Raw genomic sequence first — 111,544 nt, forward strand, 5'->3', positions numbered from 1 at the left:
GCGGGGGCGCCGGGGGCCGGCGCAGGGGTCTGGGCCTCGGCGGCAAACGGAACGGCCAACGCCGTCGCCGTCAACAGGGCGAGAAGTCGCCCGCGCGGCCGGACGGACGCGGCCAAGTAACGGAAATTCATTGCGGAAAACCCTTTCTGAACGGGAAGTGCCCGAACCGCTCCGAAGCGCCGAACCTGGCCGCCTTGGGCGCGGCTCTCTCCCCGTCAATTGAGGCGGATAAGTGACGGGCTCGACGCTCTTGCGCGATTGGGTGCCTTCTTAACGTGGCCGACGAAAAGATCAATGCCGACAAGCGTCTTTGGCCGGTCTGGCGCGAAAGCCCCATCAAATTCCCTGTGATAAGATTCGCCCGACGGTCCTCGAATCACCTTGTGCCGATGTTCATGTTCCAGCGCCTCTTCGAGGGCCCCGGCCTCCGCCCCTATACGCTTGCCCTTGCACTTGCCCTTGCGCTTGCCGGGATGCTGTCGGCAGGCACCGCCGCGGCCGAGGAGGCCCACGCGATCGCCATGCACGGCAAGCCGGCGATGCCCGCCGACTTCAGCCACATGCCCTACGCCGACCCCGATGCCCCCAAGGGCGGCCGTCTGACCTGGGGCATTCTCGGCACCTTCGACAGCCTCAATCCCTTCATCGTGAGGGGATTGGCGGTGCAGCCGGTCCGCAACTACGTGGTCGAGAGCCTGCTGGCGCGCGGGCAGGACGAGCCGTTCACGCTTTACGGCCTGCTCGCCAGGACCGTAGAAACCAATGACGAGCGAAGCTTCGTCACCTTCCGTCTCGATCCTCGCGCCCGCTTCTCCGACGGCAAGCCGGTCACGGCCGAGGACGTGCTGTTCTCCTGGCAGCTGCTACGCGACCACGGCCGCCCCAATCACCGGCAGTACTACGGCAAGGTCGCCAAGGCCGAAGCGCTCGATCCCCTCACCGTCCGATTCGACCTGACAGGCGCCAACGACCGCGAGCTGCCGCTGATTCTCGGCCTGATGCCGATCCTGCCGAAGCACGCCATCGACTTCGCGACCTTCGAGGAGACGACGCTGACCGCGCCGATTGGCTCAGGCCCCTATCGCGTCACCGCGGTGAAGCCCGGCGCCAGCGTGACACTCACGCGCAATCCCGATTATTGGGGCCGCAACCTCGCCATCAATCGCGGGCTCTACAATTTCGACGAGATCCGGCTCGACTATTTTCGCGAGGCCAACGGGCAGTTCGAGGCGTTCAAGCGCGGCCTCTACGATTTCCGCGTCGAGCACGAGCCGCTGCGCTGGCACGACGGCTATGACTTTCCGGCAGCCAAAAGCGGCGAGGTGATCCGCGACACCGTCAAGCCCGGCCTGCCGCAGCCGTCCGAATTCCTGGTGTTCAACACCCGCCGTCCTGTCTTCGCCGACATCCGCGTGCGGCAGGCTCTGACGCTGCTGCTCGATTTCGAGCTGGTGAACCGCAGCTATTTCTTCGGGCTCTATTCGCGCGTGGCCGGCTATTTCGCCGGCTCGGAGCTGTCGGCCTATGGCAGGCCTGCGGATGCGCGCGAGCGCGAGCTGCTCAAGCCGTTCGCCGCACGAATTCCGCCCGACATCCTGGACGGCAGCTACCGCCTGCCGGTCACTGACGGATCAGGCCGCGACCGCACCACGCTGCGCGCCGCGCTGAAGCTGCTGTCGCAGGCCGGCTACGATCTCGACGGCACCGTGCTGCGCAATCGCGCGACCAAGAGCCCCTTCACCTTCGAGATCATGGTCACGACGCGCGACCAGGAGCGCATCGCGCTCGCCTTCCAGCGCGACCTCAGACGCGCCGGCATCGAGGCCAGCGTGCGCTCGGTCGATCCCGTGCAATTCGACCAGCGCCGGCTCGCCTACGAGTTCGACATGATCCAGAACCGCTGGGACCAGTCGCTGTCGCCCGGCAACGAGCAGTACTTCTATTGGGGCAGTGCGGCGGCGGACAATCCGGGCACCCGCAACTACATGGGCGCGAGGGATCCCGCCGTCGATGCCATGATCGCCGCCCTGCTCGAGGCCCGTGAACATACGGATTTCGTTTCGGCGGTGCGCGCGCTCGACCGCGCCCTGATCGCGGGCTTCTACACAATCCCGCTGTTTAACGTATCGGAGCAATGGATCGCGCGCTGGAATCGGATAGAACGGCCCAAGACCACCTCGCTCTCGGGCTATTTGCCGGAGACCTGGTGGTCGAAGGGGCAGCCGCAAGCTCATCAAGCGAAGTGACGCCGTGAACCAGCCAGCAATATCGCCGACGCTCGACACACTGTTTCAGCGCACGCTGATGCGGCAGCCCCACGCGACCGCCCTGCTCGATCCGCTCAACAAGGCACGCATCACCGGGCACCGGCCGCGGCGGATGACCTATACCGAGGCCGATACCGCCATCGAGGCGCTGTCGGCGCATTTCGTCGAATCCGGCCTGCCCGCCAATTCCGTGATCGCGATCCAGTTGCCCAACACGGTCGAGTTCGTGCTGACCGTGCTCGCCGCCCATCGCGCCGGCCTCGTCGTCGCCGTGCTGCCGCTGCTCTGGCGCCATGCGGAACTGACCGCAGCGCTGAACCGCACCGCCGCGCGCGCCATCGTTACCATGAGCACGGTCGACGGCGTCAGCTATGCCGATCTCGCCATGCACGCCGCGGCCGAGGCGTTCTCGATCCGGCACGTCTACGGCTTCGGAAGCGACCTGCCCGAAGGCATGGCTTCGCTCGACGACGTCCTGGCGCGCCCGCCCGGCACCACGCGCGCCGTGATCCAGGACGGCCGCAAGGCGGCCATGATCTCCTTCGACGTCACGGCGGAGGGCTTCCGTCCGGTGCCGCGGCCGCATTTCAGCCTGATCGCGGGCGGCCTTGCGATGTCGCTCGAAGCCGACATCAAGCAGGGCGCGACCGTGATGGCGGCGTTCACGCCGATGTCGTTCGCAGGGCTCGCCTCCTCGCTCGCGGTGTGGCTGCTCTCGGGCGGCACGATGGCGCTGCATCATCCGTTCGAGAACGATGTGCTGGAGCAGCAGATCAACGAGCACGAATGCGAGGTGCTGATCGCGCCGGCGCAGCTCGCGCTGCGGCTCGGCGATGCCGACCTCGCGGCGCGGATGCCGACTTTGCGCAACGTCATCGGCCTGTGGCGCGCGCCCGAGCAGGTCGCGGCGAGCGATGCCTGGATTGCGCCGCATGCGCCGCTGACCGACGTCTACCTGTTCGGCGAGGCCGGATTGTTCGGCGCCCGCCGCGGCGAGGACGGCATGCCGGTGCCGGTGATGCCGGGGCCGCACGGCGCTCCGCGCGAGCAGTCCGGCTCCTCCATCGCCGGCGAGATCCTGCTGACGCCGAAGGGCACGCTTGGCCTGCGCGGCGCGATGGTGCCGATCGCGGCCTACGCCCCGCCGCAGCCGGTCGGCGAGACGCTGACGGCGCAGCCGCCGCGCGACTATGTCGACACCGGCTATGCCGCGCGGCTCGATCGCCCGAGCGGCGCGATCTGCATCACAGCGCCGCCCTCCGGCATCATGGCGGTCGGCGGCTATCGCTTCCTCTCAAACGACCTGCAGGAATGGGCGCGCCGGCTCGGCCAGGGCGCGCTGCTCACGGCGCTGCCCGACCGCCTCTCCGGCCACCGGCTCGCCGGGCGCGCCCAGGACAATGCCCGCGCCCGCGAGGCGCTCAGCGAGCTCGGGCTTAACCCCCTGATGGTCGAGGCTTTTCGCGACCGCTCCGGGCCTGTCTAGGCGCGGTTTCAGCGCCTGCGTTGACGCAGCATTAAGGCGGCCAAACTAGATTGCGGCGGCAAATTGTTGCGCGATCAGAGTTTTTACATGTCCCAGGCGGGCCCGATCCTGTTTGTGTCCGATGCCGAACGCCCCGCCTTCGTGGCGGCGCTGGACGAGGCCCGGCTCTTTCCCGTCGTCGACACCGACTGGACCAGCGCGCCGCGCGCGGTCGAAGAGGTGCAGCCGGCCGCGGTTCTCGCTGCGGTCCATGCCGGACACGAGCCGCATGTGACGCGGCTCGCAAAGACGATCACCGCTCAATCGCCTTACCTGCCCTTCGTGGCCCTGGATGCGGCGGGCACGCTGCCGCACAACGCCCTGCCCTTCTCCTCGCGCGGCGGCAATCCCGACCGGCTGATCGCGCGGCTCCGGGCGGCGCTGCGCGTGCGGACATTGCACGCAACGGTTCTGCGCCGGCTGCCCGAAGTGAAAATCGCGCTGCCGCAGGGCGATCCCGCACGCGATGCCACCGTGCTCCTGATCGGCCGCGGCGCGGCTTACCCTGCGCTCTCCGTCGCGTTCGGCGAACGCGTCGGCGTGGTCGGTGCGCTCTCGATCGAGGCTGCCGCGAAACACCTCAACACCCGCGATCTCGACGGCGTCGTGCTCGCCGAAGGCTTTACCGCGCGCGTGACCGATGCGTTTCTGACCGTGCTCGCCGAGGACACTCGCTTCCGCAGCCTGCCCGTGGTCGTCACCGCCCACCAGCTCACCCAGAGCTACGACCTGCCCAATCTCGAGCTGATCACCGGCGAGCCGCCGAGGATCGCGGCCAACGCGCTGCCCTTGATCCGCCAGCACGCCATGGAAGCGCAGCTGAGCCGCACGCTGCGCTCGATCGATGCCGGCGGCTGGCTCGATCCGCGCAGCGGCCTGCTCACGGTGGAAGCCTTCGCCCGCGATTTCGCCAAGGCGGTCGAGCAGACGCTCGCCCGCGGCGGCGGCCTCTCGGTCGCCCGCTTCGCCTTCGATCCCAACAATCCCCGCGCCCAGCTCGACGCCGCCCGCATCCTCAGCCGCCTGATGCGGCAGATGGATTTTGGCGCCGCGCAGAAGGACGGCTCGGTCATCGTCGTGTTCGCCGAGACCGACTTCCGCACCGCGCATATGATCGCGCGCCGCCTGTCGGCGGTGATGCGGCACACCTCCAACGGCAAGCACGAGATGCGCAGCGATCCCGTGGTCAGCGTGGACTCGCTGTCGCCGTCGGATACGGCACGCTCGCTGCTGGCGCGCCTGTCGGCGGAGGCATCGAGGGCGGCGTCGTAGTTTTTCGCGAGCTGCAGCAACAACCACCGTCATTGCGAGCGCGCGAAGCAATCCAGAATCCCTCCGCGGAAAGACTCTGGATTGCTTCGTCGCAAGGGCTCCTCGCAATGACGCGGTGAGGCCGGTGCCTCTACGCCGCCTTCTTGCTCTCGGCGAGCTGCGCCAGCTGCCGCATGATCTCCGTCGTGCCCGCGAGCCGCTCCTCCGGCGTTTCCCAGTCCTGCAGGAACACAACCTTCATGTCGGGCCGCACCTTGGCGGCCTGGCCGTAGCTGCGGATGAAGCTCACGAGGCGCTCGGGATGGGCGAAGGAATTGTCGCGGAAGACGATGACGGCGCCCTTCGGGCCGGCGTCGATCTTCTCGACATTGGCCCGGCGGCAGAACGCCTTGATCGCGGCGACCTTGAACAGATAGCGCACCTCGTCCGGCAGCACGCCGAAGCGGTCGCGCATCTCGGCGCCGAAATTCTCGATCTCCTCCTCGGTGTCGAGATCGGCCAGGCGCCGGTACAGCGACAGCCGCACCGAGAGGTCGCTGACATAGTCCTCCGGAATCAGCACGGGCATGCCGATGGTGATCTGCGGCGACCAGCGGTCGGCGGCGGGCTCGGAGACGCCGGCCTTGAGGTTGACGATCGCCTCCTCCAGCATCGACTGATAGAGCTCGAAGCCGACCTCCTTGATGTGGCCGGACTGCTCCTCGCCGAGCAAATTGCCGGCGCCGCGGATGTCGAGGTCGTGGGAGGCGAGCTGGAAGCCGGCGCCCAGCGTCTCCAGCGACTGCAGCACGGTGAGCCGGCGCTCGGCCTGCGCCGTGATCTTCTGCTGCGCCGGCAGCGTGAACAGCGCATAGGCCCGCAGCTTGGAGCGGCCGACGCGGCCGCGCAGCTGGTAGAGCTGGGCAAGGCCGAACATATCGGCGCGATGCACGATCAACGTGTTGGCGTTGGGGATGTCGAGGCCGGACTCGACTATGGTGGTCGACAACAGAACGTCGAACTTGCCGTCGTAGAACGCGGTCATGATGTCCTCGATCACGGCCGGCGGCATCTGGCCATGCGCGACCGCGACCTTCATCTCGGGCACGTTCTTGTCGAGGAAGTCCTTGACCTCGGCGAGATCGTCGATGCGCGGCACCACGTAGAACGCCTGGCCGCCACGATAGCGCTCGCGCAGGAGCGCTTCGCGGATCATCAGGGGATCGTGCGGGGCGACGAAGGTTCGCACCGCGAGACGGTCGACCGGGGGCGATGCGATGATCGAGAGCTCGCGGACGCCGGTCAGTGCCAATTGGAGCGTGCGCGGGATCGGGGTCGCCGACAGCGTCAGCACGTGCACCTCGGCGCGCAGCGCCTTCAACCGCTCCTTGTGGCTGACGCCGAAATGCTGCTCCTCGTCGACGATGAGCAGGCCAAGGTCGCGGAATTTGATCGCCTTGCCGAGCAACGCGTGGGTGCCGACGACGATGTCGACCGAGCCGTCGGCGATACCCTTCTTGACCTCGTTGAGCTGCTTGGTCGGGATCAGGCGCGAGGCCTGCGCGACATTGACCGGGAAGCCTTTGAAGCGCTCGCTGAAGGTCCGGTAGTGCTGACGCGCCAACAGCGTGGTCGGCACCACGACCGCGACCTGCTTGCCGTCGAGCGCCACGGCGAAGGCGGCGCGCAGCGCCACCTCGGTCTTGCCGAAGCCGACGTCGCCGCAGATCAGGCGATCCATCGGGCGGCCCTTTTCGAGATCCTTCAGCGTGGACTCGATCGCGCCCAGCTGGTCCTCGGTCTCGTCATAGGGGAAGCGTGCGCAGAACTCGTCGTAGACGCCCTGCTGCACCGGCAGCTTCGGCGCTTCGTGCAGCATGCGTTCGGCCGCGATCTTGATCAGCTCGCCCGCGATCTCGCGGATGCGGTTCTTCAGTTTTGCTTTTCGGGTCTGCCAGCCCGAGCCACCAAGGCGGTCGAGCTCGACCGTGGTTTGATCAGAGCCGTAACGCGATAAGAGCTCGATGTTCTCGACCGGCAGGAACAGCTTGGTCTCGGCGGCATAATGCAGCTCGAGGCAGTCATGCGGCGCGCCGGCGACGTCCAGCGTCTGCAGGCCGATGAACCGGCCGATGCCGTGATCGACGTGGACGACGATGTCGCCGGCGGTGAGGCTCGTCACCTCCGAGATGAAATTGTCGAGCTTGCGACTGGCCTTGCGCGGCCGCACCAGGCGGTCGCCGAGGATATCCTGCTCGCTGATGACGGCGATCTCGTCGGTCTCGAAGCCGCTTTCGAGGCCGAGCACGGCGAGCATGGTCTCGTTGCGCGGCGTCGCCTGCACCGTCCGCCATGAGTTGACGCTGGTAGCGTGGGCGAGCTTGTGGTCGCGCAGCATCGACGTCATGCGGTCGCGCGAGCCCTCCGTCCACAGCGCGATCACGACCTTCTTGCGCTGCGCCTGCAACGCCATGACGTGGCTGACGACCGACTCGAACACGTTGACATTGCTGTCGTTGCGCTCCGGCGCGAAGTCGCGGCCCTTGCGCGCACCCGCATCGACTATGCCAATGCCGTCGGTCGGCACCGAGAACGGCGTCAGCCGCGCCAGCGGGATCGCGCCGAGGCGCTTGCTCCATTCCTCCTCGGTCAGATACAGCCGGTCGGGCGGCAGCGGCTTGTAGATCGCGCCGCCGCCGGGATGCTCCATCGCCTCGCGCCGGGCCTCGTAATAGTCGAGGATCTGCTTGAAGCGCTCGCGCACGGCGTCCTCGGCCTGCGGCTCGATCGCGATTGCCGCGCCTTGCAGATAATCGAACAGCGTGTCCATCCGGTCCTGGAACAGCGGCAGCCAGTGCTCCATGCCGGGATGGCGGCGGCCTTCGCTGACCGCCTCGTACAGCGCATCGTCGCGCTCGGGCGCGCCGAACTCGGCGACATAGCCCATGCGGAAACGGCGGATGGTGTCGGTGACGAGCTGAAACTCGGAGACCGGCACGAGGTCGAGCGAGCGCATGTCGAGCAGCGTGCGCTGGGTCTCCGCGTCGAAGGAGCGGATGGATTCCAGGCTGTCCCCAAAGAAGTCGAACCGCACCGGCTGCTCGAGGCCGGCCGGAAACAGATCCAAAATGCCGCCGCGCACGGCATATTCGCCGGGCTCGCGCACGGTGGAGGAACGGTTGTAGCCGTTGTGCTCGAGCCAGGCGACAACGGTGTCCATCGGCACGACGTTGCCCGGCGCGACCGACAGCGCCTGCGCCGCGACCAGCTCGCGCGCGGGCACGCGCTGCACCACCGCGTTCACCGTGGTCAGCACGATCAGCGGCTTGTCGCTGCCGGTGAGCGAGGCCAGCCGCGCCAGAGTGGTCAGGCGCTGGGCGAGAACGCCGCCATGCGGCGAGACGCGGTCATAGGGTTGGCAGTCCCAGGCCGGGAAGGTCAGCACCGGCAGATCGGGCGCGAAGAACCTAAGTGCGCGTTCGAGCGACTGCATGCGCCCGCCGTCGCGGCAGACGACCGCAAGGCTGACCGCCGGCATTTTCGGCCGCGCCGCGATGGCGCGCGCGAGATCGGAGACGACGAGGCCTTCGGCACCTTCCGCGACATTGGCGAGCGTCAGCGCGCGGCCGGGCGCGAGCAGCTCGGCCGGAGATTTCATTCCCTGCTTCATGCGTTGCCGTCCGCGATCGGAAACGCCTTGATGCGGGCAAACAGCGCGCCGGCGACGTCGGCCGGCAGCACCTTGTCGCCGGTGATGGCGGCATAGAGATCGGGATCGTTGACCTCGAGCAAGGTCTCGAGCTGGCTCAGTTCGTCATCGGACAGATTGCCGATCTCGGCATCCGCGAAGCGGCCGAGGATCAGGTCCATCTCGCGCGTGCCGCGGTGCCAGCAGCGGAACAGAAGCCGCTTGCGGCGGTCATCCAGCCCGCTGCTCGATCGTGTCGTTCCCGTCATGTCTCAAATCCAGTCAAACGCAGAAAGCCCGGACGTGCCGGGCGGGGGTGATATAGCCACTCGGACCCCCGGTGTCAGCCCTTTGTTGCGGGAGGTCGTCCCTCCAATCCGTCATGGCCGGGCATAGCCGTCTGAAGGACGGCGTCGCTTCCGCTCGCCTATGTCCCGGCCATCCACGTCGCGCGGAAAAAAAGCCGTGGATGCCCGGCATAAAGCCGGGCATGACGGCGAGGAACGATCTTAGATTCCCCGAATGCGCCCCAGCCTGCTCAATCCGCTGTTTGCTCCCGTGACCAGCCTGCCCGGCGTCGGTCCGAAGCAGGACAAGCTGTTGCAGTACCTGCTCAGCCGCAGCGAGACGCCGCGGCTGGTCGATCTGCTCTTGCATCTGCCGAGCCAGGTGATCGACCGCCGGGCCCGGCCGAAGATCCGCGACGCGGCCGTTGGAACCATGGTGACGCTGGAGGTCACGGTCGATCGTCACCGCCCGCCGCCGCCGCGCAATTCGCGCGCGCCGTATCTGGTCTACGCCAGCGACGATACCGGCGACGTGGTGCTGACCTTCTTCCGCGCCAAGCCGGGCTTTGTCGAAAAGCTCTTGCCGGTCGGCGAGAAGCGCTTCGTCTCCGGCACGCTGCAAATGTACGACGGCATCCCGCAGATCGTGCATCCCGATCGCGTGCTCGACGAGGAGGCGATCTCGAAGCTGTCGGGGATCGACCCGGTCTATCCGCTGACGGAAGGGCTCGCGCTCGGCTCGCTCCGCCGCGCGATCGCGCAGGCGCTGCAAAAGCTTCCCGCGCTGCCGGAATGGATCAGCCCGGAGGTGCTGCGCCGATGTGACTTCCCGCCGATCGCGGAGGCGCTCAATCGCGTGCACCAGCCGGTCGAGCTGACCGACATCTTGCCCGACCGGCCGTTCTGGTCGCGCCTCGCCTTCGACGAGCTCTTGGCCGGCCAGCTCGCGCTCGCCCTGATCCGCGCGCAGCTGCGCCGTCCTGCGGGCGTGCGCAATGCCGGCGACGGGCATCTGCGCAACAAGATCATCGATGCCCTTCCTTACGCGCTCACACCGTCACAGCGCAACGCTGCGGCGGCGATTGCCGAAGACCTCAAGCAGCCGCTGCGCATGCTGCGCCTGCTGCAAGGTGACGTCGGCTCCGGCAAGACCGTGGTGGCGCTGCTCGCGGCCGCCGCGGTCGCCGAGGTCGGCAAGCAGGCCGCGTTGATGGCCCCGACCGAGATCCTGGCGCGCCAGCACATCAAGACCATCGCTCCGCTCGCCGAGCGCGCGGGATTGCGGGTCGCGATCCTCACCGGCCGCGAGAAGGGCAAGGAGCGGCGCGAGATCATCACTGAGCTCGCCGAGGGCGGGATCGACCTGCTCGTCGGCACCCATGCGCTGATCCAGGACGATGTCGCGTTCAGGGATCTCGCGCTCGCCATCGTCGACGAGCAGCACCGTTTCGGCGTGCGCGAGCGCCTCGCGCTGACGTCCAAGGGCGAGGCTGTCGACGTGCTGGTGCTGAGCGCAACGCCGATCCCGCGCACGCTGGTGCTGACCTATTTCGGCGATATGGACATCTCCGAGCTGCGCGAAAAGCCGGCCGGCCGCCAGCCCATCGATACCCGCGCCGTGCCGATGAGCCGCATCGGCGAGGTCATGGAAGGCGTCGGCCGTGCGCTCGAAGCCGGCAAGCTGGTCTACTGGATCTGCCCGCTGGTCGAGGAGTCCGAGGCTGAGGGCACCGAGCATCTCACCAACGCCACCAAGCGTTTCGAGACCCTGCAAAAGCGCTTCGGCGATCGCGTCGGCCTCGTCCACGGCCAGATGAAGGGCACCGAGAAGGACCGCGTCATGGCCCAGTTCGCCGCGCACGACATCGGCCTCCTGGTCGCCACCACCGTGATCGAGGTCGGCGTCGACGTCCCGGCCGCCACCATCATGGTGATCGAGAACGCCGAGCGTTTCGGTCTTGCCCAGCTCCACCAGCTGCGCGGCCGCATCGGACGCGGCTCGGAGGCCTCGACCTGCATCCTGCTCTATGGCGAGCCGCTCGGCGAGATGTCGAAGGCGCGGCTGAAAGTGATCCGCGAGACCACCGACGGCTTCCGCATCGCCGAGGAGGACCTGAAGCTGCGCGGCGAAGGCGACGTGTTGGGCGTGCGCCAGAGCGGCCTGCCCGGCTACCGCATCGCGCGTCCGGAGGTGCACGGCCAGCTGATCGCCCAGGCCAGAGACGAGGCGCTGCGGATCCTTAAAGATGATCCCAAGCTGAAGAGCGAGCGCGGCGAGGCGCTGCGCTGCCTACTGTATCTGTACGAACGAGACGAAGCGATCCCGTTGATCGGAGCGGGTTAGCCGTTGGACGCAGTGTCTCCACCGCGTCATTGCGAGCGCAGCGAAGCAATCCAGAATCTTTCCTCGGAGGGACTCTGGATTGCTTCGCTGCGCTCGCAATGACGCATGGAGAGACTTCGACTTTCAAATCCGGGGCCGAGGCTGCTGATCAGGCCTTCTTCCGCGCGATGCTCGCCGCGAAGGTCTTCATCAACGCGGCATCCACAGCCTCCCCCTTCGCATCCTCCGCCAGATGCTCGAACCACCGCGCAAAGCCCTCGTAGATCTGGCTGGCCGGATGATCGGGCCCGAGGAATCCTGAAATCTCCCGCATCTCGGCGACCCAGCGATAGGCCTTCGGGATCATGTCGGGCAGCGCGACTTCGAGCCGCGCCAAGATGCCGGGCTGGCTCAGCGCGAGCTCGTCGCGCAGTGCATCGGCCGCGCCCGCCTTCGTGGCTGCGACCACCATCGCCGATCCGATGCCGGCGAGGCCCTTGACGATGCCGGCATAGGACATTTTCAACGCCGAGGCCGCGCCGACCGGGCCTTCGACGATCCGCACGTCGAGGCCGAGATCCCCAAGCACGGCAACGTCCTTGGCATGCTCGCCCGACATGTAGAAGGCCGGGCTCTTGCCACCTGGCTGCGGCGGAAAGCCGATGATGCCGGCATCGACGAACGGCGCCTGCGCCGACCCGATGATCTCCTCAATTCTTTGCACGGTATCGACATTGACGGCGTTGCAATCGACCACGACCGGCTTCTTCTCGCGCCTGACGATCAGCGCGGCCAGCCGTTCGGCCAGCGCGACGGCTTCGCCCGGCGGCACGATCGAGAGGATGATGTCGGCGTCCGCGATCGCATCGTCCTCGGCGCCGACCATTCCGGCGTCCGCGGCGCGTTTGCGCGTCGCCTCGCTCCGCCCCTTGAGCGACGTCAGCACGCGCGCACCGTTCTCGCTGAGGCGGCGGGCCACGGCGCTGCCCATCGCGCCGGGGGCGAGGATCGCAATGGTTTTGGACATCGTGCACTCCAGGTCGAATTCCGAGCGGCAGGTTCGGTCGACCTGAGCCTAGCAGAGGACGAATGCGCCCGCGTGAACGCGACCATCCCGCAACGGAATGGCCCTACTCCGCCTTCGCAGGCTCGGGCCGGAGCGTGGAGGCATTGGCAATCCGCGCAGCATTCGCCATGCCCGCAAGCGCGGCCGCCTTCTTCGGATCGGGCGACGAGCCCGGCTGCACCACGCCGGCCGACATGATCAGCGTCGCGGCGTCCTCGGCGGTGAGATCGACCTCGATGATCTTGCTTTTGGGGACATAGAAGAAGAAGCCCGTGGTCGGGTTCGGCGAGCACGGCAGGAACACCGACACGTGCTCCTCCTGCCCCGGCAGGCTGCGCGAGATGTCCTCGTTCGGCGACTGCGAGATCAGCACGATCGACCACATGCCCGGCGAAGGAAACTCGACAAGGCCCACTTTCCGGAAGCTCGAGCCCTTGCCCGAGAACAGCGTCTCGAACACCTGCTTCAGGCCGCGATAGATCGCGCGCACCGCCGGGATCCGGCCGAGAAAGGTCTCGCCGACATCGACCAGCGTGCGGCCGATCAGATTGGCCGCGAGGAAGCCGACCAGCGTCAGCGTGAAGAATGCGACAATCAGTCCCCAGCCGGGAATGACGTAGGGAAGATAGGTTTCCGGCCGGTAGGCCAGCGGCACGAACGGCCGCACCACGCCGTCGACCCAGGTAACGAACCACCAGACCAGATAGAGGGTGATCGCAATCGGCCCCGTCACCACGAGGCCGGTCAGGAAATAATTGCGGAAACGGCCCATCAGGCCGGTATGCGGTTCCGGAACGGGATCAAGAGGCGCAGGCGCGTCGTCGCGGGGGGTCATTCGGGTTCCAGGTCGGTCGCTACCACAAGCTAGGGTCTTCTAGCAGGTTTTGGAAGAGAGCGGCCGATCGATATCCAGATTGCCTATTCCACGGTCACCGATTTTGCGAGGTTGCGCGGCTGGTCGACGTCGGTCCCCATCACGACGGCCGTGTGATAGGCGAGCAGCTGCACCGGGACAGCATAGACCATCGGCGTGAAGGCTGCTGCCATATCGGGCATGACGATGGTGACGAGGGACTCGACCGTCGCCTCCGCCGCGCCCTTGGCATCGGTCATCAGAATGATGTTGCCGCCGCGCGCGGCGACCTCCTGCATGTTGGAGACGGTCTTCTCGAACACGCGGTCGTGGGGTGCGATGACGACGACCGGCATGGTCTCGTCGATCAGCGCGATGGGGCCGTGCTTGAGCTCGCCGGCGGCATAGCCCTCGGCGTGGATGTAGGAGATCTCCTTCAGCTTGAGCGCGCCTTCGAGCGCCAGCGGGAAGCTGGTGCCGCGGCCGAGATAGAGCACGTCGCGCGACTTGGCGATCCGGTGCGCCAGCTTCTCGATCTGGAGCTCGCTCGTGAGCGCATCGGCCATCAGGCGCGGAACCTCGACGAGCCCGTGGACCAGCTTGGTCTCGTCCTCGTCCGACAATTCGCCGCGCGCCTTGCCGGCCGCGATCGCAAGGTTTGCCAGCACCATGAGCTGGCAGGTGAACGCCTTGGTCGAGGCGACGCCGATCTCGGGTCCCGCCAGCGTCTGCAGCACCGTCTCGCTCTCGCGCGCGATCGTCGAGGTCGGCACGTTGACGACCGCGATCGTGTGCACGCCCTCGGCCTTGGCATAGCGCAGCGCCGCCAGCGTGTCGGCGGTCTCGCCCGACTGCGAGATGAAGATGGCGAGGTCGCCCTTGCGCAAGGGGGCCTCGCGGTAGCGGAATTCGGAGGCGACGTCGACCTCGACCGGCAGGCGCGCAAAGCGCTCGAACCAGTATTTGGCGACGAACCCGGCATAGCTCGCTGTGCCGCAAGCGGTGATGTTGATGCGCTGGATGTTCTTGAAATCGAACGGCAGCTTGACCGGTAGCGCGACGCGCTCGGTCGCCATATCGACGTAGCGCGCCAGCGTGTGGCCGACCACCTCGGGCTGCTCATGGATCTCCTTGGCCATGAAGTGACGGTAATTGGCCTTGTCGACCAGCGAGGTCGAGGCGGCGTGCCTGATCTTCTCGCGCTGGACGGCATGGCCGTCCTTGTCGAAGATCGCGGCGCTCTTGCGGGTCAGCACCGCCCAGTCGCCGTCCTCGAGATAGCTGATCGTGTCGGTGAACGGGCCGAGCGCGATGGCGTCCGAGCCGAGATACATCTCGCCGTCGCCGTAGCCGATCGCCAGCGGCGGGCCGTTGCGGGCGCCGATCATGAGGTCGTTGTCGCCGGCGAAGATGAAGCCGAGCGCGAAGGCGCCGCGCAGGCGCGCCAGCGTCAGCTTCACCGCTTCCACGGGCTTATTGCCGCGCGTGAGCAAATCGTCGACGAGATGCAGCACGATCTCGGTGTCGGTCTCGGTGTGGAACACCGTGCCCTTCTTTTCGAGCTCCTCGCGCAGCTCGCGGAAATTCTCGATGATGCCGTTGTGGACCACGGCGACGCGCTCGGTCGCGTGCGGGTGGGCGTTGTTGACGGTCGGCTTGCCGTGGGTGGCCCAGCGCGTGTGACCGATGCCGGTGGTACCCTTGAGCGGCTCGGCCTCCAGCCGCTTCTCCAGATTCTTCAGCTTTCCCTCGGCGCGGCGGCGCTCCAGGTGCTTGCCTTCGAGCGTGGCCACGCCCGCGGAATCGTAGCCGCGATATTCGAGGCGTTTGAGCGAATCCACCAATTGCTCTGCAACCGGCTCGCGCCCGAGAATGCCGACAATCCCGCACATGCGGATCACTATCCCCCAAATCGTCGAAAAATCGCCTAAACGACACGCCCGGTTTTTAGCGAAAATCGCAGGGAACCAGATACTCAATAATTATTGCTGATTGAGACAGCACGGGCCCGCGACCGCTGCGTCGTCTGCGTCGAATTGGCCGGCCTTAAACCGCGCTAGTTAACTCATTGTCAATACATTTGGCCAACGATTCCGGTCAGGAGAACCAGGCCATGAAAGGCTCATCCGACCGCAAGGGTCTGTCGTCGATGTATCTGCGCGCCAGCGAGACCACGGGCACGCACCTTGCGCATTGGCCGCCGCCGCTGCGCGGCAAAGAGAACAAGCCCCTCTTCATCAAGCATCCCGAAGGCGAGCCGGTGAAGCGCGCCAAGCCGCGCGGCTGGCGCCTGACCCGCGCGATCTTCTCCGAATTCGCCGACGAAGAATAGCGCCGCTCACGTCTCCGGCTTCTTGCCGCCGGTCTTCATCTCGCGATAGCGCGCCGCGCCGCCTTCCCGGATGGTCTGCGGGCTCCGCTCCAGCGCCATCGCGTCGTCGGGTACGTCCTTCGTGATCACCGAGCCCGAGCCGATATAGGCACCATTGCCGATCGTCACCGGGGCGACCAGCGAGGAGTTGGTGCCGACGAAGGCGCCCTTTCCGATCACCGTCTTGTGCTTCTTGAAGCCATCGTAGTTGCAGGTGATGGTGCCGGCGCCGATGTTGGAATTGGCGCCGACGGTGGCGTCGCCGATATAGGAGAGATGGTTGACCTTGACGCCGGCCTCCAGCGTCGCCGCCTTGGTCTCCACGAAATTGCCGATGCGCGCGCCGTCGCCGAGCGAGGTGCCGGGACGCAGCCGCGCATAGGGTCCGATCGAGACCTTCTTGCCGAGCGTCGTCTCGACGATGTGCGAGAACGAGTGGATCACCGCGCCGTCCGCGATCGACACGCCGGGGCCGATCACCACGAACGGCTCGATCGTCACGTCCTTGCCGAACACGGTGTCAGTGGACAGATACACCGTCTCCGGCGCGATCAGCGTGACGCCGGCCTCCATCGCCGCCTTGCGCAAACGCGCCTGCATTACGGCTTCGGCCTCGGCGAGCTGCGCCTTGGTGTTGATGCCGCGCACCTCGTCCTCGCTGGTTTCGATCACCACCGACTCCCATCCCTGCCTGCGGACGATTTCGACCGCATCCGTCAGATAATATTCGCCCTTGGAATTGGCATTGCCGATCTGCCCGAGAATGTCGAGCGCACGGCGACCGTCGATCGCCATCACGCCGGCATTGCACAGATCGATCTTGCGCTCGTCCGCGCTGGCATCGGCCTGCTCGCGGATCGCAACCAGGCGCTCGCCCTCGACGATGAAGCGGCCGTAGCCGGTCGGGTCGGCGGCGCGAAAGCCGAGCGCGGCAATGGCTGCGCCGCGGGCGAGCGGCGCGCGCAGCCGCGCAAAGGTCTCGGCCGAGATCAGCGGCGTGTCGCCGAACGCGATGAGGAGATCGTCGGCGCCGCTCGCGATCGCCTCGCGCGCCGCCAGCACCGCATGCGCGGTGCCGAGCCGCTCGGCCTGCACGAAGGTCAGCGCGTCGGGACGGATGCGCTTGGCTTCGTCGGCGACCGCCTGATGATCGGGACCGATCACGACCGCAAGCGAGGTGCCGGTTCCCTTGGGTGCGGCGGCGAGCACGTGCGCGAGCAGACTCCGGTGCGCGACCGGATGCAGCACCTTCGGCAGGCTCGATCGCATGCGCGTGCCTTCGCCGGCGGCGAGCACGATCGTGAGGCTGGAACGGGCGGTCATCGAAATCCTGATAGCTATGGCCGAATCAAATTGGCGCGGACGGGCGGCAACGCCCTCGGAAGCTATCGCCTTGCTACCCCCGCAAACGCCCGGAATTCAAGTGCGGCGCGCTTTTCCTGTTAATGTTCCCTGATTGATTCGGGGAAGCCGGACGGGGCTGGGCGCTTAACATTCATGGCAAAGGATTCCGACCCACTGGCGGACGCTTTCTCCACCAAGGAGACCGGCGGGCTGTTCTCCGGACTTTTGGCCGAGGAAAGCGCCTTCGACCGGCGCTTGATGTGGCGGCTGGGCTCGTGGGGCGTGGCGGCCGTCGGCGCCGTCGTCATTGCCGTGATGGCCAACCAGGCCCAGCTCGGCTGGCGGCGCGACCAGGTTGCGTCCGCCGATCTCGTGCGCCAGGCCGACCGGCTGCAGCTGCTGACCAAGGAGAGCCAGAACGAAGCGCGCCGGCTCGCCGCCGCGATCGAGACGCTGAACAGCGACCGCGACCGGCTGTATTCGCGAGTCACCGTGCTGGAGCAAGGGCTCGATTCCGTCACCGGCGCCATTGCCAAGCAAGCGGCCGCGCCGCCGCCGGGCGCGGAGCCGCAGGACGCAGCACCCGCGGCTCCCAATGTCGCGCCGGTTGCTTCGACGCCGACGGCGACGAGCGAGAAGCCGCGCAGCGAAGCCGCCAAGGATGCTCAGAAGGATTCGCCAAAGGATGCTCAGAAGGAAACGTTGAAGGAGCCGCCGAGCCCGCCGCCGCAGACCGCGGCCGCCGCCTCGCTCGTGCAACAGAATCCGGCCATGACTTCGGCGCTGCCGACCATTCCGCTGGTGCCCGCCAAGTCGCTCATGGCACCACCTGATCCGGCCGCATCGAAACTGATTCAACCTGAGACAGCCGAGCAGAAGGCCGAGCCGGCGCCCGCCGCAGCCGAAATCGTGGCGGCAGCAACCAAGCCGCCAGAGCCAGCCGAGAGCGAATCCCCTGCCATCGCCGTTCAGCAGACGCGCTTTGCGATCGATCTCGGCGGCGCCAACTCGATCGACGGCCTGCGCGCGCTCTGGCGCGGCGTGACCAAGTCCAACCCGGAGATCGCAGCGCTGCGGCCGATCATCATGATCAAGGAAGGCAACACCGGCCTCGGCATGCAGCTCCGCCTGGGCGCCGGCCCCCTGGTCAATGCCGCCGCCGCCGCAAAATTCTGCGCGGGTCTCGCCGAGAGCAATCGTCACTGCGAGACCACCGTGTTCGATGGCCAGCGCCTGTCGATGCGTGGCGGTCCGGACAAGGTACAAGACAAGACGCAAGAGAAGACTCAGGACAGAGTCCCGGACAAGGGTTCGGAGACGAGCCAGGACGCTGGCCCTCCAGCCGAAACGGCGCCTGTGTCGAGCGCGAAGCCTGAAAAGCCGCAACGCCGCCGCAGCTACTCCTCAAAACGCACCAAGCGCGACGAGCCCGCCCCCGCTCCCGCCGCGCAGCCGGCGCCAGCACCGGCGAAACCGGAGGCGGCAGCGTCGTCCGCGGGATCGACGCTGTCGTCGTTCTTCAGGCGACAATGACGCCTCGGTCCCGGCGCGCACGCAGCCAGCATGCGACCAACGGACGCTTGGACCTCGGCTGCGCTTGGCAGCAAGTTCGCAGGTCCATGTCCGACGTGCGCGAAGCGTCGCCCCTCCAGAAACGCGGGTCTTGATGAACGAACTGGATGATGTGCTGAGGCTACTCGTCGCGGCGGCTACGGGCCTCGTGATCGGCATCGACCGCGACATGAACGACAAGCCGGTGGGCATGCGCACCCTGGCGCTGGTGGCCTTGGGCTCTGCGCTGATCTCGATTTCCGTGATCGAGTTTCAGAATTTGCGCGACCACCCGGATGCAGTCTCGAGGGTGGTCCAAGGCATTGTTACCGGCGTGCTGAGCGGCGTCGGCTTCATCGGTGCGGGCGTCATCCTGCACGACGTCAAGGCCAAGACGGTTCATGGCCTCACTACGGCGGCGACTGTCTGGATCGCTGCCGGTCTTGGCATCGCCTGCGCGCTGGGCGCCTGGCTGCTGGTGGGCGCCGCCATCGCAGTCACGTTATTCGTGCTGTTCGCGCTCAGCTGGCTCGAACGTCGCCTGGGGTTGAAGTAAGTCTGGTAGTCGCACATGGCCGGTGAGCGGCTTCATGCCTCCGCCCAAGTACCAAATGATACGAACGAGACCAGCCTGACACGGCACACTCCGCACCGGACTTGATTCGGAGCGGAGATGACGGACGCGAACTTTCTGCGGGAGCAACTCGCGTTGATCCGCGAACTGGCCGACCGGGCCGATCCCCACATCAGGAAGCGACTGCTCGCCTTGGCGGAGAAATACGAGCGCCGGCTGGCGGAGCAGAGCCGGAACACGCAAGGTCGCAGCTGATCGTCCTTGATCGCCCTTGGCGCAGGCGATGACCTATTCCATGCGCGCCTTCTCCTTCAGATCGCGGATGCGCATCTCCGCCTCGTCCTTGGACTGGACGATGTCCGACCAATCCTCGACCCGCGCCTCCTTGCTCAGCCTCTTGAGCTCGCTCAGCTGCTCCTGCGTCGGCTTGTCCATGCCTCACTCCTAGGCGATGTTGGCAACACAATGTTGAGAACCAGCGGGAGGCTCGCGTGTTCCTGGAGAGTGCCCGGGCGGATCAACAGAAACCTCGGCTGCCCTGTTGCCTGGCCGCGCCTTCCCGACCATATTGCGGCCATGACAAAGAAGCCCTTCCGCCTCACGCCCTACCAGGTGCAGTTCCTGCTCGTGGTCGGATTCGTCACCGTCGGCTGCGCGCTCTACGTGCGCTATCTCGCGATCGAGTTTTCGCAGGTCGCGCTCGCCTGCGACGCCGGGCTTCAGACCCTGGTCTGCAAGTCGCGCTCGGTCTCGACCGTGCTGTTCAAGAATTCGGTGTTCGGCATCGTGGCGCTGGTGGTTGCGACGCTGAACCTGATGCGGCCGTCGATCGTGCTGCTGACCGTCGGCCTCATCGCCGCCGGCCTCGGCATCGTGCTCTACAATGTCGTGCTGTCGGGCCTTGCGATCGGCCTGCTTATTCTTGGCTTTGCTCGGCCCGCGCCCGCCACAGCGTGAGCGCGAACAACAGATAGATCGCGCAGGTCCACAGCGACTGCCAATTGTCGCGACCTTCGTTGAACAGCACGTACACGGCGGACAGCGCCAGCACCCCCGCGAACACCGCTTCGGCGATCGGACGCTGGCCGATCTGCGGCCGGTTCAGCATCAGAAGCGCAAACGGCACCACAGCCATCGTCAGCGCGGCGTAAGGAAAATCCTTGTAACGCGGATCGAACACGAAGCCGAGCGCGGTCGCGGAAGCGATCACCGCGGTCACCGCCAGCGTCAGGCCGAGCACCGCCGTAAGCTTCGACCATTTCCGGCCCTCGCGCGGGCCGAGCAGGTCGAGGAAGGTCGGCAGGCTGCGGCCGATCACCATCGCCTGCGCGCAGAAGATCGGCGACAGGATGCCGGCCAGCAGCAACGCGCCCCAGAGCAGCCAGCCGCCGATCCCGTAGCTCTCGTAGTACATCTTGTCGGCGCCGATCCCGAGCAGGATTCCGGCGGTCGTCGCCGAGATGCCGACGCCGAGCCAGGCCGGGAAACGCGGTGTCCACGGCCGGCGGCGCAGCGTGATCAACGCGACAGCGAACACCAGCACGGAAAGCCCCATGCCGGCGCCCATGTACCATTTCCAGTACGGGAAATTGCTGATCGGCTGTCCCGGCGGATATTTCAGGCTCCTGCGCACCGAGTCGTAGAGGCCCCAATAGCCGCCGACGGTGCCTTCCAGCCTGCGCTTCCAGGGCTGGTCGTAGGACTCGATGAGATTGACGCGGAACTTCTGCGCCTTCGCAAGGCCGAGGATTTCCGAGACGACGCGCGCCTGATTGGTGCGCGAGGGCAGTGCGCCGTCGCGCATGCGGCCCGCGCTCGGCCAGCCGGTTTCGCCGATCAGGATCTCCTTGCCGGGAAACGCCACCGCCATGCGCTCGCGGATCTGTTCGACATGGGCGGCAGCGAACTTCGCCCTGATCGGGAAATCCTCCCAATAGGGCAGGATATGAATCGTGACGAAGTCGACGGCGTCATACACCTCGCGGTTCTTCAGCCAATATTCCCACACATCGGCATAGGTCACGGGCACGCCGACCTGGGTCTTAACCAGGCGGATGAGAGCGACGAGGTCCGCCGTCGTCATCTCACCGCGCAGCAGCACCTCGTTGCCGACGATGACGGAGGTGATGACGTCAGGGAATTGCTTGATGAGGCGAATGGCGAGCCCGGCCTGCTCGTAGTTCTTGGTGCGGTTGCTCGAGAGCCAGATGCCCTGCAGCACCTTCATCCCGCCGACCTTGGCGGCGATCGCCGGCACCTGGTCGAGCCCGTTCTCCAGCGAATAGGTGCGGACGCAGTCGGTGATCTCCTTGAGCTGGCGCAGGTCCTGTTCGATCTGGTCGGCATCGATATGGGTCCATGCCTCCAGCGGCGACTGCTCGCCGCGGAACGGCGCGTAGGAGACGCATTGAACCTTGTCGGCGGGATCGATCGGGGCGCGCGCGAGCGTGATCGGCGTGGCAAGCCACCACCACACGGCAGCGATCGCACCCAGTGAGACGAGCAGAAGCGCCAGTGGCGTACGAAGAGAAATCGGTTCCGTCCTCCGCGAAGGGCCGTCGATTACCTTCTCGCACGCCGTCTGCCAAGGGGGCACGTCCGGTGGATCCCTTGCGCCCCCAAGGAATTTACCTGCGCCGGTTCACCGGGATCTAGGATCGTGACTTTGCTGGACAAAATTCGAAATACAGGTCATGGACTCCGAAAGACTTTTCCGCCGCATTGGAGACCCATTTGGACGCCATCAGCTAGCGCGTCCGCGGGGCTCCTGACGCGGACGGCCAGCGGATACATTGGGGAATTCATGCGGCAACGGGTGTTCGAGTCACGAAATGCGGTCCTGCGGCAGTTCGCCGCCACCTTGGCCGTCTCCTGCCTGCTCGTTCTGACCGGTGCTGGCGGCGCTTCCGCCCAGAGCGGTCCGCCGGGCCCCGAACAGGGCAAAGCGGCAGCCCAGCCCGCCGACGCCGCCAAGGACGCCGCCCAGAATCAGCGCCGCACCGACGAGTTCGCGGAAGCCGCCCAGGTCATCAACGGCCCGGCCGGCAATCCCGAATGCGTCTGGCTCGGCCGGCGCGTGGTGCGGCTGATGTGGCGGGACGACCTCGATACCGCATTCCGTCATCTCGACCTCTACGACCGTTTCGGCTGCCCCGGCGGCCACATCCAGGCCGCGTTCCGCTGCCTGACCCGTTTCGGCGGCCAGATCGACCCCAAGGTGGCCGAAACTCTGGATAGCCGCGTGCACGCGTGCTGGATCAACCCGGCCGCCCAGCCGCAGCAGGCCGCGGCCGCGGCCGCCCAGCCGGCAGCGCCGGCCGCCAATGCGCAGCCGCAGCCGGCCGCGAGCCCCTCGCCTGCGGCAAGCCCGTCCCCCACGCCGGCGAAATAGCCCAAGCCAAAATAGCTCCGGTCGTTTCAGCTGCCGTTCAGGAACGACCGGCCATAGAGACGGTTGGCACTGCCGCGCGTCGTTCGAAAAGGCCATGCCCTCATAAGGACATGAGGCCATGACAGTTGTGAAACCGCGCGGCAGAGATATGCTCCCTTTGCCGCGGACTTGGTCGGATCTCGGGGTCGGATCCGCTTCCCTGCCACCTCAGCCCCTATTGGTTTAGCCGCGATGCGCGTTGTCGCCGCCGTTCTGTTGCTCGTGTCTGCGCTCCACGCAGGCAGTTGGGGAGTCCTGCGCGACAGGGAACCTGCGCCGGACTTCAAGGGCCTGGTGCCGAGCCTGTCCTATACGCCGTTCGAACCGGGCCATGTCGTCGACCTCAAGGTCGACCCCGACAAGATTCGCGCGGACTTGAAGAAGCTCTCGACCCTCACGCGAGCGATCCGGTCCTACACCGCGACGGAAGGCAGCGAGCTGGTGCCGCCGATCGCGGCCGAGTTCGGCCTCAAGGTCACGGTCGGCGCGTGGATCGACAAGGACGAGGATCGCAACGAGCGGGAGATCAAGGCCGCCATCGAGCTCGCCCGCAAGAACAGCAACGTGATCGGCATCGTGGTCGGCAACGAGGTGATCTACCGCGGCGAGATGAAGGTCGAGGACCTCATCAGCAAGATCAAGAAGGTCAAGAGCGCGGTCCGTGTTCCCGTGACGACGGGCGAGATCTGGAACATCTGGCGCGATTTTCCGGACCTCGCCTCCAGCGTCGACTTCATCGCCGCGCACGTGCTGCCCTATTGGGAAAACTTCCGTTCGGATCAGGCCGTCGACCAGGCCGTGGACCGCTACGACCTCCTGCGCAATCAGTTCCCGGGCAAGCGCATCGTGATCGCCGAGTTCGGCTGGCCGAGCGCAGGCTATAATTTGCGCAACGCAGATCCAGGTCCGTTCCAGCAGGCGCTGACCTTGCGCAACTTCGTCACCCGCGCCGAAGCGCTCGGCATGGACTACAACATCGTCGAAGCCCTCGATCGGCCCTGGAAATTCTTCGAAGGCGGCGTCGGTCCGTATTGGGGCGTCCTCAATGCCAGCGGCGAGCCGAAATTCGCCTGGACCGGCCCGGTCGAGAACCCCGACTATTGGAAGCTGATGGGTATCGCGCTGCTGGTCGGCGTGCTGCTGTCGTTACCGATCCTGCGGATCGAGAAGGCGACCGCGAGGCAAGCCTTCCTGCTGTCGGCGACCGCCAACGGCGTCGGCGCCTGGGCCGCGACCGTATTCGCCTATTGGAACGGCCACTACTTCCTGTTCGGCTCCGCTTTCGCGCTGACGCTCGGCATGATCCTCCTTGTTCCGCTGGTCCTCATCGCGATGGCGCGCATCGACGAGATCGCCGCGGTTGCCTTCGGCCGGCCGCCGCAGCGCCTGATCGCCAAGAACAAGCCGGTCGAGAACGTGCCCGAGGATTACTGCCCCAAGGTCTCGATCCATATCCCCGCTTATTTCGAGCCCGTCGAGATGCTGAAGCAGACGCTGGATGCGCTGTCGCGGCTGAACTACCCGAACTACGAATGCGTGGTCATCATCAACAACACGCCGGATCCCGCCTTCTGGCAGCCGATCCAGGACCATTGCCGCGCGCTCGGTGAACGCTTCAAGTTCATCAACGCCGAGAAGGTGCAGGGCTTCAAGGCCGGCGCGCTCCGGATCGCGATGGACCGCACCGCGGCGGATGCCGAGATCATCGGCATTCTCGATGCCGACTATGTCGTCGAGCCCGATTGGCTGAAGGACCTCGTGCCTGCTTTTGCCGACCCGCGCGTCGGCCTCGTGCAGGCGCCGCAGGAGCACCGCGACGGCGATCTGTCGATCATGCACTACATCATGAACGGCGAATATGCCGGCTTCTTCGACATCGGCATGGTCCAGCGCAACGAGGCCAACGCCATCATCGTGCACGGCACGATGTGCCTGATCCGCCGCGCCGCGATGGACATGGCCGGCGGCTGGTCGAGCGACACGATCTGCGAGGACTCAGATCTCGGCCTTGCCATCCAAGAGCTCGGCTGGACCACCCACTACACCAACACCCGCTACGGCGCAGGCCTACTGCCGGACACCTATGAAGCCTTCAAGAAGCAGCGGCACCGCTGGGCCTATGGCGGCCTGCAGATCGTCAAGAAGCATTGGCGCCGCTTCCTGCCCGGCGCGAGCCGGCTGACGCCCGACCAGAAGCGCGAATATGGCCTCGGCTGGCTGAACTGGCTGGGCGCCGAAAGCCTCGGCGTGGTCGTGGCGCTGCTCAACCTCATCTGGGTGCCGATCGTCGCCTTCGCCGACATCGCCATTCCCGACAAGATCCTGACGCTGCCGATCATCGGCGCGTTCATCGTCTCGCTGGTGCACTTCCTGTCGATGTACCGCGCCCGCGTCGCCATCAAGCCCGGCCAGATGCTGGGCGCCATGATCGCGGCGATGAGCGTGCAATGGACGGTGTCGCGCGCGGTGGCGCAGGGCCTGATCACCGAGCACATCGCCTTCGCCCGCACCTCCAAAGGCGGCCTGTCCCGCATGTCGATCGAGTTCCAGGCGTTCTGGGAAGCCGTGATCGGCACCCTGCTCCTGGTCGGCGCCGGCGTGCTGATCGCCACCAACAGCTACAAGCAGATCACCGAGATCTACATCTTCGCCGGCGTTTTGGTGCTGCAGAGCCTGCCGTTCCTCGCCGCGGTCGCCATCGCCATCCTCGAGCTCAGCCGCATCAACTCGTTCCAGTTCTGGCGCGACAGCGCGATCCGCACCGCCGAGCTGATCGGCCTGCGCCCGGTCGCGCTGCCCCACCCGACCGGCACGCCGCAGCCGGTGCCGAGCGAGGTCCGGCGGGAGACGAACTGATCCTGCTCCACGCCGGTCTTCGGCCTCGTGCCTGGAATCACGCGGTCTCCGGCGTGGATGACCGGCCGCCAATCGAGATGAGAATTTTGGCCTAAGCGACGGATAGCCCAGGCAAATCCCCGCTCCTGCCGCGATCTTCGGCAACCACCCGCACTATTGACCTCCGCAGCCACTCCCCCTACACAGCGCGGGCCGAAGGCATGATCCGGAAACAGCCGGTTTTCCCCGCGACGCGATCTCTAGGCGAAGCGGCAAGACATGCCTCTCGAATGTCCGAACACGATGGCGATCTCTTCGAGCCATCAGCGGCCATGGGAGCGCGTAGCTCAGCCGGTAGAGCACGTGACTTTTAATCACGGGGTCCTGGGTTCGAGCCCCAGCGCGCTCACCAAGCTAAATCAAGCACCTAGAGCCAAAATTCAGCCCTTCGAGTTGAGGGGATTTTTGGGGCCTGCACACAGTGTGCACACTCGCCGGGTGCAGCCATGACCGCCATCGATGTTGTCGGCTGGGTTCTCTTGGCAGTGGTTATGGTGCTAACCCTAGGCTTTGCGAAGAAGCCGCCAACGTGAGCCGTGCCATTCACAGCGGGTTCATACGTGCTGAGGCACGCTGCGCCCCATGGAGATTCTCAGATGATCGTTTCCGTGCTCGCCGCAGCATTACTTATGGGCCCGCCCGTGCCGGGGCTGGTTCAGCCACCCATCCAGCAGGTCCAGTATGGTGTGCCAAGACACCCGCCTCCATGCGGCCACGGTTGGGACCTGAGCGCCCGAGACGGCATGTGTTATCCGAACGGAGCCCTCCCTCCTCAAGAACAGGCTGCGCGGCAGTACTATCATCGCGGCGGCGGAGGTTACGGTGGAGGCTACGGTAGACATCCCGTCCGATGCGGCCACGGCGCCGACGTCGATATTCGAGACGGTCGGTGCTACCCCAACGGCACGGTGCCGCCACAGTTTCAGCAGGGCCGGCAGGGATATTACGGTTATGGCGACTATTATCACCGCCCAAGGCGCCATTACTATTAAGCTATCAAAGGCCCGCCAGCGCGAACCGGCGGGCTCCTGTCACAAGCCTGTGGCATGTCCGTTGCACAGTCGAAGCCAACTGGGATTTCAGCGCTCAGTTTGAGAATGACACGCTGCCGGGACATGTATTTCGAGCCCGGCAGCGTTCGATTTCGAGACTCGTGAGACAACCGCTATGGCATGAGCAGAATCAAGCGCACGGGCACATTTCCGGAGCCTGCTGCTTCGCCTCCTCCGGATCATCGTCCTCAGCGTCGCTGTCGTCCTGCTCCATGTCGGTGAAATAGTCGCCTCGCATGCTCTTGGTTCATTGCCCGATCCAGGCTCCCGGCCCTGGGTTCGAGCCCAGCGCGCTCACCAATAAAATCAAGTAGCAAAAATCGAAATGCCGTCCGGCTCAGCAGGTGGGCAGGAACAAAGGTCACCCGTTCCAGCTTGAGTCTCGCTGGCTCGTCGGCCGAGTTGGCGGAGGCGGCGCCGACCAGCCGGCACTATGTTTTCTGCGCATGGGTCCTCATGTCGTGGACGAAGAGCGCGACTGGAGGGAGACTTGCGGGTTCTTGTAGCCGAAGACGAAGACCTGATCCGGGACGTGGTGGTCGACATCCTGGAGACTCACGGGCACGAGGTGATGGAAGCTGATAGCGGCGAGCGCGCGCTCGAGCTCTGTGCCGAAGCCACACCCGATCTCTTGTTCACCGACATCAGGTTGGCGGGCTCGCTGACGGGCTGGGATGTCGCCATCCAGTGCAGGCAATCCAATCCGCGCATGCCTGTGATCTACGCCACCGGCTACACGCACGCCGCTCCGCGTCCGGTGTCCGGCAGCATCATGCTCCAGAAGCCGTTCGGGCTTGAACGCCTCTTGGAAGCGATGCAGTCGCTCGCGGGCGATTAGCTGCAGCCAGCCGCGGTCAATGCTCCGCAGACTGACAATTGTCAGTCGTCCGACTCCACGCAGGAACGAAGGGCCTTCCGCACGCTTTGGCAGGAATGCCAAATGTCTCGCCCGGGATGGTCAGGCCGCTGCGGCTCGCTCTGCTGTATGGGCACCTGATCGCGCGGGGCACGCGGCTGTATCATCCGGGCGGCTCGCAGCCGGTGTGCAGCCTGTCATTTGCCAAGCAAATGGTCGAGGCGGGTTTGCTCTGCGCAAATGGCGAGAGCTTCGAGCTGACGCAGGAAGGCCGGAGCTTCGCCGGTTGATGCGCACATCATTGGCTTCCCCACGAACTCAACAACCGCTGGCGCGTGACCAGGGTCGTGAAGTCAAGCGAGGCGTTCCAAGCAACCCGCCCGCCGGATCTGACAATCTACGGTGACAGTGCACTCAGCTGTGAACGAAAACTCGACCAATTGCTACTTTTTCCCGAAACGATTCACATATGCGAATGAAGCTACAAAGAAGAATGCCGCTTCCTGAGAGGTGCTGGGCAAATCGGGAGCATGCTTCATTGACTGACGAGGTTCCGTCGCAAAGCCGATTTTTCATTCGCATGGGCGGCAAGGGTTGGATGGTCTACGATCGAGAACGCAGGGGCCCAGCACTGATCGGGACCGATATGGCGGCCAATCTGACCAAGGAGCGAGCTGAACAATTGCTACTTCTGCTGATGCCCTCACGCGCGGAGAGGTCGCGTGCGGCGAACGATGGTGGTCCGCCAGCGTGAACCGGTAGGCCCCAATGGTTGCGGCCTCCTTTCTCGGGCGCCGCATTCGAACGTGTTCACCGGCCGCCGTTCGCGTTGCCGTCGGGGCTGGTTCTGGCCTAGACCTCGAAAATTTAATGCTGGACGGTATCTTTTGAGACACCCAGCTCGAATGTTTGAGCAGACGATATCACCCGGCGTGCCACGCTGAGTGGTGCGTCGGGCGGCCTCGGTGTGTCCGCAGCCAGCCCCGGGACGCCCGGGGCCGTTCCTTTGGATTCACGTTTGTTGATGCAGGAACGTCCCTCCAGGACGAACATGTCGTTACCGGGGCTGGCAAGTTTCATCTCGGATCTATCGTAACCCGGTAGGGCCGCTGTTCCAGAGCGGCGGCCCTTGTTCTGAAGCGTGAACCGAGGGCCGCGCCTAGCGCCTCTTTGGCCGATCGGTTTCTGCTGATCGCGATTTAGGGTTGCCACCCTTGCGAATTGTCGGGGGCGGCTTGCCCGCGTGACTATGCCTCTCTTGCATTTGCTCGGCTGCGACTACGCGCGAGCGCAGATCTTCCAATGCGGAAAGCCCAGAAGCAAGCTCATCGAAACGCTGCTTCAGAACAGCGGTGTGATCGAAAGTGCCCATGTACCCCCTCCGTCAACGAGCCGACCGAAAAGTGGGAAAATCATGCAATCGAGGAATGCAGAGGCATGGAGTCAGTTCCTTTGAAGAGTGCTGCGCCGTTGTCGCAGTTCGTGCGATGCGACTCGGCTCCTCCATCCGCGAACGCTCAGAGGCAGGCGCCACGGCCACGATCGCAAATCGCGCCTAGCGCCAATGACGGCCCCGACCGTGGGGGGCTTTTGGGGTGTGAGGCCGGGGCCGCTGGAGGTGCTTGGACCTTTGGGGAAGGCCAAAGCCACCGAAGACTAGGAAAAATCGGCAATCGCTTCTGCTCGCTTTCGCACATTGCTTGTACGTTTTGTTTGCGCAGAACGAAGCCAATTGCCAATGAAGGACTATCTGGCGTAGATCGAGAAACTTGCAAAGATGCGGCCGAACGCGCCCTGATCCGCGACTTGGCTACCGATCCAGCCAAGCGCGAAGTGTTCGACAGGCTCGCAAGCCACCTCACGGTCCTTGCTGACCAAGTGGAAATGGCGATGGTTGAGCGGAAGGCCGGGACCGACCCGTCTCGGCCTTAGAAGCACGCCGCGGATCCGGTGCCCGATCCGCGCAGACATGGCCCAGTGATTTTGTGGCTCCAGGCTTCGAAGCCGCAGTGGTGGTCGACATGCTGAGCGGAGCTGCGGAGATGCTGATGCACCGCCAATCCAGATCAGCATGGGAACGTTTCGATCGGCACTGAGTCCTACAGGCGCAATCCATCCCGTTTCCTCGTGGATCGAACGATGGAAAAAGCACTCGCCTATGCCATCTCGGCGGCCCTTGTGGGCTTCGGTCTTTTGATCTTTTTCGCCGGTCTGTCTTCCAGCTCGCCCGCCTTATGGACGATCGTCGCGCTGGTCCCGATCACGATCGGGATCGTGAGCGCCTTTGGTCCTGTGTGACTTGATGTGGAAACCAGGGCTTTAGGTCAGCCCGTCTGTATTTTCCGAATCGGCAACCCGTGTTCGCTCTCTCGGAGCTTCCAACCGCTGGTGACGCGCGTGAGCCATTTCGTCTCGATGCTTCTGCTTGCGACGGCCCTGGTCCTGACGTTGTGCTTCGGAGTGGCGGCCTGGCGCCTCTCGGCAGACAAAGAGGCCGACATCACCGCCACGATTTCCCATCAGGAATACGGTTGGAGGCCAAGGCCCAGCAACTGAAACTTTGACAAATCCGCTGACATCGCGCCGGAAACGTGTAGGATTCCCCAAAACCGGAGGAACGGCATGTTTGAAATCAACGGTTTCGACACGGCGGGCGTCGTCAGCCTCAAGCGGGCGTCACTCGCCGCGGCCCTCAAAAAGGCCAGGGAACTGGTCGAGGACGGATGCTGGGACGTTCAGGTCGTTGATCCCACAGGCCGGGTCTACACCTCGTTCGAGGAGGAAGCGGCCTAGCCAGAACGCGTCCTCAGCTCTCCGGCGCCGCCACCGCAGCCGGCGCGGTCAGCGGAGCCCCTCCGATCGACACCGGCCCTAGAGGCCCCAGGGGCTTGGGCTCACGCACCAGCCGCTTGCGCATCGCGGCGGACAGTCCGTAGCGCGCATTCGCTCTGCGAACGGACGATGTCACGTCCGACATCATCACGTTCTGCAGCGAGTCGACCTTGGCGATCAGCGTGGACAGCTGCGAGGAGATCTTCTTCACGTCGACCCGCTCGTCCGTGATGCTCTGCCGCAGCGACAGCAGCAAGAGTGAATCCTGCTGCAGCAAGGCTGCATTCTGCTGCAGCGTCTGGTTGTTCTCATGCAGCGAAGCGGTGTGCTGCTGCTGGGCCGACTGGATCTCCTTCAGGGCGGTGACGACCGGATCCGGTTTCGGTGCCGGTGCCTCCTGCCGCGGCAGCAGTTCGGCGAGGCTGGCAACATTCAATGACGGCATGCCGGAGGGCGACGTATAGATGGCCGCCGCGCCGTTGATGGCGAGGGCACACACCGCCAGCGGCAGGATCGTCTTGCGGCGGGGCGTGATTGGCGGCGTTTCAGCTTCCGGGCCTGCGGGTTCCTGCGCGCCTGCAGCGTCTGCAAGGGCGACGGCGTCGAGCTCTTCGGCGAAGCTTGGCGTTTCGAAGGACGTGGTCATTTGCACTGACCCCCATGGAGCGAGCAACAGGAAGCCGCCCCCTGGAACGCCCTCGCGACGATCCGCTTACGCAGCACCCATACACAACTGCCTAAAATTGTCGGCTTTCTGGATTAATTCCGCGTTAGCGGCGCGGCCGGCGGACGGGCCGGCGCCCCCGGCCGATTACGGATCCGGCGCAAGCTCCTCGCCGCGCATCCGGCAACAGCCATGCCAGCAACGGATTTTCCGAAGTTGGCATAATGCCACTGTTTTGCCCGACAAATCAACGGCCAAGTGACGGCGCCTCCGGCACGGACTCGGCACGATAGGCCTGATCCGGGTCGTGGACCACGCTTGCTTGGGCCACCTCGGCCGCGATGGACGCGCCGAATGCAGAACGCCTTATCGCACAAGCACATAGCTACTGTGCATGGGGTTGTTTTCGCACTTTCCGATTTACCCCTCGTCCAGCAGCTCGAACAGCTCGTGCGTCCGCTCAAACCGCGAGCGCCACATGTGCTTTGGAGAGCGCGATGCACCGAGTCGACCTGTTCTCCCGTCGCTCGCAGATTACAAACCTGGTCCTATAGGGCTCGTAACGCGTTTGGGCGACACAGTCGTTCGTCGCTCGACCCGGGCCTTGGCATCCAGCACCTTGTCTCCAGCTCGTGCGGCTCGCGGCCGACTGATCTGGTCCGAAAGGCTCGAGCCTCTCCCTGACAGACTATTTGAACCAACACCGGCGTTTCCTTGAGCCTGTGTTGCCGGTCGGAATCTGCTTTGGGAGAACGCCGAACCAGCGGCCTTTTGATCTTCATTGCTCGTGCCGCTGCCAATTGCGCCGATCGGCAGGCCATTTTGAGCGCGACCAGCCCCGGCATTTCTCGCGGCCTGAGCTGCCGCCCGCGACCTCGCAGGCGTGGCGGGCTGGACGTTCGAATTGGTCGCTTCGCTGTTGGTGCCCAGATCTCCGCCGGGCGCGATGTCCTTCGTCCCCATCCCTGGGGGTGCTGAGGGACCTGCATTGCCCGCACTCGTCCCCATTCCAGAAGGCGCCGAGCCGCCAGCGCTACCCTGCCCCGTTCCCATGCCCGCTCCGGCGGAGCCGGCATTTGCGCCGCCCGCTTGCACCAGGGCCAACAGACATGAGCCTGCGACAATCGTGGCAATCACTGGACGAATGGCATGTGACATCGGACGATCTCCTTCGCCACGCCCAAATTAACTATAATGGTGGAGCAGGGTTTCCGCTACGAATTCGCAGTTGCGAGCGCTGACGAACGCGCAAGCCCCTACCCCTCGTCCAGCAGCTCGAACAGCTCCTCCACCCGCTCGAACGGCGCATCGCGCATCGGGCTGTGATAGACGACGCGGTCGCCGTCGCGTTGCAGTGACTTGCCTCGCGACTTGCGCAGGCGTCCGGGCAGGAACGTCGCGGCCGCAGCTTCAGGCCCGACGTCGAGGCGGATGATGCCGCGTCGCTTGCATTCGATCCTGAGCTTGGCCGCGGCGAAGAAGTCGCGCGCGAGCTTTGGCAAGGGTCCGAAGCGGCGGGAGGTTTCCTCCTCGAGGTCGTCGAGATCGTCCTCGTCGTTGCATCGTGCGGCGCGGGCATAGAGCTCGAGCCGCACCGGCTCGGACTGCACATAGCTCTCGGGCAGCATGTCCCCGACCGGCAGGTTGAGGTCGGGCACCCACAGCTGCTCGTCGCTCTTCTCCGAGGCCATCTTCAGCAGGTGGCTGTAGAGCACGGGCCCGAACACCTGGACGTGGCCGGATTGCTGCTCCGAGAACAAATCGCCCGCGCCTCGCAGATCCAGGTCGCGCTCGCTGATGGCAAAGCCCGCGCCCGGCCGGCTGAACTCCTCGAGCACGGCGAGGCGCTTCTCGGATTGTCCGGACTCCGTCTCGGTCAAGAGATGCGCGAAGGCGCGGATGCCGCCGCGGCCGACGCGTCCGCGCAGCTGGTGCAGCTGCGCAAGGCCGAATTTTTCCGGCCAGCACACCACGATGGTGTTGGCGCGGGGGATGTCGAGACCGCTCTCCACGATGTTGGTCGCGAGCAGGACGTCGGCATGGCCTTCGACGAAGCTCATCATGCGGTCGTCGATCTCGTCGGCCGCCAGCCTGCCATGCAGGCCGACGATGCGAAGATCAGGCGCCACGGCCCGCACCCGCGCCAGCATGGGATCGAGATCCTGGATGCGCGGGCAGATCAGGAAGCTTTGGCCGTGGCGGCGCTGCTCGCGCAGCAGCGCCGAGGCGATCGCCGCATCCGACAGCGGCGCGATCCGGGTCGCGACCGGAAGCCGGTGCACCGGGGGCGAGGCGATCACGCTGAGATCGCGGAAGCCGGCGAGACCGGCGGCCAGCGTGCGCGGGATCGGCGTCGCGCTCATCATCAGCACGTGTACGTTCTTGGCGAGCCCCGCGAGCTTGGCCTTCTCCGCCGCGCCAAAATGCTGCTCCTCGTCGACGATGACGAGGCCGAGATCGTCGAACCTGACGTCCTTGCCGGTGAGCGCCTGCGTGCCGATCACGACCTTGGTCCGGCCGCTGCGCAGGCCCTCCCTGGTCTCCCGCAGCGCCGCGCCCGAGGTCGCGCGCGAGAGGTTGCCGACCTCGATGCCGAACGGGGCAAATCGCTTCTGGAACGTCGCGACGTGCTGGCGGGCCAGCACCGTCGTCGGCACTGCGACCGCCACCTGCTTGCCCGACAGCACCACCGCGGCCGCCGCGCGCAGCGCGACCTCGGTCTTGCCGAAGCCGACATCGCCGCAGATCACCCGGTCCATCGGATGGCCGGATGCGAGATCATCCAGCACGTCCCGGATCGCCTGGGCCTGGTCGATGGTCGTGAAGTAAGGAAAACGCGCGACGAACTTCTCGTAGGCCGATCCGGGCGGCACTAGCTTTTCGCCGCGCCGCCGTCGGCGCTGGCTGATGTGCTTGGCGAGCGCCTTGCCGGCGATCTGGATCTCGCGCTCGGCCTCGCTGCGGCGCGCCCACCACGTGCTGCCGTCCGCCTTGTCGAGCGAAAGCCTGCCGAGCTCGGCGGCGTAAGGCCACATCAAGGCGAGATCGGGCGGCGGCACCAGCACCGCATTGTCGCCGGCGAACTTCAGGCGGATCATCTCGCGCATCGCGCCCCCGCCGGTGTTGACGGTCTGCAGGCCGTCGAGCACGGCAAGGCCGCGCTGGAGATGAACGACCACCGTGCCCTGCTCCGGCGCATCGGCATGGTCGAAGGCCGCGCTCCAGGCGCGCGCCATCGGCTGCGGATGATGCGCGCGGCTGCCGAGCACGTCGGACGCCGTCACCACGGCCAGAGGCTTCTTCGCCGGCACGACGAAACCGGCATCGAGATCGGCGAGCAGCGCTGCCTCGCCGCCCCGCCCGCGCGCGGCCTCCTCCCAGTCTTCGCAGCGCTCCGCCTTGACGCCGCTCATCCGCTCCATCACGCGCAGATCGTCCTCGTGCGCGGCAACGAGGATCAGCCGCGACCCGGCCCGGCGCGTCTCCTCGACGAAGCCACGCAACGCCTTCCGGGAGGATGTCAGCTTCGAAAATTCCGGGATGGCCTGGAACGGTGCCGTCCGCGGCAGCACCTTGATGCCCTTGGAGAGCCGCTTCCAATCGCTGCGCCCGAGATATTCGCGCTCCCGCTCGCTGCGGGGCGCGGCCTCCTCGATCGTATCGAGCCATCCGTCGGCATGCGACGGCACGCCGGCATCGGCGATCCATCTGGCGCCCGCGCAATAATCGAACAGGCTGGCGCGCTTGCCGCCTTTGCCGGCAAGGCCGAGCCGCTCCGACATGGGATCGACGAGCAGCTCCCTGGTCTCGAAGATGATCCTATGCTCATGCGGGTCGAAGGCCACGATCCGTTTGATCGTGTGCTGCGAATGCTCGATCCGGAACGGCCCCAGCGCGCCCGCCGGGAATATCTCGAAGGTCTGGCCGTGGAACAGCGCCCCGCCCGGATAATCCGGCTCATCGTCAAGATCGTAACCGAGGGATTGCAGGCGGGACTCCAGCTCCTGCTCGGAGAACGTGCCGCCCACCTTCAAGCTCAGGCTCAGGCGCGACAGGCTGGCCGGCGGCGGCATCCGCTCCATCACCGCTTCGGCCGTCGATACCAGAAACACCGGCTTCTTGGACTTCGCAAGGCGCCTCAGCACGGAGGCTCTGCGCCCCGCGAGCTCGTGCGAGGGCTCCAGTTGATCGAACGGCAAGGTATTCAAGCGCGGAAACACCAGCACCTCGCAGGCGGGGTCGAGCGCGTGAATGACGCTGCCGAGCCGCTCCGCCCTGTTCTCGCTCTCGGCGAGAAACACGATGCCGCTGCGTCCGGACTGCTTCCATTGTCCAAGCAGATGAAGGGCCATCATGCCGAGAGGCGACGAAGACGAGATCGTGGCGCGCTGCGATCCTTTGCTCTTCTTCGGCGGCTTCTTGGCCACCCTTGCCTTCGTGGAAAGCCTCACTTGGACCCGTTTCTGCTCTTGAACCGCCGCAAACTGAATGCGAGCCGCCTTGCCCCTCGAATCGGCAGCTCGGCGCCATGCATATGGGATTTGCCCTGCGAACGCACCCCTCCTCGATAACGTTCGAGGCGGCGGCGCGATCCTTTCGATCTGCTCTTGGCTGTGAGAATGGAGGCACGAAAAAGCCCCAGCGCTTGGAGCCACGCTGGGGCGTTTCGTTCGAAATGAATCGGTTAAGCAATGACGTCTTCATAGCAGCGGTTTCGCCGCGCGCTTGTGAACTGGTTCACACGTCTTGTTGGCTCGGCGATATCTGGCGGCATCGGGCCAGGCCGGCATTCAAGCTTTCTTCAGACATTTCGGATCAGCTGACGATCCATTTCAAAGTGATTGTCATCCGCGCATGAGTTCGGTCCAGGTTCAGTGCACGCGGTGCAAGAACGTGTTTCGCGATCGCGCCGGCCGGTTGCAGGACGGCTATTCCAGGCAATGTCCGAGCTGCGAAGTCGTGCTGTTCTTCGCCGAGGACTCGCAGCATCCTTTCATCAAGCGGGCGATGCGCAGTGCGCGCCAGGTCCGCAAGGAGATGCGGGAGCTCCAGGCCGCGAAGCTCGCCGCACCCGAGCCGGAGGTGGCGCAATCGAGGAGGTTTGCTGGCAGGACGCGATCGGCGGCGCGGGAGGACTAGCGGCTCAGCTTCGCCGCCGCTTGCGCGGAAACAGGCGGTCGCGGATGTAGCGCGAGGTCGCCGTCAGGCGGATGCCGCGGGGCTTGTGCCAGGCGGCGCGGTCGATCTCCTTCTTGTCGCCGATCGCCAGCCTGCCCTTGGCGGACTTGGCGATGAAGATCGCGTCGCTCATCTTGCGGCCGGAGCGCTTGTTCCTCGCCTTCACTTCCTTCCAGAGGCTGATCCTGCCGAGCTTCAGCTTGGGCAATTCCTCCTTGATCTCCCGCCGCAGGCAGTCCTTCTCCGACTCGCGCGCACGCTTGCGGCCGCCCGGAAACATCCACAGGCCGTCCGACCGGCGTCTGACCAACAATACCTTGCCGCGCCTGGCGGCAACCAGCTTGGAAGACTTTGCCATTGCTGCCGTTGTCGAAAACAGAATCGACCCAATGGTAACTTGTCTAGTCAAACAGACAAGTTAGCGACGCGCCTTGATCACAAGCCACGAGCTAACCGGCATGGGCGGCTGACACCGCGCTGGCGGGCGCGAGATCACCCCTTCCCCGTCTCCGCCCGGTCCTCGGTCCTGATCCAGGCCATCATCATTTCCCAGGCCACCGACAGGATGATCGGTCCGATGAACAGTCCGACGATGCCGTGGGCCAGCGTACCGCCGATCACGCCGACGAAGATCACGATGGTCGGGGTGGTCAGGCCACGGCCCATGACCAGCGGCTTCAGCATGGTGTCGATGAAGCCGACCAGGACGAAGAACACGGTGAGCAGCAGCGCGGTGGTGACGTCCTTAGCGGTCCAGATCCAGATGATCACTGGCAGCAGCACCAGGAAAGCACCGATCTGCACGATCGAGAGCAGCAGCACGATGAAGGCAAGAAGGCCCGCGCTCGGCACCGAGGCGAGCTTGAAGCCGATTCCGGCGAGCAGCGCCTGGACGATCGCCACGCCAATGACGCCCTGCGCCACGGCGCGGATGGTCGCACCGGCGAGCGAGAGGAAATGCTCGCTTTGCTCCGGCACGATGCGAAACAGGAAGTTGCGGCCGGCCGCGACCAGGCGCGGCCCATGCGGAAACAGGAAGCCGGCCACGAACACGGAGACGAGAAACTGGAGCGTGCCAAGGCCGGCGTCGCCCGCGAGCGAGAGCAGCGGGCCGGCCAGCGGCTGAAGATACGGCGCCACCTCGCGCACCGCCGTCCGAACGTTGTTGTAGGCCTGATCCCAGAGCTCGTAGAGCCAGGGGCCGACCAGCGGCCAGGACTTAAGCTGCTCCGGAGCCGATTGGAGCACGAGGTCGCCGGTGCCGAGCTGGTGCGCCAGCTCACGCACGCCGTCCACCGCGCTGATGCCGAGCCAGGTCGCCGGGCCGATGACGATACCCAGCGTGATCAGGGTCAGGATTATTGCTGCGGTTTTGGGTCGGCCGCCCAGGATCTTGGCGACCCAGCTGAATGCCGGATAGAACGCGACCGCCAGCACGCCGCTCCAGGCCAGGATTGGCACGAATGGGCGGATGATCAGGAAGGTCCAGATGATCAGCAGGGCGAGCAGGCCGAGGCGGATCACGAGCTGGATGACGTCCTCGCCCGTCAGCAACTGACGGAGGCTTTTCACGGGCACAGCTTTCCTTGCGGCATGAACGCAACTTCCGCGCTTGCGGGCTCAGCCGTTATTGCCAGCAACGTATCTGGCGTCAAGACGACCGGCTGCCGGATACCACATCGCCCGCCCCCAACCCGGCTTGGCTAACGCGGGTTAACCGGATTTCCCCGCGCCGGTTTACGCCCCTGCAAATGCTGGTGACTACCTTTCTTCGTAGTCACCGAAACGCATTCTGGGTCATGGCCAACAGCATCTGGACGATCGAAGAATTCACCTGCACCGGTTGCGGCATGAACTACACCGCGACCAGAGAGGAGCACAGCGAGGCTCACAGCGGCAACTTCAAATGCGGCATCTGCAGCGGCATCGTGCATGCCTGGTCCGGCAAGCACCACTTCTTCGGCTGGCAGGCCGTGAAGACGAGGCCACCGGTGTTCGGGCGGCGCTGGGCCGGCGTCGAATGGTAAGCCGCCTGCGGTGACGCCGGATCCGCCGAATTGCGCCGGCGCCGTTTGCACTCCGTTCACCGATCGCGGCTAGATCAGGATGGATCCTCCGCTTCGAACGCCATGGCCGACCTCAACGCCGTCCTGACCAGGCTCAACGACCGTCTGCTTCGCCTCGAGGGCGAGCTGTTCGTGCTGCGCTCGCTGGCGCGCGCGACATTGACCGCGGGCGACGACCATGCCGCGCGCATGCGCAAGCTGGTCGAGGCCGCAAAAGTCGCGCTCGACGACGAGGCCAAGCGCTCTCTCGACAAGCCGACCCGAAAATATGTCGATGCCGCAACCGCACTGGTGGAGGAGCTGCTGGTCGAACCCACCCCGGCGCGGCCGCTGTTCACGGTGATCGACGGCGGCCGGCGCGACTGAGCGCCCGCCTCAGCACGGCGATGACTACCGCCCATACATGCCCGGCGCACGTGCCCCGTGCGGGTAGCACTGTCCCTGCGAGTAATTGTAATCATAGCCGTCCGGACAGAGCCCGCCGCGTCGTGCGTAATATTGAGGGCGACCGTAAGCGCCGGGCGCGTGCGCACGATTCGGGTAGCACTCGCCTGTCGAGTAATTATAGTCGTAACCGTGCGGGCACAGGCCACCACGGCGCCCATACCCCGAGCCGTGGCCCCCGGTGTAGACACCCGGCGCGTGACGGTCGTTGGGATAGCAGCGGCCGTTCGAGTGGTTGTAATCGTAGCCGTGTGGACATTGCCCGCCCGGACCGCCCCTGAACTGAACCTGCTCCACCATGGGCGCTGTCGGCGCCGCAGGCACGGTTGCAAGCGCAAGCAGGCCGGCCAGCGCAAGTTCGATCATGACGATTCCTTCAAAACACGGGACAAGAGGATTCGCGTCCCACGAAACGACATGGCAATTGACGCATGGCTGGCCTGAACCCCGCATGAACCGGGCTCGGACTGCGACAATGCGTCAACGCCAGGCATCGCGCACGATGCCGACGTCTAGATCGTGGACTTATCCGACTTGAGCCGGCTGAGCCCCGCCTCGATGATCGCGATCTCCTCGTCGATCTGACCGATCGGCAGGCTGAAATCATAGCCGGACCGGCTCTTCAGATCGACCGCGAGCCGCTGCCTGTGCATCATCAGCTCGTCGAGTCCACGGCGGTTCTTCAGACGCACATAGGCGTCGACGATCTGCTCGATCGCGTTCGGCATGAGATCTGTCCCGGCGAAAAGGCCCGGCGGCGCGCCCACGCCGGCGGACGATTTCGGTGTCGCGGTACGCAATACAAATCCGCGACGGATTCGTCGATACGCCAAGCTGGTTGAGATCGTGTTACCGTTCGATGATTTCGTCAGTCGTGGGCATGAAAGGCCGCCGGCGGCCAAAAGCCGGGGTCGAAAACGGATGCGGGTTTGAAATGTCACCAGCCCCGGTTGGCGCAACCTTATCAGCCAATCCGAGTCAGCCAATCCGAGGCATCTCTGTTAAGAACGAAACACAGGAACCCGCTACAGGCTCTCGTCCACGACGCAGGGCCCCAGGCAACGGTAGGCGTCCGAGATCGGCGCCACCTGATGGCGCAACGCCGGTCGGGACCGCCGGGTAAGGCCCGCCAGCTTGGGCCGAAGTGGCCGCCAGCAGTGTCGCGACAGCGAAAAACCCGACGCTGCGCATTGCCTTCGCTCCCAAGCCGATGTCATGCCCGCTTGGAAGGCGCCGGACGGCTCGACGGCGCAATCCCGGCGTTCGCGCAAGCGGCGCCCGGCGCATTGTTGATAACCCACGCAAACGCTGCGCGGGTGGTGACAGGGCATGCGGACGTGTTATCGGGGGATGACGCAGTTGCGAGACGGATCGGACACCCATGCGAATTACCCTCGTCGGCTCCCGCCATTTTGGCGTGACCACCCTGAACATGCTCCGGGAGCACAGCGTCTCGGTCGTCCGGGTCGTGGTGGCGGACGCCGACGACCGCCTCGCCGCGGCGGCCAAGGCGGCGGGCATCGAGGTGCAGGTGCAAGCCAATCCCAAGCTGGTGGTGGCCTCCGAGATCGCCCCGGACACCGATCTGATCATCACCGCGCACAGCCATGCCAGGATCGGCAAGGATGCGCTCGCCGCCGCCAGGCTCGGCGGGATCGGCTATCATCCCTCGCTGCTGCCGCGCCACCGCGGCAAGGCCGCGGTGGAATGGACCATCAAGGAAGGCGACCCCATCGCTGGCGGCACGATCTACCATCTCGCCGACCGCATGGATGCCGGCGCGATCGCCGCCCAGGACTGGTGCTTCGTCAAGAAGGGCGAGACCGCACGAGAGCTTTGGGAGCGCGCGCTGGCGCCGCTCGGGCTCAAGCTGCTGGCCGACGTGATCGATTACGCCAAGGTCCACAAGGCGCTACCCGCCAAAGTCCAGGACGAGCAGTTCGCGACCTCCGCGCCGAGCCTCTCCTGAGCCAAGATCCTCTGAGCCAGCCCTCTGAGCCGAAGTCTCCTGGAGCAAGCTCTTTCCGAGTCGTCCTGACGTTTACCCTTAACGTGCGGCGCCCTTGATTCTGCTTCGAAAATTGGAGCCAAAAGCGCAAATAAACCATTGTTCCCAAAGGAACAATTTTCGCTTTGGCATCGCAACAAATTTCCGTCACATTTCGTCCGAATAAGCGTCAACAACTCAGACACATTCAAGGACGAATTCATGCGTTTTGGTCGCATTGCGGTGTTCTGTGCCGCCCCAGTTCTCGCTGGCACCCTCGCCGCCCCCGCCTTCGCCCAGAATCCCTATGACGGCAATTGGCAAGTCACCATCGTGACCAAGAGCGGTTCGTGCGAGCCGACCGCAAGCTCCATGCTGACGGTTGCCGGCGGCAAGATCACCGCGCCCGGCGCTAACGTTTCCGGCACCATCGGCAGCGGGGGACTTGTGAAAGTTTCGATCAATGGTGCATATGCCAACGGTCAACTCAGCGGCAACGCCGGATCGGGGAAGTGGAATGGAGCATCTGCAGGCATACCGTGCAGCGGGCGGTGGGAAGCATCGCGCCAATAAACCAATTGAGGCTCGCGCCCGGAACCGGCGGCTGCTGATCGCGGCCGCCGTTTTGTTTGGGGCTGGGATCGCCGCGACCGAAAGCAGTGCCCAGTCGGGTCCGTTCGCCCCACTGGCGGGCAGCTGGAGCGGCGGTGGCACGGTCACGCTGGATGACGGCTCGACCGAGCGGATCCGCTGCCGGGCCAAATACGCTCCGATCGGACCGACCATGGAGATGTCGCTGACCTGCGCCAGCGATGCCTACAAATTCAACCTCGGCGCCAACGTGAAGGCCGAAGGCGGCGCCATTGCAGGCAGTTGGTCCGAGACCAGCCGCAACATCTCCGGTTCGCTCCAGGGCCGCGGCAGCGGCGGAAGCTACGAGCTGGTGGCCTCCACCGCGGGCTTCAACGCCAACATCTCTCTCAAGACGTCCGGCAACAAGCAGAACGTCACGATGCGCGCGGACAGTCAGTTCCGCGGCGCGCACATCTCGATGTCGAAATAAGACGCTAGCTCACGCGACAATCGATCCGGCGCCCGCGCCGGATCGATTTTTTTATGGGCCGGGCACGAACGCCGTGACCTCGATCTCGACCTTGGCACGCTCGTCCACGAGGCCTCCGATATAGAGCAGCGTCGAGGGCGGAAAATTGCGGCCGAGCGTTTCCTTCCAGGCCGCGCCAATGCCGGCACCTGCCGCTTCGTACTCGGCGCGGCTGGTCAGGTACCAGGTCAGGCGGACGATGTGCTCGGCGCCGGCACCGGCCTCGCCCAGCAGCTTGACGATCCGCTTCAGCGCCGTCGCGACCTGGGCTGCCATGTCGGGATCGTAACTGCCGGCCTCGTCGCCCCCGGTTTGGCCGGCGAGTACCACCCATCGGCCCGGCCCCTCGGTCACGACGCCGTGGGAAAAGCCGCGCGGTTTTTTCCACTCGGCCGGCTGCAAGATGCGCATGGGCAATGTCTCCCGATCTTTGTCGTTGTTCGCTGATGCCTTAGCATGCCGCCCAGCATCGCTGCATCCGCAGATTTGGCCGTTGCAAACGGCGGCAATGTCGCCGATACCGGCCGCCCCTCCTCTGTCCATCCCTTTCCGTATCCGCCGCAGATGAGCACCACACCGTCGAAAATGATGGCTGCACTGTGGATGGCCGGCTGGCTGTCGCTGATGCTGATCATGGCGGTGGCCGGGCGCGAGACCACGCGCGAGCTGAATGTTTTTCAGATCATGGAAATGAGGTCGCTCGCCGGCTTCGTCTTGCTCTCACCGATTATCTACCGCGCCGGCGGCTGGAAGGTACTCAAGACATCGCGCCTGCCGCAGCATGTCGGCCGCAATTTGGTGCACTATGTTGCCCAACTCGGCTGGTTCTTCGCACTGACACTGATCCCGATCGGCCAGGTGGTGGCAATCGAGTTCACCATGCCGATCTGGACGGCCGTCCTCGCGGCGAGCTTCCTGTCCGAGCGGATGACGCCATGGAAGATCGCCGCCATCGTGCTCGGCCTCGTCGGCGTCATCGTCATTGTTCGCCCCTCGACCGGGGAGATCAATCCGGGGCAGCTCATCGCGCTTGGCGCCGCCATGGGATTTGGCGTCGCGATGGCGCTGGTCAAATCGCTGACCCGCACCGAGAGTGCGCTCTCGATCCTGTTCTGGATGCTGGTGGTGCAGTCGGTTGCGGGCTTCATTCCGACGCTGTTGGTCTGGACGTGGCCGTCGCTCTATGTCTGGGGCTGGGTCGGCGTGATCGCCGTCTGCGGCACGTTCTCACATTATTGCCTGGCCAGTGCGATGCGCTACGCTGACGCGACGGTCGTGGTTCCGATGGACTTCCTGCGGGTTCCACTGACTGCAACTGCCGGTTGGCTGTTGTATTCCGAGCGGCTCGACGCCTGGACCGTGCTCGGCGCCGCGCTGATCCTGTTCGGCAATTTACTCAATTTGAAGCCCGCTTCGTCGGTTCCCGCCCGGGCCAGGTGAACCTCGCGCCGTCTCGCGCGACAAAACCAAGTGGCCGTGTGATTTGGATCACGTTGGAGCGACACTCCATCGTGCACATTCGGCCACACAGCAGCGGGTTGAACGCAACGGACTGCCGTTTTGGTGGCGCGAAGTCGGGCACTTCGTGTAGGTTCGTGGCCGATTTGTTGCTGCCTGCAATTCGATTCTGGGGATTTCAGAATGCGCTATCTCACCCTCCTCGCTTCGCTGATGTGCATGGCGCTGTCGATCAGTGCCGCCAAGGCTGACCGCCGCGTCGCCTTCGTCGTCGGCAACGGCTCCTACAAGAACGTCGCGCAATTGCCGAACCCGCCGATCGACGCCAAGGCGATGGCGGCCACGCTGCGCAATGTCGGCTTCGAGGTGATCGAAGGCTCCAATCTCAGCCGCGACCAGATGACCGAGAAGCTGCTTGATTTCGGCCGCAAGGCGCAAGGCTCCGATATCGCGCTGTTCTATTATGCCGGCCACGGCATCGCCGTCAGCGGCACCAATTACCTGCTGCCCGTCGATGCCGACATCAAGTCGGAGATGGACGTCAAGCTGGGCGCCGCCATCAACATCGACCTGACGCTCGAGCAGACCATGGGCGATGCCAAGGTCAAGCTCGTCTTCCTCGACGCCTGCCGGGACAATCCGTTCGCCGCGAAGATCAAGTCGAATTCGGCGACCCGCAGCGTCAACGTCCAGAGCGGCCTCGCCGAGATGAAGTCCGGCGAAGGCACGCTGATCGCGTTCGCCACCGGCCCGGGCCAGACCGCACTCGACGGCCAGGAAGGCAACAACAGCCCGTTCACGCGGGCGTTGATTGACAACATCACCAAGCCCGGCGTCGAGATCCAGCAGGCCATGACGTCGGTGCGCGCTCAGGTCAATGAAGAGACCCGCAAGGGCCAGCTGCCCTGGGGCCACACCAACCTGACCGGCTCCGTCTATCTCAATCAGGCGCCGACCACCCAGGTCGCCGCTGCGGCCCCGACCGCGACCGGCATTGTGCCGGCGGCGACCGGAAGCTCGGACGGTGTCGAGCTCGAATACTGGCGCTCGGTTAAGGAGTCCAATAAGGCCGAGGAGCTCAATGCCTACCTCACCGCTTACCCGAACGGCCAGTTCAAGGCGCTGGCGCTGGCGCGGCTAGCGGCGATCAAGAGCGGCCCCTCGACCGCGACCCGCACGCTCAATGCCGGCGTCGATCCCGCCACCTTCACGGATGAGGCTACCCAAGTGACCGAGGACCAAATCGGTCTCGACAAGAACAAGCGTCGCGACGTGCAGCGTCGACTCACGGCGCTCGGCTTCGACACCAACCAGACCGGCGTCTTCAACGACGAAACGCGGTCCGTGCTCAAGCGCTGGCAGACTGCGCGCGGCTATCCCTCGTCGGGTTATCTCAACAAGAACCAGCACAAGGCCCTGCTCTCGGAAATCGTGGCTGCCCCGGCAACGGCGAACGACGGCAGCCAGAAGCCGGCTCGGCGCGCCGCCACCGCCCCGGCTCAGAGCAGCGCGCCGGCACCGGCTCCCCAGCCACGCAGCAATCCCGGCGATGCTGCCGGTGCGGCCTTCGTCGGTGGCGTCGTCGGCGGCATGATGGGCGGCATGTTCCGCCGCTGAGAGCGAGACGGATCCCAGACGACAGAAGCCCGGCTCGCGCCGGGCTTTTTCGTTTGTGATCCTCATGGTGAGGAGGCGCGAAGCGCCGTCTCGAACCATGAAGGCGCGCCTCGACCAGCGGGGCCTTCATCCTTCGAGACGCTTGCTTCGCAAGCTCCTCAGGATGAGAAGCTACAGCCCATCCGCGAAGTCTACTTCCCTGCCACCTTGCGCAGCGCCTCGTTGATGCGATCCTGCCAGCCGGGACCGCCCTCCTGGAAGAACTCCAGCACGTCCTGGTCGATGCGCAGCGTGACCTGCTCCTTGATGCCGGGCACGGCGTTTTGCTTGGGCGGCGCCGTGGCGACCTTGGCCGTCACCTTCTTGAACGCCGCCTCGGCCTCGGTCCTGGCATCGCCCAGCGTGCGCGGCCGTCTCGGTTGATCCGCCATGTCCTAGATTCCCTCAAACAGAGCCGTCGAAAGATACCGCTCGGAGAAGGACGGCACGATCGCCAGGATGGTCTTTCCGGAAGCTTCCGGCCGCTTGCCGATCTCGAGTGCGGCGGCGATCGCGGCGCCCGAGGAGATGCCGCCCGGAATGCCCTCATGCCGCGCCAGCGCGCGCGAGGTCTCGATCGCCGTGGTCGAGTTGATCTTCACGATCTCATCGATCACGGAGCGGTCGAGGATGTCAGGGACGAAGCCGGCACCAATGCCTTGGATCTTGTGCGGAGTATGCTGTCCCCCCGAGAGCACCGGGCTCTCCTCCGGCTCGACCGCGACCACACGCAAGCCCGGCTTGCGCGGCTTGAGTACCTGGCCGACGCCGGTGATCGTGCCGCCGGTGCCGACGCCGGCCACGAAGAAGTCGATGCTGCCGCCGGTGTCGTTCCAGATCTCCTCCGCGGTGGTGCGGCGGTGCACCTCCGGATTGGCGAGGTTCTTGAACTGCTGCGGCATCACTGAATTCGGCGTCGTCTTCAAGAGCTCCTCGGCGGCCGCGATGGCGCCCTTCATGCCCTGCGCCGCCGGCGTCAGCACCAGCTCCGCGCCGAGAAAGGCCAGCATCTTGCGTCGCTCGATCGACATCGATTCCGGCATCACCAGCTTGAGCCGGTAGCCGCGGGAGGCCGCGACGAAGGCGAGCGCAATGCCGGTATTGCCGGAGGTCGGCTCGATCAGCACGGTGTCCGGCTTGACGATGCCCGCCTTCTCCATCGCGATGATCATGGCCGCGCCGATGCGGTCCTTCACGCTCGCGGCAGGATTGAAATATTCAAGTTTTGCCAAAATGGTCGCGTTCACGTCGTGCATGCCGGGCAGCCGGCGCAAGCGCACGATGGGCGTGTTGCCGAAGGCATCGACGATCGAGTCATAGATCCGGCCACGGCCGGGTTGGTGCGCTGCACCCGTGTTGGACGATACGTCCATGATGAACTCCCTGTGGCGACGATCTGCACGTCTGTCGCGGCCCTGCGCAGTTACGGACAGCTTGCGGCGACACGCAAGCGGCTATGCAGCACATGTTAAATACGCTGCATCGCAAAATCGCGTGAGCTTTAATTAGCAGAAAACCAACGCATTTGTGTTGCGACCTCGTCAACTGATTCTGCTTATGTTAGACTTAGGTCTCAAAGCAGGGAGGTCACCACGATGTCAGCGGTTGCTGAAGTGATGTCGACCGTAGTGCTAAGGCGTGATCCGCGTTGCAGCGAGTTGCCGACCTGTCCCGTCTGCGCTGACTCCATGGTCGCCGCTGAAGCATCTGCCTACGTCTCGGACCACATCATCAGCTACCTCTGGACTTGCGACAATTGCGGCTACGGCTTCGTGACCAAGCATGCCGTGAAGCGGCGGCTCGTGTGCAACTGAGTTTGGACTGTTGAGCTATCGCGGGGCGATATCGCCCCTCGCCCAGTCCGCGCGCGTACGCTGATAGAACTCCTCGAAATTTCCTTGCGCGATCGCGTCCCTGATGCCCTGCATCAGGGACTGGTAGTACGCGACATTGATCTCGGACAGCAGCATCGCGCCCAGCGTCTCGCCGGCCTTGACGAGATGATGCAGATAGGCGCGCGCGCAGTTCCGCGTCGACGGCCATGAGCTCTCTTCATCGAGCGGGCGTGGATCGTCGGCATGGCGCGCGTTGCGCAAATTGACCTGGCCGTAGCGCGTGAAGGCGACGCCGTGCCGGCCGTTGCGGGTCGGCATCACGCAGTCGAACATGTCGATGCCGCGCTTCACCGCCTCGAGGATGTCGTCGGGCGTGCCGACGCCCATCAGATAGCGTGGCCGCTGCTTCGGCAGCAGCGGCGCGGTCTCGTCGATCATCGCCAGCATGACCGCCTGCGGTTCGCCGACGGCGAGCCCGCCGATCGCATAGCCATGGAAGCCGATCCCGACCAGGCCTTGCGCGCTCGCATGGCGCAGCTCGGGCACGTCGCCGCCCTGCACGATGCCGAACAGCATGTAGCCATCCGGGGCGTTCGCGAAGGCGCGCTTGCTTCTCTCCGCCCAGCGCAGCGACAATTGCATCGCGCGCTCGATGTCGGCGCGCTCGGCAGGCAACCGTACGCATTCATCCATCTGCATGGCGATGTCGGAGCCGAGCAAACGCTGCACCTCGATCGACCGCTCCGGCGACAGCTCGACCTTGGCGCCGTCGATGTGCGAGCGGAACGTGACGGCGTGCTCGCTGACCTTGCGCAAATCCGCCAGCGACATCACCTGGAAGCCGCCGGAATCGGTCAACATCGGTCCGTTCCAGCCTGTGAACGTCTGCAGGCCGCCGAGCGCCGCGATCCGCTCGGCGCTTGGACGCAGCATCAGATGGTAGGTGTTGCCGAGCACGATGTCGGCGCCGGCATCGCGCACCTCGCGCCAGTGCATGCCCTTCATGGCACCGGCGGTGCCGACCGGCATGAAGGCCGGGGTCCGCACCACGCCATGCGGGGTGGTCAGGCGCCCGGTGCGCGCCGCCCCGTCGGTGGCGAGCAACTCAAAGTGATTGGGAAGGTCATTGTCGGGATTCATGGCGGTGCTTATTGCGTGTCGGAGCAGGCTGATCAACCCGCCGACCGCGCTCGGGCCGGTTTGTGCATCAGACTGGACAACGATCCACACAAGGATCGTGTGCCCGCACCCTTGTCAAACGAAACGATACAGTGTAGTTTTTGTCTGGGGGCTGGAACGAGATGCCGCGGCGAACTTGCCGGCGGCGGTAGATGCGTGATCGCCAGCCACCGACAATGCCGTACCCTTCGTGTTCGACCGACGCATCCGTCTCCTCGCGTGACCGGATCAGGCAGACTGGCGTCGGCCTGATCGGATCGGTGGTCCTGATCTGCAGCCTGGCGCTCGGCGCCTGCACCGCCCTGCCCCGCACGCCCTACACAGCCGCTGAAGCCAGCGCCTCGCGCGTGCTGGATATCGACGGCCTCCGGCGCTACGCCGACGAGCCGGTCACCAAGTTCAGCTTCGATAAAGACAACAGCACTGCGACGAGAACCTATCTGGCGCTGTCCGGCGGCGGCGCTGACGGCGCCTATGGCGTCGGCGTGCTCAACGGCTGGACCGCGGCCCGAACCCGCCCCACCTTCTCGGTCGTCTCGGGAGTCAGCACCGGCGGCCTGATCGCGCCGTTCGCGTTTCTCGGACCGCAATATGACGACACGCTGAAGGAGGTCTACACCAGCGGCATCGCGGAGAGCCTCCTGAACGATCCCAGCATCATGCGCGTGCTGTTCGGATCCGGCCTGTTCGGCAACACGCGGCTGCGCGAGCTCGTTGCACGCTATGTCGGGCCCGAGATCATGGCACAGGTCGCGCGCGAGCACGCCAAGGGCCGCAGGCTGCTCGTGGTGACGACCGACCTCGACACGCAGCGCACCGCGATCTGGGACATGGGCAAGATTGCCGCGGTCGGAACGCCCGAGGCGCTCAAGCTGTTTCGCGACGTGATGGCGGCCTCCGCCAGCATTCCCCTGGTGTTTCCGCCCATCATGATCGATGCCGAAGGCGGGGGCCGCAAGTTTCAGGAGATGCATGTCGATGGCGGCGTGACCGCGCCGGTGCTGACCTTGCCCGAAGCTCTGCTGTTCCAGAGCGGCCGTCTGCCCGGCAATGCGAAGGTGGACATCTACATCCTCGTCAACAAGAAGATCGAACGCAACTTCGAGCTCGTCTCCAACGGCACCATCGACGTCGCCTCGCGCAGCCTGTCGGCGATCACCCAATCGCAGACGCGCTCGATCATCTTCTCGACCTACGATTTCGCTAAGCGCAACCGGCTGGGCTTCCATCTCTCCTACATCGCGCGCGACTATCCTGCGCCGCCGTCGGAAGGGTTCGACACAACCTATATGCGGGCGCTCTACCAGTACGGATACGAGAAGGCTGCATCCGGCCAGGCCTGGACCTCGACGCTGCCGTGATCCCTCGTGACGGAACGAGGCAATACCAAAACCGTTGACGATATGGCCAATTTGGCCAGATTCGCGATGACGCCTCCGCTCCTGCGCGATATAGAGCGAATGACCGATATCACGACCGCGCAGGAATCATTGGGCATGGGATTGACTGCGACCAGGACAAGACCGGCAGCGCCACGGCGCGAGGTGCCGAAATCGCGTGGTGGCCGGCCGACGAAGACCGCTGCGATCGAGCGCGATCTGCGGCTGATCGAGGTCGCCACCCGCCTGTTCCTTGATCGCGGCTTCGATGCGACTTCTCTCGATGCGGTCGCGGAAGCTGCGCGGGTCAGCAAGCCCACCGTCTATTCCCGCTATGGCGACAAGCGCGGTCTGTTCGCGGCCGTGCTGAGGCGCGAGATCGAGCGCTGGCTTGCGCCGCTGTCGGCGGCGGCGGAGACGCAGCTCTCCAGCGCCTCGAACATCCCGGTCGAGCAGCGGCTGGTCGAGATCGGACGCGAGATGCTGACCTTCACCTGCGGCCCGGATGCCGTCGCCTTTAGCCGCATGATGACGGCACAGGCCATCAACTTCCCCGACGTCGCCAAGCTCGGCAAGGAGGAAGGCTGGCTGAAGGCCGTCGCCACCACGGCGCGCTTCTTCGACCATCTGGTGGCGCAAGGCGCGCTCGATGTCGACGACACCACCATCGCAGCCGAGGTGTTCCTCGACGTCGTCGTCGGCCACACCCATCGTATGGCGACGTTCGGAACGGCGCTGGAGCTGAAGGCTGCCGAGAAGCGCATGCGCGCGGCGATCAAGCTGTTCCTGGCCGGCGCGCTGGGACCTGCCGACCGCGTCCAGGACACCTCGAAACTCGCGCCACGGCGCCGCTCCTCCCGCTGACAATTCCGTGAGCTTGCGTGCTTTCCCCAGGGGGCGACAATGCGGCGTCATTGACCGAAATAAAACGATACGGTATGGTTTCATTACAGTCGGTTCGGGCCGCTTTTTTCACCAGCCCCAAAGAGGTCCGGACCCGCTTCGATCGCCGCGGCGGGTACAGCCTGCCGCGGCGCTCCGCGGCCGGCCGATGCCCAAGGCCGGCCGCGAATTCTTTACGATCATCCGGCACACTCGCTGGCCGAGGGTTTCGAGCATGACGACTGCCCAACGATGGACCTCGCACCTGCTTGCGATCGCATTGCCCGCGCTGCTCATCGCCGCACCGGCACAGGCCATCGTGACCGCGAGCACGCCGACCGCGCTTCACAGCGACACAGATGGTGATGCCGAAGCGGACCGCCAGGCAGTCAGCCGCGAAATAGAGCGGTTCCGCAGCTCCTCGATCACGATCAGCCAGGCCATGGCGATTGCCGAAGCCCGCCATGCCGGCGCCACCACCGCCGATGTGAGCTTCGATGGCGGCTCGGGCGTGCCGGTCTACCGGGTGAAGACACTGCACAACGACCGGATCTGGCGCCACACCATCAATGCTTCGACCGGCGAACTGGTCGGCGGGGAAGCGGCCCTACCCCTCACCGAGCTCGACCGCGAGGACCGCAGCAACCTCGCAGCGCTGGGTGCGATCAGGCACCGCCTCTCCGATGCCGTACGCGTCGCCGAGCGCGCCGCCGCAGGCAAGGCCATCAGCGGCGGGCTGGTCCGCGAGCGCGGCCGGCTGAACTTCTCGATCGTCGTCGTCAGCGGCGACGACCTCAAGGAGGTCACCCTGGAGCCGCCTGGCGCCAAGGGGAAATAGCGGGTGCCAAATAGCGGCAGGCTGCCCCCGGCATCGGCCGGGCCGAAAAGCCATTGACGGCCGCAAGACTCTCCCGCATAAGTCGCCGCCATGTTCACGACTACCAAACGCACGACCAAAACCACCACGGCCGAAGGGGCCCGGGGAGGCGTGCGCGCGTAGGTCGTCGACTTAAACGCATCAGCTCTACGGCAAGCCCCGCCCTCGATGGTCCGGGGCTTTTTTGTTGTCTAAATTCTCAATGCAACGGAGGACAAAGTGAGTAACGATCCCGTCGTCGCGATTGTCGGCGTCACCGGTGCGGTGGGCGCCGAATTCATCGCCACCATGGACAAGCGCGGCTTTCGCGTCGGCAAGCTCAAGGCACTGGCGAGCGCCCGCTCGGCCGGCAAGACGGTGTCGTTCCGCGGGCAGAGCGTGGCCATCGAGGAGTTGACCGAGCGCTCCTTCGACGGCGTCGACATCGCGCTGTTCTCCGCCGGCGGCAGCATCTCCAGGAAGTATGCACCGATCGCGGTGAAGGCCGGCGCCGTCGTGGTCGACAATTCCTCGGCCTTCCGCATGGACCCAAACGTGCCGCTGGTGATCCCCGAGATCAACGCGAGCCGCATCCGCGACCACAAGGGCATCATCGCCAACCCGAACTGCGCCGCGATCACCGCACTGGTGCCGCTGTGGCCGATCCACCAGCAGAACCGCATCAAGCGCGTGATCATCTCGACCTATCAGGCGGCCAGCGGCGCCGGCGCCGCCGCGATGGAGGAGCTCGTCGAATCCACCCGCGCCAACCTCAACGGGCAGGTCTATACGCCGAAGGTGATGCCGCACCCCTACGCCTTCAACCTGTTCAACCACAACACCGCCATCGACCCCGAGACCGGCTACAACGACGAAGAGACCAAGGTCATCAAGGAGACCCGCAAGATCTTCGAGGACGACAGCATCGCCGTCGGCGTCACCTGCGTGCGCGTGCCGGTGCTGCGCGCCCATTGCGAAGCCATCACCTTCGAATGCGAGAAGCCGATCAGCGAGGACCAGGTCCATGCCATCATGGCGCGGGCGCCCGGCGTCAAGGTGGTCGACGACCGCGCCAAGAACTACTTCCCGATGCCGATCGACGCCTCGGGCCAGGACGACGTCCTGGTCGGTCGCATCCGCAAGGATCTCAGCGACCCCTCAGGCCATTCGATCTCGATGTTCGTGGCAGCCGATCAGCTGCTCAAGGGCGCGGCGCTGAACGCCGTGCAGATCGCCGAGCTGTTGCCGCAGAAGGTGATGGCGTAACGGGAGGTGCGTAGGGTGGGTTAGCCTAGCGGATGCGCGAAGCGCGGCCGCTGGGCGTAACCCACCTCTTTCATATCCGCGGAAACAGAAGCGGTGGATTACGCCTGACGGCTAATCCACCCTACGGGACCGCTCGAAACAGCAAACACGCATCGCCATACGAATAGAACCGGTATCCGCTCGCGATCGCGTGCGCATAGGCCTGCTTCATCGTCGCGAGCCCGGAGAAGGCCGACACCAGCATGAACAGCGTCGACTTCGGAAGGTGGAAATTCGTCATCAGAATATCGATCGCGCGGAAGCGATAGCCGGGCGTGATGAAGATCGACGTCTCGGCGGCGAATGGCTGGATCGTGCCGTCCTCGCTCGCGGCGCTTTCGAGCAGCCGCAATGACGTTGTACCGACGGCAACGATACGGCCGCCGGTCTTCCGCGCGGCGTTGAGCCGCTCCGCCGTTGCGGCCGAGATCGTGCCCCACTCGGCGTGCATCTTGTGGGCTTCGGTGTCGTCGACCTTCACCGGCAGGAACGTCCCTGCCCCGACATGCAGCGTCACGCGGTTGAGGCCGACGCCGCGGTCGCGCAGCGCCTGCTCCAGCGCGGGCGTGAAATGCAGCCCCGCGGTCGGCGCTGCAACTGCGCCTTCATTCGCCGCGAACATGGTCTGGTAATCAGCGAGGTCCTGATCGTCTGGCGTGCGCTTGGAGGCGATGTAGGGCGGCAGCGGCGGGCTGCCGAGATCGGCGATGGCCTGGTCCAGCGCCGGGCCATGGAACGAGAACGACAGCGTCACCTCGCCCTCGGTGCCCTTGGCCTCGACCTCGGCGTCGAGATGGCCGAGCAGGCAGACCTTGCCGTCGTTGCCGAAGCGGATGCGGTCGCCGGGGGCGAGCTTCTTGGCCGGCTTCACCAGCGCCTGCCAGCGCGAGCCGTCGAGGCGCTTGATCAGCGTCGCCTCGATCTTCGGCTCGGTCTCGCGGCCGATGCGGCGACCCTTCAATTGCGCCGCAATCACCTTGGTGTCGTTGACGACGAGTTGGTCGCCCGGCCTCAGCCATTGCGGCAGGTCGGAAATGATCTGATCGCGCAGCGCGCCATTCTCGACGACCAGCATCCTCGCGGAATCGCGCGGGCTCGCCGGGCGCAGCGCGATGCGCTCGGGCGACAGATCGAAATCGAAGAGATCGGTGCGCATGAGCAGGCTTGGCGCGACACAGCCAGACCCTCATGGTGAGGAGGCGCTTAGCGCCGTCTCGAACCATGAAGGCCGGGTTGCAGCAGTGGGGCCTTCATCCCTCGAGACGCGCGTTCCGCGCTCCTCAGGATGAGGATCGAGTGACTATTCCTTGTCCGCGGCCATCCGCGCCTTGACGATCTTGTCGGGGTTCTGCACCGGCTCGCCGCGCTTGATCTTGTCGACGTTCTCCATGCCCTCGGTGACCTTGCCCCACACCGTGTACTGGTTGTCGAGGAAGCGGGCGTCGTCGAAGCAGATGAAGAACTGGCTGTCGCCGGAATCGGGATTGGCGGCGCGGGCCATCGAGGCGGTGCCGCGCACATGCGGCTCCTTGTTGAACTCGGCCTTCAGCTTCTTGCCGGAGCCGCCGGTGCCGGTGCCGTGCGGGCAGCCGGTCTGCGCCATGAAGCCCTCGATCACGCGGTGAAACACGATGCCGTCGTAGAAGCCCTCACGGACCAGCTCCTTGATACGCGCGACATGGCCGGGCGCGAGGTCGGGGCGCATCTCGATGGTGACGGGGCCCTGCGTGGTCTCGAGGATCAGGGTGTTTTCGGTGACGCTCATGCTCGTCTCTCTTGCGTTGGGGGTGAAGTCTTGTCGGGTGACGTCTTGCGGCTGCGGAACTGGATCGCGAATGGACGTCCCGCGGCGGCGCCGGCCATTGCATCGGTAAATGGCACCGGCGTGCAGCGTTGCAACGCCTCCATCACCGCGATCCGGTATTGCAGCCGGTCGTTGTCAGAGGCCTCCGCGGATTCATAGGTAATCCTCGGATGGCCCAGAATGTTTCCGGCCCGGTTAAAGCTCACCAGGACGGTGATGTCGAGTGGGCGGGCCCTCGCCGGCGACGGCGGTCTCCAGCAGGTGCGCAGGTGCCGGAAGATGTCCTGGATCGTGTCGACCTGGGCGGCCTCCACGGCCGCACGGGAGGTGGCGAGCAACAGCACCGCGGCAACCAGCAGGAGCCTGCCACCGCGGCGCGCCATGGCCGCGCCTATTTGATGTCTGAGGCGACCTGCACCTTCACCATCTTGTCGGGATCGGTGACGGAGCCGCCGGGCGAGCCGGGGGGCGCCTTCTTCAGCTTGTCGACGACGTCCATGCCCTGCACCACCTCGCCGATCACGGTGTACTGGCCGTCGAGGCTGCCGCCGTCGGCGAACATGATGAAGAACTGCGAGTTGGCGCTGTCGACGCTGTCGCCGCGCCGGGCCATGCCGACGATGCCGCGGGCAAAATGCACCTTGGAGAATTCCTGCTTCAGGTTCGGGTATTTCGAGCCGCCGGTGCCGTTGCCGTTCTGGCCGTCGCCGGTCTGCGCCATGAAGCCGTCCATGACGCGGTGGAACGGCACGTTGTTGTAGAAGCCTTCGCGCGCCAGCTGCTTGATGCGTTCGGCATGCTGGGGCGCGATGTCGGTCCTGAGCTTGATGACGATGCGGCCCTTGGTGCTGTCGATGACGATGGCGTTGGCCTTGTCGAGATTTGCCGGCAATTGCTGCGCCACCGCCGGCGCCGCGAACAGAAGCGCGGCAAGAACTGCGAGAATTCGGATCATGACAACTCCGGATCAGAGAGAAGAGGAAGCGCGCCGTTTTCAGGCGAATTTGGCCTTGAGCTGTGCCGCGACCTGCGGCGGGACGAAGGCCGAGACGTCCCCGCCCATGCCGGCGATCTGGCGCACCAAAGTGGCGGTGATCGGGCGGACCATGGGAGAGGCCGGCAGGAAGACCGTATGCACCTCCGGCGCCATGGCCTCGTTCATGCCGGCGAGCTGCATCTCGTAATCGAGGTCGGTGCCGTCGCGCAGGCCCCGGATCATGATGGTCGCGCCGTGCTTGCGCGCCGCGGTCACCGACAGATCGTCGAACGTCGTCGCCTCCAGCACGCAGCCGGCCTGCGCCGCAATCGGACCGCAGACCTCCTCGAGCATCTTGAGGCGCTCCTCGGTCGAGAACAGCGGCTTCTTGCCGGGATGCACCCCGATCGCGACCACGAGCCTGTCGCACAAGGAAACGCTGTGCCGGACCACGTCCAGATGGCCGTTGGTGATGGGGTCGAAGGAACCTGGGTAGAAGGCGATGCGCGGCATGGCCCCGTCCTACCGCGCCCCGCCCGGGCCGGCAAGCCGGGCAGGTTCCTAGCCCGTTTCCGGTCCAGCCCCTCCGAAAATGTCCCGTTGGGCGTCAGCGGCAGCCGGTTTGTTTCGTCCTCGGGCGGCCACGAAACAAAACGGAGCGCGAACGAAACCATTTCCCACATCGGCGAAGACGTCCGGAAACTGGCCATGGTTACTAATCCGGCCAACGAATGACGGGCCGCGTACTGGGCGTAGGCGGCCGCATCACAGGGGACTGTCATGATCAAGACCATTTCAGCGATCGCTCTGTCTGCGTGTGTTGCCGCGGCCCTCACCCTCCTGCCCGGCTTTGCCCCGAAGGTCGAAGCCAGCGTGCCGCAGCCGCTGGCCAAGAGCGACCGGCTCGACATCCGCAGCATCGGCCGTGACTGCTCGCAGCAGGCCTGGCCGAACTTCGAAGCGTCCTGCCTGCGTAGCGCCGGCACCAAGGCCAACGTCCGCGAGGCCCGCCTCGTGACCGCCAACCGCACGCCGTAATCGGATCTGTCAGGTTCGCGTCGGGCGGGTCCCTCAAGACCCCAGGAATATTTGTGACGTCTCGTCGCAGACTACGCGACGCTCGCGCCCGTCGGAATGGCCCGACGGGCGCGATCTCGTTCAGGGGGCACTATCGGCTGCGAGGAACGGCGGGTGGATGAGTCCCGATTCGCCAGCCTCTATTCCCCGTTCGCTCCATTCCCGTTCTCGGCCTCTTCCGTGATGTGCTCGACTGACACCACGTGCTCGTCCTCGGCGGTGTCGAACACGATCACGCCTTGCGTCGAGCGGCCGGCGATGCGGATGCCTTCGACCGGGCAGCGGATCAGCTGGCCCTTGTCGGTGACCAGCATGATTTGATCCGCCTCCTCCACGGGGAACGAGGCGACGAGATTACCGTTGCGGTGGTTGACGCTCATGGCGACGATGCCTTTGCCGCCGCGGCCGGTGGTGCGGTACTCGTAGGACGAGGTCCGCTTGCCGTAGCCGTTGACGGAGACGGTCAGCACGACCTGCTCCTGCGCCGACATTTCGACATAGCGCTCCTGCGGGAGCTGGAAGCTGCCCGAGGTCTCCTCGGCCTCGGCATCGGCCGGCGCCTCTTCCGCGGCGGCTTCGCCCGCGACCGCGCGGCGCATCTTCAAATAGGCCGAGCGCTCGTCCGAGGTGGTGTCGACGTGGCGCAGGATCGCCAGCGAAATCACCTTGTCGCCTTCGCCGAGCGCAATGCCGCGCACGCCCATCGAGGTGCGCCCGGTGAATACGCGCACATCGGTGACGGGGAAGCGGATGCACTGGCCGCCCGCAGCGGTCAGCAGCACGTCGTCGCGCTCGGTGCAGATCTGCACGTCGACGATCGCCTCGTTGTCGTCGAGCTTCATGGCGATGATGCCGGAGCGGCGGACGTCGACGAAGTCGGACAGCTTGTTGCGCCGGACGTTGCCGCCCGTGGTCGCGAACATCACGTCGAGCTGGCCCCAGGTCGATTCATCCTCCGGCAGCGGCATGATGGTGGTGATGCGCTCGCCCTGCTCCAGCGGCAGGATGTTGATCATGGCCTTGCCGCGCGCGTTCGGCGCGGCCATCGGCAGCCGCCAGACCTTTTCCTTGTAGACCTGGCCGCGCGAGGAGAAGAACAGCACCGGAGTATGGGTCGAGGCGACGAAGAGCCGGCTGACGAAATCCTCGTCGCGGGTCTGCATGCCGGAGCGGCCCTTGCCGCCGCGGCGCTGCGCCCGGTAGGCCGACAGCGGCACGCGCTTGACGTAGCCGGCGTGCGAGACCGTGACGACCATGTCTTCGCGCTGGATCAGGTCCTCGTCCTCGACCTCGCCCTCCTGCTCCATGATCACGGTGCGGCGGGGCGTGGCGAACTCGGTCTTCACCTCGGCAAGCTCGGTCTTGATGATGTCCAGGATGCGCGCGCGTGAGCGCAGGATCGCGAGATAGTCGCCGATCTCCCCGGCGAGCTTCGACAGCTCGCCGCCAATCTCGTCGCGGCCGAGCGCGGTGAGACGTGCGAGACGCAATTCGAGGATCGCCCTCGCCTGCTCCAGCGAGAGGCGGATCGTGCCGTCCTCGTTGATCCGGTGACGCGGGTCATCGATCAGCGTGATGATGTCCTCGACGTCGCGCGCGGGCCAATCACGCGTCATCAGGGTGTCACGGGCCGCCGCCGGTGTCGGCGAGGTGCGGATCACCTTGATGATCTCGTCGATGTTGGCGACCGCGATGGCGAGGCCGACCTGCTCATGGGCGCGCTCACGCGCCTTGCGCAGCTTGTACTTGGTGCGCCGGGTAACGACCTGCTCGCGGAAGCCGACGAAGATCGTCAACATATCCTTCAAGTTCATCGTCTGCGGACGCCCGGAATCGAGCGCAACCGCGTTGACGCCGAAGCTCGTCTGCAGCGGGGTGAACTTGTAGAGCTGGTTCAGTACCACGTCGGGCACGGCGTCGCGCTTGAGCTCGACGACGACGCGATAGCCCTCGCGGTCGGACTCGTCGCGCAGGTCGGAGATGCCCTCGATCTTCTTTTCCTTGTAGAGCTCGGCGATGCGCTCGACCATCGTCGCCTTGTTCACCTGATACGGAATCTCGGTGATGACGATCGCCTCTCGATCCTTGCGAATGGTCTCGAACGTGACCTTGCCGCGCATCACGATGGAGCCACGGCCGAGATGGTAGGCGCTGCGGATGCCCTGGCGTCCAAGGATGATGCCGCCAGTCGGGAAATCCGGGCCGGGAATGATGTTGATGAGCTCGTCGATGGTCAGCGAGGGATTGTCGATCAGCGCAATACAGGCGTCGATCACCTCGCCGAGATTGTGCGGCGGGATGTTGGTCGCCATGCCGACGGCAATGCCGCCCGCGCCGTTGACCAGCAGGTTCGGGAACCGCGCCGGCAGGACCACCGGCTCCTTCTCGGAACCGTCGTAATTGTCCTGGAAGTCGACGGTGTCGCTGTCGATGTCCTCAAGCAGCTTCAGCGCGATCTTGGTCAGGCGGGACTCGGTGTAGCGCATGGCCGCCGCCGGGTCGCCGTCGACCGAGCCGAAATTGCCCTGCCCGTCCACCAGCAACTCGCGCATCGAGAAGTCCTGCGCCATGCGCACCAGCGCGTCGTAGATCGCCTGGTCGCCATGAGGGTGGTATTTACCCATGACGTCACCGACGATACCGGCGGACTTCTTGTGCTTCTTGTCGGGCGTGAAGCCCTGCTCGTTCATCGAGAACAGGATGCGCCGATGCACCGGCTTCAGGCCGTCGCGCGCATCGGGCAGCGCGCGCGACACGATCACGCTCATGGCGTAATCGAGGTAGGACTTCTTCATCTCGTCGAGGATGGAGACGGGGCGAATGTCCGAGGGTTGCGCCGGCTGGTCGCCGGGCTTGTTATCGTCGTCAGCCAAGGGGAAATCCGGTGAGGTTTTATCTGGGAATCATATAGCGCATCACACCCCTGATAACCACCCTTGCCGAGCTCTGGGGAAGCGCTTTTTCCGACTGTTTTTCCAGAGACTTACGCCCTTCGCGCCACGGCCGCGGACGAGGCCGGAACGGACTGGGCGGAACCGGCTCTCACGCCCCGAAAGTCACCCGGTGCATGATGCGCCCAGGCACCAGCGTGAACAGTCCCGCCACCACCAGGGCGCCGAAAAAGATGAAGATCATCATCCGCCGGTGGTCGGCGACGCGATGGGTGCGCGCACGCCATACCGCCAGCGGCAGCACCGCCAGGGTGAAGATCGACAAGACATGGATCGGGCTGAACGGCCCGACCAGACGGATCTCGTGGATCCAGAACGACGAGGCGGCCACGAACACCATCAGGACCACCCAGATCCAGCCGATAGTCCGGTGCGGCAGCGTGCCCTTGGGGGCGGAGAACTGGAAGAGGCCAAGCACAAGGGCGGCCATTGCGGCAAAGGCATGCAGCGGGACCACCGGCGCGGCCTCAAGCAGCGGCGCAAGGCTCATGCAGGGCTTCCTCGTGTCCGGCGGAGACTGATGTGAGTATGATTAACATGAAAGTTAATATCATTCACATCACATCTCGCCGAAGACTTGAGGCGCACATAAGCTTAGGCCGGAAAAGCCGTCGACCAAAGAACTGTATTTATGTAGCAGGAACTCTCGGAAGCCCGCCCGAAAAGCACTGACCAATCATCCCGCCGATACCTGACCGATCGTCTCCGAGAGCGGCAAAGTGACCAACGTCCTTTTCGTCTGCAGCGCCAATCGCCTCCGCAGCCCTACCGCCGAGCAGGTGTTTTCGACCTGGCCCGGGATCGAGACCGACTCGGCCGGCATTTCGAACGGCGCGGACGTCTTGCTGTCCGCCGAGCAGATTGAATGGGCCGACGTCATCTTCGTCATGGAAAAGACCCACCGGACCAAGCTGAACCGGAAATTCCGCTCCAGCTTGTACAACAAACGGGTCATCTGTCTCGACATTCCGGACGACTATGAATTCATGGATCCTGTCCTGGTGCGGATCCTTGAAAACCGAGTTGGCCGTTATCTGCGCCGAGACTAGCCGCCTCTTCCGAAGTCCTAGAACGGGATGTCGTCGTCCATGTCGCTGTTGCGGCCGCCGCCGGCGGCAACGGGACGGCGCGGCGCGCTGCTGACGGGTCCGGAGGAGCCGAAGTCGCCGCCCGGCTCGTCGCCGAAGCTGCCACCTCCGCCGCCGCCACCGCGGCCGTCCAGCATCGTCAGCGTTGAGTTGAAGCCCTGCAGCACGACCTCGGTCGAGTATTTCTCGACGCCGCTCTGGTCGGTGTACTTGCGGGTCTGGAGCGCGCCTTCGATGTAAACCTTTGCGCCCTTCTTCAGATACTGTTCGACGATCTTGCAAAGCGGCTCAGAGAAGATCACGACGCGATGCCACTCGGTCTTCTCCTTGCGCTCGCCGGTGTTCTTGTCGCGCCAGGTCTCCGAGGTCGCGATGCTCAAATTCGCGATCGGCCGCCCGTCCTGGGTGCGGCGGATTTCGGGATCCTTGCCGAGATTTCCAACCAGAATGACCTTGTTGACGCTTCCCGCCATCGCCGCTCTCCACTCCGAATGCCACTGAATTTCAAAAGGGCGAATCCGCTGCCCGCGTTCCTCTGCGCCCGCCAGGGCGACCCTATACGCTTGCGGACACCGATCAGCCTGCCACCCCCAAGGTTATCCCCACATATAGCATCGCGCGCACGTTTGTTCCAGATTTGTTCTTCATCATGGGCGGGCAGACATTTTCCCGCGTGCCGCGAAAAACGTCAGCCCCGAATGGAACCTTTTCGAGTTCCCTTGAATAGGAAAAAACTCTTAACATTCATCAAGATGGAACCTGTCAATAGTCTGGCGAGTGTGGCTTTCCGGAGACGGACTCTGCCCTTTCCTTAGGCTACCTTTGCCTTGGAATTGATTCATATGGGTGTCGCGTCTGATCAGCCGCTTCAGGGACTTTCATGAAGCGGACGAAACTTGGGGAGACTGCAATGAATAAGATTCTTTTCGGCGTAATCAGTGCAATGGCATTGGGGCTGTCGGCTCCGGCAAGCGCGGCGGATATGGCTGCGCGTCCCTACACCAAGGCTCCGGCCCCGGCGGTCGCCGCGGTTTACGACTGGAGCGGCTTCTACATCGGCGTCAACGGCGGCGGCGGCACGAGCCGCAAGTGCTGGGACTTCGTGACCCCGGTCACGGGCGTTCTGGTGGCTGAAGGCTGTCACGATGCGACCGGCGGCACGGTCGGTGGTCAGATCGGCTACCGCTGGCAGTCGGCCAATTGGGTGTTCGGCCTCGAGGGCCAGGGCAACTGGGCTGACTTCTCGGGGGACAACGTCAGCCTCCTCTTCCCTGGAAGCGCTTTGGTCACCGGTGATCGTAACCGCTCTCACATCGATGCTTTTGGCCTGATCACGGGCCAGGTCGGTTATGCCTGGAACAACGTGCTGCTCTATGTGAAGGGCGGCGCCGCCGTAGTCGGGGACAAGTACGACGTCTATGCCGCTCCTGGCACGCCTGGCGCCGGCACGCTGCTGGCGTCGGCTCGCGAGACCCGCTGGGGCGGCACCGTTGGCGCCGGCCTGGAATTCGGATTTGCTCCGAACTGGACGCTCGGCGTCGAGTACAACCACATCTTCCTCGGCGACCGTACGATCGCCTTCACGACGCCTGCGGGCGTTGCCTTCGGGAGCGATCGCATCAGTCAGGACGTCGACATGGGTCTGGTCCGCTTGAACTATCGCTTCGGCGGCCCGCTGGTCGCGAGGTACTGATATCCCACCTATCGTGAGCGAAACGAAGGGCCGGCCCCAGCGCCGGCCCTTCTTTTTTTCGGCACATGCCTGGACGTAAATAAGTCAGCAACCATCACCTTTTCCGCTGTTGTGGCTTTTCGGAGACACAACTTGCGGCTTTGGTGGTGTAAAGACGGCGTCAGTTGGGCCGTTTGAGTCCGCTGCCCTTCCGCCACGGAAGGCAACAACAGAAACTGGGACTGGGATTAAGTTGAAAATGAAGAAGGTTTTGTTGGCTTCGGCCTGTGTATTCGCCCTTGCGGCCCCCGCTTCGGCTGCTGATCTGGCAGCCCGCCCCTACACCAAGGCCCCCGCGCCTGTGGCCTCGGTCTACAACTGGACCGGCTTTTACCTGGGTATCGTCGGTGGCGGCGCCTGGGAAAACAGCTCCGATGATCCGCGCATGCAGGGCGGTTTCGTCGGCGGCACCGTTGGCTACAACTGGCAGACCTCCAACGTCGTGTTCGGCATCGAAGCTGATGGCGCGTGGGCTGACGTAAACGCCTCGGCGACCGGTCTTGTTGATTTTGGTGGCGCCCTCGTTCCCACGACGGTCAGTTCGCGTATCGACGCGCTCGGCACCGTGCGTGGTCGCATCGGCTGGCTCGCTTCCCCGAGCGTCCTGCTGTACGCCACGGGTGGTTACGCCTGGATCAACAACAAGATCAGCGTCAGCGCGCCCCCTGTTCTGAGCCTCTCGGAGAGCCAGTTCCATTCGGGCTGGACGGTCGGCGCGGGCGTCGAGGCGATGTTTGCTCCGAACTGGTCGGTCAAGGGCGAGTACCTCTATCGCAGCCTGGGCGGCGAGACCTACTTCTCGGGCGTCTTCCCGGTCAACACCGGCACTCTCGACCTCCACACCGTGCAGGTCGGCGTGAACTACCACTTCGGCGGCCCGGTCGTCGCCAAGTACTGAGCTTCGTCTCTGACGCATCATCGTCACGAAAGGCCGGCCTCGCGCCGGCCTTTTTGTTTGTTGCGGCCGCCCGTTCGCTCGCGCTTTTCGAAGGGGTGTGGCCGCTGGGTGACACAACCTTTGGCTTCAATGGTGTAAAAGCAATGACGTTGCTTGAGTCATAAGGTCCGCTGCTCTTCCGCTCTCCGGAAGACCGGAATGAGAAATGGAAGTGGGGAATGGATATGAAGAAGCTTTTGCTGGCTTCGGCCAGCTTGTTCGCACTCAGCGCGTTGGCACCGGCCTCGGCGGCCGATTTGGCGGCCCGCCCCTACACCAAGGCTCCGGTGGCACCGATCGCGGTGTACAACTGGAGCGGTTTCTACCTCGGCGCCAACGCCGGCGGTGGCTGGAGCCGCAACTGTTGGGATCTCACCAGTGTCGGCCCCTTCGTGGTCGCTCCGGCGGTGGCCGAAGGTTGTCACAATGCGACCGGCGCACTCGTCGGCGGCCAGATCGGTTATCGCTGGCAGTCCGCCAACTGGGTGTTCGGTCTCGAAGCCCAGGGCGACTGGGCTGACCTGAAGGGTTCGAACATCAGCTCGCCTGCCGCGCTCGCGCCGCTGGTGAACGAGACCAGGATCGACGCCATTGGCCTCTTCACTGGCCAGGTCGGTTATGCCTGGAACAACGTGCTTTGGTACGTGAAGGGCGGCGCTGCCGTCACTCACAACAAGTACACTGGTAGTTTTGGCGGCGTTACGCTCGACACCGCGAACGAAACGCGCTGGGGCGGTACCGTCGGCACCGGCATAGAATTCGGCTTCGCTCCGAACTGGTCGGTCGGTGTCGAATACAACCACCTGTTCATGGGCAGGCACAACGAGACCTTCACCTTCCTCGGCGTGACCACTCGCACCGACAGCATCAAGCAGGACGTGGACATGGCTACCGTTCGACTCAACTACACCTTCGGTGGCCCGGTGGTCGCGAAGTACTGATCACGATCGACGTCACATCGTCACGAAAGGCCGGCCTCGCGCCGGCCTCTTTGTTTTGGCTGGGTGCTCCGCGAGCGGTTCCGCGCGTTCCTGCTGCCAGATCCCGCCAGCACGCCAACAATCCGTTGACGATTCGCAAGTCCCACTGGAAATCCGCCGCCGTTCTTCCTACGTTCGCTGCCATACCCATCGGCGCCGATCCCGGTTCCGGGCGCAGCGCGCCTTTTTTGTTGGCGCGATCGCGCACCTTTGGGCTTCCTTGAGGGCAACTCGGATGGATGAAGTGATCAAGGCGAAGCGCCAACAACAGAACGCGGGCTCCAGCCTGCGCGCAATTACGATCCGCGGCGCGCGCGAGCACAACCTCAAGAATATCGACGTCGAGATTCCCCGCGACAAGCTGGTGGTGTTCACCGGGCTATCCGGCTCCGGCAAATCCTCGCTCGCCTTCGACACCATCTATGCCGAGGGCCAGCGCCGCTACGTCGAATCGCTGTCGGCCTATGCCCGCCAGTTCCTGGAGATGATGCAGAAGCCCGACGTCGACCAGATCGACGGCCTGTCGCCGGCGATCTCGATCGAGCAGAAGACGACGTCGAAGAACCCGCGCTCGACCGTCGGCACCGTCACCGAAATCTACGACTACATGCGCCTGCTCTGGGCCCGCGTCGGCGTACCCTATTCGCCGGCCACAGGCCTGCCGATCGAGAGCCAGACCGTCTCGCAGATGGTCGACCGCGTGTTGGCGCTGCCCGAGGGTACCCGCCTCTATCTGCTCGCCCCCGTCGTGCGCGGCCGCAAGGGCGAGTACAGGAAGGAGCTCGCCGAATGGCTCAAGAAGGGCTTTCAGCGCGTCAAGATCGACGGCACCTTCCATGAGCTGGCGGAAGCTCCTAGCCTCGACAAGAAATTCCCGCACGATATCGACGTGGTGGTCGATCGCATCGTGGTGCGTGCCGATATCGGCCAGCGCCTCGCCGAGAGCTTTGAGACCGCGCTAAAGCTCGCCGAAGGCCTTGCCGTCGTCGAGTTCGCCGATGCGCCCGCGGCGGCTGCGCCTGCGGAGGAAAAGAAGAAGACCGCGAAAATCCACGACAAGAGCGGGCCCGAGCGCATCCTGTTCTCGGAAAAGTTCGCCTGCCCGGTCTCCGGCTTCACCATCCCCGAGATCGAGCCGCGCCTGTTCTCCTTCAACAATCCCTACGGCGCCTGCCCCGCCTGCGGCGGCCTCGGCGTCGAGCAGCATGTCGACGAAGACCTCGTCATCCCTGAGAAGGATCTGACGCTGCGCAAGGGCGCGATCGCGCCCTGGGCCAAGTCGTCGTCGCCCTATTACGTGCAGACGCTGACCGCGCTCGGCAAGCACTACAAGTTCACGCTCGACACCAAGTGGAAGGATCTGCCGAAGAAGACGCAAAACGCGATTCTCTACGGCTCGGGCGAGGACGAGATCAAGTTCTCCTACGAGGACGGGGTGCGCTCCTACGACACCAAGAAGCCGTTCGAAGGCGTCATCACCAACATCAACCGCCGCTACCGCGAGACCGAGAGCGAGTGGGCCCGCGAGGAGCTGGCGAAATATTTTCACGACGTGCCCTGCGAGGGCTGCAAGGGCTTCCGGCTCAAGCCCGAGGCGCTCTGCGTCAAGGTCGGTGGCAAGCATATCGGCGAAATCTCGGAGCTGTCCGTGAAGGGCGCCGGCGCATGGTTCGAGACCGTGCCGGAGGCGCTGAACGCGCAGCAGAACGAGATCGCGGGCCGCATCCTGAAGGAGATCCGCGAGCGCCTCACCTTCCTGCTCGACGTCGGCCTCAATTATCTGACGCTGTCCCGCTCCTCCGGCACGCTGTCCGGCGGCGAGAGCCAGCGCATCCGCCTCGCCTCGCAGATCGGCTCGGGGCTCACAGGCGTGCTCTACGTGCTGGACGAGCCTTCGATCGGCCTGCACCAGCGCGACAACGCCCGCCTGCTCGATACACTGAAGCGGCTGCGCGACCTCGGCAACACCGTGGTCGTGGTCGAGCATGATGAGGACGCCATCCGCCTTGCGGACTACGTGCTCGACATCGGCCCAGGCGCCGGCATGCATGGCGGCAACATCGTCGCCGAAGGCACGCCCGCCGAGATCATGCGCAACCCGAAATCGCTGACCGGCAAATACCTGACCGGCGAGCTCGAGGTCGAGGTGCCGGAGCGGCGTCCGCCGAACCATCGCCGCACCATCAAAGTGGTGAACGCGCGCGGCAATAACCTCAAGAACGTCACGGCGGAAATTCCGCTCGGCCTGTTCACCTGCGTGACCGGCGTCTCTGGCGGCGGCAAGTCGACGCTGCTGATCGATACGCTCTACCGCGCCATCGCCCGCAAGCTGAACAACGCCAGCGAGGGCGCCGCCCCGCACGACCGCATCGAGGGCCTCGAGCATATCGACAAGATCATCGACATCGACCAGTCGCCGATCGGCCGCACCCCGCGCTCGAATCCGGCGACCTATACCGGCGCCTTCACGCCGATCCGCGAATGGTTCGCCGGCCTGCCGGAAGCGAAAGCACGTGGCTACGAGCCCGGCCGCTTCTCCTTCAACGTCAAGGGCGGCCGCTGCGAGGCCTGCCAGGGCGACGGCGTCATCAAGATCGAGATGCACTTCCTGCCCGACGTCTACGTCACCTGCGACGTCTGCAAGGGCAAGCGCTACAACCGCGAGACGCTGGAGGTGCTGTTCAAGGGCAAGAGCATCGCCGACGTGCTCGACATGACTGTCGAGGAAGCTGCCGAGTTCTTCAAGGCGGTGCCGCGCGTGCGCGAGACTTTTCAGACATTGCACCGCGTCGGCCTCGACTACATCCATGTCGGCCAGCAAGCGACGACGCTCTCGGGCGGCGAAGCCCAGCGCGTCAAGCTGGCAAAAGAATTGTCAAAGCGCGCCACCGGCCGCACGCTCTACATCCTGGACGAGCCCACCACCGGCCTGCACTTCCATGACGTCAAGAAGCTGCTTGAAGTGCTGCACGAGCTGGTCGCGCAAGGAAACACGGTCGTCGTCATCGAGCACAATCTCGAGGTCATCAAGACCGCCGACTGGGTCATCGATCTAGGGCCCGAAGGCGGCGACGGCGGCGGCGAGATCGTGGCGTGGGGACCTCCGGAAGACATTGCGAAGGCGCCGCGAAGCTATACGGGCAAATTTTTGGCTCCGGTGCTGGAGAAGGCGCGAAAGCCAAAGCGGAGGCGTGCGGCGAGCGAGGCGGCGGAGTAGATTGCGCGGCATCGAAGCCACAGGGCTGTAGGGCGGATTAGCGAAGCGTAATCCGCCGCTATTCGATCGGGAAAGAACCGACATGTCCGCTGGACTCGTCCAAACCTACCGCGCCTTCGCCCACAACAACGCTTGGGCGAACCATCGCCTGCTCGCCGCCTGCGCTGCGCTATCCCAGTCTGAATTCGAAGCCCACCGCACCGGCTTCTTTCCAAGCCTGCAGCGTACGCTGAACCACATCTACATCATCGACTTCTTCTACATCGATGCGCTTGAAGGGGGTTGGCTCGGACCGGCAGCCTGGAAGAACGAGGTGCCGTACCCCTCCTTAGCCGAGCTGAAAGCTGCCCAGGCCGCAATGGACAAGCGCCTGATTGCTATCTGCGATGCGCTGACAACTGAACGGCTCGACGCCTTCGTCCGGATCAACCGCGACACAACCGTGCAGACCGAACGGTGCGACCGACTGCTCATGCATCTCTTCCAGCATCAAATTCATCACCGCGGACAGGCGCATGCCATGCTGTCCGAAACAAGGGTCGTACCGCCGCAGCTTGACGAGTTCTTCGCGGAAGGCGAAGCGCCGCTGCGAGCCGCCGAATTCGCCGAACTCGGCTGGACCGAGGAGACCGTTTGGAAATCCAGGACGTAAGCTACGCCAGGAACTCCGGCGGCACATGGTCGGTCAGCCACACACCGTTCTCTGCGCGAAAAAACTTGAATCCCTTGGCATGCATGCTGCCGGCATCGACCTTGAAGATGTGCGGCTGGCCGTGGCGCTGACCGACACGCTGCGCAGTTGCCTCGTCGGAGGACAGATGCACCTGCTGGCGCGCCTGCGGCTTCAGGCCCTCGGACAGGATCGCCTCGACAAACCGTGTCGCCGTGCCATGATGCAGGATCGACGGCGGCTCCTGCGGCGCCAAGCCAAGTTCAACCGAGACGGAATGTCCTTGCGCGGCGCGAATGCGATCAGTTCCAGGGGATAGCGAGAAACGCTTCTTGTCGCTCTCTGCGACGACGCGCAGCAGATCGTCGCGGCCAAACTTTGTGCCGGCGACATTTGCCTTGGCGATCAGGTCGTCGATGCTGGCCCACCCGTGCGAATCCAGCACCAACCCGATCGTTTCCGGCTGGTGGCGCAGGACCAGGCTCAGAAATTTGCTGAGCTGGGTGTCATTGATCGGCATGGTTACCCTTCCAGTCCCGCATCACTACACTCAAGTGGTTGGCAAGGCCAGATGATCGATCTGGAGGGAGCAATGGCCAGTCGAACCTATACGCTATTTCGGAACGCGATCCTCGCCGAGCAACAGGTGACTTGCGTCTGCGAGGGCCGCCGTCGCGAGCTCTGTCCGCATATCATCGGCACCGACAAGTCCGGTGACGAAGCCGTGCTGGCCTGGCAGTTTGCAGGCGAAAGCAGCAGGCCGCTGCCGCAATGGCGCTGCCTGAAGCTGGCCAATGTCAGTGGCGCCCGGGCGCGGGATGGCCGCCGGCATGAAGGCGGCTCGCATAGGAGCACCCAGACCTGCGTGACGAATATCGATCTCGACATCAATGTCGATGTTCGTAAGTTGCGGTGAGGGAGCTACAGGGGTCGAGATCGGAATCGAACCTCGTCGATCACGACGTAACGGCCGATCGCAGGGTTGATTTCGATCCGCTCGTGTCGCATGGCTGTCCTCGAACTCCACGAATATTAGCAGGCGACCTCACGCTTGTCAGCGAGCTCAAAATCCGGCCTCATGCCCTATTCCCTCGCCATATTCGATCTCGACGGTACCCTCGCCGACAGCTTCCCGTGGTTCCTGCGCACCATCAACGACGTCGCGGACCGCTTCGGCTTTCGCCGCGTAAAGGACGAGGATGTCGAGGAGCTGCGCCACGCCTCGTCGCGCGAGATCCTCGCCAAGCTCGAAGTGCCCATGTGGAAGCTGCCGGCGATCGCGCGGCATGCGCGGCGGCTGAAGGCGGAGGCGGCTTCCGAGATTTCGCTGTTCGCAGACGTCGAGACGATGCTGCGAACGCTGGCCGAGAACGGCGTGCAGCTGGCGCTGGTGACGTCCGACAGCGAGGCCAATGCGCGCGAGAAGCTCGGGGACGCCGCAGCGCTGTTCTCGCATTTCGACTGCGCAGCGTCGCTGTTCGGCAAGGCCGCGAAATTCCGCCGGGTCATCCGCCGCGCCGGCGTCGCGCCTAGCAGGGTGATCTCGATCGGCGACGAGGTCCGCGACATCGACGCGGCGCGGGCGGTCGGGATCGCCTGCGGCGCGGTGTGCTGGGGCTATGCGGCACCGGCGGCGCTAACGGCGCTTCGGCCCGACCATGTGTTCGAGCACATCCGTGACATCGCGCCGGCGCTGATCGGCGTCACAGCTCCGATGCGGGCTTAACACCACCGCGCGGCCGTATTGCTTTTCCATCGAGAGCCCGGGCCGGCCCTCACTCACTCGCCGGATCGACCGGCAGCCTTGCGCGAGGCTCCCGCTCCGATCTCCCGGTTCAGGCACGCAAAAGCCTCTCTCACGTAGACGGCCAAGGGCCGCTTGCCCTGGTCGCGATTCCAACTGTCCATCGCAAGCCGCAAGGCTCCGACCGACATCATGGCGACCACGCGCAGCGCAGCCTGCCGATGCGGCTGCGGCCACATCTGGGACAGCGCCGCGAACACGGCAGCTTCCTTCTCGACGTATTTCGCCTGCTGCCGGATGCGAAGCGACTCGTTCGCGGACATCAGGCGCTCGATCACTTTTGTTTGCTTGTAATCGACCGGGAAGCGGGCTGTCAGCTCCAGCAGGCCGTTCCTTGCGGCATCGAGCGGCGACTGCTTGGTCGTTTGCTCGAGCACGGCGGCACGCAAGGTCTCGCTGAAACCACCATCCTGCCACGCCAGGAGGATCTCTTCCTTGGACTTGAAGTAGTAGAAGAACGTCCGCCGCGAGATCCCCGCCGCCTCCGCGATCGCGTCGAGCGTGGTGGCATCATAGCCCCTGGTCAGAAACAGTTTAAGGCCCTGCTCGGCGATACGATGCAGCGTTTCGCGCCGCTTCCGCTCGCGCAGGCCTTCCTCCTTCCGGGATGAACTTTTCATGACCTGTTTTGCCATGAAATCGACCAGTTTGCAAAATTACACTAAGTGCAATACGTCGATTACACTCGGTGCGACTTCATACAAGGTGCCTTCATGGTGAACGGGTTGAGCGACACTTCCTCTCAGCATGTGCGATCCGCGCACGCGAATGGCGCGGACGGTGCGAGCGGAGCGACAAGCCTGACCCGACGGCGGTTCGGTGCCGCGCTGCTGGCGGTCGCCGTCACGGCCACGCTCGCCGCGCCTCCAGCCCGGGCGCAGTCCGCGCCCCCCGCGGTCGTCGACTTCGACTGGGTCGATCCGGCGCGTTCGCGGCCCGTTCCGGCGCGCCTGCACTGGCCGGCGGATGTTGCGCCGGGATCGCGCGTGCCGCTCATCGTGTTCTCCCATGGGCTCGGCGGCTCTCGCCGGGGCTACAGCTATCTGGGGCGATATTGGTCGGCCCGCGGCGTCGCCAGCCTGCATGTTCAGCATGCCGGCAGCGATTCCTCGCTCTGGGCGGGCAATCCCCTCGCCGTCGTGGACCGCCTGCAGCGTGCCGCTCACGAGAGCGAGGCGCTGGCGCGAGCCCTGGATCTGCGCTTTGCCCTGGATCGCATGCTGTCGAGTCCCCATGGTGCCCACGTAGACCGCCGGCGCATCATGGCGGCGGGGCATTCCTATGGGGCGAACACGGCGCTTGTTGCGGTTGGCGCCCGCGTGATGCGCGACGGCAAGTGGGTCGAGGCGCGCGACCCGCGCTTTGCCGCCGCCATCGTCATTTCGGCCCCTCCATTCTATGGCGAACCCGATCTTGCCTCGGTGTTGAGCAGGATCACCGTTCCAACCCTGCACGTGACGGCGACGAAGGACGTCATCCAGATCCCCGGATATTACTCACCCGCTGCCGACCGGCTGGAGGTCTTCAACGCTATTGCCACACCGCGCAAGCTGCTTGCCGTGTTCGAAGGCGGCTCGCACAGCATCTTCACCGATCGCTCGTTCACCGGTGGTCCGGCGCTCAACCCGAAGGTGAAGCTCGCGACGGCCGAGCTCACCCTGGCCTTTCTCGACCTGGTTTTCGATGGCAACGGTGGCACGCTGGCGCGCTGGAACGTGACCTGGCAGCCCATGCTCGCCTCGGCGCCGGGCGCCGCACCTTCTCCCCTGCCCGTCGCGCAGTCCCGGCGCGTGGCCCAGGGAGTGGCGACCGGTCTCGTTCCCTCGCCATGAGGTGGCTCGCAGTTGCGGTCTTGAGCTCGATGGCCGCCGGTTGCGCGGCGGCTCCGCTGGAACGAGCGGGGTCGCTGGCCTCCTACGACGATCTCACGCCGTCCGATGGTCTCTTGACCAAGTCGCAGCTCCGGATCAGCAAGGCTGATGTTCTCGCCGCGAAGACCGCTCGCATCGAGCCGACCGCGTTCACGGCGACCGCAGCCAGCCAGCCGTTCACGCCGCAGCAGCGCAGGCTGATCAAGAACGCAATCAACAGAGCGATGTGTCTTGCGCTCAGCGAGCGCTTCCGGATCGTAGCTCCCACGGAGGCTGCGGACTTGAATGTTCGCGCCGTCATCACACAGATTGCGCCGACCGATGCGGCGGCAGCCGGCGTCTCCAAGGTCGCGAGCGTCGTGCCGTCCATCGTCGCTCCCGGCGTGCCCATTCCGGTGCCGCGCCTTCCGATCGGACTGGGAAGCCTGTCCGTCGAGGCCGAGGCCCGTGACCGCAGCGGCAACCAACAGGCGGCCATGATCTGGGCGCGCGGAGCGAACTCCTTCACCAGCGCTCCGCGTGTATCGAGCGATGGCGACGCCTATGACCTGGCCGAGGCTTTCGGAAGCGATTTCGGGAGGTTTCTCGTTGCCGCGGAGAGCCCGTTCGGGAAGGTCCCCACGCCGCCTTCCGTCGACAGATTGAGCGCCTCTCTCGGTGGTGCGCCCAAGGAAGCGATCTGCGAAACATTCGGCCGGGCGCCAGGATTGGCAGGCCTGGCCGGAGAAAGAATCGGGCTGCCGCCGGACTGGACCGACCGAGGCGCGCCGGAGAACACGATCTTGGAAGCGCAGAACGTCAATTGAGCTCTGGCGGAATGGCCGCTTGAATTCGGCCGGCCGGAGCAAGCGGCCTCGGGTTGTGACGAACTACTCCGTCCTGCGCAGGAACGCCCCGAACGCCCTTGGGCCGTCGCCGGTCTTGATCTCGCCGATCACCTTGAGCTCGGCCGCATCGATGATGCTTAGCGTGTTGCTTTCCCAGCAGGCGACAATGACGCGCTTGCCGTCGGCAGTCGCCGCAATGCCTTCGGGATAGTCGCCGACATGGATGCGCTTGACCGGCTTGAGGCCCGCCAGGTCGAACACGCTGACGGTGCCGCCATATTGGTTAGTGACGAAGCCTCGGCCTAGCGTCAGCGCCACCGCATATGGGCGCATGCCGACCGGCACGCGGCCGATCTCGCGGCCTTCCGCGATATCGATCACGGAGACATCGTCGGAGCCGACATTGGCGGTGTAGGCGCGCTTGCCCTCGGCATCGATGGTGACGCCGAACGGGCGGGTGCCGACCTTGATCACGGCCTTGCGTTGGCGCGTTGCCGTTTCCACCACCGAGACGCTGTCGTCGTCGCGGTCCGCCGAGAGCAGCAGCTTGCCGTCGGGCGTCACCGCAAGACCCGACGGCGAGGCGCCGACCGCGATGCTGGCGACAACGCTGCGCGAGGCCGTATCGATCACCCGCACCGCGGCCGCGTACCAATCGGCGACATAGACCGTCTTGCCATCGGGCGCCACGGCAATGCCGAGCGGCCCGCCGCCGACCTCGACGCGGCCGGCGACCTGCCGCGTGGCAGCGTCGACCACCGTCACCGCCTTGGCATCCGGGCTCGTGACATAGGCAAAGCGCCCGTCGGCGCTGACGGCGACGCCGGCCGGCTTGCCGCCGATTGGGATGGTCGCAACGCCGCGCGCGCCAGCGAGATCCACCACCATCAGATCTTCGCTGAGCTGGTTGGTGACGAACGCCTCGTCGGCGCGCGCGCTTCCAAAGCCGGCGTAACAAAGGCTGGCGGCGAGCGCCGCCAGAACCAGCGCTCGCACGATCAGCTGCCGCTCTCGATCTTCTTCTTGAGCGCCTCGAGCCCGGCCTTGTACAGCCCGCTCACGGCCTTGATCGCGGCCTCGTCGCTCAGCTCCGGCGGCGGGTCGTTGTTGGGATAGCCGCGATAGAACGCGCCGGCCCATTCCAGCTTGGCCTTGCCATCAGGCGCGGGCGAGACCGTCAGCGTCGAGGAATAATTGGTCACAGGCAGCACCTTCACGTCGACCTTGGTGATCCGGTACGAATAGCTCTGCATGTCGGGCTCGTATTTGTAGAGCTCCTCCTCGACCGTCCCGCCGCCCGTCAGGGTCAGCTTGCGCGTCGCGCCGATCTCGTTGCCCTTCTCGCCTTCGGTCTTGGTGACCGGCTGGAGCCAGCTCATGTCCTGGAAATTGCCGATCACCGCCCACACCTTGGCGGGGGCCGCGTTGATCTCGATGGATTCCCGCACCTTCTGCCGCGTCGGCCCATGGGCCCAAACCGGCTCGAAGGCGGTCATCAGAGCCATCCCCGCCACCGCCAGCGCCGCCACCCCGGCGATCGCCGGTCCGCTTCTCATCCTCATCTCGTTTCCTCGTTTCTCAATCTGCGCGACTTGGAACGCGCGCTGAGGTCATGCTAGCGCATTTTTGGGCCATGGGGAGACCCGTTCGTGGCACGGCGGTGGCAAAGCCAATGCACACCATTGGTTGGGTTGGCGGACGGGTAAAACACCAGACCGGGGTCAATCATGCCAAGCCGAAATAATTCGCTTTACTCGAATTCGGAATTATCGCATGTTGCGGCCACCCCAACCCGGGCCGAGGGGCGCATCGCGATCGTCACGAACGCGGGATGGGAGGTGGTGGACGCAGGCAGCGTCGCGCGCAAGCGGTTTGCAGGGCGGATCACTCCGTGAGCAGGCGAGGCGCGCACACGACGGGCGCAGTCTGCGTACGGCAAAATCGTGTGGTCCTGGCGCCCGGGGTCTGTGCGCCAAGGCTTGCGGTGACGTTGCGGGCCGACCGGGCCCGCACCGTCAGTCATCCGCAAGGCGACGGGGGCAATAGTGCATCGCTCCCCGGGGAGAGCACGACATAAGCCGTCAACCCACTGCGCAGGGAAGGCCGGATGTTTGGCTTCACCTGTATGCCGCTGTGCAGCTTTTTCAAGCACACGCTTCGCACAGTGGACCGCGGGTGCCAGCCGGCACCCGGCCTTCCCTGCGCCCTCGGCATTTTTGAGGGTGACGAATGCAGCAAAGCTCGGGCGGACTCTGCCGCGAGGATGTGAAGCCGCGCCAGCGAATTGATAACGGTCTCGTGCCACAGACGCTGCGCAGCACCATAAGCGCGTTCACGCGCGTCTTCGACGCTATGGTGATGCGCTGCAGAACCGGAGCCAATGCATCCGCGATGCTGCGGCTTTCTGAGTCCCGGCTCTGCGCCGCAATGCTCACGCGTTGCAGCTTGACCGGGACACGGGAGTTGGCGCACTGCTGCTCCACACTCCGTCATTGCGAGCGCAGCGAAGCAATCCAGACTGCTGCCGCGGAAAGATTCTGGATTGCTTCGCTGCGCTCGCAACGACGACAGAGAGAGCTACTGTTACAGGATTCCCTCACCTAGTCCCCCAGCGTTGCCTCCACGAACCCGCGCGGATCGACACAAAACTCACGCATCAACCGGTAATGGTCGGTCTGCTCCACCGTGACAGGCTCGAGGCCGTATTTGCCGAGCCGCAGCAGCCGCGCGTTGGGATAGGCCATGAGCATCGGCGAATGCGTTGCCATGATGACCTGGCAGATGCGGGAGTCTTCCATGCGCCGCAGTAGCTTGAGGAATTCGATCTGGCGCGCCGGCGACAGCGCCGATTCCGGCTCGTCGAAGATGAAGATGCCCTGGCGCTGGCAACGCTCCTCGAAGAAGCGCAGAAAACCTTCGCCATGGGAGTGCGACAAGAAATCGGGACCGACCTGGCCGGCGTCGCGCGCAGCCTTGTCCAGATATCGCGCGACCGAGAAAAAGCTCTCCGCACGAAAGAACCAGCCGTTGGTGATCTTCGGCAGCCAGCTTGCGCGCAGCGCCTTGGAGAGTTGGCCGCCCATCTCCTCGCGCGCTTCGGAATGATCGACCGGCTTGTAGCCCTTGCCGCCTCCGGCATCGTCATATCCGGCGAGCGCTGCGATGCCTTCGAGGATGGTCGACTTCCCGGTGCCGTTCTCTCCAACGATGATCGTGATGGGGCTGTCGAAGCTAAGCTCGAAATCATCAGGGAAGATGGGCAAGCAAAACGGATAGGCCTCGCGGTCGCGAACCTGCGACGGGTCGAGCCATACCCGCTTCAGATACGGCGCTGGCAGGTTGATCGTTCGATTGCCTCTCCGTGCCATGGCTTCCTGCCGATGCTCGCATCCGCGACGGAACATAACAGGAACATTTCGATTGCAAAAGCGCTATCTTGCACCCGCCCCGTCACGCTGGCGAGCTAGTCCCCTGCCTCCAGCACCAGCTCCATCGTCATCAGTACCGGATTGTCGCCACGGATCAGACGCCCCTCCGCAACGCCGCCGGTATAGTCGATCAGGGCGACATCGAGCGCAGCTTCCAGCGCGCCGGAGGCGCCGGGCGCGATTGTCCCTGCCGTAATCGCCAGCTCCGTCGCAAACGGCTCGGTCACGCCGCCATGGCTGAAGCGCGCGCCGATGGTCGATCCGACGCCGCCATGGATCTTCGCGCGGGCGATGCCGTTCGTGCGGCAGAACGCTTCGAGTGCGCCGGCAAAATCCTGGTTCGGGCGCAGGCGGAGCGCGAAGGCGCGGCTCGTCGTGCGCACGCCGGTGCTTGCAGCCGCGACCGGTCCGAACAGCTTGAAATTGGTCTCCGCATCAGGCTCGGCCGTGAACATCGCACCGTCGAGACCGAAGGCCTCGACCTCGAACGGCTCGGCGACGACGGTCTCGTCCGGCATCATGTGGCCGCCGCTCGTCTTGCCGTCAGCCTCCGTCCACAGTCCGTGGCAATGAAAGAACGGCGCACCGTCGCGCGTGCCGAGCGTCATGCTGCCGAGCCTCAAACGCGTCACGCCGGCGGGCCGGAACGTATCGCTGTAGAACGCCGCATTCTCACCGGTCTTCGACAGCGCCGGCATGACATAGGCGAACGGCCCGAGCGCGCCGCGGCGGAAGTTCAGCACGCCGCCGGCAAAGCCCTCCGACGCAAAGCCGCGCCGCGCGGCCTCCAGCAGCGGCAGACCGGCCTGAAGTGTGAACGAGAAAGCGCGTCCCCTCGCCTCCAACCATTGAATGCGTTCGGGAAGCGGCGCGCCCGGCTGCTTGATGCTCCGCATCTGGTGCGCTCAGCTCGCCTTGTCGAGGTCGAGCAGCCCGCGCGCCTCGAGCTCGTCGCGCACCATGCGCTTCGGCACCTTGCCGTAGCCCGATTTCGGCAGCGCGTCCCAGAAGAAGAAGCGCTTCGGCATCTTGTAGCGCGGCACTTTCGGCGACAAGAACGCCGCCATCTCCGCTTCGGTCACCGCCTTCGCGCCTTCTCGGACGACGCAGACGGCGACGCCGACCTCGCCCCAGGTCGCGTCGGGCACGCCGAGCACGGCGACCTCGCCAATCCCGGGATGGGTCAGGATCTTCTCCTCGATCTCGCGCGGATAGATATTGGAGCCGCCGGAGATGTACATGTCCGACGCACGTCCTGTGATGTACACAAAACCCTCCTCGTCCATGTGGCCGAGGTCGCCGGTGCGGAACCAGCCATTGCGGAACGCCTTCGCATTGGCTTCGGGGTTGTCGTAATAGCCGGCGAACACGGCAGGCCCGATCACGCAGATCTCGCCGCTCTGGTTAGCCTTGAGCTCGCGGCCCTCATCGTCCTGAATCGACACCTGCATGCCGGTGCGCTCGAAGCCGCAGGTGCCGATCCTGGCGTGCGGGCCGTCCTCCGGGTCGTGCAGCGCCGCCGGCAGCACGGTGATGTTGCCGGTGACCTCACCGAGGCCAAAATACTGCACGATCACCTTGCCGAGCTTCTTCAACGCCGCCTTCTGGTCCTCGCGATACATCGGCGCGCCCGCATAGATCACGTAGCGCAGCGAGGAATGGTCGTATTTGCCGGCGGCGGGATGCTCGACCATCATCTTCAGGATGGTCGGCACGGTGAAGAGATTGCTGAGGCGATGCGCCTCGATCAGGCGGAACGCCTCGTTGATGTCGAATTTCTCGGTCGGCAGCAGCACGGTGCGCGCGCCGCGCGCGGTCTGCATCAATTGGTGCACGCCGGCACCGTGCGACAACGGTGCCACCACCAGCGAGGCATCCTGCTCGGTCGTGCCGGGCGTCAGATCGGCGAGATGATTGGTAACGACGAATCCCATCTGGCCGTGGGTGAGCACGGCCGCCTTGGAGCGTCCAGTGGTGCCGGAGGTGAAGAAGAACCAGCAGGGATCGTCATGCTCGACCGCGACATTCTCCACAACGGCGCCCGCATGCGAGGCGATCGCATCGGCCACCGAGCGCTCGCCGAACGCGGCCTTGCCGTCGACGCTCCAGGTGAACTCCAGCGCACCGTCCTTCACCGCCGCGGCGTGCTCGGGGAAATCGACATGGCACAGGAACGCCTTGGCGCCGGAGGCCTGCGCGAGATAGCTGACCTCATCAGGCATCAGACGGAAATTGGTGGGCACCCAGACCGCGCCGAGCCGAAACGCGGCGAACATCGAGACAAACATCTCATCGCCATTCTTGGCATGGACGAGGATGCGGTCGCCCTTGGCAATGCCCCGCGCGGCGAGCGCCGCGGCCAGGGCGGAGACCTGCGCATCGATCTCGCGCCAGGTCCAGGACTTGTCCCCCCAAACGAAGCCGGGACGCGCGCCATGCCGCCGCGCATTCTGGGTGAGCATATAGGCGAGATTCATGACGCGGCGGGACATGCGCAGGGGCTGCATCGGGCTTCCTCTTCGACGACGGGCGGCACGCAAGCCGTCCGTTCATTGCAGCCCATTTATCGCCAACGCCGTTGCCCCCGCAAGGCCGGCTGCCGCGGACTTGGCCTACTGCTTGAACGCAAAAGGCGTCGCCGTGATGGCCTTGGTCTTCCAGCAGGCTTGCGGACCAAAGCCGCCGCAGAAACTGCCATGCAGATCGAAGCGGATGGTGCGCGTGGCGCCGCGCTTCACCGGCGCTGCCATGATCTTGTAGCGAAGAACGTAGCCGTCGAACACCTCGCGCAGATTGCCGTCCGGCAGCGTCACCAGGATCTTCATGACGCAGCCGCCGGTTCCGCAATAGGTCGTCTCGCGATCGCCGCATTTGGTGTCCTGGAAATCGACGATGTAGTCCTCACGGCCATCGCCGGTCAGGTCGATCCTGCGCACCGTATCATGCGCGAAGGTCACCTCGCCGCCTTGCTGGCTCTCGCATTCCTCATTGGCAAAGCGCACAGCCTTCTGCACGCCGGGCGGATAATCGGCCGGATTGAACGGCTTTGCGTCGTCGGCACGCGCGCCGGTCACGAGCAAGCTGAGCAGGAGGATCAGATATCGCATTGGTGTTGGTCGCAACCACAAACGATATCGTTCAGGAAATCTTAAACATGATCGACGCAACCTCGCTCAGTTCTCGCGTACAGAGTGCCGCATCATGGTCAAAGCGCCTGCCCTCCTTCTGTTGTCACTGGCGCTCGCCGGATGTGCCGCGACTCCGCAAGCGCATCTGGCATCCGATCTCGCCGTCAAGCCTGCGCGTTATGCCTGGGATGGCGCCGGCGAGGATCCCAACCGGCCCCGCGCCGCCTCGCAGCCGACACGAACCTCCAGCCGCTCCGAGCGCAACAGGTTGCAAGCCGACGCTCAGCCCCATTCGAAGGAACGGTGGCAGGCGCAGGATGGCATCGAGGCCGAACAGGACGCCAGGGTCAGCCGCTCCCTGGTCATCTGCCAGGGCTGCCTCCGCCCGCAGCCGCAGGCCGAAGATTCCAGGCTCGCCAAAGCGACCGATTGAACGGAACAGCTTCGGATTGGAAACCCCGGCCGGACCGCGCGTTACGATCTCGTGCGCGAGGCCGGCAGCTGCAAGGCAATGATATGAGCGACGTCATCAACAACAAGGCCCATCACCGCTATGAGCTCGACGTGGAGGGTCATCTTGCGACCGAGCACTACCGGCTCGACGGCGGTGTCATCACCTTCGAGCACACCGACGTGCCGAAGGAGCTTGGCGGCAAGGGCATTGGCTCGAAGCTGGTGCAAGGCGCGCTCGACCAGGTCCGCGCCGACGGATTGAAGCTGATCCCGCAATGCCCGTTCGTGAAGGCGTGGATCGACAAGCACCCGGACTATGCGGATCTCGTGACACGGTGAGTGCACAGGCCCGCCGCTCGTGGCCGGCGGGCCTGCCGTACTTACGGTCTATTGTCCGTGCTTGAGCAAGTCCTGGTCATTCATATCCCAGTCCTGCCATAGCTGGAGAATGCCGAGCAGCACCACCACCGCACCGAGGGTCGTGTGATAGATGCGGAGAAATCCCTCACCGGAATAGCCGATCACGTATGGCGAGGCGATGAGCCACAGTCCGGCCAGGATCGTCATCACCTCCTGCCAGCGCTGCAAGGCGACATATTCGAGCTGGCTGATGCCAAATACGACGAGACCGATCGCAACGGTGTTCAGGATGGCCGCCTGGTGACCGGAGATCGCCTGATCCTGGATCGGGAACCACGGCGAGGCCACGATCAACGCGCCCAGCAGCATCCCACACCAGTCTTCCCACGTTCGGTGAGTCTTCAAGAAACCAGAATCCGACATCGTACCCTCCTGCAAAAGAGGCATACGTCTGCGGCTGGCGATCATGACACTCCGAATATCTGGCGACCCTGCCGGCCGCATTCGGGCGTATGTCCTTTCCAGGACGTGGGAACCGAACTCCGGCTTGCAAGAGCGGTATCGGGAATTATTTGCCGAGCCGCGGGACCATGCTCGCCGGGCGCCATGGCCATACCGCAGTGCGGTCAGGGCGGCGCGCATTTGCGGATATCTCGTCTGCGCCAATCTCCCCTGGTCCCACCTTGGCAAGGGCCGTGTCAGCCTCTTAGATCAGGAGGCACCTGCAGTTCGGAGGGACCCCGCATGGCGGCTTCGGTACGCGACAACAAGGACAGGAGCCGCTTCGAGCTCGATGTCGGCGACGACATCGCCTTTCGCCAATTACCGGCTGACGCCGTCGGCCGTAATCATCACCCACACCGAGACGCCGCGCGCGTTGCGCGGGCGCGGCATCGGCTCCGAGCTGGTCAAGGGCGCGCTCGACCTGATCCGGCGCGACGGCAAGAAGGTGATCGCCGGCTGCGGCTTCGTCGTCGACTATCTCGATCGGCATCCGGAGGATGCGGATCTGGTCGCCTGAATGCAAAAGGGCCCGCGGCGATCGCGGGCCCCTGCGGCACTACCCCAGGTCCGGTCAGTGCTTGATCTCCGGCGGCAGCTTGCCGCCATTAGCGGCGAGCTTGGACATCACCTGCTTGTGCAGCCAGACGTTCATGCTCGCCGAGTCGTTCATGTCGCCGCTGTAGCCCAGCTCCTTGGCGAGATCCTTGCGCGCAGCGAGGCTGGAATCGATGTCGAGCGCCTTCATGAGGTCGACGATGGAGGTACGCCATTCCAGCTTCTCGCCCTTGTGCGCGGCGGCCGCCTTGTCGACGATCGCCGCCACGTCGACCGCAGCCATGGGTGCGGCGGCCGGCGCCGAAGGACTTGCCGACCCTGCGGGGGCGCCCGGCGAAGCGGCGCCACCGGCCGGCGCAGCGGAGGCCGGCTGGCCGCCGAAGATCGCGCTGATGATTTTCCCGAAAATGCTCATGTCTGCTCCCCGAAAAGGAATGCGTTGGAAGGGCCTTGCGTGGCACTTATAGACGAAGTTGGTGCGCCGCGCCCGCGAAGTTGCGCGAGCGGACAGCAGCATCAGCTTATCTGCGGCGAAATGACGACAGAATGACGCCGCATCGATTGCGCCGCGGCATCGAATTTCACCCAAGCGTGAGGGACAGGACTCGGACTTGGGAGTATGCTTGCCGTTCAGCTCGCGATGCCATCCGGAATTCGCGTCTGGTCGGGATCGCGGGATTTCAAGAGAATGGGCGGCCGCTTGCGCCGTTTGCCGGCGCCGGACGCAGCCGCTTGGCAAGGGAGCAAGCGACCATGGCCACACTCTACCAGGGCAATGTCCCCACGATGGCCCAGCCCACGGATGCGGCTGGACCGGTGATCCGAACCATTCAATTGTCCGATCTGCACGACGCGCTCAGGCGCGGCTGGGAGGATTTCAAGGCCGTTCCGAGCCACGCCATCATTCTCTGCGTGATCTATCCGGTGCTCGGCCTCGTGCTCGCCCGCGTGGTGATGGGCTATTCGGTGCTGCCGCTGCTGTTTCCGCTCGCCGCGGGCTTCGCGCTGCTCGGGCCATTCGCTGCGCTCGGGCTCTACGAGCTTTCCAGCCGGCGCGAGCGCTATGAACCGGCCAGCGCCTGGGATGCCATGGAGGTGCTGCGATCGCCGTCGTTCGGTGCGATGCTCGGCCTCGGTACGTTGCTGCTCGCCCTGTTCGTCACCTGGGTGGCGACCGCGCAGGCGATCTATGTCGCGGCGTTCGGCTACGAGGGCGTCACCGGTTTCTCGGACTTCATCACGCGCGTGCTGACGACGCAGCAAGGGTGGTGGCTGATCGTGGTTGGCTGCGGCACCGGATTTCTGTTCGCGCTCGCCGCACTGGGCCTCAGCGTCGTGTCATTCCCCTTGATGCTCGATCGTCATGCCGGCGCGTTCGAGGCGATGAGCACCTCGCTGCGCGTTGTCGCGAAAAACCCGGTGCCGATGGCAGCCTGGGGCCTGATCGTGGCGGTGCTGCTCGCGCTCGGCACGCTCCCGGCCTTCCTCGGCCTCGCCGTTGTGGTCCCGCTGCTCGGGCACGCCACGTGGCACCTTTACCGCAAGGTGATCGCGTCCGATCCGGGCGCACGTCCGGTCCCCCCTCCGCCGCATCGGCCGCGCAAGCCGGCCGCCGACTTCCCGGCCAACCTTTTCCCGTGGCGGAATCGGACTGACGTCTGACAATCTCGTGACGTGCGGCCCTGGCCGGTTCAGACAGGGCCGCACGCCTTGCTTTGGCCGCGGTTACAGCCGAGATTATGCTGCCGGTCAGGTCAATTCACGGAAATCCATTTCATCTGATGACTCCGACGATTTCTCGTCTTGCTCTCGCAGCCTTGGCCGTCTCCGCGTCCCTTCTCTCAGTCCAGCCAGCGCCCGCCGCGGTTGCCTGCGACTCGGGCAATTTCGACGCTTGGCTGGCTGATTTCAAAACCGACGCTGCGGCGAAGGGCATCTCGCAGCAGACCATCACTGCCGGGCTTGCCGGCGTCACGTTCGACCAGAGCGTGCTCAACCGCGACCGCTCGCAAAAGGTCTTTACCCAGAGTTTCGAGGAGTTCTCCGGCCGCATGGTGCCGCCACGCTTGGAGCGCGGCTCCAACAGGATGAAGCAATACGGCTCGGTGCTGTCGCGCATCGAGCAGGCCTATGGCGTGCCGGGCGAAGTCCTGGTCGCGATCTGGGGCCTGGAGACCGATTTCGGCGTCAACACCGGAAAGTTTGCAACGATCCGCTCGCTTGCAACGCTCGCTTACGATTGCCGTCGCTCCGAGCAGTTTCGCGCCGAGCTGTTGGATGCGTTGCGCATCGTCCAGCGCGGCGATCTTGCGCCTGGCGACATGAAAGGCGCCTGGGCCGGCGAGCTCGGCCAGACCCAGTTCATGCCGTCATCCTGGATGAAATATGCCATCGACTTCGACGGCAACGGCAAGCGCGATCTTCTGCATAACGTGCCCGACGTGCTCGCCTCCACGGCCAATTATCTGGTCGGCTATGGCTGGCAGAAGGGCAAGGACTGGCAGCCGGGCAGCCCGAACTTTGAGGTGCTCAAGCAGTGGAACAAGAGCGAGGTCTACTCCAAGACCGTGGCCTATTTTGCCGCACAGCTCGCACGCGCCCCTTAGATCTCAGCCCAGCCGAAGCGCGCCGAATCGCCGCTGCCGAACCCCGGCAAGCGGGCCTAGCCTGTAGCGGCGCCAGCGCACCGCTCATGGGCGCATTTTCGGTATCAAATGGATCTGAAAGTGAATCCATATTCATATAATAGCGTCGCGTCCTATGCGAATCAGGCAGGCATGACTTGAGTCTATAAGCTGCTGGGTTGAACTTGCTGGCCGCTTATAGGCAACCTATTTCCGCGATGACCTAGATCAATCTTTGACATAAACCCGTTATTTCACGGGCACTTATCGCCGACACCGGACGACCTTGGCCAAGCTCTGGGCGCGAGCGCCTTCCGGTTAATCATCCGTTACGTACGCCATGCGCATAGCGCTTAGCTGCATCGCAACATCGGAACTTTCGCACTGCACCACTCTCACCTATATTCATTTCAACGATGAGGCCTCAAGCAAAGGCTGAATCGAACTACAGGAGACTACCAATGCTGCTCTCGCTCATCCGCATGATCCACGCCTTCCGGGACTATCAGCGCAATGTTGCCGAGCTGTCCCAGCTCAGCGATCGCGAATTGGCCGATATCGGCCTCGATCGCTCGGACATCCCGCGCGTTGCCGCCGGTCAGTATCAGGGCTGATATCCTTCAGCCCTTCACTAGAACGGACCGATAGCGCCCGCCTCGTGCGGGCGTTGTCGCATCTGGTGGCAGAAAACTCGATCTCGGCGATTCCACTCTCCGCCGAAAAGCGCTACCTGTCCGCCCCATGACAGGACCCCAATCCAACCTCGTCCACGTGATCGGTGCCGGCCTCGCCGGTTCGGAAGCTGCCTGGCAGATTGCGAAGTCCGGCGTGCCCGTGGTGCTGCACGAGATGCGGCCGACCCGCATGACCGAGGCGCACCGCACCGACGGACTTGCCGAGCTCGTCTGCTCCAACTCGTTCCGCTCGGATGACGCGGCCAACAACGCCGTCGGCCTGCTGCATGCGGAGATGCGCCGCCTCGGCTCGCTGATCATGCGCGCGGCCGACGCCAACCAGGTGCCCGCCGGCGGCGCACTCGCGGTCGATCGCGAGGGCTTCTCGGCGGCCGTCACCAAGGCGCTGAACGATCATCCCCTGATCGAGATCGCACGCGATGAGGTCGCCGGCCTGCCGCCGGCCGCGTGGAGCAGCGTCATTGTTGCCACCGGCCCCCTCACCTCCGCGCCGCTGGCCGACGCCATCCGCGAGCTGACCGACGAGAACGCGCTCGCCTTCTTCGACGCCATCGCGCCGATCGTGCACCGCGAATCCATCGACATGTCGGTAGCCTGGTTCCAATCGCGCTACGACAAGGTCGGCCCCGGCGGCAACGGTGCCGACTACATCAACTGCCCCATGACCAAGGAGCAGTATGAGGGCTTCGTCGCCGCACTGATCGCCGGCGAGAAGACCGAGTTCAAGGAATGGGAGACCAACACGCCCTATTTCGACGGCTGCCTGCCGATCGAGGTGATGGCTGAACGTGGCCCCGAGACGCTGCGCCATGGTCCCATGAAGCCGGTCGGCCTCACCAACCCGCACGATCCCACCACGAAACCGTACGCGATCGTGCAACTGCGCCAGGACAACAAGCTCGGCACGCTCTACAACATCGTCGGCTTCCAGACCAAGCTGAAGTATGGCGAGCAGCAGCGCATCTTCCGCACCATTCCGGGGTTGGAGAACGCCGAATTCGCCCGCCTCGGCGGCCTGCATCGCAACACCTTCCTGAACTCGCCGAAGCTGCTCGACGGCCAGCTGCGGCTGCGCGCACAGACGCGGCTGCGCTTCGCCGGCCAGATGACGGGCTGCGAAGGCTATGTGGAGTCCGCCAGCGTCGGCTTGATCGCGGGTCTCTATGCAGCCGCGGAAGCGCGCGGCGAGACGCTTGTCAGCCCGCCGGCTACGACCGCACTGGGATCGCTGCTCGGTCACATCACCGGCGGCCATATCGAGACCATCGAGCCGGGCACGCGCTCGTTCCAGCCGATGAACATCAATTTCGGCCTGTTTCCACCGCTCACGAGCGTGCCAACGAAGAAGCCCGACGGCACGCGGCTGCGCGGCAACGAGAAGACGGTGGCCAAGAAGCAGGCGCTGAGCGCACGGGCGCTCGCCGATCTCGATCGCTGGATCGCCGATCACCTGCGCATTGCCGCCGCCGCGTGAGTTTGCAATGAGCTTGCCCAAAGACGACGCCGAAGAGCTGTCGGCGCGCTGGACCGAAGGCGTGATGCTCAAGCGCGACGTGTTCTCGACCGTCGAGCGCGGCCGTTTCCGCAGCGAAAGCGGCGAGATCGACGCGGTGCTGCGCCGGCTCGACGAGGTGCCATGGTGGTCGTTTCTGCTGGCACGCCACCTGTTCGCCCGCGAGAAGCAGGCCCTGGTGCGGGCCAAAGGCCTCGACGTCGGCCCCGAGCTGCTCTGGGCCGGGCGCCGCGCTCTGGTGCGCGGCTTCGTCGACGGCGTCGCGCTGCACCTGGCAAAGCCCCATGGCGATGTCGCCTATTTCCGCTCCGCCAAGGCCGCACTGCGTCGGCTGCGCCGCGCCGGCATCTGCCACAACGATCTCGCCAAGGAGCAGAACTGGCTGGTCGGCCGCGACGGCCGCGCCTATGTCACCGACTTCCAGCTCGCCGCGTGCTTCAAGCGCCGCGGCCGGCTCTATCGCATCCTCGCCTATGAGGACCTCCGGCATCTGCTCAAGCACAAGCGCTCCTACGCGCCCGAGGCGCTGACGCCGCGAGAGCGAAAGATCCTGGCGAGGAAGTCGTTCGCCGCGAGCCTATGGCTCGCCACCGGCAAGAAGGTCTATCGCGCCATCACCCGCGGCCTGTTCAACTTCACCGATCGCGAGGGCGGCGGCCGTCGGCTCGTCAACGACGCGCCGGTGCTGGCCGAGCTGATCCGCCGGAATCCCGCCGTGCGCGACGCCGCCATCGTCGCCTTTGCCGACCGTCGCTCCGGTGTCGGGCTTTACGCCTTCGTCGAAGCCGATCAGGCCGCGCTCGAGGGCCAGCTCCGCAGCGAGCTTGCCGCCTCCAAGGGACCGAAGCCGCCCGAGCACATCCAGGTCGTGCACGCCCTGCCACGCAACGCCAGCGGCAAGCCACGCATCGAGGTCCTGCAACTGGTCGCCATGAACCAGCTCGACCTGATCGAGCCGATGATGAAGAACGAGCAGGATCGCGCCTTCCTCAAGGATATCCTGGAGCAGCGCAAGAACCTGCGCGACCGCTTCAATTTCGAGGCGAAGCTCCCGACGAGCTAGCGCGGAATCTGCGCCTTGAAGCCTCCACAATGGCGATCGAGAAGCGCTTGGATCAGGAAGGGTTGGCAGAGATCATGGGCGCTCGGGGGACGATGATGCATCGTATGGTTGGCGGAACGATCGCCGGCCTTGTGCTGCTGGCAGGGGCGCCTGCGCTGGCCGACTCACCGGCGGAGCTGATCTCCAGCTTCCGTCTCAAGCATGGTGAGGCCCGCGTCGTGCGCGACGCCACCCTCGATCGCATCGCCATGGATCAGGCCCGCGCGATGGCGGCGAAGGACGACCTCAGCCACGACACACTCGGCCCATTCAACCGCCGCGTCGCACCGGCCGGCGCGGGCCGCGCCGCAGAGAACATCGCCTACGGCTACGACAGTTTCGACAAGACGCTGGGCCAGTGGATCGACTCCTCCGGGCACCGCAAGAACCTGTTGCTGCACAATGCCTCCCGCGTCGGCATTGCCAGCGCCAAGAATGCGAGTGGCAAGCGCACCTATTGGGCCATGGTCATCGCCGGCGACTACGAGAAGGGCAAAGGCAAGAAAAAGGACAAGGAGCCCGTCGTCGCGGTGAAGCGCGAGGTACCGCCCGCGAGCAAGCCGAAGTCCGGCAACTGTCACGTCAAGCTGCTCGGCCTCTGCATCTGAGGCGCGACCGTCTCAGCCGCGGCGCGCGGCTTCGATCGCGGCGACGTCGATCTTCGTCATCCCCATCATCGCATCGAAGGCGCGCTTGGCCTCCGTGCCACCGGCGGCCAGCGCCTCGGTCAGCACCCGCGGCGTGATCTGCCAGGAGACTCCCCATCTATCCTTGCACCAGCCGCACGCACTCTCCTGCCCGCCATTGCCGACGATGGCGTTCCAGTAGCGATCGGTCTCCGCCTGATCGTCGGTGGCGATCTGGAACGAGAAGGCCTCGTTGTGCTTGAAGACGGGTCCGCCATTGAGACCGAGACAGGCAACGCCGGCTACCGTGAACTCGACGGTCAGGACATCGCCTGCCTTGCCGGACGGATAGTCGCTGGGCGCGCGATGGACCGCACTCACCGCGCTGTCGGGAAACGTCTCGGCATAGAAGCGGGCCGCGGCTTCAGCATCCTTGTCGTACCAGAGGCAGATCGTGTTCTTTGCCATTGGGTATTCCCTGTGATTCCGTGCCAGATTGCGCTTCCGATCAGCATAGGCATCCCGATCTGCATGCTCCAGCTGGAACAGTCGTTTGCCCGAGCTTGCTCGCGTGCGTCATTGTGTCTACGAGGAACCTGAAGATGGAGGCTCTGACGTGATCGACATCAACCAGATTCGTGCCGACACGCCTGCTGCCTCCCGGCTCGCGTATCTCCACAATGCCGGTGCGGCTCTCATGCCCGCGCCCGTCGTCGCGGCGATGAAGGGACATATCGATCTCGAGAGCGAGATCGGCGGCTATGCCGCAGCCGATCGCGCGTCAGATCGGCTCGAAGCCGTTTACGGCTCAGTGGCCCGGCTCCTGAACGCATCGCCGGATGAAATCGCCCTGGTGGAGAACGCGACGGTTGCCTGGCAGATGGCGTTCTATTCGCTTTCATTTCGAGAGGGCGACCGGATCCTGACGGCCGAAGCGGAGTACGCCGCCAACTATGTTGCGTTTCTTCAGGCCGCCAAACGCACAGGCGCGGTCATCGATGTGGTGCCGAGCGATGCGACGGGCGAGTTCGATGTCGGCGCACTCGAACGTATGATCGACGAACGCGTGAAGCTGATCGCCATCACCTGGGTTCCGACCAATGGCGGGCTGACCAATCCCGCAGCGGCCATCGGCAGAATTGCGCGAGCACACGGCATCCCCTATCTGCTCGATGCCTGCCAGGCGGTCGGCCAGATGGAGGTCGACGTCGAGGCCATCGGCTGCGACATGCTGTCGGCCACGGGACGCAAATTCCTGCGGGGACCGCGTGGTACCGGCTTTCTCTATGTGCGCGGGGCGCTCCTGCAGCAGCTCGAGCCACCGATGATCGACCATTTTGCAGCGCCCTGGGTCTCGCGCGATGAATATCGGCTCCGCGACGATGCCCGCCGCTTCGAGACATGGGAGAATAATTACGCCGCCCGGCTTGGGCTCGGCGCTGCCGTCGATTATGCGCTCGACATCGGCATGGATGCCATCGAGGAGCGCTGCCGGCTGCTCGCGGGCCGCCTTCGCAGCGGCCTCGCTTCCATTCGCGGCATCACTATTCACGACCTTGGCCGCAAGCCTGGCGCCATCGTCAGCTTCACTTTGGATGGATATGAAGCGGAGGCCATTGTCAGCAGCGCCGCGGCGGCGGGCATCACAATCGGCGCTTCAGACCCGTCGAGTACCCGCATCGATGCCGAGAACCGCGAGCTGCCGCCGCTCGTCCGAGCTTCCCCCCACTACTACAACACCCAAGCCGAGATCGACCGGCTGATCGACCACGTCGCGGATTTGGCGTCACGTTAGCGCGTGCTCAGCAGCGCGCGCTCAGTCCGGATGCGCTGAGCCTGGCCATCACCTCGTTGAGATGGGCGGCATCGCGGGTCTCGATGACAAGCTGCAGCAGCGTCGCCTTGGCCGGCAGGTCGGAGAAGGTCCGCTGGTGTGAGACCTCGATGATATTCGCACCCGCTTCGGCCAGCAGTGCCGCTACCGCGGCGAGCTGCCCCGGCCTGTCGGGGATATCGAGCGACAATTGCGTCAGCCGCCCCTCGCGCGCGAGCTCACGGGTGAGCACGGAGGCGATCAGCCGCGTGTCGATATTGCCTCCGCTCAGCACGAGGCCGACCTTCTCGCCGGCAAAGCGGGACGGATCGGACATCAGCGCGGCGAGGCCGGCGGCGCCGGCGCCCTCGACGACGGTCTTCTCGATCGAGATCAGGGTCGCGACTGCACGCTCGAGCTCGGCTTCGTTGACGAGCGCAATATCGTCGACGAGGCGCCGAACGATTTCGGTGGTGATCTTGCCCGGTGATTTCACCGCGATGCCCTCGGCGAGCGTATCGCCGCGCGCCGGCAGATTGCCGTCGTGAATGGCGTTGTACATCGAGGGATAGAGCCAGGCCTCGACGCCCAGTATCCTGAGCGACGGCTTGATCGACTTCGCGGCAATGGCAATCCCGCTGATCAAACCGCCGCCGCCGATCGGGACGACCAGCGTGTCGAGCTCCGGGACCGCCTTCAGCATTTCCAGCCCGATCGTGCCCTGCCCGGCGATGACGAGCGGATCGTCGTAAGGATGGACGAAGACCATGCCGTGCGCTTCACCGTGGCTGCGCGCAAAGGCGGCCGCCTCCTCCAGCGTCGCGCCCGTGACCACCACCTCGGCGCCGTGATGCCGGGTGTTCTCGATCTTCACCATGGGCGTGCCGATCGGCATCACGATGGTGGCGGGAATGCCGAGCCGCTTGGCGTGGTAGGCAACGCCTTGCGCGTGGTTGCCCGCGGACATCGCGATCACGCCCCGCGCGCGCTCCTCCGCCGTCAGAGCGGTAAGCCGGTTGAGCGCGCCGCGCTCCTTGAACGAGGAGGTGAACTGCAGGTTCTCGAATTTGAGCCAGATGTCGCAGCCGCAGATGCTGCTCAGCGTCCGGCTATGGCTACAAGGCGTCTCGACGACGGCGCCTTGTATGGTCTTGGCGGCGGCCTGAATGTCTTCCGGTGCGACCGGAAGGCCGCTGAGATCGAACGAGCTTTGGGACATGTCAGCCATAGGACAGCATAGAGCATTTGGGCGGGCCAAGCGATAAGCCGGCGTCTATTTGGTAAATTCACGCGATCGCGAGGCGCGCCACAGCGTCCAGAGCGTGCGCAACCGCGAGGTCGGCTGCAACCTAAACGGATTGCGTCCCGGGCGCGACAGGCGCTCGAGATCGGCCTGCGCCTGGCGCAGCGGCAGAAACGCCGGCCGCAACGGCGGCGCCAGCTGCGCCAGCAGCGATGAAGCCGCGGTCATATGCTGCCGGGCTTCACCCGCCAGTTGCTCAAGCACCGCATGGAGATTGGGTGTTTCCTTGCCGGCGAAGACATCCTCCATGCTGCAATCGTGCTGCTCCAGCACCTGCTGCGGCACGAACAATTGCCGGTGCGCGGCATCGCGCGGCAGATTGGCTATGACCTGCACGATACCCTGCGCCAGCCCGGCATGGCGGGCGACATGCTCGGCCGCCTCCGAAGGCGGTCCCAACACCTGCGCTGCCAGGGCGAACAGCGCCGATGAGGTCGCCGCGAGGTAACCTTCCAGTGCGGCCATCGTCGGCATCGGGTCGTTGTAGAGATCGAACTGATGCTCCTCTGCAAGCAGCGACAGCGACTCGACCGGCAGGTCGAAATCGCGAATCGCGCGAAGCAGCTCGGCCGCCACCGGATTGCCCTCGGCGCTGCCATGGACGTGGCCCGACAGCATGTCGGTCCACCATTGCAGGCGGATCTCGCCGGGCAAGGGCTGGCTCACCTGGTCGCGGACACGAACGATCTCGACGTTGAAGGCATAGATCGCCAGTAACGCGCGGCGCTCGGCGGCCGGCGCAAACAGGGTCGCGGCGTAGCGCGGAAAGTCATGACTGCGCACGAGATCGGCGCAAAAAGCAAAGGAGTCGGGAGGCGGCGCCGGGTTGCTCATGTCACGGCGATCAGCGCGGCGGCAACCCGCCGCCGTTCGCCGATCATGATGTTGTAGGTGCGCACGGCCGGGCCGGTCTGCATCGTGTCCAGTACAACCCTCACCGCCTTGAGCGCCTGACGCAGCTCCGGCGGCGGCAGCCACAGCCCCGTTCCAGTGCCGACCAGGAGCGTGTCGATGCTGTTGGCCGCCGTGAACACCCGATCCAGCGAGTAGCGGTCGATCTTCGCGGGGTCGGTCACGTCCCAAGCCCAGATCGCGTCGGGCAGACAGAGCAGCGAGCCCCGATGCGACATGCCGGCAAAGGCGAAGCCGCCCTTGCCATAGGCATCGATAGGCGCCGAGCGCGGAAAATGCGGAGCGTTGGGATCGCCGGCCATGAGCTTCGTCCGAATGGGCTTACTGCCCTCGCAAACGCCTGCAAGGGCATGAGGTTCGGATCATGCCTTGCTTTTCTTCGCCGGCGTCGCCGTATCGGGCGCGTCTTCGCGGTGCTCGCCGACGCCGAGATAGATCAGGATCGGTGCTGCAATGAAGATCGAGGTGTAGGTGCCGACCAGCACCACGCCGAACATCATCACCGCGGTGAAGCTGTGGATGGCATGGCCGCCGAACAAGAGCAGCGCGAGCAGCGCGAGCGTCACCGTGACGTGGGTGATGATCGAGCGCGACAGCGTCGAGTTGATGGATTCATTGAGCAGCTGGGGCATCGGCATCTTCTTGTAGCGACGCAGCATTTCCCGGATGCGGTCGTAGATGACGACGGTATCGTTGAGCGAATAGCCGAGAATGGTCAGCAACGCCGCGATGCTGGTCAGGTCGAAATCGACCTGGCTGATCGACATGAAGCCGATCGTCAGCACGATGTCGTGCACGTTGGCGATCATGGCGCCCAGCGCGAACTGCCATTCGAACCGGAACCAGAGATAAATCAGGATCCCAACGATCGCGAGCATCAGGCCGAGCATGCCGTAGGCCAGGAGCTCGCCCGCGACGCGCGGACCCAGCACCTCGGTGCGCTGAATGTCGACACTGTCGCCAAGCGCGCCACGAAGCTTCTGCAGGGCTGCCTGCTGGGCCGCGTCGCCACCAGGCTGCTCCGCAACGCGGATCAGGACGTTCTCCGGACCGCCGAACTGCTGCAGCTGGACCTCGCCGAGGCCCAGGCCGTCGAGCGAGGTACGCATTGCCGCGATGTCGGCGGTGCCGGACTTCGCCTTCACCTCCAGCAGCGTGCCGCCCTTGAAGTCGATACCGAGGTTCAGGCCATGGGTGAAGAACAGCACGATCGCGACGATCGACAGCGCCGCCGAGATCGGAAAGCTGATGCGACGGAAGCGCGTGAAGTCGAAATGCGTATCGTCGGGGACGATGCGCAGCGACGGCAGCAGGCCGAGGGCCGAGACCACGGTGAGGATGGCAATGAGGACGCCGAGCCCGATGAGAACGGTGTGAGTCACGATCAGGCTCCTAGATCGGCACGCTCTGCGGCCGCTTCCACCGCACCCACCAGGCGACGATCAGCCGGGTCAGGGTGAAGGCGGTGAACACCGTGGTGATGATGCCGATGCCGAGCGTCACGGCAAAGCCGCGCACCGGACCGGTGCCGATGTAGAACAGCACCGCGGCAGCAATGAAGGTGGTGATGTTGGAATCGAGGATGGTGGCGAGCGCCCGCTTGAATCCGGCGTCGATCGCCGAGATCGCATTGCGGCCGCCGCGCAATTCCTCGCGGATGCGTTCGTAGATCAGCACGTTGGAGTCGACCGCGATGCCGACGGTGAGCACGATGCCGGCGATGCCGGGCAGCGTCAGCGTGGCGTTGAGCAGCGACAATAAGCCGAAGATCATGGCGACGTTGATGGCCACCGCGATGTTGGCGAACACGCCGAACAGCCGGTAGGTCAGCAGCATGAAGATGATGACGAGGATCGAGCCGACATAGGCCGCGAGCTGGCCCTTCTCGATCGAGTCCTGGCCGAGTCCTGGACCCACGGTGCGCTCCTCGACCACCGTGAGCGGTGCCGGCAATGCGCCGGCGCGCAGGAGAATCGCGAGATCGTTGGCCGATTGCACCGTGAAATTGCCGGAGATCTGGCCCTGGCCGCCGGTGATGGGCTCACGGATGACGGGCGCCGAGATCACCTTGTTGTCCAGCACGATCGCGAACGGCAGTCCCACGTTCTCCTGCGTGGCCTGCGAGAATTTGCGCGCGCCCGAGGTGTTGAACTTGAAGCTGACGACCGGCTCACCCGTGCGCTGGTCGAAGGTCGCCTGCGCATCGGTCAGGTCGCCGCCGGCGACCAGCACCTGCTTCTTGACCACATAGGGCGTCGGCGGAGGCGAGGCGCTCATCAGCAGTTCGGATTCCGGCGGCACCCTGCCCGCTTGCGCCTGATCCGGCGGCACGGAGGTGTCGACCATGCGGAATTCCATCTTCGCGGTCCTGCCCAGCAGTTCCTTCAGGCGGGTCGGGTCCTGAAGACCGGGGACCTGCACCAGGATGCGGTCGTTGCCCTGGCGCTGGATGACGGGCTCGACGGTGCCGAGCTCGTTGACGCGGCGTTCGACGATCTGGATCGACTGCTCGATGGTCTTGCGCAGGCGATCGAGCACCGCAGCCTGCGGGACGCTCAGGCGGATCACCCCGCCGCCGGCATCAGTCACCTCGAGGTCGCGCTGACCGCTGGATCCCATCAGGCCGCCCAGCGGCTGGGACAGCTCGCGCAACTTGGCAAGCGCCGGCTGCGCATCGGTCTCCTTGGTGATGCGAACCTCGACGGCATCGTTGCGCACGGTGACGCCGCCGGTGAATCCGATCTTGGCGTCGCGCAGGGTCCGGCGAACGTCGTCGCGGACCTGGTCGAGCCGCTCCTTCTTCACATAGGCAGCGTCGACCTCGAGCAGCAGATAGGAGCCGCCCTGGAGGTCGAGGCCGAGCACGATGCGGCGCTGCGCCCAGGCGGGCCAGCTCTTGACTTGCGCCTCGGGGAAGAAGTTGGGGACCGCGCAGAGGCACACGATCAGCGCCGTCAGGATAATCCCCAGCGCCTTCCACCGCGTGAAATACAACATCGACTGGACCTGTCAGATCAGGAGACTTGAGACTCGCGGTGAAGCTCTCACTTCGCCGCGGTGTCGTCCTTGGCGCTCTCTTTTGCGCTTTCCTTGGCCGGCTCGCCCTTGGCGCGCACGCCCGAGATCATCTGGCGCATCTGCCGCACGCGCACGCCGTCGGAAATCTCGAACTCGATCTGGTCGTCGTCGACCACCTTGGTTACCTTGCCGACAAGGCCTCCCGAGGTCACGATGGTGTCGCCGCGGCGGATATTCTTCACGAGCTCGGCGTGGTCGCGGACCTTCTTCTGCTGCGGGCGCAGAATCAGGAAGTACATGATCACGAAGATCAGGGCGAACGGCAGCAGCGACATCAACATGCTGTTGGTGTCGCCAGCGGCCGCGGCCTGGGCATACGCAGGGGTAATCAGCATTCGGACGATCCTCGTGAAAACGGGGGAAAGCCGGTCAGGCCCTCAAAGGCGACCGGTTCGGTCAAATTCGCGCGGACTATAGCGGCCATTGCCCCAATTGCAACGCTGCCAGACTGCCCTTTTGGGCCACCTTGCGGCGGCCCGTCAGGCCCGATAAGGCTGCGTTCTCAGGAACTTCGGACATGCCCAAAAACCATAGCAAAAGCCCGGCCGGCAAAGGCCCCCGCACCCCTGCCAACAAGCCCACCCGCCTCGCGGCAAAACGCCCCACGGCGGCGGTCACCAAGGCAGGCCCGGACCTCCCGCAGGAGCGCATCGTCCGCGCCCTGGAGACCATTGCGGCGCACCTCTCCGCGCAGGGCAAGCCGGCGGTCGAGGCCGAGTCGTTCAAGCGGGCGGACGCCTATGTCTGGCATCCCGACGGACGCCTCTCGGCGGTGCCGCGCGTGAGCCGCGTCGAGCTGTTCCTGCTCAAGGGCGTCGACCGGATGCGCGACATCCTGATGGAGAACACCGAGCGCTTCGCCAACGGCCTGCCCGCCAACAACGCCCTGCTCTGGGGCGCACGCGGCATGGGCAAGTCGTCACTGGTGAAGGCGGCGCATGCCAGCATCAACGCGGAGCGCAAACCGGCCGACAAGCTCAAGCTGATCGAGATCCACCGTGAGGACATCGAGAGCCTGCCGGCCCTGATGGAGCAGCTGCGGGCCTCCTCCTTCCGTTTCATCGTGTTCTGCGACGACCTCTCCTTCGACGGCAATGATGCCTCCTACAAGTCGCTCAAGGCGGTCCTCGAAGGCGGCATCGAGGGCCGGCCCGAGAACGTCATCCTCTACGCCACCTCCAACCGGCGCCATCTGCTGGCGCGCGAGATGATCGAGAACGAGCGCTCGACCGCGATCAATCCGGGCGAAGCGGTGGAGGAGAAGGTCTCGCTGTCGGATCGCTTCGGCCTCTGGCTCGGCTTCCACCGCTGCAGCCAGGACGAATATCTCGCCATGGTGCGCGGCTATTGCAGCCATTTCGGGATCAGGGTCGACGACGAGACGCTCGAGCGCGAGGCGCTGGAATGGTCGACGACGCGCGGCTCGCGCTCGGGCCGCGTCGCCTGGCAGTTCGTGCAGGAGCTGGCGGGACGGCTGGGTGTGAAGCTGACGGCGTAGTAGCGCGAGCTGTTACCCCGAATTCAACTGTCATCGCCCGCCTTGTGCGCACTTGCGCACTGGAGCGGGCGATGCAGTATTCCAGAGACGGTTGTTGTCAATCGAGAGGCCGCGGCGTACTGGGTCGCCCGGTCGAGCCGGGCGACGACACCGTTCGCGCGGAAGCTACGTAAGCCTCACGCCCCATTGAGGAATTGAAGCGGGTCAACCGGGCTCGATCCCTTGCGGATTTCGAAGTGGAGCTGCGGCGACGCCACCTCCCCGGATTGACCCGACTTGGCAATGACCTGGCCGCGCTTGATGGTATCGCCGCGCTTCACCAACAGCTCACTCGCATGGGCATATGCGGTGACGTAGCCGTTGGAGTGCCGAACCAGAACCAGATTGCCGTAACCCTTCAGCTCGTTGCCGGAATAGGCGACGACGCCATCTTCGGCCGCCTTGACCGGCGTCCCCTCGGGCACCGCCAGATTGATGCCGTCATTGGACTTGCCATTGGTCTTGGCACCGTAGCTCGTGACCACCTTGCCGCGGACGGGCCAGCGGAAGGTCGGCAGCGCGCCGGTGGCCTCCGCAGCCTTCGCCGGCGTCTCGGCAGCCTTCTCTTCCACATTGCTCGTGGCCTGGGCGAGCCGCGCGCTCTGCACGGGCGCGGCGGCAGTGGCCATCTTGGTCGCGGGTGCCGGAGCTGCCGCAACGGGCTGGAGCGTTCCGGCCACCGGTGCAGCCGCGACCGGAGCCGCAGCAACCGGCGCCGCAACGGCAGCGGTCTTGGCCCCGGGCACTGTCAGCTTGGTGCCGAGCTTCAGCTTCGCCGACGGATCGATGCCGTTGGCACGGGCGAGCTCTACCGCCGAGATGCGGTTCTTGCGCGCGATGCTGGCGAGCGTGTCGCCGCGGTTGACGAAGTGCGTGCTCGGCGGTGCCGCGACGGCAGCAACCGGCTTCGCCGCAGGCGCTGCGGCGACTGGAGCTGTCGCTGGCGCCGGCGCCGCTGCCGTTGCCGGCGACGGAATGATCAGCTGCTGGCCGGGCGAGAGCGCCCGCGGACCCTTGTAGCCGTTGGCGGCAAGGATCGCCTGCGGCGTGACGCGATAGCGCTTGGCGAGCACGTCGAGCGTGTCGCTGGTGCCGACGATGATCTTGGTCCCGCCGGCCGGCTGGGCGGCCGCGACCGACCGCGGCGGGACAGTGGCCGTGGTCTCCAGATGCGGTTGCGCCGGAGGCGCATATGAGCTGACGCCGCGTCCGCCGCCGGACACCCCGCCCCCGGAGGCAACGGGATAGGACTGCGGGGCAGATACCGCGGGCGGAGGCAAAGCCTGCGACTGGTAATAACCGGGCTGCGTCTGCGGCCGCGCATATTGCGGCAACTCACGCTGCGGCGGCGGCGGCTGCTGCACCGAACCGGTCTGCTCGGAGGCGAAAGGATTGGAGAAGTTGGTCTGGGACAGCCGCGACGACATGTCGGCGCTGCACCCTGCAAAGCTGAAGGAGATCAGCGCCAGCACCGCGACCTGCGGCACGCGGCGCGAGTAAAGCAACTCGGCGACAGCGGACATGGTTACTCACTCGTACGCAACAGAACTGGTGTTTTAAGTAAACACGCGGCGAGTAAATAACGGCTTAACCCTCACAATAAGATGTTGGCGGCACTGCCGATCCGGGATTCTACAGCTCCCGCGCCACCCCGGGCAGTGCCGGCACGAAGCGGACCTCGACGAGTTCCTTGCGCTCGATTCCGGTTTCGCTGCGGGCCAGGCGGGTCAGCGTCTGCACGCCCTGATGCGGGCCGACCGGGGCAATCAGGATGCCCCCGACCTCAAGCCGCTCGACCAGGTTCTCCGGTATCTGCTCCATCGCCGCGGTGACGATGATGCGATCGAACGGGCCGATGTTGGGAGGCAGATTGAGACCGTCACCGAGCATCACCTCGACATTGTGACAATCGAGCTTCTCAAGCCGGGCGCGTGCCGTGTCGGCGAGCTTGCGGTAGCGCTCGACGGTCAGGACCTGGCCGGCGAGCCGCGACAGCACGGCGGCCTGGTAGCCGGAGCCGGTGCCGATTTCGAGCACCCGGTGCTGCTTCTGGAGCTGGAGCTGCTCGGTCATGTAGGCGACGACGAAGGGCTGGCTGATGGTCTGCCCGCAGGCGATCGGCAGCGCGCTGTCACGATAGGCGCCCTCGCGATCGGCCTCGTCGACGAAAAGCTCGCGCGGCACCTCTTCCATGGTCCGCAGCACGGCCTGATCGCTGATGCCCCGACGCCTCAGCGTGAGCTGAAACATCATCTTTTCCGGCGGGTGCTGGTGGGACGTCATTGCTGCTATCGCTCGTCTCGTCTGGCGGATCGCCGTACTGCACCGCAAGAACCCGAGACGAGAATCTTGTTCCGGCTCAGGAACTCATGATATCCTTTCGGCACAGCATTTGACCACAACAAGGCCTTCAAAGCGCTAAGCCATTTGCGAGGTTTGCGTTCGCCGAAACGCGCATTGCGTCGCCTATCGTTATCTGCGAACGTTTACGAGAATGGGCAAGGACTCAACCATGACTGCGACAGGGCTTTCGGGCCGCTCTGTTTTCCTCGTCGAGGACGAGGTCATGATCAGAATGATGGTCGCAGACATGCTGGAGGAGCTTGGCTACAAGGTTGCCGCCGAAGCGGGCGACATCAATGAGGCCATGCGGCTTGCGCAATCCACCGAGTTCGATCTCGCCATTCTCGACGTCAACGTCAACGGCAAGGTCATCTCGCCGGTCGCCGATGTCATCATGGCCAAGGGCTGCCCGTTCATCTTCGCCACCGGCTACGGCTCCTCCGGCCTGCCCGAGCAATATCGCGACCGGCCGGCGCTCCAGAAGCCGTTTCAGCTCGACGCGCTCGGCAAGACCATCGAGGCTGCGCTTCGCGGCGGCTAACCTTTATTTCAGGGTGAGGCCAAGCTGCTCCGAAAACGCCTCGTCGGTGCGGTCGAGCCTGAGCGGGGTGACCGAGACGTAGCGCTCGCGCAGCGCCGCGAGATCGGTGCCGTCGGCGGGCGTGTCGAGCATCGCGGTCCGCTCGAAGCCGATCCAGAAATAAGGATTACCGCGGCCGTCCCGGCGCTCGTCGATCCTGAGGAAGCCGAGATTGCGCTTGCCTTGCCGCGTGACGCGGATGCCAAGCACATCCTCCGGCGCGCAGGATGGGAAGTTGATGTTGATGACGGTGTCCTTCGGAACGCCGGCGGCGATCACCTTGCGCAGGATATCGGGCCCGAATTTGCGGGCCGTGTCCCACGGCGGCCGTTCGCGGGTCTCGACGCTGAACTCCTGCGACAATGCGAATGACGGCAACCCCAGGATGGTGCCTTCCAATGCGCCGGCAATGGTGCCGGAATAGACCACGTCCTCGGCGACGTTGCGGCCCTTATTGACGCCGGACAGCACGAGATCGGGCAGCTTGGCTCCCAGGATATGGCGCGCTCCCATGATGACGCAGTCGGTCGGCGTGCCGCGCACGGCGAAGTGCCGTGGGCCGACCTCGCGCAGACGCAAGGGATCGTTCAGCGACAGCGAGTGCGACACGCCGGACTGGTCGAGCTCGGGCGCCACCACCCAGACATCATCGGTCAAAGCGCGCGCAATCTCCTCCACGACCTTGAGGCCGGGAGCGTGGATGCCGTCGTCATTGGTGCAGAGAATGCGCATGCGGAAGGTTCGATTCCTGAAAGCGGGTCTGAGCCGTCTTATCCGGCCAGCGCCGATCAGGCAAACCGGACGATTGCGGTCCGGCGGCTGGTTCCCTGGCTGGTCCCGCTAGCGGCGAACGCGCCATTGCGGCAGGAAGCGCGCAAGCCGGCCTTCTGCACGCAGTTGCATCGCCGGCACGACCGGGTTCACGACGGAAGCCTCGATGACGCCGAGCGCCTTCAGCTGCGCGACGAACGGATCGGACGTCGGCTCCTGCGGAAAGCGTTCGCGTGCCACGCTCAGTGCCTTGTCGAAATCCGCAGCATTGACGCCGGGCTTGGCCCGCCGGCTCTGCACGAGATCATCGTCCCAGAGCCGCGCGATCCCGATGTCGAGAACGCCGCGCAGGCGCTGATCGATGGCCTGGATCCCGGCCCCCGTCACCGCCCATTGTCTTCCGACCCAGAAGATGTCGCGGTGCAAGGCCATGAACGGAGGGTTCGCGTGGACGGGCCGGCAGGATAGCCGGCCGCCCGATCTTCGCAACGCGATTCTCGTCATGCCGCGTTTTCGGACGCGAACCGCTGCCCACTTCGCGGGAAAACCCTTTAGTCGCGCGCGATCACCTTCAGCCCGCCCATATAGGGCTGGAGCACGTCCGGGACCGCGATCGAGCCGTCCTCCTGCTGATAGGTTTCCATCACGGCGATCAGCGCGCGGCCGACTGCGGTGCCGGAGCCGTTCAGCGTGTGCACGAAGCGCGGCTTGCCGTCGGGCCCGCGCGAGCGCGCATCCATGCGCCGTGCCTGGAAGTCGCCGCAGACCGAGCAGCTCGAGATCTCGCGGAACGCCCCGCCCTCGCCCTGCCCGGGCATCCAGACCTCGATGTCATAGGTTTTTTGCGCCGAGAAGCCCATATCTCCTGCGCAGAGCGTCATCACACGGTAATGCAGGTCGAGCTTCTGCAGCACCTGTTCGGCGCAGGACAGCATCCGCTCCAGCTCGTCCTTGCTCACTTCCGGCGTCGTGATCGAGACCAGTTCGACCTTGGTGAACTGGTGCTGGCGGATCATGCCGCGAGTGTCGCGCCCCGCCGCACCCGCCTCGGCGCGGAAGCATGGCGTCAGCGCGGTCAGCCGCATCGGCAATTGCTTCTCATCGAGGATGGATTCGCGGGCGAGATTGGTGAGCGACACTTCGGCGGTGGGGATCAGACCGAGGCGCTCGGTCTTCAGCCGCTCATGGTCCGGCGAGGCGAGCAGCTCGCCCTTGATCGCCCAGAACTGATCGTCCTCGAATTTCGGCAATTGCCCGGTGCCGAACATCACCTCGTTGCGCACCAAGAGCGGCGGATTGATCTCAGTGTAGCCGTGCTCGGTGGTGTGCAGATCGAGCATGAACTGGCCGATGGCACGCTCGAGCCGCGCCAGCCCCTTTTTCAGCACGACGAAACGCGCGCCGGAGAGTTTTGCCGCCGCTTCGAAATCCATGTAGCCGAGCGCGGTGCCGAGATCGTCATGCAGCTTCGGCGCAAAGCCATAGTTGCGCTTGTTGCCGAACACGTGATGCTGCACGTTGCCGTGCTCGTCGAGACCGTCGGGCACGTCCTCGAACGGAATGTTCGGGATCGCGGCCAGCTCTTTGGTCAGCTCATCGTCAGCGGCTTTTGCCGCCGCTTCGAGCTCGGGCATCGTGGTCTTGAGCTCGGCGACCTCGGCCATCAGCTTGGCCGCACGCGGCTCGTCCTTGGCCTTCTTGGCATCGCCGATTTCCTTCGAAGCTGCATTGCGCCGCGCCTGCGCCTGCTCGGAGGCCAGGATCGCCGCACGCCGCTTCTCGTCGATCGCGAGCAGCGAGGCCGACATCGGCTTCAAACCGCGCCGTGCGAGGCCGGCGTCGAAGGCTTGCGGATTGTCGCGGATCGCTTTGATGTCGTGCATGGCTGTGGTCCCGGATCAGCGCGTAAATAGTCAACGTTTATGCCGACAACTTACATTGGCGCGCTTTCCCCTAGCATTCTGTCATCGCCCGTGAAAGCGGGCGATCCAGTATTCCAGAGACGTCAGTGTTTCCCCGAGGGGCCGCGGCGTACTGGATTCCCCGCTCCAGTGCGCAATTGCGCACAAGGCGGGGAATGACACCGGTGGGCTTGGTCGCCCTACTCCGCCGGATTGGCCGGCGTCGACACGTCAGTGCCGGTGGCAGCCTGTGCGGCGGCCGCTTTCCTCTCCACCATCGCCACCGCGAGGATCGAGCCCTCGTAGAGCGCCATCAGCGGAAACGCGAGGGAGCACTGGCTGAGCACGTCGGGCGGCGTCAGCACGGCTGCGATCACGAAGGCCATGACGATGAAGTAGCGGCGCTTCTCGCGCAACATCGTCGAGCTGACGATGCCGATCCGCCCGAGCAGCGTCAGGATCACCGGCAGCTGGAAGGCGATGCCGAAGGCGAAGATCAGCGACATCATCAGCGACAGATATTCGCCGACCTTGGGCAGCAGCTGGATCTGCGCGGTCTCGTCGCCGCCGGTCTGCTGCATGCCGAGCGAGAAGCGCACCAGCATCGGCAGCACGACGAAATAGACCAGCGCCGCGCCGAGGACGAAGAAGAACGGCGTCGCGACCAGATACGGCAGGAACGCCTGCTTCTCGTGCTTGTAGAGCCCGGGCGCGACGAACTTGTAGATCTGCGTCGCCACGATCGGGAACGAGATGAAGCCGGCGCCGAACAGCGCCAGCTTGAGCTGGGTGATGAAATATTCGAGCAGCGCCGTGTAGATGAATTTCGAGTTCTCCGGCCCCGCAATCCACACGAACGGCCAGACAAGCACGTTGTAGATCTGCTTGGCGAAGAAGAAGCAGAAGATGAAGGCCAGGCCAAAGCCGAGCAGCGCCTTGATCAGCCGCGAGCGCAGCTCGATCAAATGGTCCATCAGCGGGGCTTTGCTGGCCTCGATATCGGCGTCGGTCATGACGCTTTGGCGTCCTTGATCGCTTCGGATGGCGCGGTGTCCTGCGCAACCTCTGCCTGTTCGACCTCACGGGTGATCGCGAGCGGCTCGTTCGCGGCCGCATGCGCTTCGGCTTCCATGAAGGTCGACGGCGTCGGGGTCTCCGGTGTCGTGGGCGTGACGGGCGGATCGATGGTAGTAGCGGCCGGCGTCTCGGCCGGCTTGTCCAGCGCATCGATGCGAAGCGCGTCGCTCACGTCCTTCTGGAGCGAGCTCATCGGATTGAAACCCGTGGCGGCTTCCTTGACCTCGTCGAAGCTTTTCTTGAGGTCGGCCATCTCGGCCTCACGCATCGCCTCCTGGAACTGGCCCTGGAATTCGGCCGCCATCTTGCGCGCCTTGCCCATCCACTGTCCGACCATGCGCAGCACGCCCGGCAGCTCTTTCGGGCCGATGGCGATCAGGGCCACGACCCCGATGAGGACCAGTTCACTCCACCCGATGTCGAACATGAGGTCTTCCGTTCACGCGAAGCCGGAGCCGGCCCAATCCCTTGCGCGCAGGATCGGGCCGCTACCCGCGTCTCGCGTGCTTCTTCCGGCTCAGACGGCCTTGCTGCCGACGTCGGACCGTGTCGCGGTCGGCGCAGCATTGTGCTCGATCGACTTCGCCGGCTCGGGCTTCTCGGCAGCCTTGTCGTCGTCCTGCATGCCCTTCTTGAACGCCTTGATGCCCTGAGCCACGTCGCCCATCAGATCCGAAATCTTGCCGCGGCCGAACAGCAGCAGGACCACTGCGATCACCAAGATCCAGTGCCAAATGCTGAGTGAACCCATCCTGCAACCCTCCAAACGCGCATGGCCGGGGACCCGGCCGATCTCACCGAAACCTAGGCTTGGCAGACCTCAAAAACAAGGACCAAGGCAGCGCCAATTCGCTGTCGGCGCTACGCAATCTTGCTAGTGTTAACTGGTCGCAGGGGCCCGTATTTCGCCGGTACGTCAGTCCTCGGCGCCGCCTTCGCTGCCACCCTCATTGCCGCCTTCTGGCGGGCTCTCAGGCTCGACCGCAGGCGCAAGGGCGAGATCGAGGTCATCGCCCGGTTCCAGCGGATCCTCGTCCTCCCGCAGGGCCGGATCATCCGACGGCGTCGGCACGCTGAACCCGGTGGGCAGACGCGAATCCAACAGTCCCGTCCCCTTCAGCTCTTCCAGGCCCGGCAGGTCGCCGAGCTGTTCCAGGGTGAACTGCGACAGGAACTCCTCGGTGGTTCCGAAGGTCAAGGGCCGGCCCGGCGTCTTGCGCCGGCCGCGCGGCTTGATCCAGCCGGTCTCCAGCAGCACGTCGAGCGTGCCCTTCGACGTGACGACGCCGCGGATCTCCTCGATCTCGGCCCGCGTCACCGGCTGGTGATAGGCGATGATCGCGAGCACCTCGATTGCGGCCCGCGACAGGCGGCGGGTCTCGGTGCTCTCCCGCGTCATCAGCCAGGCCAGATCGCCCGCGGTGCGGAACGTCCATTTGTTGGCGACGCGAACGAGATTGACGCCGCGCGAGGCATAATCGGCCTGCAACTGCTCGAGCGCAGCCTTGACGTCGACGCCCTCGGGCATGCGCTTGGCCAGCGTCGCGGTGTCCAGCGGTTCATTCGAGGCGAACAGCAGCGCCTCCAGCAGCCGCAACTCCTCGGGACGCGCCTGGGATTCGTTCTCCATCGGCTCGGCCTCTTCTACCCGCACTTCAGCCAGGCTTGCCATGGCAGATTCTCCTTCTTGCACTTAAGCGACCGGCGCATCAGGCGCAGGAGCTGCGTCCGGGACCGGTTTTGGGCGCCCCTTCCGGAAATAGATCGGCGCAAACGCTTCCTTCTGATTCAGCTCGAGCTGACCTTCGCGCACTAGTTCGAGCGCGGCGGCAAAGCTCGAGGCGAACACCGTCGCGCGCTGCGTCGGGTCGGCGACATGCCGGATCAGGAAGTCGTCGAGAACACCCCAATCGTCCTGCTCGGTGATGCTGCCGACCAGCCGCTCCAGCGTGGCGCGTGCTTCGGCGAGCGACCACACCGTGCGCTTGGCCAGATGCACGCTCGCCAGCACGCGCGACTGGCGTTGCGCGGCATAGGCGGTGAGCAAATCATAGAGCGTGGCCGTGTATTTCGGGTGCTTGATCTCGGCGATGTGCTCGGGCTCGCCACGCGCGAAGATGTCGCGCTGCAATTGCGGCCTGTTCATCAGCCGGTTGGCGGCTTCGCGAATGGCTTCCAGGCGGCGCAGCCGGTTGGCGAGCGCCGTCGCCATCTGCTCGGCGCTCGGGCCTTCCGCGCTCGGCGGCTCCGGCAGCAGCAGGCGCGACTTCAGGAAGGCAAGCCATGCGGCCATCACCAGATAGTCCGCGGCGAGCTCCAGCCGGATCTTTCGCGCGGCTTCGATGAAATGGAGGTACTGGTCGGCGAGCGCGAGAATCGAAATCTTGGCGAGATCGACCTTCTGCTGCCGCGCCAGCGCAAGCAACAAATCGAGCGGGCCCTCATAGCCCTCGACGTCCACCACCAACGCCGGCTCACCCTCGGCGAGCTCTGCGGGCCGCCCGGTTTCGAACGATAGGATTTCTGCAGTCATGCCGATGCCGTGTTTGCCCGTGCGATCAATGCATCCAGTTCGGCGCGTGCGGCCACGCGGTCGAACGGCTGCGGCGGCTTGCGTGCGGCGAGCGCGACGTTCGCCCGCTCCAGCGCCCCACCGGCCAGTTCAGGTGTCTCGCCGGCGACGTCGCGCATCTCCTCGATGTTGCCGTTGCAATGCAGGGCCACGTCGCAGCCGGCCGCGAAGATCGCGCGAGTCCGCTCGGCGATATTTCCCGACAGCGCGTTCATCGACACGTCATCACTCATTAACAAACCCTGGAACCCGATTGCGCCGCGAATCACGTCAGCAATCATTGTCGCAGATGTCGTCGCCGGATGGGCGGGGTCGAAGGCGCTAAACACAACATGTGCAGTCATCGCCATCGGCAGATCAGCCAGCGGCTTGAATGCGGCGAAATCGGTCCGCTCCAGCTCGTCCCGCGGCGTGTCGACGGTCGGCAGCTTGAAATGGGTGTCGGCGGTGGCGCGGCCATGCCCGGGAATATGCTTGAGCACCGGCAGCACGCCGCCCTGCTCCAGGCCCTCAGTGACTGCACGGGCGATCGCCGCGACCTTGCCCGGCTCCGTGCCGTAGGCCCGATTACCAATGACCGCATCGGCGCCCGGCGCCGGCACGTCGGCCAGCGGCAGGCAATCCACGGTGATGCCGAGATCGGCGAGATCGGCTGCGATCAGGCGGGCACTGAGGCGCGCTGCAGTGAGCCCGAGGGCCGAATCAGTGTCGTACAAATTCGCGAATACCGCCCCCGGCGGATAGACCGGCCAGTGTGGCGGCCCCAGCCGCTGCACCCGTCCCCCCTCCTGGTCGATCAGGACCGGCGCGTCGGGGGCCTTCGCGACCGAACGCAATTCTGCAACCAACGCAGCAACTTGTGCTGGTGTTGCGACATTACGCTTGAACAGGATGAAGCCCCATGGGCATTCGGCACGGATAAACTCCCGCTCGGCGGCGGTCAGTTCCGTTCCGGATACGCCGGTAATGAAGGCCCGCGTGCTCATGACGGCCGATTAACCCTGCCCCGTCAGGGGGTCAAGGAAACCGCCATTAATTCCTCTGGACGAAGCAGGCAGACAGGCCTGCGGACTTCAGATTGTTGCAGGCTTGCGTCGCTTCCTCGGCCGAACCATAGGGGCCGGCGAAGGCGCGGTAGACGACTCCCTTGCCCTTGTCGGTGAGGTCGACACGCTTGATGACGGGCGAACGGGAGCCGAGCACGCTGCCGTATTTGCTCTGAAGCACCCGGTAGGATGCGGCGGCGCTATCCTCGCTCTGCTGCGAGGAGACTTGCACGATGTAGCCGCCACCGCTGCTGGTGGGCGCGATCTGCGTCGGGTTGGTCGCAGCTATCCGCTGCGGCGGCTCGGCCGCCGGGGACGATTGCGGCGCCAGCGACATCGGCTGGTTGGCGCTGGCATTGGCCGAGGTCGGCGGATTGCGCGGCGCGGCGGGCGCAACCGGCGCGGCAACGGGCTTCGGCGCCGCGGGCGCCGGCTTGGCGGCGGCCGATTGCGGCACGGCGCTATCGGTCTGATCGCCCTTCACCGCAACGGTCCTGATCGCGCGCGGCGAATTGTTCGGCAGCGTGCCGTTGCTCGGGCTCGGACCCGCGCTCGGCGGCGGCACGGTGGATGGTGACACGCTCGCCACCGAGGGCGGATTCGCATTCTGGTTCAGCGGCGGGAACACCACGCGCGGCCCGCCCGCCTTGGCGTTGACGTCGACGGGCGCCTCCTCGCGCGGCACGATCTTTTCAGTGCCGTCACCGCTGACCATGCGATCCGGCACCTTGGCCGCGGAGTCCGTCGGCGCCGGCACGATCTTGGTCGGGGTGTTGTCGGCCTTGATGATCGGCGGCTCGCCGCTGCGAGGCGAGCCGATATAGGTCTTGTAGGCGAATGCAGCACCGGTGCCGAGCACGGCAAGCGCCAGGATCGCCGCGACCGTCATCATGCCGCCGCGCTGCTTCTTCGGCTCCTCGACCTCGTCCTCCGGATAGTCGCTCTGGTCGGCGTAAGGGTCGTCGGGATAGGCCGGCTCGCGCTGATAGTCCTGCTCGCCTGTCTCCAGCCGACCATAGAGCGCATCGTCGTAGCGCGACGGATCGGGCTGCGCATACGGCTCCTGATAGGATTGCTCCTGGTAGGCCTGACCATGCTGCTGATAGGCCTGCTCCTGATGAGCCTGATCTTGATGAGCCTGATCTTGATAGGTGTCCTGATAGGCCTGGGGCTGATAAACGACAGGCTCGGGCGCGGCAGACTTGGCGGCGTAGCGATGCAGCGGGTGGACCGGGCTTACGGTGACCGGATAGTCAGGCTCCGGCGCGGGTGCCGGCTGCGGTTGCACGTTGGCACGCCGCATCCATGAGGGCGGCGACGGTGCCTGCTCCGCGTGGTCCTGCTGATCGTCGAGCTGGCGGTAATCGTGGTCCTGATAGCTCTGGGCGGGCGCCGCGGGCGGACGCGACTGCGCCGCAAACGGATCGGTCTGCCCGATCAGACGGGCGAGCTCGGCCAAGGGATCGCTATCCGCCTTCCCATGCTGGTCGCCGCCGCGACCATAGTCATCGGAAGGAAACGGTCTGTCCTGATATCGTTCGGCCATCGTGATGATGCGTCCCTTCGGGAAAGCCGCGCGCCCCTCGACCAAGGCACGGCTTTCGACCCACAAGGCTTTCAACCAAGTCTAAGCGATCCGGCTTCTGCCGGTTACCCCCGAATTCCCCTTAAGTAGTTCGCCCCAAACTACCGCATCTCGTCCGGGGCATGGACGCCGAGGATGGCGAGGCCCGATGCCAGGACCGAGACGACGCCCTGGACCATTGCCAATCGCGCCTTTGTAAGATCTGCATCATTATTGATAATGAAGCGTAAATAGGGCAAATCGCGCCCTTTCGTCCAAAGTGCATGAAATTCGCTGGCTAAATCATAGAGATAAAAGGCAATTCGGTGCGGCTCATGGGCCGCGGCGGCAGCTTCCAGCATGCGCGGATAAATTGCTAGGCGCTTAAGAAGATCGAGCTCGACGGGGTCCGACAGCCGTTCCACCGCCGACTCAGCGAGCCATGCGATCCGCGGGCCGGCATCCTCCGGGAGTTCCGGGAACACCTCGGCGCGGGCATTGCGGAAGATCGAGTGACCGCGAGCATGGCCGTACTGGACGTAGAACACCGGGTTGTCCCGCGACTGTTCCATGACCTTGGCGAGATCGAAATCGAGCACCGCGTCGTTCTTCCGGTACAGCATCATGAAGCGGACGGCGTCCTGGCCGACCTCATCCACCACTTCACGCAAGGTGACGAAGTCCCCGCTCCGCTTGGACATCTTCACCGGCTCGCCGTTGCGCAAGAGCTTCACGAGCTGGACGATCTTGACGTCCAGCGATCCCTTAGCCGACGTCGTCGCCTTCACCGCGGCCTGCATGCGCTTGATGTATCCGCCGTGATCGGCGCCCCAGACGTCGATCATCTCGGCAAAGCCGCGGTCGAACTTGTCCTTGTGATAGGCGATGTCGGAGGCGAAATAGGTATAGGAATTATCCGACTTGATCAGCGGACGATCGACGTCGTCGCCGTAGGCGGTCGCCCTGAATAGCAGCTGCTCGCGGTCTTCCCAATCCTCGACCGGCGCGCCCTTCGGCGGCGGCAGGCGGCCTTCGTAAATGTCGCCCTTGGCCTTCAGGAAGTCGATGGTCTCCGCAACCTTGTTGTTGCCGGTCTCGATGAGGGAGCGCTCGGAGAAGAACACGTCGTGGCGGATGTTGAGGGCGGCGAGATCGTCCTTGATCTCGTCCATCATCATCGCGATCGCCTTGGCGCGCACGGTCGGCAGCCACTGGGCCTCGCTCATCGCGAGCAGCTTGTCGCCATGCTCCGTCGCCAGCGCCTGCCCGACCGGCTTGAGGTAGTCGCCGGGATAGAGCCCTTCCGGGATCGCGCCAATATCCTCGCCGAGCGCTTCGCGATACCTGAGGAAGGCTGAGCGCGCGAGCACGTCGACCTGGGCGCCGGCGTCATTGATGTAATATTCGCGCGTGACATCGTGGCCGGCGAACTGGAGCAGGCTCGCCAGCGCGTCGCCGAACACGGCGCCGCGGCAATGGCCGACATGCATCGGCCCGGTCGGATTGGCGGAGACGTATTCGACATTGACCTTGGTGCCGCCCCGGATGCGGCCGTAATCGGCGCCTTCGCGCAGCACCGTGCGCAGCGCCTCGGCCCAGGCGGCGGGCTTCAGAGTCAGATTGATGAAGCCGGGACCGGCGACATCGACCTTGGCGATCAGCGCGTCGGCACGCAGCCGTTCGGCAATCTGCTCGGCGAGATCGCGCGGCTTTGCCTTTGCCTCTTTCGCAAGCACCATGGCGGCGTTGGTCGCCATGTCGCCATGGGAGGCATCGCGCGGCGGCTCGACGACGACGCGGGAGAAATCGATGCCCTCGGGCCAGCTGGAATCCGCCGCAAGCGCGCGGCAGGCGCCGTGCACGCGTGCGAGCACGTCGGCGAACAGATGCAGCGATGAGGATGTCTGGGGCATGGCCGCCGCCTAACGCAAATCCGGGGTCGAGTCAAAGAGCCGCTGGTGCTCGGTCAGGGCGAAACGGTCGGTCATTCCGGCGATGAAATTGCCGATCCGACGGGCCCGGTCGCCCTCATCGTCCGCCTCCGACCCCAGCAGCCATTCCGGCGGCAGCTCGCTGGGGGATTTCAGGTATTTTGCGAACAGGTCAAACAGGATCTGCTCGGCCTCGCCCATCACCCGCATCACCCGCGCGTGGCGGTACATGTGCTGGTACAGGAAGCGTTTGATGGCGGCCTCTTCCTCGGCCACTTCGGCGGGGAACGCGACCAGCGCCCGGCTCTGCCCGCGGACATCCTGGGCCGATTGCGGCTTCACGGCCGCGAGGTTCTTCCCTGTCTCCGCAAACACCGCTCCGATCAGGTGCGAGATCAGCTCGCGCACCAGCTCAGCACCGCGCCGGACGTCTTCAAGATCGGGATAATGCGCCGCAGTCTCGGCGATGATCTCCGCCGTCAGCGGCATCACCTTGAGATCGTCGAGCTGGAACAGGCCGGCGCGCAGACCGTCATCGATGTCGTGGGCATCATAGGCGATGTCGTCGGCGATCGCGGCGACCTGCGCCTCCAGCGAGGCGAAGCTCCACAATTCGAGATCGTAGGTCTTGACGTAGTCGGCGATCCCGACGGGAACGCCATGCTCGCGGTAGCCCCCGACCGGGGCGCCGCTGCGGTCGGTCAGCGGACCGTTATGCTTGACGATGCCTTCCAGCGATTCCCAAGTCAGGTTGAGCCCGTCGAACTCGGGATAGCGGTGCTCGAGCGAAGCCACGACGCGCAGCGTCTGGGCATTGTGGTCGAAGCCCCCGAACGCCTTCAGACAGGCGTCCAGGGCCCGCTCGCCGGCATGCCCGAACGGCGGATGACCGAGATCGTGCGCGAGCGCCAGAGTTTCGGTGAGGTCCTCGTCGAGCCCGAGCTGGCGGGCCAGCGCGCGGGCGATCTGGGCCACCTCCAGCGAATGGGTCAGCCGGGTGCGGTAGTGGTCGCCCTCGTGGAACACGAACACCTGGGTCTTGTACTTGAGGCGGCGGAACGCGGTGGAATGGATCACCCGATCGCAATCGCGCCGGAACGGGCTGCGGGTCCGGCTCGGAGGCTCGGCGACCAGCCGGCCGCGGCTGCGATCGGGGTCGCAGGCATAGGGCGCGCGGGGGGCTGCCATTCCGACGGACACGGCGAATTTAGTCCCTATCCATTTGATTCTGCGTATGGTGGCACTTAACTATGTCGGGCGCGGGATACCAAATGAATTGGGTATGACGCCGGGACTATCGGAGACCAGCAATGACGACTGCCGTGACCATCAGCGACCGGGCCGCACGCCGGATTGGGGAGATCCTCAAGGGCGAAGGCTCGGGCGCGATGCTGCGCATTTCGGTCGAGGGCGGCGGCTGCTCCGGCTTCCAGTACAAGTTCGACATCGACCGCGCCCGCACCGACGACGATCTCGTGATCGAGCAGGACAATGCGGTGGTGCTGGTCGATTCCGCCTCCCAGCCGTTCCTGGCGGGGTCGCAGGTCGATTTCGTCGACGACCTGATCGGCGCGTCGTTCCGCGTCAACAATCCCAACGCCACCGCGTCCTGCGGCTGCGGGACGAGCTTCTCGGTCTAGCGCGCCTACGCGCCCGTTATCTCCCTTTCCTCGTCCGTCCAGGCCACCTCGACCGGCATCAACGTCGGCTGGAGCGGTGCGTCCTCCGACATGACGTGACCGTCCAGCGCCCGCAGGAGCGCTCCGACCAGTGCCGGCTTGCGCAGCGGCTTGGCCAGGAAGTCCGACATGCCGGCTTCGCGGCAGATCTTGATGTCCTCGGGGAAGGCGTTGGCGGTCAGCGCGACAATCGGCAAGGCTTCGAAGCGCTCGCCTTGCGCGCGGATCGCGCGGGTGGCGGCGAGCCCGTCCATGTCGGGCATGCGCACGTCCATCAGCACGACGTCGTAATTGCCCTCGCAGGCTGCCGCGACGGCTTCGGTCCCGTCGGTGACGACACGCAGCTCGATGTCGAATGC

109 protein-coding genes, 1 tRNA gene and 2 pseudogenes (1 of these 112 cut by a window edge) are annotated in these 111,544 nt (G+C 65.0%); 54 read left to right on the forward strand and 58 right to left on the reverse strand.

Features of this window, described 5'->3' with window-relative positions; translation table 11 throughout:
• A pseudogene (locus I6F37_RS00005) lies at nt 1–131 on the reverse strand (invasion associated locus B family protein); the annotation flags it as partial.
• Between the two features lie 258 nt (nt 132–389).
• Between I6F37_RS00005 and I6F37_RS00010 the strand changes: the two are divergent.
• From I6F37_RS00010 to I6F37_RS00020, 3 genes are all read left to right on the forward strand, one after another.
• Nucleotides 390–2,246: an extracellular solute-binding protein gene (locus I6F37_RS00010; RefSeq protein ID WP_225150573.1), complete on the forward strand. Its 1,857-nt coding sequence runs from the start codon at nt 390–392 to the stop codon at nt 2,244–2,246.
• Between the two features lie 4 nt (nt 2,247–2,250).
• Complete coding sequence (locus I6F37_RS00015) at nt 2,251–3,753, forward strand: class I adenylate-forming enzyme family protein (protein ID WP_109143701.1); 1,503 nt, start codon at nt 2,251–2,253, stop codon at nt 3,751–3,753.
• Between the two features lie 87 nt (nt 3,754–3,840).
• The gene (locus tag I6F37_RS00020) at nt 3,841–5,064 is read left to right on the forward strand and encodes a hypothetical protein (RefSeq protein WP_036012502.1); all 1,224 of its coding nucleotides are present in this window, start codon (nt 3,841–3,843) and stop codon (nt 5,062–5,064) included.
• A gap of 130 nt (nt 5,065–5,194) precedes the next feature.
• Here the strand turns inward: I6F37_RS00020 and mfd are convergent, their stop codons facing one another.
• A complete protein-coding gene (gene mfd / locus I6F37_RS00025; protein ID WP_225125313.1) occupies nt 5,195–8,713 on the reverse strand; it encodes a transcription-repair coupling factor in 3,519 nt (1,172 codons plus the stop codon).
• On the reverse strand, nt 8,710–9,000 hold the full coding sequence (locus I6F37_RS00030; RefSeq protein WP_036012510.1) for a succinate dehydrogenase assembly factor 2: 291 nt from the start codon (nt 8,998–9,000) through the stop codon (nt 8,710–8,712). Before I6F37_RS00030 ends, mfd begins: the two co-directional genes overlap by 4 nt.
• A gap of 253 nt (nt 9,001–9,253) precedes the next feature.
• Here I6F37_RS00030 and recG point away from each other — a divergent pair, with 253 nt between their 5' ends.
• Nucleotides 9,254–11,362, forward strand: a complete 2,109-nt coding sequence (recG, locus tag I6F37_RS00035; protein ID WP_036012511.1) for an ATP-dependent DNA helicase RecG — start codon at nt 9,254–9,256, stop codon at nt 11,360–11,362.
• Between the two features lie 148 nt (nt 11,363–11,510).
• Here the strand turns inward: recG and I6F37_RS00040 are convergent, their stop codons facing one another.
• From I6F37_RS00040 to glmS, 3 genes are all read right to left on the reverse strand, one after another.
• Nucleotides 11,511–12,368 carry an NAD(P)-dependent oxidoreductase gene (locus I6F37_RS00040; protein WP_036012514.1) on the reverse strand — a complete coding sequence of 286 codons (858 nt, stop codon included), beginning with the start codon at nt 12,366–12,368 and terminating at the stop codon, nt 11,511–11,513.
• A gap of 103 nt (nt 12,369–12,471) precedes the next feature.
• Complete coding sequence (locus I6F37_RS00045) at nt 12,472–13,242, reverse strand: DUF502 domain-containing protein (protein WP_036012517.1); 771 nt, start codon at nt 13,240–13,242, stop codon at nt 12,472–12,474.
• Nucleotides 13,243–13,325: 83 nt separating this feature from the next.
• Nucleotides 13,326–15,152: a glutamine--fructose-6-phosphate transaminase (isomerizing) gene (gene glmS / locus I6F37_RS00050; RefSeq protein WP_225149973.1), complete on the reverse strand. Its 1,827-nt coding sequence runs from the start codon at nt 15,150–15,152 to the stop codon at nt 13,326–13,328.
• A gap of 221 nt (nt 15,153–15,373) precedes the next feature.
• On the opposite strand from glmS, the gene I6F37_RS00055 reads away from it, so the two are divergent.
• Complete coding sequence (locus I6F37_RS00055; protein WP_036012532.1) at nt 15,374–15,592, forward strand: hypothetical protein; 219 nt, start codon at nt 15,374–15,376, stop codon at nt 15,590–15,592.
• 6 nt (nt 15,593–15,598) lie between these two features.
• Here I6F37_RS00055 and glmU read toward each other — a convergent pair whose 3' ends face one another.
• Complete coding sequence (glmU, locus tag I6F37_RS00060) at nt 15,599–16,954, reverse strand: bifunctional UDP-N-acetylglucosamine diphosphorylase/glucosamine-1-phosphate N-acetyltransferase GlmU (protein WP_225149974.1); 1,356 nt, start codon at nt 16,952–16,954, stop codon at nt 15,599–15,601.
• A 174-nt stretch (nt 16,955–17,128) separates the two neighbouring features.
• Here glmU and I6F37_RS00065 point away from each other — a divergent pair, with 174 nt between their 5' ends.
• From I6F37_RS00065 to I6F37_RS00075, 3 genes are all read left to right on the forward strand, one after another.
• Entirely contained in the window at nt 17,129–18,508 is a 1,380-nt protein-coding gene (locus I6F37_RS00065; protein WP_225149976.1) for a hypothetical protein, read from the forward strand.
• Between the two features lie 133 nt (nt 18,509–18,641).
• The gene (locus I6F37_RS00070; protein WP_036012541.1) at nt 18,642–19,082 is read left to right on the forward strand and encodes an MgtC/SapB family protein; all 441 of its coding nucleotides are present in this window, start codon (nt 18,642–18,644) and stop codon (nt 19,080–19,082) included.
• A 117-nt stretch (nt 19,083–19,199) separates the two neighbouring features.
• Nucleotides 19,200–19,355, forward strand: coding sequence for a hypothetical protein (locus I6F37_RS00075; RefSeq protein ID WP_172783746.1), 156 nt, complete (start codon nt 19,200–19,202; stop codon nt 19,353–19,355).
• Between the two features lie 33 nt (nt 19,356–19,388).
• Here I6F37_RS00075 and I6F37_RS00080 read toward each other — a convergent pair whose 3' ends face one another.
• Nucleotides 19,389–19,535 carry a hypothetical protein gene (locus tag I6F37_RS00080; protein ID WP_156447140.1) on the reverse strand — a complete coding sequence of 49 codons (147 nt, stop codon included), beginning with the start codon at nt 19,533–19,535 and terminating at the stop codon, nt 19,389–19,391.
• A 141-nt stretch (nt 19,536–19,676) separates the two neighbouring features.
• On the opposite strand from I6F37_RS00080, the gene I6F37_RS00085 reads away from it, so the two are divergent.
• Nucleotides 19,677–20,057, forward strand: a complete 381-nt coding sequence (locus I6F37_RS00085) for a hypothetical protein (protein ID WP_036012544.1) — start codon at nt 19,677–19,679, stop codon at nt 20,055–20,057.
• On the opposite strand, the gene I6F37_RS00090 is transcribed toward I6F37_RS00085, so the two are convergent.
• Nucleotides 20,017–21,576 (reverse strand): beta-1,6-glucan synthase, encoded by a 1,560-nt coding sequence (locus I6F37_RS00090; RefSeq protein ID WP_036012546.1) that lies wholly within the window; start codon nt 21,574–21,576, stop codon nt 20,017–20,019. The genes I6F37_RS00085 and I6F37_RS00090 overlap by 41 nt on opposite strands.
• A gap of 327 nt (nt 21,577–21,903) precedes the next feature.
• Here I6F37_RS00090 and I6F37_RS00095 point away from each other — a divergent pair, with 327 nt between their 5' ends.
• From I6F37_RS00095 to I6F37_RS00130, 8 genes are all read left to right on the forward strand, one after another.
• A complete protein-coding gene (locus tag I6F37_RS00095) occupies nt 21,904–22,491 on the forward strand; it encodes a hypothetical protein (protein WP_036012549.1) in 588 nt (195 codons plus the stop codon).
• Nucleotides 22,492–22,722: 231 nt separating this feature from the next.
• Entirely contained in the window at nt 22,723–25,386 is a 2,664-nt protein-coding gene (locus I6F37_RS00100; RefSeq protein ID WP_036012552.1) for a glycosyltransferase, read from the forward strand.
• Nucleotides 25,387–25,701: 315 nt separating this feature from the next.
• Nucleotides 25,702–25,777: transfer RNA gene (locus I6F37_RS00105), tRNA-Lys, on the forward strand.
• A gap of 1,190 nt (nt 25,778–26,967) precedes the next feature.
• On the forward strand, nt 26,968–27,315 hold the full coding sequence (locus I6F37_RS00110; protein WP_036012559.1) for a response regulator: 348 nt from the start codon (nt 26,968–26,970) through the stop codon (nt 27,313–27,315).
• A 116-nt stretch (nt 27,316–27,431) separates the two neighbouring features.
• Nucleotides 27,432–27,623, forward strand: a complete 192-nt coding sequence (locus tag I6F37_RS00115) for a hypothetical protein (protein WP_225112455.1) — start codon at nt 27,432–27,434, stop codon at nt 27,621–27,623.
• A gap of 1,849 nt (nt 27,624–29,472) precedes the next feature.
• Nucleotides 29,473–29,631, forward strand: a complete 159-nt coding sequence (locus I6F37_RS00120) for a hypothetical protein (RefSeq protein ID WP_164936882.1) — start codon at nt 29,473–29,475, stop codon at nt 29,629–29,631.
• A gap of 99 nt (nt 29,632–29,730) precedes the next feature.
• Complete coding sequence (locus I6F37_RS00125; RefSeq protein WP_225149979.1) at nt 29,731–29,889, forward strand: hypothetical protein; 159 nt, start codon at nt 29,731–29,733, stop codon at nt 29,887–29,889.
• 66 nt (nt 29,890–29,955) lie between these two features.
• Nucleotides 29,956–30,126: a hypothetical protein gene (locus tag I6F37_RS00130; RefSeq protein ID WP_193374992.1), complete on the forward strand. Its 171-nt coding sequence runs from the start codon at nt 29,956–29,958 to the stop codon at nt 30,124–30,126.
• A gap of 13 nt (nt 30,127–30,139) precedes the next feature.
• Here I6F37_RS00130 and I6F37_RS00135 read toward each other — a convergent pair whose 3' ends face one another.
• Both I6F37_RS00135 and I6F37_RS00140 read right to left on the reverse strand, forming a co-directional pair.
• The gene (locus tag I6F37_RS00135) at nt 30,140–30,811 is read right to left on the reverse strand and encodes a hypothetical protein (RefSeq protein WP_036012564.1); all 672 of its coding nucleotides are present in this window, start codon (nt 30,809–30,811) and stop codon (nt 30,140–30,142) included.
• Between the two features lie 1,274 nt (nt 30,812–32,085).
• Nucleotides 32,086–35,184 carry a DEAD/DEAH box helicase gene (locus I6F37_RS00140; protein ID WP_036012590.1) on the reverse strand — a complete coding sequence of 1,033 codons (3,099 nt, stop codon included), beginning with the start codon at nt 35,182–35,184 and terminating at the stop codon, nt 32,086–32,088.
• 499 nt (nt 35,185–35,683) lie between these two features.
• Here I6F37_RS00140 and I6F37_RS00145 point away from each other — a divergent pair, with 499 nt between their 5' ends.
• Nucleotides 35,684–35,968, forward strand: coding sequence for a hypothetical protein (locus I6F37_RS00145; RefSeq protein WP_036012567.1), 285 nt, complete (start codon nt 35,684–35,686; stop codon nt 35,966–35,968).
• 4 nt (nt 35,969–35,972) lie between these two features.
• On the opposite strand, the gene I6F37_RS00150 is transcribed toward I6F37_RS00145, so the two are convergent.
• Entirely contained in the window at nt 35,973–36,365 is a 393-nt protein-coding gene (locus I6F37_RS00150) for an NUDIX hydrolase (protein WP_157286040.1), read from the reverse strand.
• A gap of 134 nt (nt 36,366–36,499) precedes the next feature.
• Nucleotides 36,500–37,585, reverse strand: coding sequence for an AI-2E family transporter (locus I6F37_RS00155; protein ID WP_036012571.1), 1,086 nt, complete (start codon nt 37,583–37,585; stop codon nt 36,500–36,502).
• A 221-nt stretch (nt 37,586–37,806) separates the two neighbouring features.
• Between I6F37_RS00155 and I6F37_RS00160 the strand changes: the two genes are divergently transcribed.
• A complete protein-coding gene (locus tag I6F37_RS00160; RefSeq protein WP_036012574.1) occupies nt 37,807–38,034 on the forward strand; it encodes a hypothetical protein in 228 nt (75 codons plus the stop codon).
• A 102-nt stretch (nt 38,035–38,136) separates the two neighbouring features.
• Nucleotides 38,137–38,439, forward strand: a complete 303-nt coding sequence (locus tag I6F37_RS00165; RefSeq protein WP_036012577.1) for a hypothetical protein — start codon at nt 38,137–38,139, stop codon at nt 38,437–38,439.
• Between the two features lie 590 nt (nt 38,440–39,029).
• On the opposite strand, the gene I6F37_RS00170 is transcribed toward I6F37_RS00165, so the two are convergent.
• Nucleotides 39,030–39,245 (reverse strand): hypothetical protein, encoded by a 216-nt coding sequence (locus tag I6F37_RS00170; protein ID WP_036012594.1) that lies wholly within the window; start codon nt 39,243–39,245, stop codon nt 39,030–39,032.
• Nucleotides 39,246–39,898: 653 nt separating this feature from the next.
• Between I6F37_RS00170 and I6F37_RS00175 the strand changes: the two genes are divergently transcribed.
• The 3 genes from I6F37_RS00175 (at nt 39,899) to I6F37_RS00185 (ending at nt 41,567) form a co-directional block, all read left to right on the forward strand.
• Entirely contained in the window at nt 39,899–40,486 is a 588-nt protein-coding gene (locus tag I6F37_RS00175; RefSeq protein WP_036012580.1) for a formyltransferase family protein, read from the forward strand.
• 240 nt (nt 40,487–40,726) lie between these two features.
• Nucleotides 40,727–41,077 carry a hypothetical protein gene (locus I6F37_RS00180; RefSeq protein WP_036012597.1) on the forward strand — a complete coding sequence of 117 codons (351 nt, stop codon included), beginning with the start codon at nt 40,727–40,729 and terminating at the stop codon, nt 41,075–41,077.
• Entirely contained in the window at nt 41,022–41,567 is a 546-nt protein-coding gene (locus tag I6F37_RS00185) for a hypothetical protein (protein ID WP_036012583.1), read from the forward strand. The genes I6F37_RS00180 and I6F37_RS00185 overlap by 56 nt, the downstream gene beginning before the upstream one ends.
• Nucleotides 41,568–41,618: 51 nt before the next feature.
• On the opposite strand, the gene I6F37_RS00190 is transcribed toward I6F37_RS00185, so the two are convergent.
• Complete coding sequence (locus I6F37_RS00190) at nt 41,619–42,017, reverse strand: RidA family protein (RefSeq protein WP_036012586.1); 399 nt, start codon at nt 42,015–42,017, stop codon at nt 41,619–41,621.
• A 153-nt stretch (nt 42,018–42,170) separates the two neighbouring features.
• On the opposite strand from I6F37_RS00190, the gene I6F37_RS00195 reads away from it, so the two are divergent.
• Both I6F37_RS00195 and I6F37_RS00200 read left to right on the forward strand, forming a co-directional pair.
• Nucleotides 42,171–43,046, forward strand: a complete 876-nt coding sequence (locus I6F37_RS00195; RefSeq protein ID WP_036012600.1) for a DMT family transporter — start codon at nt 42,171–42,173, stop codon at nt 43,044–43,046.
• Between the two features lie 201 nt (nt 43,047–43,247).
• Complete coding sequence (locus I6F37_RS00200; RefSeq protein ID WP_225149981.1) at nt 43,248–44,681, forward strand: caspase family protein; 1,434 nt, start codon at nt 43,248–43,250, stop codon at nt 44,679–44,681.
• Between the two features lie 191 nt (nt 44,682–44,872).
• On the opposite strand, the gene I6F37_RS00205 is transcribed toward I6F37_RS00200, so the two are convergent.
• Nucleotides 44,873–45,112, reverse strand: coding sequence for a BrnA antitoxin family protein (locus I6F37_RS00205; protein ID WP_036012607.1), 240 nt, complete (start codon nt 45,110–45,112; stop codon nt 44,873–44,875).
• A gap of 3 nt (nt 45,113–45,115) precedes the next feature.
• A complete protein-coding gene (cysK, locus tag I6F37_RS00210) occupies nt 45,116–46,093 on the reverse strand; it encodes a cysteine synthase A (RefSeq protein ID WP_036012610.1) in 978 nt (325 codons plus the stop codon).
• Between the two features lie 222 nt (nt 46,094–46,315).
• On the opposite strand from cysK, the gene I6F37_RS00215 reads away from it, so the two are divergent.
• Nucleotides 46,316–46,534, forward strand: coding sequence for a hypothetical protein (locus I6F37_RS00215; RefSeq protein ID WP_036012613.1), 219 nt, complete (start codon nt 46,316–46,318; stop codon nt 46,532–46,534).
• Between the two features lie 15 nt (nt 46,535–46,549).
• Here I6F37_RS00215 and tgt read toward each other — a convergent pair whose 3' ends face one another.
• Nucleotides 46,550–47,695, reverse strand: a complete 1,146-nt coding sequence (gene tgt / locus I6F37_RS00220) for a tRNA guanosine(34) transglycosylase Tgt (protein ID WP_036012616.1) — start codon at nt 47,693–47,695, stop codon at nt 46,550–46,552.
• Between the two features lie 191 nt (nt 47,696–47,886).
• On the opposite strand from tgt, the gene I6F37_RS00225 reads away from it, so the two are divergent.
• The 4 genes from I6F37_RS00225 (at nt 47,887) to I6F37_RS00240 (ending at nt 52,117) form a co-directional block, all read left to right on the forward strand.
• Complete coding sequence (locus I6F37_RS00225) at nt 47,887–49,095, forward strand: patatin-like phospholipase family protein (RefSeq protein WP_051057135.1); 1,209 nt, start codon at nt 47,887–47,889, stop codon at nt 49,093–49,095.
• 135 nt (nt 49,096–49,230) lie between these two features.
• The gene (locus tag I6F37_RS00230) at nt 49,231–49,977 is read left to right on the forward strand and encodes a TetR/AcrR family transcriptional regulator (RefSeq protein WP_036012628.1); all 747 of its coding nucleotides are present in this window, start codon (nt 49,231–49,233) and stop codon (nt 49,975–49,977) included.
• A gap of 253 nt (nt 49,978–50,230) precedes the next feature.
• Nucleotides 50,231–50,833 (forward strand): PepSY domain-containing protein, encoded by a 603-nt coding sequence (locus tag I6F37_RS00235; protein WP_036012631.1) that lies wholly within the window; start codon nt 50,231–50,233, stop codon nt 50,831–50,833.
• A 258-nt stretch (nt 50,834–51,091) separates the two neighbouring features.
• A complete protein-coding gene (locus I6F37_RS00240) occupies nt 51,092–52,117 on the forward strand; it encodes an aspartate-semialdehyde dehydrogenase (RefSeq protein ID WP_036012619.1) in 1,026 nt (341 codons plus the stop codon).
• Nucleotides 52,118–52,238: 121 nt separating this feature from the next.
• On the opposite strand, the gene queA is transcribed toward I6F37_RS00240, so the two are convergent.
• The 5 genes from queA to coaD form a co-directional block, all read right to left on the reverse strand.
• Nucleotides 52,239–53,312 (reverse strand): tRNA preQ1(34) S-adenosylmethionine ribosyltransferase-isomerase QueA, encoded by a 1,074-nt coding sequence (gene queA, locus I6F37_RS00245; protein ID WP_225149984.1) that lies wholly within the window; start codon nt 53,310–53,312, stop codon nt 52,239–52,241.
• 144 nt (nt 53,313–53,456) lie between these two features.
• Nucleotides 53,457–53,921: a peptidylprolyl isomerase gene (locus I6F37_RS00250; RefSeq protein ID WP_018642141.1), complete on the reverse strand. Its 465-nt coding sequence runs from the start codon at nt 53,919–53,921 to the stop codon at nt 53,457–53,459.
• Nucleotides 53,918–54,343, reverse strand: coding sequence for a hypothetical protein (locus tag I6F37_RS00255; protein WP_036028153.1), 426 nt, complete (start codon nt 54,341–54,343; stop codon nt 53,918–53,920). The genes I6F37_RS00250 and I6F37_RS00255 overlap by 4 nt, the downstream gene beginning before the upstream one ends.
• Before the next feature lie 8 nt (nt 54,344–54,351).
• Nucleotides 54,352–54,915, reverse strand: coding sequence for a peptidylprolyl isomerase (locus I6F37_RS00260; protein WP_036012644.1), 564 nt, complete (start codon nt 54,913–54,915; stop codon nt 54,352–54,354).
• A gap of 39 nt (nt 54,916–54,954) precedes the next feature.
• Nucleotides 54,955–55,449, reverse strand: coding sequence for a pantetheine-phosphate adenylyltransferase (coaD, locus tag I6F37_RS00265; RefSeq protein WP_036012646.1), 495 nt, complete (start codon nt 55,447–55,449; stop codon nt 54,955–54,957).
• Between the two features lie 267 nt (nt 55,450–55,716).
• Between coaD and I6F37_RS00270 the strand changes: the two genes are divergently transcribed.
• Entirely contained in the window at nt 55,717–55,974 is a 258-nt protein-coding gene (locus I6F37_RS00270) for a hypothetical protein (RefSeq protein WP_036012649.1), read from the forward strand.
• Nucleotides 55,975–56,153: 179 nt separating this feature from the next.
• Here I6F37_RS00270 and gyrA read toward each other — a convergent pair whose 3' ends face one another.
• Together gyrA and I6F37_RS00280 are read right to left on the reverse strand one after the other, a co-directional pair.
• Nucleotides 56,154–58,886, reverse strand: coding sequence for a DNA gyrase subunit A (gyrA, locus tag I6F37_RS00275; protein WP_036012653.1), 2,733 nt, complete (start codon nt 58,884–58,886; stop codon nt 56,154–56,156).
• Nucleotides 58,887–59,055: 169 nt separating this feature from the next.
• Complete coding sequence (locus I6F37_RS00280; RefSeq protein ID WP_036012654.1) at nt 59,056–59,454, reverse strand: DUF2306 domain-containing protein; 399 nt, start codon at nt 59,452–59,454, stop codon at nt 59,056–59,058.
• A 229-nt stretch (nt 59,455–59,683) separates the two neighbouring features.
• Here I6F37_RS00280 and I6F37_RS00285 point away from each other — a divergent pair, with 229 nt between their 5' ends.
• Nucleotides 59,684–60,013: a low molecular weight protein tyrosine phosphatase family protein gene (locus I6F37_RS00285; RefSeq protein ID WP_036012656.1), complete on the forward strand. Its 330-nt coding sequence runs from the start codon at nt 59,684–59,686 to the stop codon at nt 60,011–60,013.
• A gap of 17 nt (nt 60,014–60,030) precedes the next feature.
• On the opposite strand, the gene I6F37_RS00290 is transcribed toward I6F37_RS00285, so the two are convergent.
• The gene (locus tag I6F37_RS00290) at nt 60,031–60,525 is read right to left on the reverse strand and encodes a single-stranded DNA-binding protein (protein ID WP_025036423.1); all 495 of its coding nucleotides are present in this window, start codon (nt 60,523–60,525) and stop codon (nt 60,031–60,033) included.
• A 437-nt stretch (nt 60,526–60,962) separates the two neighbouring features.
• Here I6F37_RS00290 and I6F37_RS00295 point away from each other — a divergent pair, with 437 nt between their 5' ends.
• The 5 genes from I6F37_RS00295 (at nt 60,963) to I6F37_RS00315 (ending at nt 67,570) form a co-directional block, all read left to right on the forward strand.
• Nucleotides 60,963–61,745 (forward strand): outer membrane protein, encoded by a 783-nt coding sequence (locus I6F37_RS00295; RefSeq protein ID WP_036028162.1) that lies wholly within the window; start codon nt 60,963–60,965, stop codon nt 61,743–61,745.
• Between the two features lie 238 nt (nt 61,746–61,983).
• Nucleotides 61,984–62,682: an outer membrane protein gene (locus I6F37_RS00300; RefSeq protein ID WP_036012666.1), complete on the forward strand. Its 699-nt coding sequence runs from the start codon at nt 61,984–61,986 to the stop codon at nt 62,680–62,682.
• Between the two features lie 224 nt (nt 62,683–62,906).
• A complete protein-coding gene (locus I6F37_RS00305; protein ID WP_225133838.1) occupies nt 62,907–63,662 on the forward strand; it encodes an outer membrane protein in 756 nt (251 codons plus the stop codon).
• A gap of 274 nt (nt 63,663–63,936) precedes the next feature.
• Nucleotides 63,937–66,918, forward strand: coding sequence for an excinuclease ABC subunit UvrA (gene uvrA, locus I6F37_RS00310; RefSeq protein ID WP_057029260.1), 2,982 nt, complete (start codon nt 63,937–63,939; stop codon nt 66,916–66,918).
• A gap of 82 nt (nt 66,919–67,000) precedes the next feature.
• Nucleotides 67,001–67,570 (forward strand): DinB family protein, encoded by a 570-nt coding sequence (locus I6F37_RS00315; protein WP_225149986.1) that lies wholly within the window; start codon nt 67,001–67,003, stop codon nt 67,568–67,570.
• A 1-nt stretch (nt 67,571) separates the two neighbouring features.
• Here the strand turns inward: I6F37_RS00315 and I6F37_RS00320 are convergent, their stop codons facing one another.
• Entirely contained in the window at nt 67,572–68,108 is a 537-nt protein-coding gene (locus tag I6F37_RS00320; protein ID WP_225149988.1) for an RNA 2'-phosphotransferase, read from the reverse strand.
• A gap of 51 nt (nt 68,109–68,159) precedes the next feature.
• Between I6F37_RS00320 and I6F37_RS00325 the strand changes: the two genes are divergently transcribed.
• Nucleotides 68,160–68,504, forward strand: coding sequence for a hypothetical protein (locus I6F37_RS00325; protein ID WP_225149990.1), 345 nt, complete (start codon nt 68,160–68,162; stop codon nt 68,502–68,504).
• 162 nt (nt 68,505–68,666) lie between these two features.
• Nucleotides 68,667–69,314 (forward strand): HAD-IA family hydrolase, encoded by a 648-nt coding sequence (locus I6F37_RS00330; protein ID WP_036012680.1) that lies wholly within the window; start codon nt 68,667–68,669, stop codon nt 69,312–69,314.
• Nucleotides 69,315–69,367: 53 nt separating this feature from the next.
• Here the strand turns inward: I6F37_RS00330 and I6F37_RS00335 are convergent, their stop codons facing one another.
• Complete coding sequence (locus I6F37_RS00335; protein WP_225149992.1) at nt 69,368–70,012, reverse strand: TetR/AcrR family transcriptional regulator; 645 nt, start codon at nt 70,010–70,012, stop codon at nt 69,368–69,370.
• 105 nt (nt 70,013–70,117) lie between these two features.
• Here I6F37_RS00335 and I6F37_RS00340 point away from each other — a divergent pair, with 105 nt between their 5' ends.
• Together I6F37_RS00340 and I6F37_RS00345 are read left to right on the forward strand one after the other, a co-directional pair.
• The gene (locus I6F37_RS00340; protein ID WP_225149994.1) at nt 70,118–71,224 is read left to right on the forward strand and encodes an acetylhydrolase; all 1,107 of its coding nucleotides are present in this window, start codon (nt 70,118–70,120) and stop codon (nt 71,222–71,224) included.
• A 29-nt stretch (nt 71,225–71,253) separates the two neighbouring features.
• Complete coding sequence (locus tag I6F37_RS00345; RefSeq protein ID WP_306469099.1) at nt 71,254–72,069, forward strand: DUF3313 domain-containing protein; 816 nt, start codon at nt 71,254–71,256, stop codon at nt 72,067–72,069.
• A gap of 63 nt (nt 72,070–72,132) precedes the next feature.
• Here the strand turns inward: I6F37_RS00345 and I6F37_RS00350 are convergent, their stop codons facing one another.
• From I6F37_RS00350 to I6F37_RS00375, 6 genes are all read right to left on the reverse strand, one after another.
• A complete protein-coding gene (locus tag I6F37_RS00350) occupies nt 72,133–73,086 on the reverse strand; it encodes a cytochrome D1 domain-containing protein (protein WP_225149996.1) in 954 nt (317 codons plus the stop codon).
• A gap of 2 nt (nt 73,087–73,088) precedes the next feature.
• Nucleotides 73,089–73,652 carry an SRPBCC family protein gene (locus I6F37_RS00355; RefSeq protein WP_036044199.1) on the reverse strand — a complete coding sequence of 188 codons (564 nt, stop codon included), beginning with the start codon at nt 73,650–73,652 and terminating at the stop codon, nt 73,089–73,091.
• A 1,038-nt stretch (nt 73,653–74,690) separates the two neighbouring features.
• The gene (locus I6F37_RS00360) at nt 74,691–75,458 is read right to left on the reverse strand and encodes an AAA family ATPase (RefSeq protein ID WP_225147092.1); all 768 of its coding nucleotides are present in this window, start codon (nt 75,456–75,458) and stop codon (nt 74,691–74,693) included.
• Between the two features lie 95 nt (nt 75,459–75,553).
• The gene (locus tag I6F37_RS00365; RefSeq protein ID WP_225149998.1) at nt 75,554–76,414 is read right to left on the reverse strand and encodes a DUF296 domain-containing protein; all 861 of its coding nucleotides are present in this window, start codon (nt 76,412–76,414) and stop codon (nt 75,554–75,556) included.
• A 9-nt stretch (nt 76,415–76,423) separates the two neighbouring features.
• Complete coding sequence (locus I6F37_RS00370) at nt 76,424–78,025, reverse strand: acyl-CoA synthetase (protein ID WP_225150000.1); 1,602 nt, start codon at nt 78,023–78,025, stop codon at nt 76,424–76,426.
• Between the two features lie 105 nt (nt 78,026–78,130).
• Nucleotides 78,131–78,625, reverse strand: coding sequence for a hypothetical protein (locus I6F37_RS00375; RefSeq protein ID WP_225133680.1), 495 nt, complete (start codon nt 78,623–78,625; stop codon nt 78,131–78,133).
• Nucleotides 78,626–78,719: 94 nt separating this feature from the next.
• Here I6F37_RS00375 and I6F37_RS00380 point away from each other — a divergent pair, with 94 nt between their 5' ends.
• Nucleotides 78,720–79,079 (forward strand): hypothetical protein, encoded by a 360-nt coding sequence (locus I6F37_RS00380; protein ID WP_109143671.1) that lies wholly within the window; start codon nt 78,720–78,722, stop codon nt 79,077–79,079.
• An 83-nt stretch (nt 79,080–79,162) separates the two neighbouring features.
• The gene (locus tag I6F37_RS00385; protein ID WP_036028195.1) at nt 79,163–79,438 is read left to right on the forward strand and encodes a GNAT family N-acetyltransferase; all 276 of its coding nucleotides are present in this window, start codon (nt 79,163–79,165) and stop codon (nt 79,436–79,438) included.
• Nucleotides 79,439–79,486: 48 nt separating this feature from the next.
• Here I6F37_RS00385 and I6F37_RS00390 read toward each other — a convergent pair whose 3' ends face one another.
• A complete protein-coding gene (locus I6F37_RS00390) occupies nt 79,487–79,927 on the reverse strand; it encodes an SPW repeat protein (RefSeq protein WP_306469064.1) in 441 nt (146 codons plus the stop codon).
• Between the two features lie 276 nt (nt 79,928–80,203).
• On the opposite strand from I6F37_RS00390, the pseudogene I6F37_RS00395 reads away from it, so the two are divergent.
• Nucleotides 80,204–80,480, forward strand: a pseudogene (locus I6F37_RS00395) (GNAT family N-acetyltransferase).
• 54 nt (nt 80,481–80,534) lie between these two features.
• Here the strand turns inward: I6F37_RS00395 and I6F37_RS00400 are convergent.
• Nucleotides 80,535–80,933, reverse strand: coding sequence for a DUF3597 domain-containing protein (locus I6F37_RS00400; protein ID WP_036028199.1), 399 nt, complete (start codon nt 80,931–80,933; stop codon nt 80,535–80,537).
• 338 nt (nt 80,934–81,271) lie between these two features.
• On the opposite strand from I6F37_RS00400, the gene I6F37_RS00405 reads away from it, so the two are divergent.
• The 6 genes from I6F37_RS00405 (at nt 81,272) to I6F37_RS00430 (ending at nt 87,060) form a co-directional block, all read left to right on the forward strand.
• Complete coding sequence (locus I6F37_RS00405) at nt 81,272–82,180, forward strand: DUF2189 domain-containing protein (RefSeq protein WP_225150002.1); 909 nt, start codon at nt 81,272–81,274, stop codon at nt 82,178–82,180.
• Between the two features lie 119 nt (nt 82,181–82,299).
• A complete protein-coding gene (locus I6F37_RS00410) occupies nt 82,300–83,124 on the forward strand; it encodes a lytic murein transglycosylase (RefSeq protein WP_225150004.1) in 825 nt (274 codons plus the stop codon).
• Between the two features lie 479 nt (nt 83,125–83,603).
• Nucleotides 83,604–83,756 carry a DUF1127 domain-containing protein gene (locus I6F37_RS00415; protein WP_140979519.1) on the forward strand — a complete coding sequence of 51 codons (153 nt, stop codon included), beginning with the start codon at nt 83,604–83,606 and terminating at the stop codon, nt 83,754–83,756.
• A gap of 127 nt (nt 83,757–83,883) precedes the next feature.
• Complete coding sequence (gene trmFO / locus I6F37_RS00420) at nt 83,884–85,311, forward strand: methylenetetrahydrofolate--tRNA-(uracil(54)-C(5))-methyltransferase (FADH(2)-oxidizing) TrmFO (RefSeq protein ID WP_225150006.1); 1,428 nt, start codon at nt 83,884–83,886, stop codon at nt 85,309–85,311.
• Nucleotides 85,312–85,318: 7 nt separating this feature from the next.
• Nucleotides 85,319–86,413, forward strand: coding sequence for a serine/threonine protein kinase (locus tag I6F37_RS00425; RefSeq protein WP_225150008.1), 1,095 nt, complete (start codon nt 85,319–85,321; stop codon nt 86,411–86,413).
• Between the two features lie 95 nt (nt 86,414–86,508).
• Nucleotides 86,509–87,060, forward strand: a complete 552-nt coding sequence (locus I6F37_RS00430) for a CAP domain-containing protein (RefSeq protein WP_036028219.1) — start codon at nt 86,509–86,511, stop codon at nt 87,058–87,060.
• A 12-nt stretch (nt 87,061–87,072) separates the two neighbouring features.
• Here I6F37_RS00430 and I6F37_RS00435 read toward each other — a convergent pair whose 3' ends face one another.
• A complete protein-coding gene (locus I6F37_RS00435) occupies nt 87,073–87,546 on the reverse strand; it encodes a VOC family protein (protein ID WP_008547150.1) in 474 nt (157 codons plus the stop codon).
• Between the two features lie 148 nt (nt 87,547–87,694).
• On the opposite strand from I6F37_RS00435, the gene I6F37_RS00440 reads away from it, so the two are divergent.
• Nucleotides 87,695–88,873 carry an aminotransferase class V-fold PLP-dependent enzyme gene (locus I6F37_RS00440; RefSeq protein ID WP_036028214.1) on the forward strand — a complete coding sequence of 393 codons (1,179 nt, stop codon included), beginning with the start codon at nt 87,695–87,697 and terminating at the stop codon, nt 88,871–88,873.
• A gap of 7 nt (nt 88,874–88,880) precedes the next feature.
• On the opposite strand, the gene I6F37_RS00445 is transcribed toward I6F37_RS00440, so the two are convergent.
• The 6 genes from I6F37_RS00445 to yajC are packed head-to-tail and all read right to left on the reverse strand — an operon-like array spanning nt 88,881 to nt 94,519.
• The gene (locus tag I6F37_RS00445) at nt 88,881–90,119 is read right to left on the reverse strand and encodes a threonine ammonia-lyase (protein WP_225150010.1); all 1,239 of its coding nucleotides are present in this window, start codon (nt 90,117–90,119) and stop codon (nt 88,881–88,883) included.
• A gap of 45 nt (nt 90,120–90,164) precedes the next feature.
• The gene (locus I6F37_RS00450) at nt 90,165–91,028 is read right to left on the reverse strand and encodes a phytoene/squalene synthase family protein (protein ID WP_225139987.1); all 864 of its coding nucleotides are present in this window, start codon (nt 91,026–91,028) and stop codon (nt 90,165–90,167) included.
• A complete protein-coding gene (locus tag I6F37_RS00455; RefSeq protein WP_225150012.1) occupies nt 91,025–91,408 on the reverse strand; it encodes an Mth938-like domain-containing protein in 384 nt (127 codons plus the stop codon). The genes I6F37_RS00450 and I6F37_RS00455 overlap by 4 nt, the downstream gene beginning before the upstream one ends.
• 60 nt (nt 91,409–91,468) lie before the next feature.
• Complete coding sequence (gene secF / locus I6F37_RS00460; RefSeq protein ID WP_036012746.1) at nt 91,469–92,488, reverse strand: protein translocase subunit SecF; 1,020 nt, start codon at nt 92,486–92,488, stop codon at nt 91,469–91,471.
• Nucleotides 92,489–92,498: 10 nt separating this feature from the next.
• Entirely contained in the window at nt 92,499–94,103 is a 1,605-nt protein-coding gene (secD, locus tag I6F37_RS00465; protein ID WP_036012748.1) for a protein translocase subunit SecD, read from the reverse strand.
• Between the two features lie 47 nt (nt 94,104–94,150).
• Nucleotides 94,151–94,519 carry a preprotein translocase subunit YajC gene (yajC, locus tag I6F37_RS00470; RefSeq protein ID WP_036012751.1) on the reverse strand — a complete coding sequence of 123 codons (369 nt, stop codon included), beginning with the start codon at nt 94,517–94,519 and terminating at the stop codon, nt 94,151–94,153.
• Between the two features lie 182 nt (nt 94,520–94,701).
• Here yajC and I6F37_RS00475 point away from each other — a divergent pair, with 182 nt between their 5' ends.
• Entirely contained in the window at nt 94,702–95,682 is a 981-nt protein-coding gene (locus I6F37_RS00475; RefSeq protein ID WP_036028226.1) for an ATP-binding protein, read from the forward strand.
• A gap of 176 nt (nt 95,683–95,858) precedes the next feature.
• On the opposite strand, the gene I6F37_RS00480 is transcribed toward I6F37_RS00475, so the two are convergent.
• On the reverse strand, nt 95,859–97,244 hold the full coding sequence (locus I6F37_RS00480) for a LysM peptidoglycan-binding domain-containing M23 family metallopeptidase (protein ID WP_036012753.1): 1,386 nt from the start codon (nt 97,242–97,244) through the stop codon (nt 95,859–95,861).
• A gap of 109 nt (nt 97,245–97,353) precedes the next feature.
• Entirely contained in the window at nt 97,354–98,004 is a 651-nt protein-coding gene (locus tag I6F37_RS00485) for a protein-L-isoaspartate(D-aspartate) O-methyltransferase (protein ID WP_085969151.1), read from the reverse strand.
• Between the two features lie 229 nt (nt 98,005–98,233).
• Here I6F37_RS00485 and I6F37_RS00490 point away from each other — a divergent pair, with 229 nt between their 5' ends.
• Nucleotides 98,234–98,605, forward strand: coding sequence for a response regulator (locus I6F37_RS00490; RefSeq protein WP_036012769.1), 372 nt, complete (start codon nt 98,234–98,236; stop codon nt 98,603–98,605).
• 3 nt (nt 98,606–98,608) lie between these two features.
• On the opposite strand, the gene surE is transcribed toward I6F37_RS00490, so the two are convergent.
• The 12 genes from surE to I6F37_RS00550 form a co-directional block, all read right to left on the reverse strand.
• On the reverse strand, nt 98,609–99,376 hold the full coding sequence (gene surE / locus I6F37_RS00495; protein ID WP_036012754.1) for a 5'/3'-nucleotidase SurE: 768 nt from the start codon (nt 99,374–99,376) through the stop codon (nt 98,609–98,611).
• A 108-nt stretch (nt 99,377–99,484) separates the two neighbouring features.
• Nucleotides 99,485–99,847 carry a hypothetical protein gene (locus tag I6F37_RS00500; protein ID WP_036012756.1) on the reverse strand — a complete coding sequence of 121 codons (363 nt, stop codon included), beginning with the start codon at nt 99,845–99,847 and terminating at the stop codon, nt 99,485–99,487.
• A 119-nt stretch (nt 99,848–99,966) separates the two neighbouring features.
• A complete protein-coding gene (gene serS / locus I6F37_RS00505; protein WP_036012757.1) occupies nt 99,967–101,298 on the reverse strand; it encodes a serine--tRNA ligase in 1,332 nt (443 codons plus the stop codon).
• A gap of 218 nt (nt 101,299–101,516) precedes the next feature.
• The gene (tatC, locus tag I6F37_RS00510) at nt 101,517–102,329 is read right to left on the reverse strand and encodes a twin-arginine translocase subunit TatC (RefSeq protein ID WP_036012758.1); all 813 of its coding nucleotides are present in this window, start codon (nt 102,327–102,329) and stop codon (nt 101,517–101,519) included.
• Nucleotides 102,326–102,820 carry a Sec-independent protein translocase protein TatB gene (gene tatB, locus I6F37_RS00515; protein WP_036012760.1) on the reverse strand — a complete coding sequence of 165 codons (495 nt, stop codon included), beginning with the start codon at nt 102,818–102,820 and terminating at the stop codon, nt 102,326–102,328. The genes tatC and tatB overlap by 4 nt, the downstream gene beginning before the upstream one ends.
• Before the next feature lie 90 nt (nt 102,821–102,910).
• Entirely contained in the window at nt 102,911–103,144 is a 234-nt protein-coding gene (locus tag I6F37_RS00520; RefSeq protein WP_036012762.1) for a twin-arginine translocase TatA/TatE family subunit, read from the reverse strand.
• Between the two features lie 165 nt (nt 103,145–103,309).
• Nucleotides 103,310–104,065, reverse strand: coding sequence for an SMC-Scp complex subunit ScpB (scpB, locus tag I6F37_RS00525; protein WP_036012763.1), 756 nt, complete (start codon nt 104,063–104,065; stop codon nt 103,310–103,312).
• A gap of 21 nt (nt 104,066–104,086) precedes the next feature.
• Nucleotides 104,087–104,926, reverse strand: a complete 840-nt coding sequence (locus tag I6F37_RS00530) for a ScpA family protein (protein ID WP_036012765.1) — start codon at nt 104,924–104,926, stop codon at nt 104,087–104,089.
• Nucleotides 104,923–105,951, reverse strand: coding sequence for a beta-N-acetylhexosaminidase (gene nagZ, locus I6F37_RS00535; RefSeq protein WP_225150014.1), 1,029 nt, complete (start codon nt 105,949–105,951; stop codon nt 104,923–104,925). The genes I6F37_RS00530 and nagZ overlap by 4 nt, the downstream gene beginning before the upstream one ends.
• Before the next feature lie 46 nt (nt 105,952–105,997).
• Nucleotides 105,998–107,557 (reverse strand): SPOR domain-containing protein, encoded by a 1,560-nt coding sequence (locus tag I6F37_RS00540; RefSeq protein ID WP_225125345.1) that lies wholly within the window; start codon nt 107,555–107,557, stop codon nt 105,998–106,000.
• A gap of 140 nt (nt 107,558–107,697) precedes the next feature.
• A complete protein-coding gene (argS, locus tag I6F37_RS00545; protein WP_225150016.1) occupies nt 107,698–109,488 on the reverse strand; it encodes an arginine--tRNA ligase in 1,791 nt (596 codons plus the stop codon).
• Between the two features lie 9 nt (nt 109,489–109,497).
• Nucleotides 109,498–110,706, reverse strand: a complete 1,209-nt coding sequence (locus tag I6F37_RS00550; RefSeq protein WP_225112489.1) for a deoxyguanosinetriphosphate triphosphohydrolase — start codon at nt 110,704–110,706, stop codon at nt 109,498–109,500.
• A gap of 110 nt (nt 110,707–110,816) precedes the next feature.
• On the opposite strand from I6F37_RS00550, the gene erpA reads away from it, so the two are divergent.
• Nucleotides 110,817–111,146, forward strand: coding sequence for an iron-sulfur cluster insertion protein ErpA (gene erpA, locus I6F37_RS00555; RefSeq protein ID WP_024342679.1), 330 nt, complete (start codon nt 110,817–110,819; stop codon nt 111,144–111,146).
• Nucleotides 111,147–111,151: 5 nt separating this feature from the next.
• On the opposite strand, the gene I6F37_RS00560 is transcribed toward erpA, so the two are convergent.
• Nucleotides 111,152–111,544 carry the 3' portion of an ATP-binding protein gene (locus I6F37_RS00560; protein WP_225112490.1) on the reverse strand. The gene runs 1,917 nt beyond the window's last position, so only the last 393 of its 2,310 coding nucleotides appear in the window; its start codon lies beyond the right edge, outside the window — the gene reads right to left on this strand; the stop codon is at nt 111,152–111,154.

The sequence above is a fragment of the Bradyrhizobium sp. NBAIM08 genome, from assembly GCF_020193935.1.
Taxonomy (GTDB): domain Bacteria; phylum Pseudomonadota; class Alphaproteobacteria; order Rhizobiales; family Xanthobacteraceae; genus Bradyrhizobium; species Bradyrhizobium yuanmingense.

Coding starts and splice junctions, on each gene's coding strand:
- tatB (WP_036012760.1), bottom strand. CDS start 102,820: ATGTTCGACATCGGGTGGAGTGAACTGGTCCTCATCGGGGTCGTGGCC.
- recG (WP_036012511.1), top strand. CDS start 9,254: ATGCGCCCCAGCCTGCTCAATCCGCTGTTTGCTCCCGTGACCAGCCTG.
- nagZ (WP_225150014.1), bottom strand. CDS start 105,951: ATGAGCACGCGGGCCTTCATTACCGGCGTATCCGGAACGGAACTGACC.
- I6F37_RS00325 (WP_225149990.1), top strand. CDS start 68,160: ATGATCGATCTGGAGGGAGCAATGGCCAGTCGAACCTATACGCTATTT.
- I6F37_RS00130 (WP_193374992.1), top strand. CDS start 29,956: ATGTTTGAAATCAACGGTTTCGACACGGCGGGCGTCGTCAGCCTCAAG.
- uvrA (WP_057029260.1), top strand. CDS start 63,937: ATGGATGAAGTGATCAAGGCGAAGCGCCAACAACAGAACGCGGGCTCC.
- I6F37_RS00375 (WP_225133680.1), bottom strand. CDS start 78,625: ATGCGATATCTGATCCTCCTGCTCAGCTTGCTCGTGACCGGCGCGCGT.
- tgt (WP_036012616.1), bottom strand. CDS start 47,695: ATGAATCCCGACAATGACCTTCCCAATCACTTTGAGTTGCTCGCCACC.
- I6F37_RS00450 (WP_225139987.1), bottom strand. CDS start 91,028: ATGAGCAACCCGGCGCCGCCTCCCGACTCCTTTGCTTTTTGCGCCGAT.
- I6F37_RS00480 (WP_036012753.1), bottom strand. CDS start 97,244: ATGTCCGCTGTCGCCGAGTTGCTTTACTCGCGCCGCGTGCCGCAGGTC.
- coaD (WP_036012646.1), bottom strand. CDS start 55,449: ATGCCGCGCATCGCCTTCTACCCAGGTTCCTTCGACCCCATCACCAAC.
- I6F37_RS00365 (WP_225149998.1), bottom strand. CDS start 76,414: ATGCGGAGCATCAAGCAGCCGGGCGCGCCGCTTCCCGAACGCATTCAA.
- I6F37_RS00040 (WP_036012514.1), bottom strand. CDS start 12,368: ATGTCCAAAACCATTGCGATCCTCGCCCCCGGCGCGATGGGCAGCGCC.
- I6F37_RS00295 (WP_036028162.1), top strand. CDS start 60,963: ATGAATAAGATTCTTTTCGGCGTAATCAGTGCAATGGCATTGGGGCTG.
- I6F37_RS00175 (WP_036012580.1), top strand. CDS start 39,899: ATGCGAATTACCCTCGTCGGCTCCCGCCATTTTGGCGTGACCACCCTG.
- I6F37_RS00385 (WP_036028195.1), top strand. CDS start 79,163: ATGAGCGACGTCATCAACAACAAGGCCCATCACCGCTATGAGCTCGAC.
- I6F37_RS00135 (WP_036012564.1), bottom strand. CDS start 30,811: ATGACCACGTCCTTCGAAACGCCAAGCTTCGCCGAAGAGCTCGACGCC.
- I6F37_RS00445 (WP_225150010.1), bottom strand. CDS start 90,119: ATGGCTGACATGTCCCAAAGCTCGTTCGATCTCAGCGGCCTTCCGGTC.
- serS (WP_036012757.1), bottom strand. CDS start 101,298: ATGCACGACATCAAAGCGATCCGCGACAATCCGCAAGCCTTCGACGCC.
- I6F37_RS00370 (WP_225150000.1), bottom strand. CDS start 78,025: ATGCAGCCCCTGCGCATGTCCCGCCGCGTCATGAATCTCGCCTATATG.
- I6F37_RS00400 (WP_036028199.1), bottom strand. CDS start 80,933: ATGAGCATTTTCGGGAAAATCATCAGCGCGATCTTCGGCGGCCAGCCG.
- I6F37_RS00120 (WP_164936882.1), top strand. CDS start 29,473: ATGGAAAAAGCACTCGCCTATGCCATCTCGGCGGCCCTTGTGGGCTTC.
- I6F37_RS00520 (WP_036012762.1), bottom strand. CDS start 103,144: ATGGGTTCACTCAGCATTTGGCACTGGATCTTGGTGATCGCAGTGGTC.
- I6F37_RS00065 (WP_225149976.1), top strand. CDS start 17,129: ATGGCAAAGGATTCCGACCCACTGGCGGACGCTTTCTCCACCAAGGAG.
- I6F37_RS00300 (WP_036012666.1), top strand. CDS start 61,984: ATGAAGAAGGTTTTGTTGGCTTCGGCCTGTGTATTCGCCCTTGCGGCC.
- cysK (WP_036012610.1), bottom strand. CDS start 46,093: ATGGACGTATCGTCCAACACGGGTGCAGCGCACCAACCCGGCCGTGGC.
- I6F37_RS00230 (WP_036012628.1), top strand. CDS start 49,231: ATGGGATTGACTGCGACCAGGACAAGACCGGCAGCGCCACGGCGCGAG.
- glmS (WP_225149973.1), bottom strand. CDS start 15,152: ATGTGCGGGATTGTCGGCATTCTCGGGCGCGAGCCGGTTGCAGAGCAA.
- scpB (WP_036012763.1), bottom strand. CDS start 104,065: ATGGCAAGCCTGGCTGAAGTGCGGGTAGAAGAGGCCGAGCCGATGGAG.
- I6F37_RS00030 (WP_036012510.1), bottom strand. CDS start 9,000: ATGACGGGAACGACACGATCGAGCAGCGGGCTGGATGACCGCCGCAAG.
- queA (WP_225149984.1), bottom strand. CDS start 53,312: ATGCGCACCGATCTCTTCGATTTCGATCTGTCGCCCGAGCGCATCGCG.
- I6F37_RS00290 (WP_025036423.1), bottom strand. CDS start 60,525: ATGGCGGGAAGCGTCAACAAGGTCATTCTGGTTGGAAATCTCGGCAAG.
- I6F37_RS00500 (WP_036012756.1), bottom strand. CDS start 99,847: ATGGCCTTGCACCGCGACATCTTCTGGGTCGGAAGACAATGGGCGGTG.
- I6F37_RS00145 (WP_036012567.1), top strand. CDS start 35,684: ATGAGTTCGGTCCAGGTTCAGTGCACGCGGTGCAAGAACGTGTTTCGC.
- I6F37_RS00360 (WP_225147092.1), bottom strand. CDS start 75,458: ATGGCACGGAGAGGCAATCGAACGATCAACCTGCCAGCGCCGTATCTG.
- argS (WP_225150016.1), bottom strand. CDS start 109,488: ATGCCCCAGACATCCTCATCGCTGCATCTGTTCGCCGACGTGCTCGCA.
- I6F37_RS00305 (WP_225133838.1), top strand. CDS start 62,907: ATGAAGAAGCTTTTGCTGGCTTCGGCCAGCTTGTTCGCACTCAGCGCG.
- I6F37_RS00250 (WP_018642141.1), bottom strand. CDS start 53,921: ATGAGCGTCACCGAAAACACCCTGATCCTCGAGACCACGCAGGGCCCC.
- I6F37_RS00530 (WP_036012765.1), bottom strand. CDS start 104,926: ATGACTGCAGAAATCCTATCGTTCGAAACCGGGCGGCCCGCAGAGCTC.
- I6F37_RS00055 (WP_036012532.1), top strand. CDS start 15,374: ATGAAAGGCTCATCCGACCGCAAGGGTCTGTCGTCGATGTATCTGCGC.
- I6F37_RS00490 (WP_036012769.1), top strand. CDS start 98,234: ATGACTGCGACAGGGCTTTCGGGCCGCTCTGTTTTCCTCGTCGAGGAC.
- I6F37_RS00270 (WP_036012649.1), top strand. CDS start 55,717: ATGATCAAGACCATTTCAGCGATCGCTCTGTCTGCGTGTGTTGCCGCG.
- I6F37_RS00165 (WP_036012577.1), top strand. CDS start 38,137: ATGGCCGACCTCAACGCCGTCCTGACCAGGCTCAACGACCGTCTGCTT.
- erpA (WP_024342679.1), top strand. CDS start 110,817: ATGACGACTGCCGTGACCATCAGCGACCGGGCCGCACGCCGGATTGGG.
- I6F37_RS00435 (WP_008547150.1), bottom strand. CDS start 87,546: ATGGCAAAGAACACGATCTGCCTCTGGTACGACAAGGATGCTGAAGCC.
- I6F37_RS00335 (WP_225149992.1), bottom strand. CDS start 70,012: ATGAAAAGTTCATCCCGGAAGGAGGAAGGCCTGCGCGAGCGGAAGCGG.
- I6F37_RS00190 (WP_036012586.1), bottom strand. CDS start 42,017: ATGCGCATCTTGCAGCCGGCCGAGTGGAAAAAACCGCGCGGCTTTTCC.
- I6F37_RS00390 (WP_306469064.1), bottom strand. CDS start 79,927: ATGATCGCCAGCCGCAGACGTATGCCTCTTTTGCAGGAGGGTACGATG.
- I6F37_RS00455 (WP_225150012.1), bottom strand. CDS start 91,408: ATGGCCGGCGATCCCAACGCTCCGCATTTTCCGCGCTCGGCGCCTATC.
- surE (WP_036012754.1), bottom strand. CDS start 99,376: ATGCGCATTCTCTGCACCAATGACGACGGCATCCACGCTCCCGGCCTC.
- I6F37_RS00070 (WP_036012541.1), top strand. CDS start 18,642: ATGAACGAACTGGATGATGTGCTGAGGCTACTCGTCGCGGCGGCTACG.
- I6F37_RS00010 (WP_225150573.1), top strand. CDS start 390: ATGTTCATGTTCCAGCGCCTCTTCGAGGGCCCCGGCCTCCGCCCCTAT.
- I6F37_RS00225 (WP_051057135.1), top strand. CDS start 47,887: ATGCGTGATCGCCAGCCACCGACAATGCCGTACCCTTCGTGTTCGACC.
- I6F37_RS00100 (WP_036012552.1), top strand. CDS start 22,723: ATGCGCGTTGTCGCCGCCGTTCTGTTGCTCGTGTCTGCGCTCCACGCA.
- I6F37_RS00315 (WP_225149986.1), top strand. CDS start 67,001: ATGTCCGCTGGACTCGTCCAAACCTACCGCGCCTTCGCCCACAACAAC.
- I6F37_RS00320 (WP_225149988.1), bottom strand. CDS start 68,108: ATGCCGATCAATGACACCCAGCTCAGCAAATTTCTGAGCCTGGTCCTG.
- I6F37_RS00280 (WP_036012654.1), bottom strand. CDS start 59,454: ATGAGCCTTGCGCCGCTGCTTGAGGCCGCGCCGGTGGTCCCGCTGCAT.
- I6F37_RS00045 (WP_036012517.1), bottom strand. CDS start 13,242: ATGACCCCCCGCGACGACGCGCCTGCGCCTCTTGATCCCGTTCCGGAA.
- I6F37_RS00170 (WP_036012594.1), bottom strand. CDS start 39,245: ATGCCGAACGCGATCGAGCAGATCGTCGACGCCTATGTGCGTCTGAAG.
- I6F37_RS00540 (WP_225125345.1), bottom strand. CDS start 107,557: ATGGCCGAACGATATCAGGACAGACCGTTTCCTTCCGATGACTATGGT.
- I6F37_RS00425 (WP_225150008.1), top strand. CDS start 85,319: ATGAGCTTGCCCAAAGACGACGCCGAAGAGCTGTCGGCGCGCTGGACC.
- I6F37_RS00160 (WP_036012574.1), top strand. CDS start 37,807: ATGGCCAACAGCATCTGGACGATCGAAGAATTCACCTGCACCGGTTGC.
- I6F37_RS00205 (WP_036012607.1), bottom strand. CDS start 45,112: ATGGCGGATCAACCGAGACGGCCGCGCACGCTGGGCGATGCCAGGACC.
- I6F37_RS00345 (WP_306469099.1), top strand. CDS start 71,254: ATGGCCGCCGGTTGCGCGGCGGCTCCGCTGGAACGAGCGGGGTCGCTG.
- I6F37_RS00075 (WP_172783746.1), top strand. CDS start 19,200: ATGACGGACGCGAACTTTCTGCGGGAGCAACTCGCGTTGATCCGCGAA.
- tatC (WP_036012758.1), bottom strand. CDS start 102,329: ATGACCGACGCCGATATCGAGGCCAGCAAAGCCCCGCTGATGGACCAT.
- I6F37_RS00140 (WP_036012590.1), bottom strand. CDS start 35,184: ATGATGGCCCTTCATCTGCTTGGACAATGGAAGCAGTCCGGACGCAGC.
- I6F37_RS00255 (WP_036028153.1), bottom strand. CDS start 54,343: ATGGCGCGCCGCGGTGGCAGGCTCCTGCTGGTTGCCGCGGTGCTGTTG.
- secD (WP_036012748.1), bottom strand. CDS start 94,103: ATGTTGTATTTCACGCGGTGGAAGGCGCTGGGGATTATCCTGACGGCG.
- I6F37_RS00410 (WP_225150004.1), top strand. CDS start 82,300: ATGACTCCGACGATTTCTCGTCTTGCTCTCGCAGCCTTGGCCGTCTCC.
- I6F37_RS00235 (WP_036012631.1), top strand. CDS start 50,231: ATGACGACTGCCCAACGATGGACCTCGCACCTGCTTGCGATCGCATTG.
- I6F37_RS00115 (WP_225112455.1), top strand. CDS start 27,432: ATGGTCAGGCCGCTGCGGCTCGCTCTGCTGTATGGGCACCTGATCGCG.
- I6F37_RS00260 (WP_036012644.1), bottom strand. CDS start 54,915: ATGATCCGAATTCTCGCAGTTCTTGCCGCGCTTCTGTTCGCGGCGCCG.
- I6F37_RS00485 (WP_085969151.1), bottom strand. CDS start 98,004: ATGACGTCCCACCAGCACCCGCCGGAAAAGATGATGTTTCAGCTCACG.
- I6F37_RS00180 (WP_036012597.1), top strand. CDS start 40,727: ATGCGTTTTGGTCGCATTGCGGTGTTCTGTGCCGCCCCAGTTCTCGCT.
- glmU (WP_225149974.1), bottom strand. CDS start 16,954: ATGACCGCCCGTTCCAGCCTCACGATCGTGCTCGCCGCCGGCGAAGGC.
- I6F37_RS00405 (WP_225150002.1), top strand. CDS start 81,272: ATGGCCACACTCTACCAGGGCAATGTCCCCACGATGGCCCAGCCCACG.
- yajC (WP_036012751.1), bottom strand. CDS start 94,519: ATGCTGATTACCCCTGCGTATGCCCAGGCCGCGGCCGCTGGCGACACC.
- I6F37_RS00150 (WP_157286040.1), bottom strand. CDS start 36,365: ATGGCAAAGTCTTCCAAGCTGGTTGCCGCCAGGCGCGGCAAGGTATTG.
- I6F37_RS00185 (WP_036012583.1), top strand. CDS start 41,022: ATGGAGCATCTGCAGGCATACCGTGCAGCGGGCGGTGGGAAGCATCGC.
- I6F37_RS00085 (WP_036012544.1), top strand. CDS start 19,677: ATGACAAAGAAGCCCTTCCGCCTCACGCCCTACCAGGTGCAGTTCCTG.
- trmFO (WP_225150006.1), top strand. CDS start 83,884: ATGACAGGACCCCAATCCAACCTCGTCCACGTGATCGGTGCCGGCCTC.
- I6F37_RS00215 (WP_036012613.1), top strand. CDS start 46,316: ATGTCAGCGGTTGCTGAAGTGATGTCGACCGTAGTGCTAAGGCGTGAT.
- I6F37_RS00330 (WP_036012680.1), top strand. CDS start 68,667: ATGCCCTATTCCCTCGCCATATTCGATCTCGACGGTACCCTCGCCGAC.
- I6F37_RS00095 (WP_036012549.1), top strand. CDS start 21,904: ATGCGGCAACGGGTGTTCGAGTCACGAAATGCGGTCCTGCGGCAGTTC.
- I6F37_RS00380 (WP_109143671.1), top strand. CDS start 78,720: ATGGTCAAAGCGCCTGCCCTCCTTCTGTTGTCACTGGCGCTCGCCGGA.
- I6F37_RS00200 (WP_225149981.1), top strand. CDS start 43,248: ATGCGCTATCTCACCCTCCTCGCTTCGCTGATGTGCATGGCGCTGTCG.
- I6F37_RS00080 (WP_156447140.1), bottom strand. CDS start 19,535: ATGGACAAGCCGACGCAGGAGCAGCTGAGCGAGCTCAAGAGGCTGAGC.
- I6F37_RS00355 (WP_036044199.1), bottom strand. CDS start 73,652: ATGAGGATGAGAAGCGGACCGGCGATCGCCGGGGTGGCGGCGCTGGCG.
- I6F37_RS00415 (WP_140979519.1), top strand. CDS start 83,604: ATGCTGCTCTCGCTCATCCGCATGATCCACGCCTTCCGGGACTATCAG.
- I6F37_RS00475 (WP_036028226.1), top strand. CDS start 94,702: ATGCCCAAAAACCATAGCAAAAGCCCGGCCGGCAAAGGCCCCCGCACC.
- I6F37_RS00195 (WP_036012600.1), top strand. CDS start 42,171: ATGAGCACCACACCGTCGAAAATGATGGCTGCACTGTGGATGGCCGGC.
- I6F37_RS00430 (WP_036028219.1), top strand. CDS start 86,509: ATGCATCGTATGGTTGGCGGAACGATCGCCGGCCTTGTGCTGCTGGCA.
- I6F37_RS00020 (WP_036012502.1), top strand. CDS start 3,841: ATGTCCCAGGCGGGCCCGATCCTGTTTGTGTCCGATGCCGAACGCCCC.
- mfd (WP_225125313.1), bottom strand. CDS start 8,713: ATGAAGCAGGGAATGAAATCTCCGGCCGAGCTGCTCGCGCCCGGCCGC.